This is a genomic window from Micromonospora sp. NPDC047762, from assembly GCF_043204655.1.
In the GTDB taxonomy this organism is placed as follows: Bacteria; Actinomycetota; Actinomycetes; order Mycobacteriales; family Micromonosporaceae; genus Micromonospora.
Window position 1 is genome coordinate 115,344 of the sequence record NZ_JBIDCQ010000011.1, and the last position, 115,343, is coordinate 230,686.

Consider the following 115,343-nt stretch of genomic DNA (forward strand, 5'->3'; position numbering starts at 1 on the left):
CGCGGCGGCCGTCGAAGACGCGCTTCAACACCAACCGCATCGTCGTCTACGTGTGGCCGCCGAGCGAGCTGACCCGCGAAGAGATGGAGATGATCGCCGGGCGGGTCCGCCCGACGACAGCGGGCGCCGGGCTGGAGGAGATCCTGTTCATCGCGCGCCAGCGCGACCGCCGGACCGGCGAGCTGACCAAGATCGCCGTACGGATCTCGTTCGACGCCGCGGGCGGTGCCGAACTGGCCGTCGGGGAGCCGCCGGTCGAGCCGCTCGAGCCGCTCGACGAGTACCGGCTCAAGGTGCTGCGGGCCAGCAGCCGCAACACCGTGTACCCGTACGAGCTGACCGGCCGGCTCGGCGACTTCGTCGAGCACGACCTCGACGACGACCACGCGCTGGTGCCGGTGGACCGGCCGAAGGGGCGCAACAGCGCCGCGATCGTCGCCGGGGTCGTCACGACGCCGACCGAGCGCTACCCCCAGGGTGTCACCCGGGTGGTGCTGCTCGGCGACCCGACGAAGTCGCTGGGTGCCCTGTCGGAGCCGGAGTGCCGGCGCGTGATCGCCGCACTGGACCTGGCCGAGCGGATGCAGGTGCCGCTGGAGTGGTGGGCGCTGTCCGCCGGTGCCCGGATCTCGATGACCTCCGGTACGGAGAACATGGACTGGGTTGCCGCGGCGCTCAAGCGGATCGTCGAGTTCACCCAGGCCGGCGGTGAGATCAACATCGTGGTCGCGGGCATCAACGTCGGCGCGCAGCCGTACTGGAACGCCGAGGCGACGATGCTCATGCACACCAAGGGCATCCTGGTGATGACGCCCGACTCGGCGATGGTGCTCACCGGCAAGCAGTCGCTCGACTTCTCCGGTGGTGTGTCGGCTGAGGACAACTTCGGCATCGGCGGCTACGACCGGGTGATGGGGCCGAACGGGCAGGCGCAGTACTGGGCGCCGAACCTGACGGCCGCACGGGACGTGGTGATGGCGCACTACGACCACTCCTACGTCGCGCCCGGCGAGGACGCGCCCCGGCGGGCGGTCACCACCGACCCGGCCGACCGCGACATCTCCGGCTTCCCGCACGACGTGGCGGGCAGCGCCTTCGCCACCGTCGGGGAGATCTTCTCCGTCGAGTCCAACCCGGACCGCAAGAAGCCGTTCGACATCCGTACGGTGATGCGGGCCCTCTCCGACCAGGACCACCCGGTGCTGGAGCGCTGGGCCGGCATGGCGGACGCGGACACCGCCGTCGTGCAGGACGTTCACCTCGGTGGCATCCCGGTCTGCCTGCTCGGCATCGAGTCCCGGTCGGTGCCCCGGCACGGTTTCCCGCCCACCGACGGCCCGGACACCTACACGGCGGGCACGTTGTTCCCCCGCTCGTCGAAGAAGGCCGCGCGGGCGATCAACGCGGCCAGCGGCAACCGGCCGCTCGTCGTGCTGGCGAACCTGTCCGGCTTCGACGGCTCACCGGAGTCGATGCGCAAGCTGCAACTGGAGTACGGCGCCGAGATCGGCCGGGCGATCGTGAACTTCCGGGGGCCCATCGTCTTCTGCGTGATCTCGCGCTACCACGGCGGTGCGTTCGTGGTGTTCTCGAAGGCGCTGAACCCGAACATGACGGTGCTGGCGCTGGAGGGCTCGTTCGCCTCGGTGCTCGGCGGCGCACCCGCTGCCGCTGTGGTGTTCTCCGCCGACGTCAACGCTCGTACGGCGGCCGACGCGCGGGTGCGGGACCTGGAGGCCAGCGTCGCGGCCGCGAGCGGCACCGAGCGCGCCGCGCTGACAGCGGAGCTCGACGAGCTGCGGTCTTCGGTGCGCGCGGAGAAACTGAGCGAGGTGGCGGCGGAGTTCGACCGGGTGCACAACATCCACCGCGCCGTCGAGGTCGGCTCGGTGGACGCCGTCATCCGCGCCGCCGAGCTGCGTCCGCGCATCATCGAGGCCATCGAGGCCCGCCTGGGGTAGAGCGGTCGGAACGCCCGCACCACGTCAGCACCACCGGTCGTCGACCGGTGGTGCTGACGTGTGGAAGGGGGTGAGGTGCGTGGCGGTCTAGCTGAGCGCCACCGAAGTGACTTGTCAGGAACGCCGCACGGTGCCTGTGGAATCCGCCGTCAGCCGATCCGGCGCTCGTGGCTCGGGGCGCTGTCGAGCTGCCAGGCCGCGGCGAGATCCTCGCGGGCCCGGGCCACCCGGGACCGGATCGTGCCGACCGGGCACTGGCAGATCTCCGCCGCCTCGGCGTACGACAGGCCGAGTACCTGGGTGGCGACGAACGCCTCGCGGCGCTCGCGGGTCAGGCCGGCGATCAGCTGGTGCACTGTCACGCTCTCGTCGGCCCCGGCGGTGATCGCCCCGGCGGCCTCGGCCGCCGCCTGCCAGTCCGGCACGGATGCCAGCCTCGGCCGGGCCACCGCCGTGCGCACGTGGTCGACGGCGACCCGTCGGGCGATCGTGAACACCCACGTGCGGGCCGACGAACGGCCGGCGAAGCCGGGGAGGTTGCGGAATGCCCGCAGGAACGTCTCCTGGGTCAGGTCGTCCGCCTCGCCCGGCCCGGCGAGATGCGACAGGAACCGCCAGACCTGGTCCTGGAGGGCCCGGATGAACGCCGTCGCGGCCTGCCGGTCGCCCTGGCCCGCCTCCTGCGCCCACCGGGTGACCTGGGCGTCGTCAACGCCGCCGGTCCGCACAGACCACCGTCCTGTGTGCCACGGGCGCTCCTTTTCGGCCGAGAGGCCGTCGTCGGGACGCCGCCGGTCAGCCGCGCAATCTGGTTGTCGCCGGCCGGTCCGGAAAAGTTCCCGGGGCTCCCACATTCGGGTGACTCTGGCCCGGGATCCGCTCGGTGCTCTCCCGGGCGGGCGGCGGCACCGGGCCGGGCGTACGCCAGGATCGCCACAGGTTGCTGTAGCCGCCACCGGCCGCGAGCAGCTCGGCGTGCGTACCGTGCTCGGCGACGCGACCCTGGTCCAGGACGACGATGCGGTCCGCGGTGGCCGCCTGGCTGAGCCGGTGGGCGACGACCAACGTGGTACGGCCCTCGGTGGCCGCCACGGCGGCCCGGTCGAGGTCACGAGCGCCCGCGCTGCCCGCCTCCGCGGTGGCCTCGTCGAGGACCGCGACGGCGGGGTCGGCGAGAACCAGGCGGGCCAGCGCGAGGTGCTGGGCCTGCGCCGCGGTGAGCTGACGACCGCCTTCCCCCACCGCGGTCGCCAGCCCGTCCGGCAGGGTACGCAGCCACCCGGTGGCGCCGACGAGGTCGAGGGCGCGGGTCAGCTCGGCGTCGGTGGCGTCCGGGTCGGCCAGACGCAGGTCCTCGGCGAGCGGTCCGGCGAACACGTGCACCTCCTGGCTGATCAGGGCGATCTCCCGCCGGAGCTGGTGTTCGCCGAGGTCGGCCAACGGCACGCCGCGTAGGCGCACCGAACCCTGGCTGGGCTCGACGATGCCCGCGATGATGCCGGCGAGGGTGCTCTTGCCCGCGCCGCTCGCGCCGACCAGCGCCACGCGCTCCCCGGGGGCGAGACGCAGGGTGATGTCCCGCAGCACGACAGGTCCGTCGTCGTAGCGGTGCTGCGCGACGGTCACCTCCAGGGCCGCGGGCTCGGGCCGCTCCGGGCGGGCCGGGCGGCGACTGACGGGCGACGCGGTGTCCGGCAGTGTGGTCACCCCGACGAGCCGGGCGAGGCTCGCGCCGGCCTGGAGCACCGAGTCCGACTGGAACAGCAGCAGGCCGATGGGGTTGAACAGGCGGTGGAAGTAGAGGGCGGCGGTGGTCGCCGCGCCGACGGTGGACAGGTCCTCGCGGACCAGCAGGAAGCCGGCGAGCAGCACGGCGGCCAGCCCCACGAACTCGGACCTGTTGATGCGCAGCCCGAACCGGGTGAACAGGCCGAAGATCTCCAGCGACAGGTCGCGGGCGACGCCGGAGCTAGCCGCGATCCGGGCGACGTGCGCGTCCTCCATCCGGTAGGCGCGTACCGTCGCCGAGCCGCGCAGCGCCTCGGCCGTCGCCTGCGTACGCTCGCCCGTCGCCACCCGCTCGCGGGCGTAGTACGGCACCGACCGTCTGAGGTACCAGCGCAGCGCCAGCGCGTACGCCGGTGCGGCGGCCAGCCCGGCGATGCCGAGCCGCCAGTCGAGGGCGAAGAGCCCCAGCGCGGTCAACACGACGGACAGCGTCGCGCCGAGGAAGGCAGGGCCGCTGGTGGCGATCACGTTCGTCACCACTGCCACGTCGTCGCCGGCCCGGGCCACCAGGTCGCCGGTCCCGGCTCGTTCCAGGGTGGCCGACGGCAGGTGCAGCGCACGGTCGAGGACCCGCTCACGGAGCCGGGCCAGCACTGTCTCGCCGAGGCGTGCGGCGACCGCGGCTCCGGCCGCGGTGAGGAGCCCCGCGAGCACCGCCGCACCCGCGATCACGCCCGCCCAGGCCACCACCTGCGGTGTGTCGGTGCCGGCGATGACGTCGTCGACGAGGCGACCGAGCACCCACGGCGCGACGAGCCCGGTCGCGGACGCGGCGACCAGCAACGTGCCGGCGACGGCGCTGAGCACCGGCAGGCGGGCGAGCTCGGTCCGGAGGGCGGCCCAGGTCTGCCGGCCGGTGGCCGTCGGCAGCAACTGCCGGGTCTCCCTGCCGCTCGCGGTCGACGGGTCGGTCATCGCAGGACCTCCTCCCGGTAGCGGGTGTCGCTGGCGAGCAACCGCTCGTGCGGCCCCTCGGCGACGACCCGACCCTTGTCGATCACGACGACCCGGTGCGTGACGTGCAGCAGGGCCGGACTGGTGGTGATCAGCACCGTGGCTCGGGTGTCCGCCGCGCGAACCGAGGCCAGCCCTTCGGCGAGCAGCGCCTCGGTCACCGCGTCGACGGCCGTGGTGGGGTTGTGCAGCACCAGTACCGGTGGGTCGGCGACGAGCGCACGGGCGAGCCCGATCCGCTGCCGCTGACCGCCGGACAGGTTCGCTCCCCGCTCGGTGAGTCGGCGGTCGAAGCCGTCCGGGTGTGCGGTGAGCACGTCCTCGGCGGCGGCAGCCCGCACGGCGGCCCGCAGGACGGTGTCGTCGACGCGGGCATCGGCGCTGAGATTGGCGCGCAGGGTGCCCTCGAACAGCGCCACGTCGTGTGGCTCCACCAGGACCACGGCGCGCGCGGCGTCGATGTGCAGGTCCTCGACGGGTACGCCGTCGACGTACAGCGTCCCCCGGTGGTCCGCGTGGTGCACCCGGCCGGCCAGCAGCGCGACAAGCGCTTCGGCCTCGCTCGGGTCGTAGGCGAGCACGCCCACGATCTCACCGGCGCGGACGTGCAGGCTGACGGCGTCGAGGCCGGCGTGCGAGACCGCGTCGAGGGCGAGCCGGGAAGGGCTCGGGGTGGGCGGCCCGGCGTCACCCGGCGCGAGGACCGGCGCCGCGCCGAGGACCCGGGCGACCCGCGCCGCCGAGGCCCGGGCCATGGCGAACAGTTGTACGCAGTACCCGAGCGTCTGCACCGGCTCGGCGATGAACTGGGCCAGCCCGACGACGGCGACGAGTTCGCCGATGGTGAGCCGACCCTGGAGCGCGAGCCAACCCGCGACACCGGCGACCGTCGCGAGGAAGAGTCCGTTGACCATGGTGGTGAGGCCGAGGTGCAGGCCCTTGGTGGTGGCGGCGCGAAGGGTCACGTCGAGGGCGTGTCGGCTGGCGCCCGCGTACCGTCGGGCGGCGTGGTCCTGCGCGCCGATGCCGCGCAGCACGCGCAGCCCGGTGACGAGGTCGACGGCGAGCGCCGTCGTGGCCGCGAGGGCCTCCTGCTGCGACGTGCTGCGCCGGGTGAGCAACGGCGCCATCCGCTGGAGGGCGACGACCAGCAGCGGTACGCCGACGAGCACCCCGAGCCCGAGGGGGACGTCGACGACGAGCAGCGCGACGGCCGCGACCACGATCGCGGTGAGCGCCGCGGCGGTGAGCCCGGCGACGCGTACGACCAGCGCGGACAGCTCAGCGTCGGAGGCCGTGATGGACAGCAGCTCTCCGTCGCGCAGACCCGAGCGGTGTCCGCGCGGGTCGAGGGCGCTCCGGACGATCTCGACGCGGGTCGCGTGCGCCTCGTGTTCGACGGCGGCGTAGGCCAGCCGGGCGCCGGTGCGGTAGGCGAAGGCGAGGGCGGTGAACAGGGCGGCGAGGCCGGCGAGGGACAGCAGCAGCGCGCTGACATCCCCGGTGGCCACCGCCCGGTCGATGATCACGCCGATGGCGACCGGTACGAGGGCCTCGGTGGCCTGGTGGGCGCAGAGCAGCACGATGCCGAGCACCACCCGGCGGCGCTGTCGGCGCAGGGCGCGGCGGAGCACCACGCTCCCACTGACCTCGGCGACTGTCATGCTCGGATCGATGGGGGCATAGCGGCAGACTCCAGTAGGTGAGGGCAGGCTAACCTAACACGCCCTCGGCCAGCCGCAGGCGCCGGAGTGCGGTGACGCCGGCCGCCCTGCCATGGACGGCCGGGGCCGGCGTCGACGGTCCGCATCCGCCTCGGCTACCGCTCCCCCGCCGGAACCACGTGCCGGCCACCCGGCTCACCAGTCATGGACCGTGCCGTCCTTGAGCCGGTTGAACGGCAGGTACGCCGGCTCGTACGGGAACCGGGCCGCCGCCTCCTCGTCGAGCTCCACCCCGAGCCCCGGCTGGTCGCCCGGATGCAGGTAGCCGTCGGTGAAGGTGAACGACTGCCGGAACACCTCGTTGGCCAACGGGGTGTGCTTCATGTACTCCTGGATCCCGAAGTTGTGGATGGCCAGGTCCAGGTGCAGGGCCGCGGCCATCCCCACCGGGGAGATGTCGGTCGGGCCGTGGATGCCCGACTTGATCTGGTACTGGGCGGCGAAGTCGAGCAGCTTGCGCATCGCGGTGATGCCGCCGGTGTGGGTGACAGCGGACCGGACGTAGTCGATCAGCTGCTCCCGGATCAGGGTCTGGTAGTCCCAGACGGTGTTGAAGACCTCACCGATGGCCAGCGGGGTGGTGGTGTGCTGGCGGACCAGCCGCAGCGCCTCCTGGTTCTCGGCCGGGGTGCAGTCCTCCAGCCAGAACAGGTCGTACGGTTCGAGGGCCTTGCCGAGCTTGGCGGCCTGGATCGGCGTCATCCGGTGGTGACCGTCGTGCAGCAGCGGCAACTCCGGGCCGAACTCGGCACGCACCGCCTCGAAGACCGACGGTAGGTGGCGCAGGTACGCGCGGGTGTCCCAGTCCTCCTCGGCGGGCAGCGGAGTGCGCTGCGCGGGCTCGTAGTCGTAGCGCTGGCCGGTGGCGCTGGGTTGCGCGGCCACGCCGTAGACGGCGTTGATCCCCGGCACCGCGGTCTGCACCCGGATCGACCGGAAGCCCTCGTCGAGGTGGCTGCGGATGGAGTCGAACAGCTCGGGGATGTCCCGCCCCGACGCGTGCCCGTACGCCATGATGCCGGTGCGGGACGCACCGCCCAGCAGTTGGTACAGCGGCATGCCGGCGGCCTTGGCCTTGATGTCCCACAGCGCGACATCGACGGCGGCGATGGCCGCCATGGTGACCGGGCCCCGCCGCCAGTACGCCGAGCGGTACAGGAACTGCCAGGTGTCCTCGATCCGGTGCGGGTCCCGTCCCATCAGCAGAGGGGCGACATGGTCGCGCAGGTACGAGGCGACGGAGAGCTCGCGGCCGTTGAGCGTGGCGTCGCCCAGACCGGTGATGCCCTCATCAGTGGTGATCTTGAGGGTGACGAAGTTCCGGTCGGGGCTGGTCACGATGATGTCTGCTGCGACGATCTTCACGGGGTGCCTTTCGTCCTTCAGAACCGGGGGTGGATTCTAGGCCGACAAAGGCGATCGGCGCGGCCGGCGACCGACCCGATGAGCGGAGAGCCGGCCCATCGGGCCGGCTCTCCGCTCATCGGAGGCAGCAACGTTCAGTCGGTCCGGGCGCGAAGGCTCCGGGTCAGGACCGGGATCATCACCGCCGCAGCGACGACGTGCAGCCCGGCAAGGGCGGTGACGGTGGCCGCGTTCGCCCCGGAGATGAGGGGCGGGACCAGCGAGATCACGGTCAGGGCCACCGCCGTCCACACGAACCGGTCGGCGGGTCGAGCACTCCACCGGAGCAGCGCCACGGCGATGACGACACCCACCACCGAGAAGAAGCCGGTCACCACGGCGATCCCGGACAACGGAATCGTCTCGCCACCATCGGGGATCTCGAAGTCGACGCCGGCGGCCCGGGCCAACGTGGCGGCGAGGGTGGTGATCACCATCGCCGCGAGCGTCGCGATCACGCCGGTGCCGGCGAGCCCACGGAATCGGTGGGTGTAGCGGGGTGGGCCCGATGCCGGGCCGGCGGCGATCCCGGTGTCCTTCATGCTGTTCATGTCATCTCCTTCAGACGAAGGCTGTCGTACCGGATGTGTTGACTGACGTGTGACGGCACCGGGCGTGAAGACACGCACTCGCGCGGTGCGACGGTCGGGGTTGCACAGCGCACGGACGCCGGTGCCGCGCAGCCAGAAGCCGGCATCGCGCCCGAGGACCGGCCCGGGCTCACCATCGCGCAGCTCCAACTGCACGCGCCCGCTGGTGACCACGCCGAACGCGTCGTGCCACTCCGCCGCGACCACCTCGGCACGCGCACCGCCGTGCAGCGTGAGCGTCCGCACCGGGACTACTCCGTGCCGTCCGCCGGCAGGCGTTCCGGCAGCCCGAGCCGCGGGAACTGGTCGCCGTGGAAGATGAAGACCTCGGTGATCGCGCCGCCGGTGATGCGCAGGACGTCGATCGTCAACGGCAGGTACGCGCCCTCCTGCTCCCGCCAGTGGTAGAAGGCGACGGCGGGCTGGCGGTTCACCGAGGTGGGGACCGCACGCAGGCCCTTCATGCCATCGAAGCCGTCCTCGACCCAGCTGTTCACCACCGCGTCGCGGCCGACGTACAGGCCCGGTGTGGGCGGCATCGAGTAGCGGACGTCGTCTCGCAGCATGGCTGCGAGCGCGTCGACGTTCGTGGCCACGCTGGCGTCGGTGAAGCGCCGCACCAGCTCGCGCGTGCCGGCGTCCTCGTCGCCGCCGGTCCAGTCCTGCCGCTCGGCGGGCAGGTGCTCCCGCATGCCGGCGCGAGCCCGCTGCAAGGCACTGTTGACCGAGTTGACCGAGTCCCCGAGCAGCTCCGCGACGTCCCTGGCGGGCCAGCCGAGCACGTCCCGCAGGATCAGCACGGCCCGTGGACGCGGCGCGAGGTGCTGGACCGCGACCAGGTACGCCAGCTCGATCGTCTCCCGCGCCACGGCGACGGTCTCCGGCTCGTCCACGTCGCCAGCGGGCAGCTCGTCGAGCAACCGGTCCGGGTAGGGCTGCAACCACAGCACCTCGCCGCCGGTGGCCGGCGCCGGGCGGCGCTTGGCGAGCAGGTCCAGGCAGGCGTTGGTGGCGATCCGGTACAGCCAGGCCCGGAACGTCGACCGCCCCTCGAAGGTCTCCCGCCGCCGCCAGGCACGCAGGAACGTCTCCTGCACGGTGTCCTCGGCGTCCTCGAACGAGCCGAGCATCCGGTAGCAGTGCACGTGCAGTTCCCGCCGGTGCCGCTGCGCCAGCCCCGAGAACGCCGGCTCGTCGACCTCGCCCAGACCACTCACGCCCAGCTCCTGCAGCCGCGTGTCCGCACTCATCACGTCATCCTTCCGCCTCGTCATGTCCTGTCGCAGGTATGACGGGCGCGGATGCGACAACTCATCACTGGAGTGAGCGGACGTCATCCTCCCGAGGGTCGACGCGGAGAGTGGGCCGCGGCGATCGCGACGAAGCTGTAAATGCTAAGGCCCAGGTTGAGTACCTGGCTGCACTTCCCATGCCGGAGCACGATGATCAGGTGATGAAAAATAGGTCAGGAAGGTTCCTGGACACTACTTTTCATCACCTGATCTTGATTAGAGCGTGACGCGCCAACGCGGTCCTACCGGGCGGTGCCGCCACCCGATCGGCCCGCACCGGCGGAGGGCCGGTGCGCGATGCGGGGCGCCCGCACGGCGGAGGCGTTGCCCGACCCCGGGCGGTAGTCCCGTGCCGCGCTGGCCACCATCTCGTCGGCGTCGCGGGTAAGCGTCTCCCGGATGTGCGGCGGAACGAACTCGGACGTCGCCATCGCCAGTCGGACCTGCACCGCGCGGTCGTCGACCAGGCGGGCGAGGTCCGCCTCGCTCAGCTCGACGGCCCGCACCAGCGCGGCGCGGACATCGACCACCGGGTCCGCGGCGAGCGCGCTGCGCTGCGCGGCGGTGGTCCGCGGGTTGCGGGCAACCCCCTTGCGTACGCGTGCCGTGCGATCGGCCAGCAGGGCGTCGATCACGTCGGGGTCGTGGGTGTGCGTGCCGAGTCGTTCCCGTACCTCGGGTGACACGTCGTCGATCAGCTTGGCGGCCAGCTCCGGCTCCAGTTGACGACTTTCCGCGAGGAGCCCGCGAAGCTCCTTGTCCGAGGTCTTCGACATGACCTGGCGGATCGACTCGTCACAGGCCGGATTGCTGGCGACGGCCCAGCGGACCCACCGGTCGGCGTCCTTGACCAGGCGCATGAGGTTGGCGATCGACGTGGAGGGGTTCCTCGCCACGGCCTCCCGGACCTGACGATCTTGGTCGCGGGTGAGCGGTCGCAGGGCCTGCGCGGGTGCGTCGGCCCGAGAGGCGACGGCCTTGCGGACCAGGACCGACGGGTCGGATGCCAGGTCGATGAGGGTCATTTGTGGCGTTGTGGGGTCCTGAGCGAGGGCGAGCCGAGCGTCAGCGCTGCCACCGATCGGACGGTGGGCGGTGGTGCCGGACGCGCTGTGACGGTCGGCCTCGCCGACGTCCTGCTGTTTCCCCATGCCGCAATCATGTCACGCGCCCGATTCGGCAGGATTGGCCACGGGCGGGACCGGGGCGGGCAGGCGCAGACCGGACATGCCGCCGTCCACCGGCAGCGACGAACCGGTCACCGACCTGGTCGCGGGCGAGGCCAGGTAGACGACGGTGGCGGCCACCTCGTCGGCGGTCACCAGTCGGCCGGTCGGCTGGCGGGCGGCCAACTGTCGCTTCTCCGCCGTCGGGTCGGCCGCACCGGCGAGCAGGCGGGCCACCCAGGGCGTGTCGACGGTGCCGGGGGCGACACAGTTGACCCGGACGCCCTCCGTCACCAGGTCGGCGGCCATGGCGAGGGTGAGGGCGTGCACGGCACCCTTCGACGCCGAGTAGAGGGCGCGTTTGGGCAGACCGGTGGTCGCGGCGATCGAGGAGATGTTGACGATCGCCGCGGAGGACGACCGGCGCAGGTACGGCAGGGCGACGGCGCTGGTTCGGGCCACGCCGGAGACGTTGACGTCGAGTACCCGGCTCCACTGCTCGTCGTCGTTCTCCTCCACAGTGCCCACGGCCGAGATGGCGGCGTTGTTCACCAGGATGTCGATGCCGCCGAACGTCTCCGCGACCGAGGCGACGGCCGCGGTGAGGGAGGACCGGTCGGCCACGTCCGCCTGGACGCCGAGCACCCCGGGGGCCTCGGGCAGCCCGGACAGTTCCAGGTCCAGGACACCCACCCGGGCGCCGGCGGCGACGAACGCCCGCACGCAGGCGAGGCCGATCCCCGATGCACCTCCGGTCACCACCGCCACGAGACCGTCACACCGCATCAGGCGTCCCGGAGCGTGTTGCGCTGCCGACCGAGGCCGTCGATCTCGATCTCCATCACATCGCCGACGGCCAGGTACGGGAAGCGGCCGGAGAGCGCCACTCCCTGCGGGGTGCCCGTGTTGATGACGTCGCCCGGGTCCAGGACGGTGTACTGGGACAGGTGCCAGACCAGGTACGCCACGTCGAAGATCATGTCCTTGGTGCTGGAGTCCTGGCGGGGCTCGCCGTTGACCCAGGAGCGCAGCCGCAGCGCCTGCGGGTCGCCGATCTCGTCGGGGGTGACCAGCCACGGGCCGAGCGGTTGGAACGTCTCACAGGACTTGCCCTTGGACCACTGGCCGCCGGAGACCGCGAGTTGGAAGTCCCGCTCGGAGACGTCGTTGGACAGCACGTATCCGGCGATGTGCCCGAGGGCGTCGGCCGGTGAGGCGAGGTAGCGGGCCGTTCGGCCGATCACCACCGCCAGCTCCACCTCCCAGTCGGTCTTCGTCGATCCGCGCGGGATCAGGACCTCGTCGTACGGGCCGACGACGGTGTTGGGCGCCTTGTAGAAGATGATCGGCTCGGTCGGTGGCGCGGCACCGGACTCGGCGGCGTGCGCGGCGTAGTTCTGCCCGACGCAGAGCACCACACCCGGCCGGGCGATCGGCGCGCCGACCCGCTGCCCGGTGACGTCGATCTCGGGCAGGTCGGTGGCCTCGCGGGCCCGCCGGACGCCGTCGCCGGCAAGGAACTCGCCGTCGATGTCGACGGTGAGCGACGAGAGGTCGAAGTGCCGCCCATCGACGTACAGCACGGGGCGTTCCCGTCCCACCGGCCCGACGCGCATGAATCTCACGAACCAACCTCCACTGCCTGGGTCGCCAAGAACCCAATTTCCTATAGGATGTTGTTCGGCTCGTGTGTACTCGCTCACACCGGCACAGTCAAGGGGTCGCTGAGGAGACGAGATGGCCCAGCAGGAACCTCGCGAGGGTCGACTCCGCCCCGCCCGTCGACTCACCCTCGCCGAGGACGTCTACGAGTCGATAAAGACGCTGGTCATGGACCACATCCTTCCGCCCGGCGAGCGGGTCAACATCGACGCGCTCGCCCGGGAACTCGACGTCTCCCCCACCCCCGTCCGTGAGGCCCTCGCGAGGCTGGAGGCCGACGGCCTGGTCCGCAAACGCCCACTCTCCGGCTACACCACGACGCCACTGTTGAGCCGTGCCGAGTTCGACGACCTGTTCGACGTCCGGCAACTGCTGGAGGGCGCCACCGCCGGGCGGGCCGCCACCCACGCCTCCGCCGAAGCGCGCCAACGGATCAGCGTCGAGGCGGCGGCGAGCATCGACGTGGAGGCCGGCGACGGATATCGCCGCCACGCCGCCTTCACCGCACTGGACGCGACGTTCCACGACCTGATCGCCGAGGTCTCCGGCAGCCCGTTGCTGCGGGACACCATCACGCGGCTGCACTCACACCTGCACCTGCACCGGCTGTACTTCCCGGTCGCCGGCGCAGCGGACACCAACGCCGAGCACCAGCGCATCGCCGCCGCCATCGTCGCCGGCGACGCGACAGCCGCCACCGAGGCGATGCGGGCGCACCTCAGCGCCGCCCGGGAGCGCCACCTGCCCGCCTTCGGCCGGCTCCCCACCCCCGCGACACCACGCGACTCGGCCTGACCCACCCCCACGGATCCGAGGAGCCGCCATGCGGATCGCCCTCTTCATCACCTGCGTCAACGACCTCGCGTTCCCGGCCACCGGCATCGCTGTCACCCGCATCCTGCGGCGACTCGGCCACACCGTCGACTTCCCCGCCGACCAGACCTGCTGCGGGCAGATGCACGCCAACACGGGTTACCGGGCCGAGGCCATGCCTCTGGTGCGCAACTACGTCGACGTCTTCGACTCCTACGACGCCATCGTCGCGCCGTCCGGGTCGTGCACCGCGATGATCCGCGACCAGTACCCGCGCCTGCACGCGCCGGCCACGTCGGTGGCCGCCCGCACGTACGAGCTGTCCGAGTTGCTCGTCGACGTTCTCGGCGTCACCGACGTCGGCGCCGAGTTCAAGGAGACGGTCACCTACCACCCGACCTGCCACGGCCTGCGGATGCTGCGTCTCGGCGACCGACCCCTGACCCTGCTGCGCCAGGTGCGCGGCATCCACCTGGTCGAGCTGGGCGACGCCGAGGAGTGCTGTGGCTTCGGCGGCACGTTCGCACTGAAGAACCCGGACGTCTCCACCGCCATGCTCACCGACAAGTGCGCCCGGGTCCGCGACACCGGCGCACGGGTGCTCGCCGCAGCCGACAACTCCTGCCTGGCGCACATCGGCGGCGGTCTCGACCGCCACCGCTCAGGCGTACGGGCCGTGCACTACGCCGAGATTCTCGCCGAGACGGGAGCCAGCTCATGAGCCATCCGGTCGCACCCGCCACCGGGGGCGGGCGGATCCGCACGCCGCTGCCGTTCCCCACCGCCGCCAGGCCGGCCGTCGCCGACCCGCAACTCCGGGCCAACCTGCACCGGGCCACCCGCACCATCCGGGCCAAGCGAGCCCGGGTCGTCGACGAGGTACCCGACTGGGAGGCTCTGCGCGACGCCGGCTCGGCGATCAAGGCGGACGTCCAACGTCGGTTGCCGGAGTTGCTGGAGCAGTTCGAGGCGTCCGTCACCGCCGCCGGCGCCACTGTGCACTGGGCCCGCGACGCGGCCGAGGCGTGCCGGATCGTGGTCGAGCTGACCCGGGCCACCGGGGCCGACGAGGTCGTGAAGGTCAAGTCGATGGCGACCCAGGAGATCGAGCTCAACGAGGCGCTGGAGGCCGCCGGGATCGCCGCGTACGAGACCGACCTCGCCGAGCTGATCGTGCAGCTCGGCGAGGACACCCCCTCGCACATCCTGGTGCCGGCGATCCACTACAACCGGGCCCAGATCCGGGAGATCTTCGAACGTCGCATGGCCGACGCGCCGCCCGACCTGAGCGACGAGCCGGCCGCGCTGGCCGAGGCGGCCCGCGCTCACCTGCGGCGGCGTTTCCTCTCGGCCCGGGTCGCCGTCTCCGGCGCGAACTTCGCCGTCGCCGACACCGGCACCCTCGTGGTGGTCGAGTCCGAGGGCAACGGCCGCATGTGCCTCACCCTCCCCGAGACGCTGATCAGCGTCGTCGGCGTCGAGAAGCTGCTGCCGACCTTCACCGACCTGGAGGTCTTCCTGCAACTGCTGCCGCGGTCCTCGACCGGTGAGCGGATGAACCCGTACACCTCGATGTGGACCGGCGTCACCCCCGGGGACGGCCCGCAGGACGTGCACGTCGTGCTCGTCGACAATGGCCGCTCCGCTGTGCTCGCCGACCCGGTCGGCCGGCCGGCGCTGTCCTGCATCCGCTGCTCCGCGTGCCTCAACGTCTGCCCGGTGTACGAACGGGCCGGCGGGCACGCGTACGGCTCGGTGTACCCGGGCCCGATCGGCGCGATCCTGTCGCCGCAGCTGACCGGCGTCGCCGACAACGCCTCACTGCCGTACGCGTCGACCCTCTGCGGCGCCTGCTACGACGTGTGCCCCGTGAAGATCAACATTCCGGAGATCCTGGTCCACCTCCGCCAGCAGGCACCGCACCCACCCGCCGAACGGGCCACCATGCGGCTCCTGTCCTGGGTGATGCGCAGCCCCCGACGGTGGGCCGCCGCCCTGCGCCTGGCCCGGGCCGGCGCGGGGCCGCTCGGGGCGTACCGTCAGCGGCGCACCGGCGCTCGCACGCTGCGGCGACTGCCCTGGCCCGCGTCGGCGTGGACCCGGTCGCGTGACCTGCCGCTGCCCGCGCCGCAGACCTTCCGGGAATGGTGGGGAAAACAGTGAGCGCACGTGACGAGATCCTGGCGCGGCTCCGGACGGCCCTGGCCGACAGCCCGCCGCCGGTGCAGGTGCCCCGCCGCTATCGCCGGGTCGGCGACCACCCCGACCTGATCGAAACCCTCGTCGACCGCCTGGAGGACTACCGGGCCGTCGTCCACCGTGGCACCGACGCCCTGCACCGGCTGCTCGGCGAGGTCGGCCGGCTCGCCGTTCCCACCGACACCCCCGCCCATTGGCTGGACGGCTACGCCGGAGAGCTGCACCGCGACGCGCCCCAGCTGTCACCGGCCGCGCTCGACGGCCTGGACGCGGTCCTGACCGGCTGTGCCGTGGCGGTCGCCGACACGGGCACCATCATCCTCGACGCCGGCCCGACGCAGGGGCGGCGCGCGCTCACCCTGGTGCCCGACCGGCACATCTGTGTCGTCCGCACCGACCAGGTCGTCGGCCTGCTGCCGGAGGCGCTGGCCCGACTGGACCCACGCGCGCCACTGACCTGGATCTCGGGCCCGTCCGCGACGAGCGACATCGAGCTGAACCGGGTCGAGGGAGTGCACGGCCCGCGCCGCCTGGAGGTCGTACTGGTCAGCTCAGGAGTCTGACGACACCTGCTCGCGGGTCTCGTCCGCCTGGTCCCGCAGCGGGACGCCGCGCACGTTGAGCAGCATGACGATGCCCACGCCGACCACCAGGGCGATGTCGGCGACGTTGCCGACGAAGAACCCGGCGTAGTCGATGAAGTCCACCACGTGCCCCCGCGCGAACCCCGGCTCGCGGAAGAGTCGGTCCAGCAGGTGCGTCGTCGCACCGCCGAGCACCAGGCCCAACGCCACCGCCCAGGGACGCGACGTGACCCGCCGGGCCACCACCGTCACCGCGACCACCGCCGCCGCGGCGAACACCGCGAAGATCCAGGTGTACGCGGAGCCGATCGAGAAGGCCGCGCCCGGATTGTAGACGAGGCGCAGTTGCAGCAGCTCACCGAGGAGCGTGATGGTCTGCCCGTCGGACAACGCGGACTCGGCCCAGAACTTGGTGGCCTGATCGGCGGCGAGCACCACGGCAGCGATCAACACGACGGCGCGGAACATCCCGGAACCCTAGCTCACGGTTTGGTGCGCGGGCGGCGCCGGTGCCCGGCCCGGCTCAGCCCCGCCGGCCGGGAAAGTCGACGGTGAACGGCGAGGTGCCCACCCGGATGGCGGACGCGTCGACCTGCCTTACGTAGTCCGGGTAGCAGCGGTCGGGGTGCAGGCAGAACCGGACCCGCTGGCCGGGCAGGAGTCGGGCGTCGTACCGGCCGTCCTCGACGTTCTCGTCGACCGCGACGATGTCGCCGGTGTCGGCGTTGTAGACGTAGACGGGGTAGCTGTAGCCGTACACCGGGAGGCCGTTGGCTTGGCCGGAGACGGCAGTGCCGGCGCTCATCCGCTCGTTCGCCACGGTGGTGCCGCCGGCGACGACCTTGATCCGGGTCGCCTTGACGCTGTTCGGCGCCCCACCGGACCACTGGGTGGCGTAGACGCTGTTGGCGCCGCCGTTGCCCGGTGGGATGAACGCCAGCGACCACTCGTACGGGCCGAGCCCGCTGAAGGTGTACGAGCCGTCGCCGGGAACCTTCCAGGTGGTCTCGTACCAGAACGGATCGTAGGTCGTCAGCGCGACGGTCACCGACACCGGCTGGCCGGTGACCGCGTCGGTGATCGACCCGGTGATCGACCCCGCCCGGTCCAGCAGGATGTCGGGCAGCGTGGTGATCCCGGGCCCTGGCTCGACCACCAGTGCCTTGGCCCGGTCGCCGGTGCCACCCTCCGGGCCGACCCACTGCGCGCCGTGCCCGTTGGCCGAGCCGCCGGCCCAGATGTTGTACCGGTCCGGGTGGAGGCTCCGGAACCGCACCACCCCGTTCTCGTCGGAGATCTCGTTGGCGTCATAGATGTCGGGAAACCGCTTGTCCACCGAGATGGCGATGATTCCCGTGTTGGGCACCGGTGCGCCGGTCGCCCGGTCCCGCAGTGTCACGCGCAGTTCGTTGCCGGGCGGCTGGACCGGCAGCGTCGCGTGGGTCACCCGCCCGGCGACCGCGGTCGCCTCGACCATCCCGCCCTCGTGTACGCCGTCGTTCGCGGCGCCGGTGAACCGGTAGTGGCCGGGCGGCACCTCCAGGTCGACGTACCCGTTCGGGAAGGTCCCGGCGGCGTTGGTGCAGATGAGGCCGAGCTCCAGCGGGTCCTGAACACAGAAGTTCCGAACCTCGGCGCCGGTGGCCGCGTCGGCCGCGACGAACCGGATCCGGCCGGCCGGGGGAAGCACGTCGTCGACGACGAGCCGGCCACGGGTCGGCACCGTGACAGCTCCCCAGGGGAACCCGAGCCGGCTCGGGTAGTAGCGGGGTCGGAACACGCCGGGCAGTTGGTTGGTGATCCGGTAGCGCCCGGCCGACACCCGGGACACCCGCCACCGGCCGGCCCGGTCCGTGGTGGTCGAGTAGGTCGGATGCTCGGCGCCGGAGTCCGGCGCGAGGGTGACTCTGACCTGGCTGGCCGGTCGGCCGGACCGTTCGGTCAGGGTGCCACTGACGGTCGCGGCGGCGCTGCCGGCCCGGACCGGCGCGACCGGACCCAGCACCGCGTCGACCCCGAGCAGCAACAGCGCGCTCAGCGCCGCCAACAGGAGAATTCCGGTACGTCTGGTGGGACGTGCTACTCGACTGCCCATCGTGGTGGCACCTCCGGAATCGGCGAAGCCCGGCTCGCTTCGCGCACATCAGGGGGCAGCCTAACCACGCTTCTCACCACTGCTTGTCAAGTGACGAACACGGACAGTGTCGGTTTTCGAGGCATCTGCGGACCGCTACGGACGGTCACGGCGCCGCCGGCCGCTGGCCACCCGCCCGGCTGAGGGTTGGTCGGATGAGGCGCGGAAACGACATAATGCATGGCTTTGGTAATTGCCAAAGTCTTGCAACTGTGCCACCGTGATGATCAACGGTTCCGGCGCTCCGCCCACCCGACCACCGATTCCTCCCCACACCACAGGAGCCCTCTGTGACCCGGATGCGTCCGACCCTCCGACGCCTCGTGGCGGCGACCGCGGCGGCGGGGATGCTCGTCCTCGCCGGCTGCTCGACCCCGGCCATCCCCAACGGCACATCCGGCGGCGCGACGCTTGTCGTCGCCACCTCCGACGAGCCGGACGCGCTGAACCCGGTGCTCAACTACGGCGTCGACGGCGCCTCGCTGATCTTCGACGGCCTCGTCAGCCGGGACGACGACAACCGCCTCGTCGCCGGTCTGGCCACGGCGTTGCCGGAGCTGTCCGCCGACGGACGCACAGTGACCGCGAAGCTGCGTGACGGGGTGCAGTTCCACGACGGCACCACGCTGAGCGCGGCGGACGTCGCCTTCACCTACCAGGCGGTGCTGGACCCGACTGTGGACTCCACGCTCCGCTCCGACCTGGACATGGTGGAGTCGGTGACCGCGCCCGACGCGGCCACCGTCGTGTTCCGGCTGCGCTACCCGTACGCGCCGTTCCTCCAGCGACTCACCCTCGGCATCGTGCCGTCGAAGCTGCTCAGCGGGCAGGACATCAACACCACCGGGTTCAACCGGAAGCCGATCGGGACCGGGCCGTACAAGGTCGAGTCCTGGACGCCGGGTGACCGGCTGGTGCTCACCGCGAACGAGCGCTACTTCGGTGGCCGGCCGGCGAACAACCGGGTCGTGGTGGCGTTCGTCGCCGACGACAACGTCCGCGCCCAGCGGATGCGGGCCGGCGAGTTCGACGCCGCCGAGCTGCCGCCGAAGCTCGCCTCCGGGTTCGACTCCGACACCGCGTACCGGGTGCAGCGGGTACCGACCGCCGACTACCGGGGCGTGATGCTGCCGATGGGCAACCCGGTTCTCGCCGACCCGGCGGTCCGCCGGGCGCTCAACCTCGCCGTCGACCGGGCCGCGATGGTCTCCGGAATCCTCGGTGGCGCCGGCGAGCCGGCGTTCGGGCCGGTCCCCCCGACCTCCGAGTTCGCCGACCCATCGACAGTCGGCACGCCGACCGCCGACGCGACCGCGGCGAGCGCGCTGCTCGACGCGGCCGGCTGGAAACCCGGTGCGGGTGGGGTGCGGGCCAAGGACGGCCGGCCGGCCCGGTTCACACTGATGTACCCGGCAACCGACACCCTGCGCAAGGACCTGGCCCTGGCCGTCACCGCCGACGCGAAGAAGATCGGAATCGAGGTCACCCCGGCCGGGCTCACCTGGGACGCCATCGACCCGCGAATGAAGTCCGACGCCCTGCTGATGGGCTACGGCACGCCGTACGACCCGGACTTCGTCTCGTACAAGCTGTTCAGCTCCCAGTTCGCCGGGCAGGGCTACTTCAACCCTGGCTCGTACCGCTCCGAGGTGACGGACCGCGCTCTGCAGGAGGGCCGTGACCAGATCGATCCGGCTCTCCGCAAGGCCGCCTACGCGCAGTTCCAGAAGCAGTTGGCCGCCGACGTGCCGTGGCTGTTCCTCACCTACCTGCGGCACACCTACGTGCTGAAGTCCTCCGTCCAGGGCGCGGCCCCCCGGGTCGAGGCGCACGAGCACGGGGTGGCGAACAGCATCTGGTGGAACATCAACACCTGGACGCGCTCGTGACCCGCTCCGGCCGACTGGCCGGGGCCGGGGCGGTGGTCCGACGCCGCCTCCTGGTCGCCGTGCCCGTGCTCGCCGCCACGAGCATCGGGATGTTCGCCCTGGGGGCCGCCTCGCCTGTCGATCCCGCCAAGCAGTACGCGGGTGCTGCGGCCTTCACCGCCAGCGAGGAGAACCTGGCGCAGATCCGTGCCAACTGGGGTGTCGACGACCCGCTGCCGGTGCAGTACCTGCGCTGGATCGGCAATCTGGTCCAGGGCGACCTGGGCTGGTCGACGAGTCGTCACGAGCCGGTCGCCTCGGTGCTCTCGGCCCGGGCCGGCTGGACGCTGTTGCTGATCGGGGTGACCCTCGCCCTGGTCCTGGTCGGCAGTCTGCTGCTGGGCGCGCTGGCCGCGTACCGCCGGGGTGGGTTGTTCGACCGCTGTTTGCGGGCGGCGGCCTACGCGGTCGAGTCGATGCCGGTGTTCTGGCTGGGCCTGGCCGCGATCGCCGTGTTCGCGCTGGCCCTGGGCTGGTTTCCGGCGGGCGGGCTCACCGATGTCACGGCGACCAGCACCTCCTGGGGCGACGTGGCGCACCACCTGATCCTGCCGGTCGGAGTGCTGGCTGTTTCCCAGGCGCCGTGGTTCGTGCTGTTCGTTCGGGACGCGGTAGCGGAGAGCATGCGCGACGACCACGTGCTCGCGGCGCGGGCCCGCGGGTTGCCCGGGCGGACGGTCCTGTTCGGGCACGCGTTACGGACCGCGCTGCTGCCGTTCCTCACCCTGGTCGGCACCCACCTGCCCGAGCTGGTCGGCGGGGCGGTGCTCGTCGAGACGGTCTTCTCGCTGCCGGGCCTCGGTGCCGTCACGGTGGCCGCCGCGCTGGGCAGCGACTTCCCGCTGTTGGCGGCGATCACGCTGGTCACCACCGCCGTGGTGCTGGCCGCGAACCTCACGACCGACCTCGCCTACGCCGCCGCGGACCCGAGGGTGCGACTCGATGGCTGACCTTGTCACCCGACCGCCGCTGCTCCACCTGGCCCGGTCCCGGCTGCGGCTGCGACCCGGCCAGACCGGTGTCGTCGTCGCCGGTCTGGTCCTGCTGGTGGCAGTCGCCGGCTCGCTGCTCGCACCGCTCGTCTGGCCACTCGACCAGAGCGCGGTCGCGCTGGACCAGACCCGGTTGGCACCGTCCTGGACCCACCTCGCCGGCACCGACGACCTGGGCCGCGACGTGGCACACCGGGCCGTCTACGGACTGCGGGTCTCGTTGCTCGTCGGCGCGGTCGCCGCCCTCGTGGCCACGGTTCTCGGGGGCGTGGTCGGCGGGATCGCCGGCACGCTCGGCGGCCGGGTGGACCGGATCCTGATGCGGGTCGTGGACACCATCGCCGCGATGCCCCACCTGCTGCTGGGCATCTTCATCGTCGCCATGCTGCGTCCCAGCCTCGGTGCCGTGATCGCCTCCGTCGGGCTCACCCACTGGCTCTCCACCGCCCGCATCGTCCGATCCGAGTTGTTGAGCCTGCGGACCCGACCGTTCATCGACGCCGCCATCAGCGGTGGGGCCGGCCGACTCCGGGTCCTCACCCGGCACCTGCTGCCGCACGTCCTGCCCCGGCTGGCGCTGGCCACCACCCTGATGATCCCGCACGCGGTGTGGCACGAGACCGCCCTGTCGTTCCTCGGCCTCGGCCTGCCTCCGCACCTCGCCTCACTGGGCAACATGATCAATGACGGCCAGGGGTCGCTGCTGACCGGTGCCTGGTGGGCGAGCCTGGCACCGGGCGCGGTCATCGTCGTCGCCACCCTCGCCATCGCGGTCCTCGCCGCCCGCTGGCGCGACCGCCTCGATCCCCGGATCCGAGCGGAGCTGCACCTGTGACCACCACCGATTCCGTTGCGGCCCCGGCGTCTCCCCGCGCCGCCGCGGGTCAGCCACTGCTCACAGTGGACGGCCTCGGCGTCGAGTTCCGGCTCCGCGACACGACGGTGCGTGCGGTCAGCAATCTCAGTCTCACCGTACGGGCCGGCGAGCTGCTGGCCATCGTCGGCGAGTCCGGCTGCGGCAAGTCCGTCCTGGCCCACGCCCTGCTCGGCCTGCTACCCGGCAACGCAACGACCACCGGCCACGCCGTCCTGCACGACCCGGACAGCGAACCGGTCGACCTGATCACCTGCGGTCAGCGCCACCTGGCTCGCAGGGTGCGCGGGCGCCGCGTCGGGCTGGTGCCGCAGAGCCCGGCCACCGCCCTGAACCCGGTACGCACCGGACGCCGACTGCTCGCCGAGACGCTGCGGGCGCACGGCCGCGACCGCGCCGACGCCGACCAGCTCGCTGTCGATGTCGGGCTCGACCCGGCGGACCTGGACCGCTACCCCCACGAGCTCTCCGGTGGCATGGCACAGCGTCTGGTCACCGCGCTCGCGCTGGCACCCGACCCGTCGCTGCTCATCGCCGACGAGCCCACCACCGGGCTGGACCGACCCCTGGTCGACCACACCCTCGACCTGCTGAGACGTCGCTGCGACAACGGCTCGGCGGTCGTGCTCATCACGCACGACCTGGCTGCCGCGCAACGGGTGGCCGACACCGTCGCCGTGATGTACGCCAGCCGCATCGTGGAACACCGCGCCACCGACCAGCTCTTCACCGCGCCGACCCACCCGTACGCCTCGGCGTTGCTCGACGCCCTGCCGGACCGGGCCTTCCGGCCGGTGCCGGGCGACCCGCCGATGCTCACCGCGCTGCCACCCGGCTGCGCGTTCGCGCCCCGCTGCCCGCGCCGCACCGACACCTGCGCGGACCGACCAGAGCCGACACCGGTCGCCGGTGGTGGCACTGTGGCGTGCCACCACCCGATCCCCACCGGAGCCACCACGTGACCAGTGCGCAGCACCTGCTCGCCGACGAGGTAACCGTCTCCTACGGCCGCCAGGTCGTCCTCGACGGCGTCACAGTGCGGGTCGGCCGCGGAGAGACGGTCGGACTGCGCGGGCCCTCCGGTTGCGGAAAGTCGACGCTGGTTCGGGTCCTTGCCCTGCTGCACCGCCCCGATCAGGGTCGGGTCAGCATCGATGGCACCCCGGTCGACGGCGTCCGGTACGCCGTACCGGTCGCCCTGCGGACCCGCGTCGCCGCCCTCTTCCAGAGCCCACGTGCCGCCGCCGACCCCCGACTGAGCCTCGCCGACCTGATCGCCGAACCGCTACGCGCCACCCGGACGCCCGAGCCGGCGGTCCGCGAACGGGTCGCCGAACTCGCCGACCTCGTCGGCCTCACCGCCGACCTGCGCAGCCGACGGCCACACGCCGTCTCCGACGGGCAACTGCAACGCGCCTGCCTCGCCCGGGCCCTGGCGCACCGCCCGGACTACCTGCTCTGCGACGAGGCCACCGCGATGCTGGACGCCTCCACTCAGGCGCACGTCGCCGCCGTCATCCGCGACTACCAGCGGACCCGGCAGGCCGGGGTGCTGGTCATCAGCCACGACCAGACCCTGCTGGACCACTGGAGTGACCGGATCGTCGACCTCGCCGGCACGGCGGGGGCGCGCACCTGACCCTCGCTCCGGGGCGTTGCGAATGCCGGGGGCAACGGACGATCGGCATCGGAGGTCCGCCTCCGCCACTCGGGCGCGACAGCGTCAGCCGACGTCGAGAGGCACCCGCCGAGCGCGGGAGTCGGGACGCCCGGCGAGGATGGCGGCGAGGATCTCCGCGCCGTCGACGACCCGTGGGCCGGGGCGGTTGAAGTAGGCAGGCCCGTCGACCACCCACACCTGCCCGGCACGCACCGCGGGTAGGTCCGCCCAGCCGGGTTGCGCGGTCGCCACGGACAGCTCGTCGACGGTTCGCTCCGGCGTGAACCCGCACGGCCCGAACACCACCACGTCGGGGGCCAGGTCGGCGACCACCGACCACGGGTGCGGGGTGCTGTGCGCACCCGGCCCGAGCAGCAGCGACCGCCCACCCGCGTAGGTGATCTGCTCCGGAACCCAGTGCCCGCCCGGCATCAACGGGTCGAGCCACTCGACGAACAGCACCGTCGGCGCGCCGGGCACCGGCCCCGGCAACGCGGCGAGGCGACGCTCGGCGTCAGCTCGGATCTCCACCGCCCTGCCTTCGGTGCCGGTCAGCGCCGCCACGGCATCGACAGTGTCCAGGATCCCGTCGATGGTCCGCGCCTCCAGGGACATCACCCTGGTGTCGAGATCGATCAGACCAACCGCGTCGTTGACCCGCTCGTAGGAGACCGCACACACGTCGCACAGATCCTGGGTCAGGATCAGATCCGGCTTCAGGCCCTCCAGCATGGCGACGTCGAGCTGGTACAACGACGAGCCTCGGTGCGCGTCACCGGCGATCGCCGCCGAGATCTCCCGGCTCGTCAAGGTCTCCGGCAGGGACGTCGCGGTCACCGCCGGGACGTCGGCCAGGGCCCCCGGCGGCCAGTCACACTCGTGGGTACGGCCAACCAGGTGCCCGGTCAGGCCGAGCATGGCCACGATGTCCGTGGCCGCCGGCAGCAGGGAAACGATGCGCACAACCGCCTGCCTACCAGGCGCGACCGAGCCACGTCCACTTCCGTACAGCGAGACCGCGGCGGCCATCAGCCTGATCAACGACCGCCTCGGCTCAGCACGCCTCGACTGGCTTCATGCCCGAAGCACTCGCTGACTGGCACGGCTCAATCCTTCTTCGGCACCTGATCCACCGCCTCGACCCAGAGCACCCATTCGTCGACCTCAACATCCACAACATCTGGGCATTGCTGGTCGCACGCATCCACAGCCTCCTCACCGATTTGAGCGAACCGGACACTGAGCCTGAGCCGCGGACCTCCGGCAGAGTCGAGCGGCAACCAGGCCCGATCCGCCCGCAGCGGACGGCGATAGTGCGGATCATGAAAGATAGGACGATGGCGAGACTCGAAACTCCACGACTCGTGCTGCGCCGTTGGCGCGATGACGACATCACGCCCATGACGGCGATCAACGCGGATCCGGACGTCATGCGCTGGATCGGCAACGGGACGCCTGCCGATCGAGAACGCACGGCGGCGGGAATCACCGGCTGCGAACGCGCCTGGGACGAACACGGGTTCGGGCTGTTCGCGGTCGAGGTCCGCCAGACCAGCGAACTGGCGGGTTTTGCCGGCTTGGCGATCCCAACCTTCCTGCCCGAGGTTATGCCCGCAGTCGAGATCGGTTGGCGGCTGGGTAGACCGTACTGGGGCCAAGGCTTCGCCACCGAAGCCGCCCACGCAGCGCTGCACTTCGCGTTCGTCGATCGAGAACTCGATCGGATCCTCAGCATCCACCAGATCGGCAACGACGCATCTGAACGTGTCATGCAGAAACTCGGAATGCGGCTGGACCGCGAAACCATCGACCCCTCCTGCAACCGCCCGACCCGCGTTTATGCGATCACCCGCGATGAGTACAACCGCACTCTCGCCATACCGGCCTGAGAGGGCACTCGACAGTTGTGAGGTGCCCCACAGGGTGCTCCAAGCATGGAGGCGAACCGGTGGCGTGGGTGGTGGCTACAGCCTTATTCATCCCCTCTTCCAAGCGAGAAGTTTGTTCGGCTGTCCGAGCCGTATCCTGATCTGCCGCGGACAACAAGCGGTCCCGCACGGCCGGCAGCCGCTCCAAGTGGCCCGCAACTGGCGGGGTTGCTGCGGGAACGGGGCGACCTCGACGAACGGAGGGCCGAGGCGCTAACGGATGGTGAAGGTCAGCGGGTTCGAGATGCCGATGCCGCCGTGGGAATCATGGACCCGCACGGTGAAGGTGGACGACGTGCCGGCCGACAGGGCCGTCTGGAACTGGTAGCGCTGTCCGCTGTTGGTCGGCGTCACGGCCAGCCGGGTTGCGCCGAGGTACAACTCCACCCGGCTGACGAGGTCCCCGGGGTCGGTGTCGGCGACGTCGGCGACCAGCGTGACGGTCGTCGGCTCGAGGAAGTAGGTCTGCCCGCCGGGGGTGCTCAACGCCACCGCCGGCGGGTGGTTGGTGCCGGTGGACGCCGGCGTCACGACCGTGACCAGCAACGGCGGCGCAGCGCCAGACAGCGACTGGTCGGTGCCGGCCGAGACGTACAGCACGAAGGTGGTGCTGGTGCCGGGCTCCCCGATCGGTGGTGTCCACAGCGCCTCGTACCGGTCACCGGTCGTCCTCACCCCCCGGGCCGCCGTGACGCCGTCCACCCGGAACGACACCGAGGTGATGCTGTGTCCGCCTCCCACGGTCGCGGTCGCCGCCAGCGGGATGGTTCCCGGCGTGGTGTACACCGCGCCGGCGGTCGGGCTGAGCCAGGTGACGATCGCCGGCCAGTCGGCGACCGGCGGTGTGGTCGTCCGGGTCGGCGTCACGCTGGGCAGGACGCCGCCGGTGCACGTGACGCCGTTGAGCGTGAACGACGCCGGTACGGGGTTGCTGCCCGACCAGGCGCCAACGAAACCGATGTTCGCGGAGCCATTGGTGCCAAGGGTCGCGTTCCAGCCCAGATTGGTCGCGCTGACCTGCTGGCCCGCCTGGGCCCAGGTGGCGCTCCAGGTTTGTGTGAGCCGCTGGTCGACTGCAGGGAACGCGAACCGCAGCGTCCACCCGTTGACTAGGTCACCCACGTTGGTGACCGCGATGTCGGCGTGGAAGCCACCGGTCCACTGGCTGGTGACGACGTAGTTCACCCGACACCCGGCCGCCGCGTTCGCCGCACTGGCGTGTGAGATCGCGGCCATCATCGCGACCATGGCAACAGCGATGGCGGCCACAGCAGTCAGCGACTTCCGCATGGCACACCTCGCCGTAAATAGTTAAACGTCTATGAATATGTCGACTGTCCTGCTGCTCCGCCTTCCTGTCAAGGCGCGCACGGCAGTCCTGCCGCCGGCAGGACAACGGACAGCCCGCCCATGGCTGATCGGTAGCGGCCACAGCGCCGAGCAGGCAGAAGAGTGGACAGCACAGCTTCCCGCCCGGACCGCGACTGACCGCCAGGTCCTGGACGACTTCGCGTCAATAATTCCTGCGCGCCGCGCTCTTCGAGCGCCTTTCGTATGAAGGATCACGGTGCTGCCGCCGCGCAGGCTAACACCGCAACGATGGCAGCATCCCTCGAGTCGACACGGACCTCCACCCCGATCATGAGGGCGGTTGGCCGTCGTTCCGGGGCGGCGTGGTAGCGGAATTCTTGAAGTGCTGCTCCATTTCGAAGCGTTCAGGCACCTCCATCATCGTGACGGGGCTGGTCACGGCGGTGGGGTGGGGGGGCAGGGATCGACGTAGGGCGAGGCTCCCGGCAAGACAGCAGTCGACCCAAGATCCGATGCTCCAACCGGAAGCCTCGCTATTGTCCTACCCTGCCGCGATTCCCCTGTCCGACCGCACCCTCATTTGCCTCGCTGACCTGATCCGCAACCACCGAAGGCAGGTAGAGAATCGCGCAGCGCCTGGCTGGCGGTTCAACAAGTTTGACCCGAGTACCAGGCGTTGGATACGGCGTTGGCGCCGCCGATGTCCCACGTTCCCGGGCCGATGCACCAGGTCCAGTCGTCGCGGGGCCACGTCGCGTCGACGTAGATGAGCACATGGGTGTTCCCGCAGTGGTTGTACCAGGCCGTTACCGCGTCTTCGTAGTAGCCGCAAACCTGCGCGGCGACGTCCTCGCTGCCGGGCTTGGCCTGCTCCGAAACCGCGGTGGTTTCGGGTTGGGACAGGCGGGAACTGGCACCCGGACTTGCCTGTGCCACGGTCCCGGACAGGGTGAGTGCGCCGAGGATCGCGGTCACTGCCGAGATCCGAAACGCCGTTCTGCACCACATTTTCACGATGGTCTCCTGTCAGCCGCCGCTGCGGCCTGGATGATGCTGCTGGCTGCATGAAGTGATCGATGTACTTCCTCGCGCTCCTTTCATCGCGAAAACACGCATCGATGCAACACGCTCAAGTGAACCTTCTTCCGTAAGCCGGATCAGATTCAACCCTGACTGAGCGGATTTCTTAAGATAAGAGTGCAGGCCGCAGCCAGGTTTGTCGTTACTGGTAAGCGCACAAGTCTTTAGTCTGCGCGTACTCCCGCGCACTGCTCGCGGAACTGGCGTGGCGAAAGACCGTAGGCGCTGCGGAACGCCTGGCTGAAGTGCGCCGGGCTGGTGAACCCCCACTGGGCGGCGATCGCGTGGATCGGGCGCGCGCCTAGTTGGGGGTTGGCGAGGTCGCGTCGGCACTGCTCCAGGCGACGCTCGCGGACCCAGCCGGCAACCGTGTGCCCTTCCTCGTGGAACAGCTTGTGCAGGTATCGCAACGAGATGTGATGCGCTGCGGCAATCGCGTCCGGTGTCAGGCGCGGATCGCCCAGATTCTCTCGGACGAAGGCGTGGATCTGAGCCATCAACGCTCGCCGTCGGGTGTGGGAGGGCACCGCGCTTTGGACGTCCAGCGCGTTGGCCAGTGCCGCTGTCAACACGTCAATGGTGAGGGTGGACAGCCGGGCGGCGTCCAACGGACTGAGTTCGTCCATGTGCCGGGCAAGGTGCAGCAGGAATTGTGAAGATAACGCGCCGATACCTTGGGCGCCAGGGATGCGAACTGCGCTCAGGCGCCGCAACTCCCAAGGGGGCAACGGCAGTAACAAGCGCGGGAAGCGCAGGAGCAGCAGCTGACTAACCGGCACATCCGGGGTGAATTCGGCCAGGTAGGGCCGGGAGGTGTCATACAGTATCAGGTCCCCCACGCCGAAATCTGTGCGCTGGCCGTCTTGCGTGATCATGCCGCCACCACGCACAAGGCAACCCAGCTTGAACACCTCGGGATCGGCCTGCCGAATGAGCTTGGGAGTGCGGTGGACCGAGTGCGGCATCGTGGTCATTAATGTCGCCTGCACGGGACCGAACTCGCTAATTCCGACCTGAGCCCGAAATCCGAGCTCCCGCTGCGATTCACAGCGTAAATCGTAGGGCACCCAGAGCTTCGAGTTTACCTCGCGCCAAAAGGCGAACCCGTCTTCAACCGGGACCTCGCTGGTGCTGACTACGTCCATGACTCACCTTCGCACTGTCGCTGCAGGGGTCAGATCACGATAGCTTGGCGTCGATATAGCGGCGTTGCGAGGATATGGCGCGGGTCAGGCATTGAGGGCTTTTCATCGTGATGGGCCTGGTCGCGATGGGTGGCAGGCAGCGTGTGTCGACATAGGACGAGGCTCCCGGTAAGACAGCAGTCGACCAAGGTCCGATGCCCCAACCGGGAGCCTCGCTGTGCTGTCTTACCCGTCTGCGGTCGCGCTGTCCAGCCGCACTATGAACCACCTGGCCGACCTCATCCGCGCCGAACGCACCCGCCGCCGCGACCGGTGGCGACGACCATGTCGAACCCCTCGCCGCCGGTGTGCCTTTCGACGTATTCCTCAACCTTGCTCGTGGTGTAGTCGATCGGCACGGCGCCCAGGCTCTCGATCACCCGCATGCTCGTCGGCCCACCCGTGGCGTATGCCTCGGCGCCGCGCGCCTGGGCAAGCTGCACGCCCACGTATCCCACAGCGCCGACACCGCCGTGCACAGGACCTTCTGCCCGGCGCGGACTCCGGCCCGGTCGACCAGCCCCTCCCAAGAGGTGACCGCCGCCAAGGGCAACACGGCGGCCTCCCGCATCGAGAGTGCGTTCGGCTTGCGGGCCAGCAGCCGGGCGTCCACGGCGGCGTACTCGGCCAGCGAGCCCTGGAGACTTCACGTGGACGCTATCCGACCAGATCGACGGCGGGGCAGGTTCCTCGGACCGCGACGTCGCCGCGACGGGCGCACCGCGCACGGGTCAGTCGTCTTCGGCACCGTCGAGCAGCGCGCGCCGCAGCGCCAAACGGTGCTCGCGGCGGATCTCCGCTTCCCGGTACCGCCGCCGGTCACCGTCGGTCTCCGGTAGCAGCGGCGGCACCGTACGAGGCTGGCCGTCGTCGTCGATGGCGACCATGACCAGGTGGGCGGTGGCCACGTCGGTGGGCGGCACCGCCCGGTCCCACCGGTCGGCGGTCACCTTGACGGCGACCTCCATCGAGCTGCGGCCGGCCCAGGTGATCCGGGCGTCGACGTGCACGACGTCGCCGACCCGCACCGCGCGCAGGAACGCGGTCTCGTCGATCGCGGCGGTGACCGCCGGCCCATCCGAGTGCCGGGCGGCGACCACCCCGGCCACCGAGTCGATGAGGTTGAGGATCCGGCCGCCGTGGACCGTACCCATCAGGTTGGTGTGGTGCTGGTCCATGATCTGCGACAGGGTCAGGTGCGACGCCGACGGCGCTCGGCCGGCGATCGTGGTGGTGTCGTGCACAGCGGTAGTCCGTCCCTCGGGAAACCACACCGCCGGAACACGGGCACACGCTGACGAGGACACACCGGCGCACGCCGCCCCGGCACGTCACCCGCTCAGCCCACCCGCGAGGCCGACGGCAGCGCACACGGTCGTGTACGCGGCGCGGGCAGGTCTTCGGACTCGCGGGCCCGACCGGCTCCACGCCGGTCCCCTACTGGCCGTCGCTTCCCAGGCCACTGGCCCAGTGCTGATGACGGCGGTCGTTCCCACTCACCGCTGCGGGGCAGCCCCGGATTCCCACCGGGTTCCCTCTTACGACGCCCGGCCAGCTCACGACCGGGCGAACCAGCGCCACCGGGAGCATAGCTGGCCAGGGGCGACGGCCCCTCAGCCCGGCCGACCACCCGGGAGGTGTTCGGCTTTAGCCATGTGAGGAAAAAGTTCGTCACCTCTTGTAAAAAGTCTCCGCCCAGTGAGGATATTCAGATGCGTCGTCACCCTCAGATTCCTGGGCGGGTGGTCTCGGGCCTCCTCGCGCTCCTCCTCGCCTCGGCGGTCGCTCTCCTCGCGTCCGCCCAGCCCGCCGTAGCTCACGGGACCCTCGCGATGTCCACGCCGGCGGGTGGCGCCACTGTGCGCGAGCCGTTGACGTCGGTGCAGCTGTTCTTCACCGAGAAGGCCGCTGCCAACGCGTTCTTCACGATCACCGCGCCGGGTGGCATCCGGGTCGACAATGGCTGGTCGTACGGGGAGCCGAAGCCGTTGGACAAGCCGGTGCGCGAGTACTTCCTGGTCAACGGCCAGTTCGAGCCACGCGAGTACACGACCGGGTTCCCCGCGACGGTGGCGGTCGCGCACCTGCCGGCCAAGGGTCAGTACTCGGTGAGCTACCTGTCGGTCGCCTCGGACGGCGACCCCGTGCGCGGCACCTTGACCTTCCGCTACGACGGGCCGGTGACGGCGGCGCCCAAGGGGTGGAGCCCGTCGTCGACCCAGCCAGATCCGGCGCTGTTGGCCACCGCCGAGCAGCACGGGTCGTCCGGGCAGGCGTCGGCGGTGCCGACAGTCGCGGCCGAGACGGCGGCTGCGCCGTCCGCGGCAGCGGCTGCGCCGACCGGATCGACTGACGAGAGCGGCCCCGGAGCGGTCGCGTGGGTCGGCCTGGCGGTGGTCGCCGTGGCGGCCGCGGCGGCCGGATTCGTCGTCTGGCGTCGGCGGACGACCCCCACCGGCAGAGCCACCGGCCGGGGCCGTACCGCGTCGGCGACATCCGCTCGACGCGGCGCCGGCACCCGTCCCGGGACCAGGACCGCCGGCACCAGGATCGCCAGCGCCAAGGCCACCGGTGCCAAGGGCGCCGGTGGCAAGCCCGCCGTTGCCAGGACCGGCGGCGGCAGAGCGGCCGGTGGCAGGACCGACGCAGACAGGAGCGTCGCGGCGACCGGCAGCGGTACGCAGACCCCGGACGGTAAGCGGCGACCCAACGCCGTGCCGGCCGCGCGCAAGGACACCGCCGTCGTCGTGGCTCGGACGGGCGTCGCTGTCGATCCAACTCCGACCGGTGAGGACGCGAAAGCCCCCGCCACGACGGACAGTCGACCGCCCGTCGACTCCGGGACATCGCCCGACCCGGATCTCGCCACGGCGACGCCCGGATCCCGGCTGAGCAACACCAGCCTGGCACTGTTCGTCGGTACCCTGGTGCTGGCCCTGCTCGGCGGCTTCGGATTGGCGCGCATCAGCGGCAACGAGGGCCCGGCCGCCAACAACGCCCGGCAACCGGCGGGCGGTCCGCCCGCCTCCGGCCCGGCCGGGTCCGCGGCCGACGGACACCAACACCCGGCGGGCACCGGACCGCACACCCACCGGGGTGATGGCGGAACGGGCGAGACGCTGGCCACCGGGACGACCGTCAGCGCCGGCGGGTACACGCTGCAACCGCTGGAACGAACCCAACCCGCCGGGGTACGCGCCGACTACCGCTTCCGCATCGTCGGCACCGACCGGCAGCCGGCGACCCGCTTCGCGGTCGTCCACGACAAGCCGTTGCACATGATCGTCGTGGGCCGTGACCTGACCGGCTACCAGCACCTGCACCCGACGATGGCACCCGACGGCACCTGGAGCGTCCCCATGACGCTGGCCCGACCCGGCGGCTACCGCGTCTACGCCGACTTCTCCGTCACCACTGCCAACGGCACGCCGCTGCCGCTCGTGCTGGGCGTCGACCACACAGTGCCCGGCGCGCACACCCCGACCGCGCTGCCGCCGGCACAGGCGCGGGCGACGGCTGGTCCGTACACGGTGTCGATGACCGGCACCCCGACGGTGGGTGTGACGGCGCCGATCCACTTCCAGGTCGCCAGCGCCGACACGGCAACGCCCGCGCAGCTGGAGCGATACCTTGCCGCGTACGGGCACCTGGTGGTGGTTCGCGAGGGTGACCTCGGCTACGTGCACGTGCACCCCGAGCCGGAGCTGGTCGACGGGACTGTGAAGTTCTGGCTGACCGCGCCGAGTTCAGGCCGGTACCGGGCCTTCTTCGACTTCCAGGTCGCCGGCAAGGTGCACACCGGGGAGTTCACGATCAACGTTCCCTGAGCCCGGAACTTTCTCCCTGCTGCGGCCGACCAACCTCCCAGCAGCAACCATCGGAGGAAGAACACATGCGCGCCACCAGCCCGAACGTTTCACGCCGCCGCTCGGCCGCGATCCTCGCCGCCGCGATCCTGGCGGTGGGCGCCGCCGGGTGCGGGTCGTCCGACTCTCCGTCGACCGCGCAGGCGGGCCCGTCCGCGTCGGCCCCGGCCAACCCGGACGCTGGTGTGCTCGGCATTCGTGACCCGTGGGTGAAGGCGGCCGACAAGGGCATGACAGCGGCCTTCGGGACCCTGGTCAACGACGGCGACAGCGATGTCACGGTGACCGGTGCCACGAACCCCCTGTCACCGATGGAGCTGCACGAGATGACCATGAAGGACGGCAAGATGGTCATGCAGGCCAAGCAGGGTGGCATCGTGATCAAGGCCAAGAGCACGCACGCGCTGGAGCCGGGCGGCGACCACCTCATGCTGATGAACCTCACCAAGCCCGTTCAGGCCGGCGACGAGTTGGCCTTCACGCTGACCTTCGCCGACGGCAGGACCCAGCAGTTCAGCGCCGTGGCCAAGCCGTTCACCGGCGCGCAGGAGAGCTACGCCCCCGGGCACGGTCAGCCCATGCCCGGCGTGAGCGCCACGCCGGAGATGAGCATGAGCCCGTCATCGTGACGCAGACGCCACCCGTCCGGCCGGTGAGCAGGCGCGGCCTGCTCACCGGCGGTGCCCTGGCTGCCGGAGGGGCCCTGGCCGGCGGTGCCGCCATCGCCACGACCCGTACCGGCGGCGGGCAACCACCGGCCGCCGCCGACACCACGCCGGTGGCGAGCGTCGGCGGCCTGGTCGAGCCGTTCCATGGCGCCCGGCAGGCAGGGGTGTCCACCGAACCGCAGGCGCACGCGTCGTTCGTGGCGCTCACCCTGCGGGCCGGCACCGACCGGGCCGCGCTGGGCCGGATGTTGCGGTTGCTCACCGACGACGCTGCCCGGCTCACCCAGGGCCGACCCGCGTTGGCCGACACCGAGGCCGAACTCGGGCTGCTGCCGGCACGGTTGACAGTGACCTTCGGCTTCGGGCCTGGCCTCTACCGGGCGGCCGGCGTCGACGACCGCCGGCCGGCATCGGTCACCGAACTGCCGTCGTTCCGCATCGACCGACTTCAGCCGGCCTGGTCCGGCGGTGACCTGCTGCTGCAGATCTGCGCGGACGACGCGATCTCCGTCGCCCACGCCCAGCGGGTCCTGGTCAAGGACAGCCGCCCGTTCGCGACAGTGCGGTGGGTCCAGCAGGGCTTCCGGCGCAGCCCCGGTGTCGAGCCGGGCGGACACACCCAACGCAACCTGTTCGGTCAGCTCGACGGCACCGCCAACCCCAAACCCGGCGCGCCCATGGACACCGCGCTCTGGGTCGCGGAGGGCCCGGCGTGGCTGCGCGACAGCACCACACTGGTGCTCCGGCGGATCAGCATGAACATGGAAACCTGGGACCTGCTCGGCCGGACCGACCGCGAACTCGCCGTCGGACGACGGCTCGACACCGGCGCCCCGCTCACCGGGACCGCCGAACACGACGAACCCGACTTCGCTGCCACCAACGCCGACGGCCTCACCGTCATCCCCGACTTCTCGCACATGACCCGCGCCCACGTCACCGACGACCGGTTGAGGATTCTGCGCCGGCCCTACAACTACGACGGGGTGCCGACGGCGGAGGGCCACGCGGACAGCGGCTTGATCTTCGCCTCGTACCAGGCCGACATCGGAAGGCAGTTCCTGCCCATCCAGCGCCGGCTGGCCGACCGGGACCTGCTCAACGAGTGGACCACGCCGATCGGCTCCGCTGTCTTCGCCATCCCGCCCGGATGTCGTCCCGGCGGTTGGATCGGCGAGCAGGTGCTCGGATGAGCGTGCCGCCGTCCCGTCCCGCAGCCGTCCGACTCAGCGCGGCGGTGCTCGCCGTCCTCGTGGCGGTGCTCATCCCGGCCAGCCCGGCCTGGGCGCACAACTCGCTCCGAACGGCCACGCCAGCTCGGGACGCGACACTGCCGAGCGCACCGACCGAGGTCACGCTCGAATTCATGCAGCGACTCGACCCCGCGTTCACCACCATCGTGCTCACCGACGCCGCCAAGCGGAAGCTTCCCACCGGCGAACCGGTCGTCACCGGTGCGAAGAGCACCATCCAGGTGACCGACACCCTGCCGAACGGGACATACACGGTCGCCTACCGGGTCGTCTCCGTCGACGGGCACCCGGTTCAGGGGTCGTACCCGTTCATGGTGGCCGATCCCTCGTCCAGCGCCGCGCCAGTTGTCGCCGTCAGCGCGTCAGCGCCCGCCGCCGCCGCGGCGGCGGCGTCCGGCGGCGGTCCGAGCGCCGGTGTCCTCACTGCGGCTGCCGCGCTGGTTCTCCTCGTCCTGGTGGCGGCTGGGCTGCTGTGGCGACGGGCAGCCCGACGCTGATCCGACCCGCCCCGTGCGGTCGGCGCGCCTCATCACCTCATCAGCAAGGTCGACAGATGTCCCACACAGAACCACGGCAGTTCGTCGGCGACGATCCGAGCGGTGTCCGCACCGCCGCCACCGCCTCATTGACCCCGACCGGTCCAGTCCTGTCCGCCGCCCGAGACAAGGGTTCCACGGGGTCCGGCTGGTTGGTAACCGTCGTCGCCGTCGCCTCGGGGGCCATCCTGTTGGTGCTCGGACTCCGGGTCGGGGGTGCGTTCACGGCCGCGATTCCGGGTCTCCCCGACGCGGGGCCGATCACGACCCAGGCGCTACCAGTTCTCCGGCTGCTGTCCGACGGTCTGGCCACCGTCACCGTCGGCATGCTGGTGACCTCCGCGTTCCTGCTGCCGGGCGACGGACCCAGCGTCTCGCCGCACGGCTACCTGCTGCTGCGGCGGGCCGGTGTCGCCGCGTTCGGTTGGTCGGTGACGGCGCTGTCTCTGCTGGCGCTGACCGCCTCGGACCTGCTCGGCCAACCACTGACGACGCTCGGGCCCGCGACCGTCGTCAGTTTCGCCACCACCATCTCGCAGGGCCAGTCCCTCATGCTGCAGGCCGGACTGGCCCTGGCAGTGGCACTGCTGGCCCGAATCGGGGTGTCCCGTGGCCTCGCCGCGACCGTCGCGGTACTGGCCCTGGTGGCGGTGCTTCCCCCGGCCTTCACCGGGCACTCCGCCGGGGCCGGCAACCACCAGATCGCCGTCAGCAGCCTGGCCCTGCACATCCTCGCCGCCGCGGTGTGGGTCGGCGCCCTCATCGCCCTGCTGGTGGTACGGCGCAGTCGGCTGCTGGCCGACGCCGCCGCTCGGTACAGTCGCCTCGCCCTGGGCTGTTTCGTCGCCGTGTCGGTCAGCGGGGCGGCCAACGCCGCGGTTCGCCTCGGCTCGGTCGACCAGCTCTGGCACTCCCGCTACGGCTGGTTGGTGCTCGGCAAGCTCGTCGCCCTGCTGATCCTCGGCGCGCTCGGCGCGATTCACCGCTCCCGCACGCTGCCGGCGTTGCGTGCCGGACGGCGACGGGCGTTCGGCCGGCTGGCCGCCGGTGAGCTGATCGTGTTCGCCGCCACCGTGGGGCTGGCGGTGGCGCTCTCCCGCAGCCCCACCCCGGTCGCCGAGGCGGGCACCGACGCCGACCCGATCACCGAGCTGCTCGGCTTCCCGATGCCCACCGCACCCACTGCGGGACATCTGCTCGGGCAACCGCTGCCGGACATGTTCTTCCTGACCCTCTGTGCTCTCGGCATCGGCGGGTACCTGGCCGGAGTACGCCGGATGCACATCGCCGGGCACCACTGGCCGCTCGCCCGGACGGCGAGTTGGCTGGGTGGGTTGCTCCTGTTGGCGGCGGCCACCAACCTCGGTGTCGCCCGCTACGCGTACGTGTTGTTCAGCGCGCACATGGCCCAGCACATGGTGTTGTCGATGCTGGTGCCGATCCTGCTGGTCGGCGGCGCACCGGTCACCCTCGCCCTCCGCACCCTGCGTCGACCGGCCGACCCGGGGGTGCGCGGTGCCCGGGAGTGGTTGCTGATCGCGGTGCACAGCCGGCCCACGAGGCTGCTCACCCATCCGCTCGTCGCGCTGGGCGTCTACACCGCCAGCCTGTTCGGCCTGTACTTCAGCGACCTGCTCGGCGTGCTGATGCGCTCCCACCTCGGTCACCTCGCGATGCTCACCCACTTCGTGGTCGCGGGCTACCTGTTGTTCTGGGTGCTCATCGGGGTCGACCCGGGCCGTCGACGCCTCCCCCATCCCGTGCTGGTGGTCATCCACCTGGCGTCGATGATGGCGCACGGCTTCTTCGGCCTGGTCCTCATGCAGACGACCACCGTCATCGCCCCCGACTGGTACCTCGCTGTGCACCCCACCTGGGCGTCGTCGCTGCTCTCCGATCAGCAGCTCGGCGCCGGCATCGCCTGGGCGTTCGGCGAGCTGCCCGCCGTCGTCGTCATGATCGTCCTGATTCGTCAGTGGATTCGCGCCGACCAGCGTGAACAGGGCCGCCTCGACCGGGCCGCCGACCGGGCCGACGCCACCGGCGCGGAGGACGACCTCGCCCGCTACAACGCGTTTCTCGCCGCGGCCGGACGTCCCGACATCGATCCGCGCCGCACGGCCCGGCCGGACCAGCCCTGACATCGAGGACCGATCTTCGGGAACCGCCGGCGTCTTCCCCCCGACTACCAGTCAGGGCCGATGCGACACCTCACCGGGCGACCAGACCAGTACGGGAAACACCTTCGTGCTTCCCGACTCTTCCGATCGGATCACCATGTCTCTGACTGAATTGTCCGGCACCCCGCAGCCGGAGCCCGCCACCACCGCCGAGAAACCGGCCCGAGCCGCCCGGCGCACGTCGCCGTTCGGCGCGCTGCTGCTGCGGCTGCACTTCTACGCCGGCATCCTCGTCGCCCCGTTCCTGGTGGTCGCCGCACTGACCGGCCTGGCCTACACCGTCACCCCGCAACTCGACACGATCCTCTACGGCGACCAGCTGAAGGTCGCCCAGGTGGGTGACCGGCAACTGCCGCTGGCCGAGCAGATCGGGGCCGCGCGCAACGCGCACCCGGACGGCAGCATCACCACAGTGCAACCCGGCGCCGGCGACCAGACCACCACTGTGGTGTTCTCCCTGCCCGAGCTCGGCGAGAACCAGCACACCGTCTACATCAACCCGTACACCGGTGAGTCCCAGGGGCAGCTCACCACCTGGTTCGGGTCCACGCCGATCACCACCTGGCTGGACGACCTGCACCGCCACCTGCACCTGGGAACGGTGGGCGAGCACTACTCCGAGCTGGCTGCGAGTTGGCTGTGGGTGATAGCGCTCGGTGGGGTCGTCCTCTGGTGGCGGCGACGTGGCGTCGCCCGGGCCGCCGCCCGGCACCTGTTCGTGCCGGACCTGTCCACGGGTAAGGGTGTCCGCCGCACCCGAGGGTGGCACGCCACCACCGGCATCTGGCTCACCGTCGGTCTCCTCTTCCTCTCCGTCACCGGCCTGACCTGGTCCCGATACGCCGGCGCGAACTTCGCCGCCGGTCTCGACGCGCTCAGTGCCCGCACTCCGGAGATCTCCACCAGTCTCACCGCCGGCCCCACCGCCCCTGCCGAGACCGGCGGCGGTCACGAGCACGGTGCCGCCGGGGCGGGCGGGATCGTCGAGTCGGCGGCCTTCGATCGGGTCCTGACCGTCGCTCGCGGCGCGGGCCTCTCCGGTCCGGTTGAGATCAGTCCCGCGCCGGAGCCGGGCTCCGCCTGGACCGTCACGCAGGTCGACAACACCTGGCCGGTCAAGAAGGACCGCATCGCCGTCGACCCGGCCTCCGACACGGTCACCGCCCGCAGCGACTTCGCCGACTGGCCCCTGCTGGCCAAACTGAGCGGCCTCGGCATCCAGGCCCACATGGGGATCCTCTTCGGCCTGGTCAACCAGATCCTGCTCGCCGCGCTCGCCCTCGGCCTGCTCTGCGTCATCTTCTGGGGCTACCGCATGTGGTGGCAACGCCGGCCCACCCGCGCCGACCGCCGTGCGATCGCCGGCACCCCACCGGCGCGCGGCGGCGTACGCGGCCTGCCGCTCTGGGCGCTGCTGATCGGCGTACCGGTGACGGTGGCGATCGGCTGGGCGCTGCCCCTGTTCGGGCTCACAGTGCTCGCCTTCCTTCTCATCGACGTGGTGGTGGGTGCGGTGTCTCGACGCCGACGACCTGCCGCGGCTCCCACCTCCCCGGCACCCGCGGGGAGCTGATTCACCGTCCGGCCGTCCGTCCTCGGACGGACGGCCGGACGGTTCGCTCAGATCACAACCTGTTTGGTGTTCGGCAGGCTGTCCACCATCGACTTCTGCACGTTGATCGTGTCCGCGATGATCTCGTGGGGCGTGTTCGCCATCCACTGCATCACCGAGATGTCCTCGAACCGGGGATGGCGGAACATCTCCAGGAACACCAGTGGCTCGTCGCCGGTGTTCTCGATGTAGTGGCCGTACGCGAAGGGAACGTAACCCACGTCGCCGGCCTGGAAGTCGAACGTCCGGGCGGCGGCCTGCGAGGCGAAGACGCCCATCCGTCCGGTGCCGGAGATGTAGTACTGCCACTCGTCGGTGGTGGGATGCCAGTGCAACTCGCGCATCCCTCCCGGCTCGACCTCCACCAGTGCCGCGGCGGTGGTCACGGAGGCGGCGAAGTTCGTCGAGTCGGTGATCCGGACGGTACCCCCGCGGAACCGCTGCGGGGTCTGCGCGAGCATCCGGTGCTTGAAGCTCCGGGGGATGTCACCGGTCGGGCTGACCACCCGGTCCTGTTGCAGGGGCGGCGGGACATCACCTTGGAAGATGTACTTCTCCCGCTCGGGCAGGTTCTCCATCTGTTCCAGCGTCCAACCGAAGTTCTTCGCCAGGACGTGCCGAGGGGTGTGTGCGAAGAAGTCGCTGAGCAGGAACGTGTTGTTCTCCGAGAACGCCCCGTCGTTGAAGACCAGCAGGAACTGTGCGCCGTCCTCCAGCGCCTGGATGTTGTGCGGTACGCCCTGCGGAAAGAACCACAGATCGCCGGCCTTCACGTCCTCGATGAAGTTGCGTCCCTCGTGGTCGACGGCGCTGATCCGGCAACTGCCGCTGATCATGTACGCCCACTCCGACTGCTGGTGCCAGTGGATCTCCCGGTATCCGCCCGGCTCCAAGCCGAACTGGACACCAGCCAACTGCGTGGCGATCGGGAGGTCGCGGCTGGTGACCTCCCGGGTCCAGCCGCCCTTCTCCACCCGGGTGTGCGCCTGCGAAAAGGAGAACTTGAGGTTGGGCACCAACCGGCTGTCGGTCGTCGGCGGCACCACCAGATCAGGATTCTGCCGCTCAAGCTCGACGTTACGGCCGGCAAGGGGCGCGGCACCCTGATCGCCGCGCCGCGGCTGGGGATCGCTGTTCGCCATGATCGCTGTCTCCTCAGTCGGGTTGGATCGGATTGGGTGCGGGAAGGGATCCGCCCCGCAGCCGTAGCCGGGACGCGACCCCCGGCAGGGCACGAAGTCCGGGCCAGCCGTACTGGACCGTGATCGCGACCGGAATCGCCGCGGCGGTCGCCATCAGCACCAGACGGGTCCACGCCGGAGCGTGACCACCCGCCCCGGTGCCGGCGTAGAGGACGAACATCAGCAGTACGACCCGGAGCCGACGCAGACCGGGAAGTTCGGTGAGCTGGGCCATGACTCGATGATTGGCGCCGAACACTGTCCGACGCATCACGTGATCGCGCCATTGCCGCCAGTCAGATCCCGGACGGCGCCGGCCATTCCACCCAATCGAGCTGGTTCGTCGATCTGGTCGCCCCTGCCTGACGCCATGGCTAGGCTCGGTCGCAGGACGGCCTTTCGACGCGCCTGGTAACAACCGGGGAGAACGCCATTGTCCGAATCACCCTTCAACGCCGGGACGCTTCCGGTCGACGACATCGCCACCGACGCCGAACAACGACGGCACCGGCTGTTCGCCACGGCGGACCAGCTCCGGCTGGGCGGGCGCGGGATGGAGGCGCTGCACGTCCTGGCGGCGGAGATCGCCACGAGTCGCAGCGGCGAGCGCCACCGCGCCCTCCTGCTCGGGCGCCTGGCGCAGATCGTGGCACTGGAGCAGCCGGCCATCGCCCTCGCCGGTCTGCGGGAGGCGTTGCACCTCCGACTGGACGCCCCCAGCCGCAGCACGGTGCTCGCCCTGGTCGCCACGATCGCGGCCCGCACGGGACATCCGGACACCGATGCCCTGCTGCGCGACGCGGGTACCGCGCACGCCGCGTCGGGTGATCAGGCGTCCGCTCGCCATCTCGCCCTCGGCCGGGCCGCCCGCTCACTCGCGCACGGCGATCTGCCGGGCGCCCAGGCCGTGCTGGCGGCCCTCGACCCGGACTCCTGGGCGGCACGCGCCGACGCCGCGTCCATCCGCGCGGAACGCATCCTCGTGCAGCTCGGTCTGGGTCGGCATCAGGACGCGCAGGCCGCGACCTGTCAGCCGCCCGAGGCGACCGACGTCTCACTCACCGGGCTGACCGCGCTGGACTGCCTGCGCATGGTGGCCGTGGGAGAGCTACCCGAGGCGGCTGCGCTGGCCGTCACGACGCTCAGCTCCGGTTCGACGAACCTCAGCAGGGAGGTGCGTGCCCTGTTGGTCGCGGTGATCGGCGAGGTCCGCTACCGCCGTGGCGAACACGACGACGCCCGCGCCATCCTCCGCGCCTGCCTGGCCGAGGACCGGTGGCCCGACCGTACGATGTGGACATTTGCGTTCTGTGTGGCGGTGCGCGATGCCACCCTCAGCACTCCGGCGGGCCTGCTCAACAGGGTCGTCACCGACCTGCACCGGTCGGTCCGGCCGCTCCTGCCCGTGCCGCATTTCGGCCCCCGCCTGGTACGCGCGGCGATGGCCGCCGGCGATACCCAGGCCGCGGGTCGCGTCACCGAACTGGTGGAGCTGGTGTCCACCCGTACGCCGGTGCCGCTGTGGCGAGCGCTGGCCGACCAGAGCCGAGGGTTGCGCGACGGTGACGCCGGCGCGCTCCGGTCGGCGGTCGACCAACTGCGCACCACCGCCGCCCGGCCGGCGCTGGCCGACGCGTTGCTGGACCTCGCGAACTGCCCTCGGACGCGGTCCGGAGAAGCGGGCGATGCCGCGCAGGAGGCGGCTGCCCTGTACGCCCGGATCGGTGCCCCAGGCGACCAGGCGATCGCGGACCAGCGCTGCGCCGCCCTCGCCGCCACCCCGCGGCACCGGCCCTCGATGGACGAGCTGCCGAGCCGGGGCATCGACGCGCTCACCCCCGCGGAGGAGCGGGTCGCCGAGATGCTCGCCACCGGTGCCACGAAGAAGGAGGCGGCCAGGATCCTCTTCGTCTCCTTCCACACCGTGGACACCCAACTTCGCTCTATTTACCACAAGCTGGGCATTCGCAATCGGATGCAGTTGGCGCGGGCCTGGGAACGCGCCGGACGATAACCAGCCGATGAGCCGGCTCCCCCGCCGTCACTTCTCGCTGTCGAGCAGGCCCATCATGGCGGTCGCGTACCGCTGGCCGGAGGCTGCGCCGGCCGGGACGGCCCGCTCGATCTCGTCCACCGCGTCCTGGTCGAGCACCACGTCGACAGCGGCCAGCGACTCGGTCAGCCGGTCCCGCCGCCGCGCCCCGACCAACGGCACGATGTCTTCGCCCTGTGCCGCGACCCAGGAGATCGCCACCTGACCGGTGGTCACCCCGAGCCGCTGTGCGACCCGGCCGAGCGCGTCCACCAGGCGGAGGTTGGCGGCCAGGTTCTCGCCCTGGAACCGTGGGCTGTTCGCCCGGAAGTCCGTGCCGGTCAGCTCACGCTCCGCCGACCAGTGGCCGCTGAGCAGACCTCGGGACAGCACCCCGTAGGCGGTCAGCCCGATGCCCAGCTCGCGCAGCGCCGGCAGGATGGTGGCCTCCGGGCCCCGGGAGAGCAGCGAATACTCGATCTGGACGTCGCTGATCGGTGCCACCGCCGCGGCCCGACGGATGCTGTCGGCACCCACCTCGGAGAGCCCGATGTGCCGGATGTAGCCGGCCTGCTGCATCTCCAACAGCGCACCGACGGTCTCCTCGACCGGTACCTGCGGGTTCAGCCGCGACGGCCGGTAGATGTCGATGTGATCGGTGCCCAACCGTCGCAGCGAGTACGCCAGCCGGTCCTTCACCGCCGCCGCCGACACGTCGTACGGTGCCGCCTGGAAGCCGCCGTCGGGTGTCCGGCGTGCGCCGAACTTCACGCTGAGCACCACCTCGTCCCGGCGACGCTCCCGCAGCACCCGGCCGATCAGCATCTCGTTGTGACCCGAACCGTAGAAGTCGGCGGTGTCGATCAGGTTCACGCCGGCATCGATCGCGGCGTGCAGCGTCGCGACGCTCTCCGCCTCGTCGGCCGGCCCGTACAGGTCGGACATGCCCATCGCGCCGAGCCCGATGATCGACACCTCCGGACCGGAGGCACCCAACCGTCGCCGTCGTAGACCCATCATGTCCCTCGTCTCCTTCGGTCGTCCTCGGTGCCTGGTGGCGTCCAGGGACCGCTGTGTACGCTGTGTCCATATAACCAACAAGTAGACAGCGTGTCCATATAACCGGGAGGACCAGTGGCCGAGCTCACGCCGGATGCCCAGCCGCCAGCACGCCGTGGTCGCGGCCGCCGGCCCACCGACCAGGTACGAGCGGAGATCCTCACGGCCGCCGGTGAACTCCTGCTGGCCGAGGGCATGGCCGGCTTCACCATCGAGAAGGTCGCCGCCCTCGCCGGGGCCAGCCGGATGACGATCTACAAGTGGTGGCCCTCCAAGGGCGCGCTCGCCCTGGACGGCTACTTCACGGTCGTCGCGCCCACGTTGGCGTTCCCGGACTCCGGCGACATCGTGGCCGACCTGACCGACCAACTCGTCGCCTTCGTCCACCTGGTGCGCGACACCACCGCCGGACGGGTCATCAGCCAACTCATCGGGCAGGCGCAGACCGACCCGGAACTGGCCGCCGCCTACCGCGAGCGCTACTCCGCCCCCCGCCGGGCTCTTGCCGTCGAAACCCTCAACCGGGCCATGACCCGGGGGCAGCTGCGCGCCGACATCGACCCCGAATCGGTTGTCGACCAGCTCTGGGGGGCCTGCTACCACCGGCTTCTCATCGCGGACCTGCCGCTCACCGAGGACTTCGCCCGCACCCTGGTCGACAACCTCATCCGCGGACTGCGCTGACCGGCAACCGGTCCGGCCACCACAGGCCAGGGACCGGCAGGGCCGCACAGGCGACCACCCGGCCAAACATGAAGATCATGTTCAATCGGTGCTAACGTCATTGCTCGATGCTCCAGCGATCGTCAGTCTCGCCCGGCCGACACCGCAACCTGAGGTGAGGATGCCCCTCCACTTCGACCTGCTCGGGCCGCTGACAGCGTCGCGGGACGGCCGGCCGGTCCCCCTCGGGTCGACGAAACAGCAGCTGGTGCTGGCCGCTCTGCTGCTACGCCCGGGTGAGGCGATCTCCGCCAACGAGCTGATGACGATGGTGTGGGGCGACCAGCCGCCCGCCTCGGCCGCCGCGAACCTGCGCACCTATCTGCGAGGGCTGCGCCAGGCACTCGACTGCGCAGCGGACGAGCGCCGCCGAATCCTCACCACACCGGGCGGCTACCTGCTTCGCGTCGAAGCGGACGAGCGGGATGTGGACCGGTTCGACGCGGCGGCGGCGCGCGGACGGGCAGCGCTGGCCGCAGGCGACCCGGCGGCGGCGCAGCCGGAGCTGGCCCGCGCGCTGGGCATGTGGCGGGGGTCGGCCTTCGCCGGGCTGCCGCTGCCCCGGCTCCTCGCCGGCCGGGTCGCGCGGATCACCGAGCGGCGTCTGCTGACCGAGGAGGACCACGCCGCAGCGCGGCTCGCGCTCGGCGAGGCCGCCCAGGCGATCCCCCGGTTGAGGGCACTGCTCGACCGTCACCCACTGCGGCAACGGGCCTGGTCCCAACTCATGACCGGCCTCTACCAGATCGGCGACATCGCCGGGGCGCTGGCAGCCTTCCAGCAGGCCAGGCGCGCGCTGGCCGAGGAGACCGGGATGGACCCCGGCCCCGAGCTGACCCGGTTGCACGACGACATCCTGCATCACCGCCTCGGCCAGCGGACCGCGACGACCGGGCCGGTCGACGACACGTCGACCCGCGCGGCACCGGGCCGCCCTCGGCAACTGCCACTTGCCCTGCCCGGCTTCGTCGGGCGCAGCGCCGAACTCGACCTCCTCGACGCGACCCTCGGCGCCCGACCCGCACAACAGACCACCGTGGACATCGTCACCATCAGCGGCATGGCCGGCGTGGGCAAGACGACGCTCGCGCTGCACTGGGCCCACCGGGCCGCCGACCGCTTTCCCGACGGCCAGTTGTACGTCAACCTCCGAGGCTACGACGACGCGGACGCCGTATCCCCCGCCGATGCCCTGGTCGACTTCCTGGAGGCGCTCGGCGTACCTGTCGGCCGTATCCCCAGCAGCGTCGACGCTCGGGCCGGGCTGTACCGCAGCCTGCTCGCCTCGCGTCGGATGCTCGTCGTCCTCGACAACTCGCGCGACGCCGACCAGGTGCGCCCGCTGCTGCCCGGCGTGGGTCGGTGTGCGGTCCTGGTGACCAGCCGCGACCAACTCAGCAGCCTCGCCGTGGCCGAGGGCGCCCGACCGTTGACGCTGGAGGTGCTGAGCACCGCCGAGTCGACGCGGCTGCTCCGCAGCCGACTCGGTGACGTCCGGGTGGCGGCGGAACCGGCGGCGACCAGCGAGGTGATCGAATCGACAGGACGCCTCCCGCTCGCCCTGTCCATCGTGGCAGCCCGGCTGACCGCCCGGTCCACCTTCCCGATCGACGCCGTCGCGGCCCAACTCCGCCAGTCCGAGTCCCGCCTCGAGCAGCTGGCCGACGGGGACGTCCGCCGGATCTTCTCCTGGTCCTACCGGGCGCTGAGCGCCGAGGCGGCCCGCCTGCTGCGCCTGCTGGGCCTGCACCCGGGCCCCGACCTGACCGGAGACGCCGCCGCCGCGCTGCTCGGCCGCCCCCGGGCGGCGGTCGCCCCGCTACTGAAGGAGCTGACCCGGCTGCACCTGCTGACCGAGCACCTACCCGAGCGGTACGCCCTGCACGACCTGCTCCGGTCGTACGCCGCCGAACTGGCCCAGGCATCCGACCTGGCCGAGGAGCGACAGGTCGCCGCGCGCCGGATGCACGACCACTACCTGCACAGCGCGCACCCCGGCGCGGTGCTGCTCCAGCCGACCTGGACACCCATCGAGCTGGAACCACCGATGCCGGCGAACGTGCACGTGCCGATGCCCGATCGGGTCGTCGCGGCGGCCTGGTTCCACGCCGAGCACCCCGTCCTGCTGCGGGTGTTACGTCAGGCCGCGGAGACCGGCTTCGAGCGGTACGCCTGCCAGCTCGCCTGGGCTCTGGCCGCGTACCTCGCGCCCAGAGGCATGTTCCAGGAACAGCTCGCAGCCCAGCAGGCGGCACTCGCGGCAGCGCGGCGGATCGGCGACGTCCGGGCGCAGGCGCAGGCCAGCCGGATGCTCGCCCGCGCGCTCATGCGGCTCGGCGACCAGCACGCGGCCGAGCACCACGTTCAGCGGGCGCTGGAACTGTACGAACAGCTTGAGGACCTGGACAGCCTGGCGCTGATCCTGCGCCAGTACACCGAGCACTGCACCCAGTACGGCCGGTTGGACGAGGCGCTCAAGCACAGCGCCGAGGCGCTGCGGGTGTCGCAGCTCATCGGCAACCGGTACGCGGAGGCGCGCGCGCTGAACGTCAAGGGTTACCTGCACGCCCTGATCGGTGACTACCAGCAGGCCGTCGTCGACTGCGCCGAGGCGCTGGCCCAACAGGAGGCGATCGACGATCGCGTCGGGCAGGCCGCGACGTTGGACAGTCTGGGCTTCGCGTACCACCGGCTCGGTGACCCGGCCAGAGCTGCGGTCTGTTACGAGCAGTCCGTCCAACGCTTCCAGGAATCGGCCAACCGGTATCACGAAGGGCTGACCCTCGTCCGGCTCGGCGAGGCGCGCGAGGCGATGGCGGACCCTCCGGCCGCTGCCGAGGCATGGCTGCGGGCCATCCGGATCTACGACGACCTGGGCGACCCCGCCGCCGACGTGGTGCGGCAACTGCTGGTACGCGTCGCGCCCGGCCACTCCCGCCCGGTGACCCCGCCCGAGTGAGACCACCGGCTACAGCGGCCGGAGACGGTGTCGACCGGCCCCACGCCCCAGCGCGTGGTCAGCGCCTCGGCCGACAGGTGCGGGTGGCCGTGGACCCCGGGCGGGTCCTTCGGGAAAACGGCCCGGCCCCGACGGCCGGGCCCAGGTCACCCCGCAACATCGAGGTGTACGCGGCGAACAACGCCGGGGTCGGCTCGACGCCCAACTCGGTGGCCAGGCGGGTACGGAAGGCCCCGAACACATCCATCGCCTCGCCCTGCCTGCCGGTCTGGTACAGGGCGGTCATCAGCATGATCGCCAGCCGTTCCCGCAGCGGATACTCCGTCTGCAACGCGGTGAGCGCGGGGATCGCCCGGCGGCAGTCGCCCAGCCGCAGGTGCAGTTCCAGCCGGTGTTCCAGGCAGACTATGCGGCGTTCGAGCAGGTGCTGTCGACGGCTCTCCACGTACGGGCCGGTCAGGCCCGCCAATGGTTCGCCCGCCCAACTCTGCTCGGCCTCGGCCAGTAGCGCCGCCGCCCCGGCGAGGTCGCCGGACGCCTCGGCCACGGCGGCCCGTTCCATCGCCTCGTCGAAGTCCGCGACGTCGGTGCGGGCCGAACCGAGACGCAGCCGGTAGCCGATCCGGGAACTGTCGATCGTAGGGTCGTCGGGGCCTCCGCACGCCGCCTGAAGCGCGCGTCGCAGGCGATAGATGTACGGCGGGATCAGCTTGGCGCCGGTCGCCGGGATCTGGCCGCCCCAGACGCCCTGCAGGATCGACGCCGGTGTGACCACACGGTCCGCGTTGAACAGCAGGATCGCGAAGACCGCCTGTTGCCGGACGGGCCCGAGGTCGAGCCACTCTCTGCCGACCTCGGCGTGAAGCGGGCCGAGGGCGTGAAACCGTACCCGCGTCACGGCACCGCACCGCCCGCACCAGGACTCGTCATCGAGGTCTCCTCCCTACCGGCGGCCGGGGAACCGCGCCCCGGCGACGAGGCACGGCACGCCCGATTCGGCTCTGAACCCGGCGGTGCCGCTTGGATCGAAGATCATCGCGTCCGGGGGAATGGTAGGGCGCTCGGCGTACAACTCGCGTACATCGCCCGTACGAACAGCGCGCAGCGGGTGGCGGCGCGCACTCCGAAGCGGAGACGGTGCTGCCGGTGAGTCATCAGGTGACTCACCGGCAGCACGTCGATCAGTAGGTTCCGCGCATGGGCGTAGCTCACTCGGGCGGCTTGGCCCCGGACTGCTCGCTGACCATGTACGCCGCGTACCAGTCGGGCCAGTTGTCGTCATGCTCGCCCGTACGTTTCTCGTGTTCACCGTGCGCGGCGGCCGCGCGCCGAAGCGCGCTCGCCAGGTCGCTCGTGGAGCCGAACGAGGTGAGGCCGCCCTCGATGCGCCCGGGAAGCCTGCTCGTGATCTCCTGCATCAGCCAGGTGTTCCCGTCCGGGTCGCGCAGCGTGGCACGCGAGAAGTAGCTGCGCCGCTGCGGGTCCGGCCCGTCGACCGGGCCGTCCGGGCTGACATGGAAGACGTCACCGACCTCGACACCGGCGGCGACGAGGGTGTCGTGGGCCGCCTCGATGTCGGACACGATCAGGTACGCCATGGCCGAGCCGGGTGCCGCCGGTGTGAGCCCGGGGCCGAACTGCACGGAGCACGCGGAGCCGTGCGGAGTCAGCTGGACGATGCCGGGCGGCGTCTGGTCGAGTCGCCATCCGAGCCGTTCGTAGAATGCCTTCGCCCGGTCGACATCCGACACCGGGATGACGATCACCTCGAGCTTGACGTCGAGGCTCTCGATGCGCGATGTCGCGCCCGCGTCTCCCTGGTCAACCTTCGGGCTCATCCCCCGCTCCCTTCCTGATCATCACGCTACTGAGTGCGTTACTGCTCGACCCCTGCTCTCCGGCATCACCCCGGCGTTGTCCCGGTGGCCCTGCGCACCCCCAACAGGGCGACCACGGCGAGAAGGATGACGGCGACCGAGTACTCGTCGGCGGTCCTCGGCAGGCCGCCGGCGTAGACCACGAGGAAGCCGGCGATCACCGTGGGCAGACCGAAGCCGACGTAGCAGACGACGTAGAGCACCGACAGCACGCTGGCACGTTGGTGAGCCTCGACCAGCGGCATGACCGTCTTGAGACTGCCCTGGAAGCCGCTGCCGAAGCCGACGCCCCCGAGCGCGAGGCCGACGAAGAAGCCCGGGACGGACTTCGCCATGACCGACACCAACGTGACCACCATGCCCAGGATGAGCGCGGTGATCCCGGTCAGGATCACGGTCCGCGCGGCGGTGTTGCGCTGTACCAGAACGGCTGCCGACCCGAAGACGGCGAAGACGAAGAGGACGAGACCGCCGATCACGATGGACGTGCTCATGAGACTGCGGACGAGCGCTGGGCCGAGCGCGCCGAAGAACCCGGCCAGCGCCCAGACCGCGAAGAGCACCGGCACGACGACCAGGACCGGCTTGCGCACCGGACGGGGCAGAGCGATGTCCGGCCGGAGGCTGCGGCGGGCCCCGCCCATCGGGCTCACCGTCTCCGGCATCAGCGCGACTCCGACGGCCTGGATCAGCAGGATGACGAGCAGCACGACGTACACCAGTCGCGTCGGCGCGGGCAGGAACTGGATGAGCAACGCCGAGAGCAGGGCCCCGCTTCCGGTTCCGATACCGGGGGCGAGAGAGTTCGCCAGAGTGCCACGGGCACGGTCGATGTCGAGCATGGCGGCGCCCACGGCGCCGGTGGCGGCCCCGGCTGCCAGACCCTGCACGAGTCGGGCGACCAGGAGGGACGCAACGCCGTTGGCGAAGATGAAGACGACAAGCGCGAGCATCTGCACCGCGATCGCGACGCCCAGCACCGGCCGCCGACCGACGTGGTCGGACAACTTGCCGAAGGTGAGCAGCGAAGCGAGCACCGCGAGGGCGTAGACGGCGAACACAATCGTGGTGGTGACAGGCGAGAAGTGCCAGCGTTCCTGGTACGTACCGTAGAGCGGGGTCGGAGCCGCCGACGCGGCCAGGAACGACACGAGGATGGACGCCAGCAGCACCAGGGAGACCGTCGGCGTGAGTCGGGCCCGCCCCGCGATTGGCATGTCGGTGCTCCTCGGCTGCGTGGAGAGCGGTCAGCCGGGGCGTTCCGCCGGCCCCCGGGGCCACGGCGGCGTACCCGTTCGGCGCCGACACATGCCCACGGCTCAGCCCTCGGCGTCCGAGGGCACCGCCGTGCGTGCCCGGCCGGCGCCCTACAGCTCGGGGTGGCCGAAGAGCCCCGGCAGCCCGCCGCTGTGCAGGAAGACGACCCGGTCGCCGCGCGGGAAGCTGCCGGCCAGCAGCGCCGCCATCGCCCGACCGGTGTACGTCGGGTCGAGGAAGACCCCCTCAGTACGCGCGGTCACCTCCAGCGCGTCGCGAGCGGCGTCGGTCAGCGTGCGATACCCCGCCCCCACCTGGGTGCCGTCGATCCGCAGTTCCCCCGGCTCCACCTCGCCGGCGAGCAGCCCGGCGACCGTCGCCCGTGGGTCCGGCACGGCGCCGACATCCACGCCGACCACCCGCCGCACGCCCAACTGCCGCACCAGGCCGGCCATCGTCCCGCCGGACCCGAGCGCCGTCACGACCTCGACGCCGTCGGCGTCCGGCAACTGGGCCCGCAGCTCCCTACCGCAGTCCACATAACCCTGTACCGACGCGGGAGAGGTGCCGCCGAACGGGATGACGTACGCCGATCGTCGCTCTCCCTCAGCCGCCGCCACCTCGGCGGGCGGACGGTCTCCGCTCCAGACGATCTCCGCGCCCGCGAACTCGTCGAGCAGCAGGTTTCCCCGCCTGGTCTCCGAGGGCGGGCCGGCGAGCACCAGCACGCAGGAGAGGCCGAGCCGCGCGGCCGCGGCCGCGGTGAGGCGGGCGTGGTTGCTCTGCGGCGCCCCTGAGGTGATGACAGTGGAGGCGCCGACGGCCATCGCCTGCGCGCAGGTGTACCGGAGCTTGCGGATCTTGTTACCACCCCCACCGAGGCCGCTGAGATCGTCACGCTTGAACCAGAGCTCGGCCAGCCCCAGCCGGGCAGCGAGCCGGGGCGCGGCCTCCAGCGGCGTCGGCCAGGTACCGAGGGGAACGGGTGTGATCATCCGTTCAGCTAAGCACTCCGCGCCCAGGCTGTCCGGGGCAGCGGTCCGACGTCCGAGTGACGACCGGGACGGAGCGCCGCGTGCCGCTGCCCGGGACCCGCCCCGTCGCGGGCGGCGAGCGCGTCGGCCACCGCTCCGGTGGCGAACGCGTAGATGGACTTGTGCAACACGTCGATGGCGAGCTCGGAGCGGGGCCAGGTGAACGGCGGCGCCCCCACGCCGGTGGCGTTCTCCAGGATCTGGTCGTTGCTCAGGCGCAGCGCGGTGAACATCGTCGACGCCCAGACGCCCCGCAACCCGGCCTGCGCCATGACGCTGCGCAGCACGCCGACCAGCACGCCCTGGCCGTAGTGCATTGCCAGGTTCTGCCACCGGGGCGGCTGCCCGGGGGATTCCGGCAGGCCGGTCAGCCGTGCCAGAACCCGGGCCGGAACATAGGAGTCGGGTCGACCGGTCACCCGCTGTTCGATCTTCTCCGCGGCCGTCATCACCGCTGTCCCGGCCAGACCCGCCGCCAGTCCCTGCCACACCGCTCTCTTCAGCATGTGCGGGCCCTACCCCCCGGGCGCTCCCCTACACCCCCACATGCCGCCGGCCCACAATTTGTCGTCCGGCGGGTGCCGGGTTGGTTTGAGCCTCAACCCCCCGGGTAGGGTCCTTGTCCGGGTCAAGACACGCGCCCTCCAGTGGTCACCTCGCCTCGGCACGCACGCGGCGGGCGGCCACCCTCGTCGAGGGCGGAGGCATCGTGTGACCGACCAGGATTCCGCATTCGGGTCTTCAGGACCCGACCCGCAGTACGGCCCGGACCGGCCCATCATGTCGCTGTCGTTGAGCCGTGACGGCGCCGTCAGCCAGATCAGGGTCGTCGGCGAGATCGACATGAGCAACGCCCACCTGCTCACCGAGCTGGTGGAGGTCCTCTGCCGCACGCCCACACCACTGGTGGTCGTCGACCTCGCGGCGGTCCGCTTCCTCGGCGCGCACGCCGTCAGCGCCCTGCTCCACGCCGGCCACCTGGCCGCCCAGGCCGGCGGTCGGCTGACGCTTCGCGACCCCTCGCCGTTCGTCCTCCGGGTGCTCGACGTGGCCGGCGTGCTGGGGCATCTCCACCTTCACGGCACATCCACACCGACCGGTGCTCGCCTCAGCGGCGTGGTCCCACCCCTGCCCCGCCGTGCCGCACCGCCGCGTCGGCCTCTCGGCCCGTCCGTCGCCGGCCAACCGTAGGCGGCACGGCCACCGTCCCCCCGACAAGGAGAGGCATGTTCAATCCGCTCGCCCGGACGCTGCCGGGCGGGGGCGGGGGCGCCATGCTCAACGACCGGCTCGACGAGGAGCGGTGGGTGCATTCACCGCTGGGTCCTGCCCTCCGCCTGGGCGACCAGGGACTCCGCGACCTCGCGCACCTTCCGGTTGGTGTCCTGGGAGATCTTCGACAGCAGTGCGAACGCCTCCTCGGACGAGCACCGCCGGCTCCCCATGATGATGCCTTTGGCCTGCTCGATCACCGCCCGACTGCGCATCGCCTCCTGCATCTGGGCCGCCAGCGTGGCGGCGTTCTCATACAGGTGTGCGTTGGCCAGTGCCACCGCCGCGTACGCGCCGAAGCCCTCCGCGCTGGTGATCGAGGGCGGGTCGAAAGCGTTCACCGAATCGCTGTAGACGTTCAACGCGCCGACCACCGATGCCTGGACGGGAAGCCCGATGGAGAGGGAACTCCCCACCCCGGCGGCGCGAGCCCTCTCCGCCCATACCGGCCAGCGCTCCTCGGTCGCCATGTCCGGCACCGAGATGGTGTCACCGCTGGCGGAGGCATCCAGGCAGGGACCTCGGTGCTCCTCGTACTGCCACTCGTCCAACTGACGGGCCAGCTCGCCGGTGGATGCCCCGGTCCAGCCGACCCGACCCCGAACCAGCGTGACAGTCACCTCTGTCGTCCCGGCGATGCTCGCCTTGGCGAGCTCAGCGATCCGGAGCAGCATGTCGTCGAGGCTGACCTCGTCGAATCGGACCTTGCCCAGCTCGGCCAACGCGTCCGCGGGATCCATCGTCGGCTGCGTCATCGCAGTACGCCCTCCTCGATCGGCGTCCGCCGGGACGAAGATTCCGGCGCGGCCGGAATCACGTCGGATGCTGGGCAGCCGCGCCCCCGGGGCGCGCGTCAGACCGCCCGGGCCGGTCGTCAGCAACCGTGGTCCTACCCCCTGAATCACCCACTCACACCCACGACGAGGTCGGCCAGTGGCCCCGTCACACCGATCCGGTGAACTGGCTGACGTGGTAGGCGGTGCTGTGGCCGTCCGGGGTGCGGGTCCACTTCGAGACCATCAGGTGCAGGTCGTCGGCGTTCCGGCTGGACCAGGGATGGATGAACCCACCGTAGAGCGCGGGCTCCTGCCAGCCCGTCAGCTGAATCTTCTCCCCCGTCCAGGCCCGGTCGGGCCCGGACGCGGTACGGGTGACCAGACATCCGTTCTGGCAGTTGAGGTAGGCCATCACCCAGGTCCCGTCGGCCAACCGGCGCACCGACGGCTCGCCGAATCGGCCGGTGAGGATGGGTGTGCAGGGTCTCCCCCAGCCCCAGTTGGTGCCGTTCCAGCCCCAGCCCTCGTACGACTCAGAGTAGAACAGCCGGTCCCACCGGACGCGTCGCAGCATCATCGGACCGTCCTGCCGACCCGACCGGACCGAGAAGACGTAGACGTACTCTCCGTCGCGCTGCATGGTCCACATCTGGAACGGGTCCTTGTTGTCCGGGCTGTTCCACCACTTCAGCGGCGTACGGAAGAAGTCGTTGCCGTTGTCGGAGTAGGCGAGCCCCGCGTAGCGGGACTTCCACTGCGGCCCGGCCGGGCCGGCGGAGTTCCAGTTCTCGATGCTCATGTAGGAGATGAGCTGCCGACCGGTCTCCGGGAAGCTGATGCCGTCGTTGGGGATGACGGTCACCTCGGGCAGACCGTCGATGCCGATGCCGTGGTGGCCGTTGTGCATCAGCTCCGGTGCCCGTCCGTTGCCGGCGACGCGTGCGGCGCTGTCGAAGACGATTCCGCCCGGCGCGCCGGGGTGGACGGCCGAGCGCAACATGACCGGCGACCGCCAGTCGTTCGGCAGGGGCGGGCCCTCGGGCCACGGCGTGTCGAAGGTGTCGCCGAAGAGGTAGCCGATGGATCCGTTCTCCAGCACGTAGGGGATGCCCAGATCGGTGCCGGCCACCCGCCATCGGCGACTGGTGTCCAGGTCCGCACCGGTCAGCCGCTTCTTCCAGACCGCCGCCTGAACTGGAGCGGCCGTCGTCAGGATCGCGCCGACTGAACCGACCGCGCTGGCGGCCCCGATCGCGGCGGCGCGGCCGAGCAACGAGCGACGACGTACGCCCATGGCTGCCCTCTCCTGTCGTACTCGTCATGGCCTGCCGCGTGATTGGACAGCGGTTGCGGGCGAGTAAACCCGCCTACGACAGCCGCTGTCAATACCTGCCCGCCATGAACGATCCATTGAAGGAATTCTTCATAGAACATTGACAGTCATCAGCGCCCTGAAGAAACTCTCAGCAATCGGTCCCCGGTCGGTGGCGGTCCCGTGACGCCATCAGTCGACCATCCCCGACCCGACGAGGAGCAGCGTGAGACGTATTCTCCTGGCCCTGCTGATGGCCCTCGGCGTCGCCGGCACGACGGTCCCGGCCACTCCGGCGCACGCGGACCCGGTCGGCACCCTGGCCTGCCCCTCCATCCCCGCCACCCGCGACCCGGCGGCGACCCTGGTCGTCTACCGGGTCGCCCGGGCCATCGTCTGCGACCGCGACAACCCCGGATACAGCGCGGGCCAGGTCGCCCAGTGCGTCCAACGGTCCAGCTTCCCCGACCGGTACGACCAGGCGGCCGGCACCGCCCGAGCCCAGCTCAACGAGGCGGCCCGCACCCACGCCATCGCCGGTGGATCCGCCACCGACGTGACCGGCGACGGCCGGGACGACATCGTCACCTTCACCCAGAACGCCCTCGCCGACGTCTACGTCGCCACCTCCACCGGCACCGGCTTCCTCGGCGCCACCCGATGGCACGACTCCTTCGGCCTCAACGGCGAGACGACGCTGTGATCAGCGGATTGGAGATCTCATGCGACTGACCAGGCGCACGTGCACCCTCTTACTGGCGGCGGCGCTGGCCGGCCAGGTCGCGGTCGCGCCGGCCGATGCGGCCGGACCCGCGGCATCCGGCTCGCTCACCGCCGACTTCACCCGGGCAGCCGCCGAGTTCGACGTGCCCCGGGACCTGCTGGTCGCCGTCGCCTACGGGGAGTCCCGGCTGGACGGGCACGGCGGCCTGCCCAGTCAGGCCAACGGGTACGGGGTCATGCACCTGGTCAGCAATCCCACCCAGCACAGTCTGGAGCGGGCGGCCACGCTCACCGGCGAACCGGTCGACAGCCTGCGCTCGGTCACCTCCGCCAACATCCGCGGCGGCGCGGCGGTGCTCCGCGACCTGGCCGACAACGAGGGGCTGTCCGGCGGGGCACGCGACCGGCTCTCCGCCTGGTATCCAGTGGTGGCGCGCTACAGCGCGGCCGTCGACGCGTCGACCGCCCGGCTCTACGCCGACCACGTCTACGACCTGCTGCGTACCGGAATCGCCGCCGGACCGGTTCGGGTCGCGCCGCGACCGCTCCGACCCGAACTCGGCCGCTACGCGGGAGTCGCCCCCGCGGGCACCGCCGGCGCGAACGTCGCGGCGGCGGTGCCGGAGTACGCGCCGGCCCGCTGGGTGTCCGCCTACGGCGGCAACTACCAGGCCGGCCGATCGGCGCGGATAACCACTGTGGTGGTGCACGTGACCCAGGGGTCCTACGCCGGCACGGTGAGCTGGTTCCAGAACCCGTCGGCGGGGGTGAGCGCGCACTACGTGGTGAAATCGAGCAACGGCGAGATCACCCAGATGGTGCGCGAGGGCGACACGGCGTATCACGCACGCTCGGCCAACCCCTACTCGGTGGGCATCGAGCACGAGGGCTTCGTCGACAATCCGGCCTGGTTCACCGACGCCATGTACCGGTCGTCCGCCGCGCTGACCCGCTACCTCTGCGACAAGTACGGGCTGCCGAAGACCCGTGCGTCGATCAAGGGACACAACGAGCTGCCCGGCAACGACCACACCGATCCGGGGCCGAACTGGAACTGGAACTACTACGTCTCCCTGGTCAACGCCGGCGGCTCGGGGGGTCGGTACCTGGCCGGTTCACCGACCGACTTCACCGGCGACGGCCGTGACGACATCGTCGCGTTCACCCAGGGCAGCCTGAACGACGTCTACGTGGCCACGTCCACCGGCAACGCCTTCGCCGGTACCTCGGTGAAGTGGAACGACTTCTTCGGCCTCAACGGCGAGACCCTGCTCAGCGGCGACGTCAACAGCGACGGCAGGGACGACGTCATCGCCTTCACCCACGGCACTCTCGGTGACGTCTACGTGGCCCTCTCCACCGGCACCAGTTTCGGCGGCGGCCAGAAGTGGCACGAGTGGTTCGCGCCGGGCGCGGAGGTCGGCGCGGTCGGCGACGTCAACGGCGACGGCCGGGACGACATCGTCGCCTTCACCCACGACACCAACGCCGACGTGTACGTGGCGTTGTCCACCGGCACGGGTTTCGGCCCCGGCCTCAAGTGGCACGAGTACTTCTCCATCCCCGGCGAGTTTCCCGCGCTCGGGGACGTCAATGGCGATGGTCGCGACGACATCATCACCTTCACCCAGGGGCCGCCCACGGCGAGCGACGTGATCGTCTCCCTCTCCACAGGAAGCGGATTTGGCGCGCCCCAGACGTGGCACAACCTGTTCGCCGTCGGGACAGAACAACCCCGCGTCGGGGACATCAACGGCGACGGCCGCGACGACATCGTCACCTTCACCTGCAACGCCGATGCCGACGTCTACGCTGCCGTGTCCACCGGCACCTCGTTCGTCGGCACCACAGTCAAATGGAACGACCTCTTCTGCCTGCCCGGGGAGTTCCCCTACCTGGGTGACTACAACGGCGACGGCAAGGACGACATCGTCGCCTTCACCAAGGGCAGCTTCAACGACGTCCACGTCGGCCTCTCCACCGGCACCACCTTCCTCGGCGCCACCAAATGGCACGACTTCTTCGGCCTCAACGGCGAAACCACCCTCTGACCCAAGGGAGACCGCACATGTTCGACGTTCCCCCGTCCGCGTCGATCAGCCGGCGCCGGTTGATCGGTGGCTCGGCAGCGGCGGCCGCCTCCGGCCTGTTCGGCGGCGCCCTCGCCGGGTCGTCCGCCGCCCAGGCCGCCGGTGACGGGTACGGCCTGCGCATCGTCGACCGCAACGAGAACGGCGGCCGGCTGCAGTACTACCGCTTCGCCACCGACGCCATCGAGTGGGATCCGGCCGTGAACGTGCTGCTACCCGACGGCTACCACACCAGCGGCAAGCGGTATCCGGTGCTGTACCTGCTGCACGGCGGCAACGCGGACTTCCGCACCTTCCACCTACAGGACAACATCGTCGGTCTGACCGCCGGCCGGGAGGTCATCGTCGTCATGCCGGACGCGTCGACCGGCTGGTACTGCAATCCGGTGACCAGCTTCGTTGGACCCCGCAACTGGGAGACGTTCCACATCGCCCAGTTGCTGCCGTGGATAGACGCGAACTTCCGGACGTTCGCCGAGTACAACGGACGCGCGGTCGCGGGCTTCTCGATGGGCGGCTTCGGCGCGCTGAAGTACGCGGCCAAGTACTACGGCCACTTCTGCTCGGTCAGCTCACACTCCGGGCCGGCCAGTCTCCGCCGAGACTTCGGACTGGTCGTGCACTGGGCGAATGCCACCTCCGCCGCGCTGGACCTCGGTGGAGGCACCGTCTACGGGATCCCGCTGTGGGACGAGGCCCGGGTCAGCGCCGACAACCCGGTCCAGCGCATTCCGAGTTTCCAGAACAAGCGGATCTTCCTGGCGGCCGGAACCTCCCCCGACCCGGTCAACTGGTTCGACACCGTCAACGAGACCCAGGTCCTTGCCGGTCAGCGCGAGTTCCGCGCGGCACTCGCGCGAGCCGGCATTCCGCACGAGTGGCGCGAGGTGCCGGGTGGGCACTTCTTCCGCCACGACCTGTTCGTCCAGGACCTCAACGGAATGCTCGGACGCCTACGCCGCGCGGGCTGACCCCCGGTAGCGTCGACGGTCATGGCCACCAGCGTCGACGTGCGTCGGGCACTCGCCAGCCTCGCCGACCCCCGTCGCGCCGAGGCATCGAGCCGGTTCCTCCAGATGGTTCCCGGCGGGTACGGCGAGGGCGACCGGGCCCTCGGTGTCTCCGTGCCCGACCAGCGCACGGTGGCCGCCCGGTTCTGGCGCGACCTGTCGCTGGCCGAGACGACGAAGCTGCTCGCCGAGGGCGCGCACGAGGAGCGGTTGACCGCGCTGTTCATCCTGGTGCGGAAGTTCGCCAAGGGCGACGAGCAGGAACGGGGTCGGGTCTTCGGCACCGTCCTGGCCAACACCAGCCGCATCGACAACTGGGACCTGGTGGACTCGTCCGCGCCGTACATCGTCGGCCCCTGGCTGATCGACAGGGACCGGGGCGTCCTGGACCGGTTGGCCGAGTCGAGCCTCGTGTGGGAGCGGCGCACCGCCGTCATGGCGACCTTCGCCTTCATCAAGGCCGGTGACTTCGAGTGGACCTTCCGGCTCGGCGACCGGCTCCTGCACGACCCGCACGACCTCGTTCGGAAGGCGGTGGGCTGGATGCTGCGCGAGGTGGGCAACCGGGACAGAGCGGCGGAGGAGGAGTTCCTCGCCCGCCGCTACCGGGTGATGCCACGGGTGATGCTGCGGTACGCGATCGAGAAGTTCGAACCGCAGCGTCGCCGCGAGTACCTGTCCGGCATGCTCTAGTCGACCGCCCCGGCCGGTGGGATGGGGAAGTTCCGGTTGAAGACGTTGTCCGGGTCGTAGCTGGCCTTGATGGCACGCAGGCGGCCGAGGGTGGGCTCGGGCCAGGCATCCACCAGTCGAGCCGGATCGGTGTCGCTCTCGAAGCTGAGGTACAGGCCGTCGAGGTGCGGGTACAGCTCGGCCCACAGCTTGTCGAGCTGGGGTCGGCGCTCCGGGACGGTGGCGGCGAGCACCGAGAAGTTCTGCTGCCGGTGGGGATAGGCGGTCGTGTCCCGGGCGACGTCGTTGACCGCCCCACCGACGGACCGCACCTGCATGATCATCACGTCGCCGGAATGGATCATGTTGTCCATGAGGTCGGCCACCTGCGGTGTGACGTGGTGCAACAGACCGCTGCGGGTGTCCTCCAGCCCCTGCCCACGATGCTGGTTGCCCGGCGGCACGACGATCGCCGGGTACGGCACGAGCTGCGCCTGCTGGTCGAGGATCGGCCCGATCTCCAGGAACGGGCTCAGGGCGGACTGCGCCGCCTCGACGTCGTCACCGGCGTACACGAGGGTCACCTGGGCAGCCGGTTGCCACGGCGGCCGGGGAAAAGGGAGAGGAAGCTCGTCAACTCCCGTGGCGCGTCCTCGACCAGTCGGCCCCACCGGCGCAGCAGTCGGGCGGTGTCGGTCGCGTCCGCGACGAGCTGCGCGTAGACGACGTTGTCGACCTCGTACGCCTCCAGCTCGATCGCGGTGACCACACCGAAGTTCCCGCCGGCGCCCCGGACGGCCCAGAACAGGTCGGGGTGATGCTCGTCGTCGACCCGGAGCAGGCGGCCGTCCGCGGTGACGATCTCGGCGGCCACGACGTGGTCGATGGTCAGGCCGTACCTGCGCGCCAGGTATCCGACGCCACCGGTGGTGGCGAGACCACCGACGCCCACGTCTCCGTAGTCGCCTGAGCTCATGGCCAGGCCGTGCGGGGCGAGTGCCTGGGCCACGTCGCCCCACCGGGCACCCGGTTCGAGCCGCACCCGACGGGTCGCCCGGTCGAGCACCTGGACCCTGTTCATCCTCGACATGTCGATGACGACTCCCCCGTCGTTCGTCGACCGGCCGCTGATGCCGTGCCCGCCGCTGCGCACCGACAGGGGGACGTCCTGGGTCCGGGCGTACGTCACGGCGTCGACCACCTCGGCGGCGTTTCGCGGACGGATCACCAGGGCCGGCGACCCGTGCCGGCTGTAGGTGTGGCGCACCCGCTCGTACTCCGGGTCACCGGGCTCGACGGAGCTGCTGACCAGCGACGGGGGCAGCGCGTCGTAGTCGAGAGCGGGGTGCCGCTCGGCCAACGCGACGGTTGTGCGGGTCGGCCCGCCGCCGACCTCACCGCCGGCGCGCTCCCTGGCTACCGCCTCCCGCAGCGCGGGGGCGATCTCCTGCCCGAGGGTCTGGATGAGGCGTGAGTCGTCACGGCCGATCAGGAAGGTGCTGAACCCCTCCTCGACGACCAGCGGAAGGAGCTGGTCGACCCACTGCGCGACAGGACCCTGGAGGAAGCCGCGGCTGCGCGAGGAGACGTCGACAGTGAACAGGTTGAGCAGCCGTCGGATCTCCCGGGGCTCGCGCCCCGCGGCGATGGCCGCCTCGTCGATGAGCCGGTTGGCGGTCACCCGGTCCGGGGACCGCAGGTATTCCAGCGTCGGCAGCCAGCCGTTGGCCTTCTGGCCGGTCAGGGCCAGCATCTTCGGCTGGTACGCGCCGAGCCAGATGTCGATGTCATGTGCCGGCTTCGGGCCACGCTGCATGCCGGGTACGGGGTAGTACTCCCCGGTCAACCGCAGCGGTCCGGTGGCGGTGTCGTCCCAGACGCCGCGCAGGACATCGATCGCCTCGCGCAGCGCCGTGACGCCCTGCCCCGCGGTCAGCCGACGAGCCCCCATGCCCTCGATCCCGTCCCAGAACGCTCCGGCGCCGAGGCCCAGTTCGAAACGGCCGTGCGACAGCCGGTCCAGGCTCGCCGCGGCCCGGGCCAGCACGGCCGGCGGGCGCAGCGGCAGGCTGAGGACGTTCCCGGAGATCTGGAGCCGCTGCGTGCGGGCGGCGACCCAACTGAGCAGTGTCCAGGTGTCGAGGAACTCCGCGTTGTACGGGTGGTCCTGGAAGGTGACCAGGTCCAGCCCCGCAGCCTCGGTCTGCTCGGCCAGCGCCACCACCTGGTCCGGGTTGTGCACGCTGGGTGTCAGGAACGACCCAAACCGGAGTTCGTGCCCGTAGTCGGACATTGCTCACCATCCACGCGATCGTTTGATTCACTGATCATGTTGTGCATCTATCGTCTGTCACACAACTTATCTGCATCGCCAATCATTCCTGGAGTGCGGTGATGTCAGACGAGAATCAGCGCGGACTCAACGCCGCGAAGCTCGACGCCGAGAAGACGGTGAGCGCCGCCCCCGAGTCCGCCCGCCGCCCGCCCCGTCGGCCCTTCCCTCCTGGGAGGGAGTGCCTTCCCCTGTCAGCGGGGCCCGCCCACCCTGGGACGCCGACAGGATCGGTCCATGACGACATCGACACGGATCGTCGGGCGGAGCGTCCATGGTCTGACGTACGCGGTGCTCGGCTGGGCCGTGGCATACGGGGGCGTGCGTCTGGCCTGGACGGTCGGTGAGGCTCCGGAGTTCGGGCGGCTCGGGCTCGACCTGCTCGGCTTCACCGGTTGGTGGTCGGTGGCGTTGTGCGCGGCCGCGGGCGGGCTGGCGGTTGCCCTGGACCGGGTGGCGACCTGGCGGCCAGCGCTTGCGGGGCTCGCCTGGGCTGTCGCTGGAGCGCTGGTCGCGGCAGCCGCGATCCTGCTGCCGGAGCTGGTGGGCTTCCTGCTGTTCACCGTCGGCCCGTTCTTCGACCCGTTGGCGTTCGTCAGCCGGCTCGGTTGCGTCAGCGGAGCGGTACTGCTCGCTCTGGCCACCGGGCGCTATCAGCGGCGCACCCGGGGCGACTGCCCGGCCTGTTGCCGGACGGTCCGACCGGGTACGCGGCGCTCGGCACCCGCGCGGTGGGCGCGCTGGGCCGCGTGGGTCGCCGTGGGCGGTCTCGTGACCCGCTTCGCGGCCCAGTTCGTGGTGGGGTTCGACAGCGTCGAGCAGAGCGCCTCCCTGCTCGGGCTGGAGATCGGCCTGGTGCTGGCCGGAGCGCTGTTGCCACTGGCGCTGGTGCATCACTGGGGTGAGGTCTGGCCGTGGTGGGTTCCGCTGCTCGCCGGCCGGACGATTCCTCGCCTTGTGCTTCTGGTGCCCGGCTTCGGGCTCGGCGCGGGCATCGTGGCCTACTTCGGCATGGGCATGGTGCAGGTGACGACGGGCTCGCACAGCGAGTTCTCCGACGCGTTCCTGTGGGTGGCGATGTCGGCGTACCTCGTCATCGGGCTGGGCCTGCTCGTCGCGTCCACCGACTACCACCTGCGCACTCGCAGCCCGTGCGGTGCCTGCGGCCGCTGACGGGACCGCCGACCGAGGGTCGGTTGCATTGACAGGGATCGTTGGACGAATTAACTTTCTGAATCAAGCACCTGGGAGCGCTCCCAACTACTCACCGTCCGACCATCGCTGAAATCCGCCAGAGCTGAGCCCTCCCGAGGCGTGGATACCACCACCAGTTCAGGAGGAGTTTCAATGAGAAGAAGCAGAAGAGCGACGAACGTCGCCCTGCTGTCGGCCGGCGCCGTCCTGGTGGCGTCCGCAGGCGTCGCGATGGCGGTGCCGGCGGGAGCCGCAGCCGCCGGCTGCAGGGTGGACTACAGCGTGTCGTCGCAGTGGCAGGGTGGCTTCGGCGCGAACGTCGCCATCACCAACCTCGGTGACGCAGTGACGAGTTGGACGCTGACCTGGAACTACAACGCCGGCCAGACCGTCACCCAGGCCTGGAACACGACACTGACGCAGAGCGGCACCGCGGTCACCGCCAGGAACGTCAGCTACAACGGGGCCATACCGACCAACGGGACGGTGTCGTTCGGCTTCAACGGATCCTGGACCGGCAGCAACCCCGATCCCACCACCTTCGCGTTGAACGGGGTGGGCTGCACCGGTGACACAGAGCCGACCCCGCCGCCGACGACGACTCCGCCGCCGACCGACCCACCGCCGCCGACCGGGCCGGCGGACATCACTGTGAACAACGCGACGAGGTACCAGACCGTCGACGGATTCGGGGCCGCGCAGTCGATCTGGGGTAGCGCCTGGTCGACGACGGACACGCAGACGTTGGTCGGGATGGGTGCCAACCAGTTGGGGCTGTCGATCGTGCGGACCGGGTTGTCGCCGGTGTCCAGCGAGTGGGCGACGCACGTGAACTCGTTGAAGACGGCGAAGTCGTACGGGTCGAACGTGAAGATCCTCGCCTCGCCGTGGACCGCGCCGGCGGCGTGGAAGACCAACAACAGCCGGGTCAACGGCGGCAAGCTGAAGACCGACTACTACGACGACTACGCCAACCACCTCAACAGCTACGTGCAGTACATGCGTGGCCAGGGCGTACCCATCGACGTCACGTCGGTGCAGAACGAGCCGGACTGGCACCCGGACTACGACTCGATGGACTGGAGCGGCACCGAGCTGCGCACCTTCGTCCGCGACCAGGGCACCAGGGTGCAGAACACCAAGCTGATGGTGGCCGAGGCGGTGAACATGAACTACAACTTCACCGACCCGACCCTCAACGACGCGACCGCCCGCAACAACATCGGCTACATCGGCGGGCACCTCTACGGCACCGAGGAGTCCGGCCGACTGCGGCCGTACTCGCTGGCCGAGCAGCACAACAAGCCGGTGTGGATGACCGAGTGGAACCTGCACGCCGCCGACGGTGGCGGCTCCAACATCTGGGGCAACCCCGCCAATGCGGCGGTCTGGAACGAGACCCTCGACGACATCATGCGCACCGTGCACAAGTCGATGGAGGCCAACTGGAACGCCTACATCTGGTGGTACGGCAAGCGCTACTACTCCTTCATCGGTGACGGCGAATCGGCGTTCGGCACCGTCGCCGGCGCACCCCTCAAGCGCGGGTACGCCTTCTCGCAGTACGCGAAGTACGTGCGCCCCGGCTACCAGCGGGTCGCCCTGACGAAGAGCTCGAAAGCCTCCCCGCTGGAGGTGACCGCCTACCAGGGCGACGGGAAGATCACCCTGGTGATCCTCAACCGCTCCAACAGCGCGGTCAACAACGCCGTGGTCCAGGCCCCGCAGAACGTCACCCGGGCCGAGCACTACCTCACCTCGCAGAACGCCAACGCGGCCAGCCAGCCCACCAGCGTCAACGGCGGTCAGGCCACCATCAACGTCGGCGCCCGCAGCATCTCCACCCTCGTCTTCACCCTCTGAACACCTCGATCACCACGTACGTCGCGGGAGCCCCGGCCACACGCCGGGGCTCCCGCCCGTCGACGGGGTCGGATCGTCGGCTGGTCAGGTGGCTGTCGGCGACGCCGTGCTCTGCCGCACCACGAGCTTGGGGACGACCAGTGGCAGGCGGTGCGGCACCGTGTCGTCGATGGCCTGGGTGACAGCGGTGATGGCCCGCCGACCGACCGCGTCGAAGTCCTGCTGGATCGTGGTCAGGGGCGGGATGAGGTAGGGCGCCTCGGGGACGTCGTCGAATCCGACGACGGAGATCTCGTGCGGCACCCGCCGTCCACGCTCGTGCAGCGCGCGCAGCACACCGATGGCCATCTGGTCGTTGGCGGCGAACACCGCTGTGGCCCCGGGCATCTCGTCGACCCGTAGCCCGGCGAGGTAGCCGCTGTGCGCTCTCCAGTCGCCCTCGACCGGCTCCGGCGGGCGTAGACCCGCCGCACTCATCGCCTGACGCCAGCCTTCGAGTCGGGCACGGGCCTCCGCCCAGTTGAGCGGGCCGCTCACGTGCACGATCTCCCGGTGTCCGAGGTCGAGAAGGTGGTCGGTGGCCATCCGGGCGCCGAGCACCTGGTCGACGCCGACCGTCACGCTGGCCCGGGACACGTCGCCCTCCACGACGACGAACGGGACGCTCGATCGCGTCATCCGCACCACCTCGAGGGCCTCGTCGTTGCCGGCGATCATCACGACGCCCTCCACGCCGACGCGCATGAGGTGTTCGGTGGCGTCGCTGAGCGCCCGTACCGTCACCTCGGACAGGCTCACCGAGGTGGCGAAGTAGCCGGCCGCCCGGGCCGCGTCCTCGACGCTGCGATGGATGCTGGTCGGACCGAACAGTGTCCTGGCCGTGCCGATGATGCCGATCATCCCGGACCGTCCGCGAACCAACGCGCGGGCCGCGGTGTTGGGGCGGTAGTCGAGCCGTCGGATCGCTTCGAGGACCCGTTCCCGGGTCTCGCGCCTGATGCTGGGCGCGCCGTTGATGACCCGGGACACCGTCTGGTGTGACACGCCCGCCAGGCGAGCGACGTCAGCCATGACCGGTGGCCGGTCGGCCGCCGTCACAGCGGCCTTTGTGTGAACTCGCACTGGCGGGCCATCCGTTCTTCCATGGAATCAGTTCCTCGTGGGCCTGGTCCGTTCGTGGCCGTCAGTGTGAGTGACGGGGCACCGCGCTGCCGCTGCCACCGACGAGGAAGTCGAGGTCCGCGCCGCTGTCTGCCTGCTGGACGTGTTCGCTGTAGAGCCGTACCCATCCCCGGTCGGCCACCGGCTTCGGAGGCTGCCAGGCGGCGCGGCGTACGGCGAGTTCCGCGTCGTCGACCAGAAGGTCGAGGCGGCGCGTCGCGACGTCGACGGAGATCAGGTCGCCGCTGCGTACCAGCGCGAGCGGACCACCCACTGACGCCTCCGGTGCCACGTGCAGGACGCAGGTGCCGTAGCCGGTGCCGCTCATTCGGGCGTCGGAGATCCGCACCATGTCCGTGATGCCGTCGGCGAGCAACCGTCGTGGCATGGGCACGTTGCCCACCTCCGGGAAGCCGGGGTAGCCCCGGGGGCCGGCGTTGCGGACGACGATCACCGTGTCGGGGGTGACGTCGAGGTCCGGATCGTCGGCGGCGACCACGTACTCCTCGATCCGGTCGAAGACGAGCGCCGGGCCGGTGTGCGTGAGGAGGTGGGCGGAAGCGGCGGAGACCTTCAACACCGCCCCGGACGGCGCGAGCGAGCCGCGCAACACCACGGTGCCCGACCCGGCCGGCTGGAACGGCTCTTCCATGGTGGCGATGACGTCCCGGTTCCAGCACTGGGCGCCGTCGACGTTCTCCGCCACGCTCCTGCCGCTGACGGTGATGTGGTCCATGTGCAGCAGCGGGGCGAGTTCCTTCATCACCACCGGGAGGCCGCCCGCATAGGCGAAGTCCTCCATCAGGTACGTCCCGGACGGCATGAGGTTGACGAGCATGGGCACGTCGGCGGTGAGGGTGTCGAAGTCCTCCAGCGACAGGGGGACGCCGAGGCGTCCGGCGATCGCGAGCAGGTGTACGACCGCGTTGGTGGAGCCGCCGATGGCGGCGTTGACCCGGACGGCGTTCTCGAACGCCTGCCTGGTGAGCACCGAGGACAACCGTTGGTCCTGTTCGACCATGGCGACGATCCGGCGTCCGGCGGCTTGCGCGAGCGCGTACCGCCGGGAGTCGACCGCCGGCACCGCGGCCGCCCCCGGTAGCTGCACCCCCAGCGCCTCGGTCACACAGGCCATCGTGGAGGCGGTGCCCATTGTCATGCAGTGGCCCCGGCTGCGGGACATGCCGACCTCCGCCTCGGAGCAGTCGGCCGCCGTCATCCGACCGGCCCGCATCTCCTCGGTGAAGCGCCAGACGACGGTGCCGGAGCCGATGTCCTGGCCGCGGAACTTGCCGTTGAGCATCGGGCCGCCGGTCAACATCAGTGTCGGCAGGTCGACGCTCGCCGCTCCCATCAGCAGGCCGGGGGTGGTCTTGTCACAGCCGGAGAGCAGGACCACCCCGTCGAGCGGGTTGGCGCGGACCGACTCCTCCAACTCCATCGCCAGCAGGTTGCGGTAGAGCATGGTCGTGGGTCGCATCAGCGGCTCGCCCAGGCTCATCGCCGGGAACTCCAGCGGCAGGCCCCCGCTCTCCCACACGCCCCGCTTCACCGACTCGGCGAGGTCGCGCAGGTGGGCGTTGCAGGGTGTCAACTCCGACCAGGTGGTGGCGATGCCGATCACCGGGCGACCGTCGAAGACGTCGTCCGCGAACCCCTGGTTGCGCATCCAGGACCGATGGATGAACCCGTTGCGGCCTTCCGCACCGAACCACTCCCCGCTGCGCAGCGGTCGATTCGTCGTCGACATCAGCACACCTCTCTGTCATCCGTCCGGCCGCGTCCTGCGCGGCGATCAATGCGCGTGTGGTGGATTGGCTGGTGGCGTCGGCGCGGCCTACCGGAGACCTCCGACGGAGAGGCCGCCACGCCAGTGTCGTTGCAGGCTGAAGAACGCGATGATCAGCGGAATCACGGACACCAGGGAGCCCAGGATGATGAGGCTCCACAGCGAGGTGGTTCCCGCGTTGTTCGCGGACGCGATTCCCTGCCAGAGGCCAAGGCCGACGGTGACCGGGAAGAGCCGGTTGTCGGAGAGCATGGCCAGCGGCAGGAAGTAGTTGTTCCAGGACGCCACGGCCGACAGGAGCAGCACGGTGACCACCGCGGGACGCATCAGCGGAAGGGCGATCTGGATGAACGTCCGTATCTCTCCCGCGCCGTCGACCCGCGCCGCGTCCAGGAGCTCGTCGGGCACCGCGTCGCGCGCGTACACGTGCATCAGGTAGACGCCGAACGGGTTGAGCAGCGACGGGAGGATCACCGCCCAGACCGTGTTCGTCAGGCCGAGCCGGGAGAACATGATGAAGGTCGGGATGACCAGAGCGGTGGCGGGCACCATCAGCGCGCCGAGCACGATGGCGAAGCTGAAGCGTCGGGCGGCGAACCGGTACTTGGCGAACCCGTAACCGGCCATGACCGCCAGGACGGTGGCGCCGACGCCGCCGGCGATGGCGTAGAGCGTGGAGTTGAGCATCCACCGCAGGTAGATGCCACCGTCGTAGGTGAAGAGCTGCCGCAGGTTCCCGAGGTAGTCGACCTGGTCGGTGAACCAGAGGGTGTTGCCGCCGCCGAACAGCCCGGGTGCGTCCTTGGAGCTGTTGACGATGACCCACCAGAACGGTACGAGGAAGTAGATCACCAGGAAGCCGAGGAGGATCTGCAGAGGGAGATAGCGCTGCGGTCGGCGGGCGCCGGCGCGGACGGTGGTGTGGTCGGTCATCAGAGGAAGCTCCTCCGCTTGCGGGTGAAGAACAGGAAGGCGTAGACGCAGATGAACACGAGCCCGCCGAGGGCGAAGGAGATCGCCGACCCGTAGTTGAAGTTGGCGAGCGAGAACGCCTGTTGGTACGCGTACATGTTCGGGGTGAAGTCCGCGCCGATGGTGCCCGCGGCGAGGTATCGCAGGATCTGCGGCTCGTTGAAGAACTGCAGGGTGCCGATGAGCGAGAAGACCAGGATGAGGATCAGGGCGGGCGCGATCAGCGGGATTTTGATCCGGGTCGCGATCTGCCACCGCCCGGCGCCGTCCATCCGGGCCGCCTCGTAGAGCGTCGGGTCGACGCCCTGCAACGCCGCGTACAGGATGATCATGTAGTAGCCGGCCCACTGCCAGGTGACGACGTTGAGCAGCCCGTAGAAGATCAGGTCGCTGCTCAGGAAGTCGGGTGCGGTGGCGCCGAACAGCCCGAAGATGTCGGTGAGCGGGCCGAAGCCCCTGCTGTAGAGGAACCCCCACATCACCGCCCCGATGACTGTGGGGATCGCGTACGGCAGGAAGATCATGAGGCGGGAGAAACGGGCGAACAGGGTGGTCACCGAGTCCAGGATGAGGGCCAGCGCGAGCGCGATGACGATCTGCAGTGGGATCGAGACCAGCGAGAAGCGGATGACGAACCACGCCCCGGACAGGAAGCTCGGGTCGGTGAACGCCTTCACGTAGTTGTCGAAGAGAACGAAGCTGGTGCCGCCGATCAGCTTCTTCTGAAAGAGACTGAGGTACAGCGCGTACCCCAGCGGGGCGATGAGGAACGCCAGGAACACGATCCCGAACGGCCCGACGAAGAGCCACCCCATCAGGTGTTCGCGGAGGTGCACCTTGCCACGGATCTTGCGCGTCTCAGGCTGAGGACGCGGTGCGCGCTTCTCGGTCAGGAGTGTCATCTTGGTCTCCGGGACGTGGACGGTGAGGGTGGAGGGTGGGCCGGCCGCTCAGTGCGGCGCGGCCCACCCATCCGGTCACTGAACGGTGAAGCCTTGTTCCTTGGCGTACTTCGCCACGTCCTCCTGGAGCCGGTCGGCAGCCTGCGAACCGGTGACGGAGCCCTTGATGATCTCGCTGACCTGCTTCGTCATGGCGTCGAGGTAGTACTGACCGAACGGGGCGTACGCGACGCCCTTGTAGGCGTCCGCGGCGGGAAGGTAGACCTCCTTGTTCGCCTGCTGGCCGTCGAAGAACGCCACCTTCAGGTCGACGAACGCGGGGTCCTTGAGCGCCGTGAGGTTCAGCGGGAATATGATCTGGTTGGTCCAGCCGTCGGTGAGTGACTCCTTGTCGGCGTAGAGGCCGTAGGCGACCTTCGCGGCCAGCTCCGGCTTCTTGGCCTGCTTGGTCACCGAGAAGGCCGACCCACCCCAGTTGACCTGCACCGGGTTGGCCGAGTCCCACTGCGGCAGCGGCGCCACCGCGAACTTGCCGGTGTCCTGCCCCTTACCGACACCCGCGCCGGTGAGGTAGCCGGGCGCCCAGGCCGCCGAGATGTACGTCGCGTAGTTGCCGTTGATGACGCCGGAGATGTATTCCGGGGTGAACTGGTCCTGCGTACCGACCAGGCCCTTCTTGGCGAGGCCGCCCCAGTAGTCCAGCACGTCCTTGGACGCCTGGTCGTTGAGCTTCACCCCGATCGCCTTCGGCTGCGCCGGATCGTAGGTGAAGGGAGCAGCGCCCTTCTGAATCTGCAGCGCCATGGTGAGCGCCGAGACGTTCGCGCCGAGGTCACCGAAGAGCGGACCGCCGGCGTCCTTGACCTTCTGGGCGGCCTGCTCGTACTCGGCCCAGGTCTTCGGCGGCGTGATCTTGTATTTGTCGAAGATGTCCTTCCGGTAGATCATCGCCACCGGGCCGCCGTCGACCGGGACGCCGTAGACCTTGTCGCCGACCGACACGTCCTTCCAGGCGCCCTCGCCGTAGTTGGCCTTGACCGCGTCGAAGCCGTACTGCTTGATGTCGACGAGCGCGCCCTGGATCTGGAACGTCGGGATCCGGTCCGCCTCGACCATGATCACGTCAGGTGCGCCGGTGCCCGCCGAGATGGCGGTCTGGAACTTGTCGTACTCGTCGCTGCCCTGGCCGACGTTGGTCCAGCAGACCTGCACGTCGTCGTGCTGCTTGTTGAAGTTGTCGACGACGAGCTGGGTGTTGGGGTACCAGCCCCACATCGTCACGACCGGCACGTTCTGCTTGGTGATGGTGTTCGTGCAACTGCTCGCGTCGCTGCCGCCCTCGTCGGAGGAGCAGGCGACGAGGCCGGTTCCCGCCGCGAGCATGGCTACCGTGGCGAGTATTCGTCTTCTCTTCATTGAGATTGTTCCCTTCGGCGATGGCGGTGCACTGCATCCATGCGCTGGCGGGCGCCACCGGGGGCAGGATGCCCTGCTCCCGGTGGCGTCGCCGGCGACGGCTCCTAGCGCTTGAACAGACGGGGCGCCAGGTCGATGAGGTTCTTCTGCCACACGTCCCAGCCGTGCGGCCCGGGGGTCACCCCGTCGAACTCGTAGCGGATACCGAGGTTGTCCAACGTGGTCAGCGACGCCATGAAGCTCGGGTACACGAAGTCGGTCTGGTCACCGACGTAGAGGCGCAGCATCTTGGTGCCGTTGTTGATCGCCGCCACGTCGACACCGGTGCCGCTGCCGAAACCGGCCGAGAACGCGGCGACGTAGGCGAACTCACCCGGGTAGGCCCGCAGCACCCCGAACGCCTGCCCGCCGCCCATCGACAGACCGGCGAGGGCCTGCTGCGACGGATCGCTGGAGATGTTGAAGCGGTCACGGGCCGTCGGAACGATGTTCTCCCGCAGTTCCCGGTTGAAGTTCGACGAGTTGCCGTTGCCCATCACGACGACCATCGGCGTCAGGTCGCCGTCGAGGAACTGATTGTCGAGGATCTGCTTGGCGCGGCCCATCTCCACCCAGTCCGTGTAGTTCTGGCCGCCGCCGTGCTGGAGGTAGAGGACCGGGTACGGCTGCGTACGGTTCGGGTCGTACCCGGGTGGGGTCCACACCAGCGCGGTGCGGTCCTGGCCGGCCACCGTGCTGGGGTAGGTCATGCTCTCGACCTTCCCGCCACGACCGGCGGGTACGTCCGACAGCAGTCGGGCACCGGGCCCGGGGATGAAGAAGGTGCTCCACATCGGCTCGGTGGTGACCTTCGTCGGGTTGGAGGTGTCCTTGACCGCGACCCGGTCCACGATCAGCCGGTAGTAGTAGAACCAGGGCTTCAGCGGGCCCACAGTGGCCCGCCACCGGTCACCGTCGCGGGTCAGTGGCAGTCGCAGCCAACTGCCGCCCGGTGCGACGTTCGCCCAGACCGTGACGTGCTGAGCGTCGGCGAAGTCCGTGGTCGTCTCGAAGGTGACGAACCCGTCCTCGGTGACGAAGGGCGTCGGGGTGGTGCCGGCCGGCGGCGGGGTGAACTCCCGCTTGAGCGGCTGGTGACCGGGGCTCGGCCCGTGGTCCCGCACGTGACCGAACAGTCGCGGCAGGAAGTCGAGGAGGTTCTCCTGCCACGTGGTCCAGGTCGCGCCGCCGTCCGGGTTGACCCCGTCGAACTCGAACCGGACGTCGGCCCGGTCCAACGCCTTCGTCAGCCGGTAGGTGGTGTTGTACGCGGGATCGGTGACGTTGCCCGTGTAGAGGCGGAGCAGCTTGACGCCGCGGTTGATCGCCTTGGCGTCCTTCCGGTCGATCTCCGGCGCCGACGTGCCCGAGAACCAGCCCACGTGACCGAACTGACCCGGCTTGGTGAGCGCGGCCCGCAGCGCGTCCGTCGCACCGTCGGACACGCCCGCGATGGCCTGGTGCACCGGGTCGCGAAGGACCCGGTACCTGTCGGTGACCGCCTTCCGGAGGTCCTTCAAACCCTTGTCGTCGGAGCCGTCGACATCGTTGATCACCACCACCATCGGGCGGATGGCGCCCGCGGCCGAGAGGTTGTCGAGGATCTGCTTGGCTCGACCGAGGTCGAGCCAGTCGGTGGCGGCCACGCCGTCCCCCGACTGGAGGAAGAGCGCCGGGTAACCCTTCGGGCCCTTGGCCGCGTAACCCGGTGGCGTCCAGACCAGGGCGGAGCGCTGCGCGTTCCCGGCCCGATAGGTCAGCGTCTCGATCTTTCCGCCGGTGCCGGCCGGGGCGTCGAGCAGCCATCGTGCCGAGTCACCCGCGACGAGGAAGGTGCTCAGGAGCGGGTTGGACGCGACACTGGTGCTGTTCGTCGGGTCCTTGATGGTCAAGGTGTCGTCGGCGGTGAGCTGGTAGTTGTAGAGCCCCGGCTCCAAGGCGCCGAGAACACCCGACCACACGTCACCCCGACGGGTCAGACCGAACTCCGCCCAGCTGGCCGACGGGCCGAAGTTTCCCTCGACGACGACCTGCGAGACGGTGCCCAGGTTCTCCTGCACGTACGCCGCCGGGACGGCGAACGTGGCGTAGCGGTCCGCGGAGACATCCAGCCACGGCGTGTCCGCCGCAGCTGGCTGCGGCGCGAGGAGCACCGCCGCGGCGGCGATGACCCCGGCGGTGAACGCCGCCGAGAGTCGCCGGCGTACGCCTAACTGGCGTAAACGCCCGTGATACTGTCCGGTAACCACACTCCACTCCCTTCATGCGCCGGCAGCGGATGCGACCCGTCTGACCGGCTCAACTCAACGGTGGATCTGGCCGTGCGTGCTGCGTACACCTCCTTCAGGCTGCCGCCACGGGCGCACCTGCCGTGATCGCTGCGTCGGGAGCGATCCGGCTCGCGCACCAGTGGGCTGAGGTCATGGCCGTGCCGCGCTCCTGGGTGGTGCGGTCGAGTCGCGCACGACGAGGCTTGTCGGAAGCACGATCTGGCTCGGCTCGTCCCACTCACCGGTCACCAGCGACTTGAGCATCCGCGCGGCTTCGTACCCGAGCTGATACATCGACTGGTCCACTGTGGTCAGACCCGGCTGGGTCGACGCCGTTTCGGGGATGTTGTCGAAGCCGACGACGGACAGGTCCCCCGGCACCGAGAACCCCAGCTCCCGGGCGACCTCCAGAACCTTCAGGGCCATCCCGTCGCTCGCCGCGAAGATCGCCGATGGCGGCTCCGATCGTCGCAGCAGGTCACGCGCCAACGGAGTCGCCGACTCGGGGTTGAAGTCGCCTCGACCGATGAGCGTCGGGTCGACCGGGATGCCGGCGTTGGTCAGCGCGGCGCGGTATCCCTCCTCCCGCGACCAGGCCGAGGCCAGGCTGTCGCGGCCGGCGATGAACCCGATGCGCCGATGACCCAGGTCGACCAGGTGCTCGACCGCGGTGGTGGCGCCCGCGAGGTTGTCGGCCATCACCGAGGGCGCCGTCGAGCCCCGCACCGGGTCGATGGCCACGACCGGCGTCCGGCTCCGGATGTCACCCCAGGGCGTCACGACGATGCACCCGTCGGTGAGGGTGCCCGACAGGCGGGTCAGGTGCCGCTGCTCCCAACCCTCCGAATACGACCCGTAGAGGTCGCTGTTGGCGTAGATGATCAGATCGAAGCCCGAGCGGCTCAGCGCCTTCATCACGCCCTTGAGCACTTCCGCCGTGTACGACTGGAAGCTGTGCGCCACGAGGCCCAGGACGTTGGTGCGGCTGCGCCGGAGGCTGGTCGCCACCAGACTCGACTCGTAGCCGAGCTGCTCGATGGCGGAGCGCACCTGAGCGACGGTGCGAGCGCTGACGCCGTAATGCCCGTTGACGACGCGCGAGACGGTGGCGGTGGAAACGCCAGCAGCTCGGGCGACATCACTCATTGTCACCGGCGCATTGACTTCAATCATGCCGCTCTCTCTGGACTGCAATCGTTATCGGTTACGTTTCCAGGATGTTGCCAAGGTAACTGAGAACTATTACGAACACAAGACCTCTTCACCCTTACCCGGCCTCTCGAATGGGCTGCCCTAAGTGGAGGTCGGCGAGGTTGCTGGTGATCCTCGGATGCCGTTGCGGATAACGCAATCGGCATCGTCTGCCAGGGGTCGAAGTGGGGGCCGATTCCGCGTCGGTGCTACCCGTCGACAACAGGACGGCACGCTCCGTCAAGAACCATTCCCCGACCCGGGTGAACGATCACAGCTGCCGAACTTCGACGGTCCCGGTAAAGACCTTCGACGTCGACCGGTCCGAGTCGGCACCGATGACGAAAGTGCCGGCATGGGTGTGGTCGGCAGCCGAGAAGCCCACGTACACCTCGATCTGCCCGGCCTCCACCTCGTAGGCCATGCTCCGGTCGTAGAAACCGAGCTGGCCGGTGGGGAGCGCGAACCGCACCGCCACCCGCTGGCCGGCGGCGGCCTCGACGCGGGCGAAGGCCTTCAGCTCCAGCACCGGCCGGGTGATCGTGGCCTGTGGGTCGCGGACGTAGAGCTGCACTACCTGCTCCCCCGCCCGGTGCCCGGTGTTCGCGACAGTGACCTCGACACCGACGCTGTCCCCGGCGCGGACCTCGGCGCTGTCCACGACGGCGTCCTCGATCACGAACGAGGTGTACCCGAGGCCATGACCGAAGGCGTAGCGCGGGGCGACTGGCGAGTCCACGTAGTCGCCGTGCCAGTGTGACCGCCCGCCGGACACCTTGTGGCCGTAGAACACGGGGATCTGACCAACGCTTCGGGGGTACGAGATCGGCAGCTTTCCGCTCGGGTTGACCTCACCGAGCAGCACCTCGGCGATCGCCTGCGCCCCGGTCTCCCCCGGCAACCAGGCCATCAGCACGGCGGCGCACTCCTCGTGCAGGAAGTCGCTGCCCACCGGTCGGCCGGCGACGAGCACCGCCACGACGGGTGTGCCGGTGGCGACGACGGCACGGACCAGCTCCTCCTGCACGCCCGGCAGGTCCAGACTGGACCGGTCCCGCGACTCGCCGGTGGTGGCCCCGGGCGTCAGCCCCGAGCGGTCACCCAGTACCAGCACCGCGACATCGGCCGCCGCGGCGACCGCGACCGCCTCGGTGAACCCCTCGGTCGACGGGTCGAGCACGTCGCAGCCCGGCGCGAAGCGCAGCCGGTCACCCAGCCGTGCCACGAGTTCGTCGCGCACCGTGGGCACACCGCCGGTGCTCTCGTCGATTTCCAGATCGTCCGGGATCGTCATCATCTCGCCGAGCAGGCCGCGCCGCTTGCGCGCTTCGACCAACGCCTCGATGTGCGCCGCGAACGAGTAGTCACCGAGCAGGTGCCGGGCGTCGTCGGCGTTGGGGCCGATGAGCGCGACAGTTCCGGTGCCCCCGAGCAGCGGTAGGACGCCGTCGTTCTTGAGCAGGACGAGGCTGCGGCGGGCGATCTCCAGCGCGACGTCCCGGTGGCGCTCGGCGTTGGCCGACGTCGAGGCAGCGTCCTCGTCGACGTACGGGTTCTCGAAGAGCCCGAGTTCGATCTTGTGCCGGAGGACTCGTGCGACCGACTCGTCGAGCCGGGCCTCGCTGACCTCGCCGGCGTCGAGGGCGTGCGTGAGGGCGTCCGCGTAGGCGTCCGTCGCCGGAAGCTCGACGTCGACGCCCGCGCCGAGGCCCACCGTCGCGGCCTGCCGCTTGTCCTGCGCGAAGTGGTGGTACGAGTGGAGGTCGTTGACGGCGAAATAGTCGGAGACCACGCTGCCGGTGAACCCCCACTGCCCGCGCAGGACGTCGGCGAGGAGTTCCTGGTTGGCATGGCACGGGACGCCGTCGAGCTCGTGGTAGCCCGCCATCACCGACTGGAGCCCGCCGTCGCGGACCGCCGCCTCGAACGGATACAGGTACACCTCGCGCAGCAGGCGCGGCGGCAGATGGGCCGGTGCCCAGTTCAGCCCACCCTCGGACGCCCCGTAACCGACGAAGTGCTTGGCGGTGGCGAGGACGCCGTCGGTCAGGTCGGTGCCCTGCAGGCCCCGAACGAACGCCACCCCCATCCGGGACACCAGGTACGGGTCCTCGCCGTAGGTCTCCTCCGTCCGGCCCCACCGAGGGTCGCGCACCACGTCCAGCACCGGAGAGAGCCCCTGGTGACTTCCCATGGCGCGCATCTGCGCGCGAACGGCGTCGGCCAGCTGCCGGTTGAGCTCCGGCGCCCACGTGCTCGCCACGCCGATCGCCTGCGGGAAGATGGTCGCCTCGCGGGCCATGACCCCCGAGCACACCTCCTCGTGCACGATCGCCGGGATCCCCAGCCGGGTCTCGGTCACCAGGAAGCGCTGGATCGCATTGGCGGCCCGCGCCACCTGCGCCGCCTTCAGGCTGGTCGCGCCCGCGACGCGGGTCACGTGCCCCAGGCCGTGTCGAAGGATCGGTCGGGCCCGCTCCGCGGCGAACCGACCCCCCTCCAAGAGGGCGAACGCCCACGTGCTGCCCAGCTGCGCGAGCTTCTCCTCACGGGTCATCCGGGCCAGCAGGTCGGACACCCGATCATCGACGGACGCTGTCGCATCCGCGTAGGTCGCCTCGATCTCCGGCTCAACAGTGGTCACCCGGTCACCCCCATCACCGCGACAAGCTGGTCGTTCGGCCTCGTCGGTCACCACGCCACCGGGGCCTGGCCGCGCGCTGCGGACGACGGCCGGGAAGCGGTGGCGACTAAGCGGTGGCGGCGAGGCGGGCGGGAGCGGGACACCAGGTCAGCTGTGGCGGTCTGCCCCGGAGGGCGTGCCGGCCGGACATTGATCCAGGTGCCATGTTCCCTTACGTAAACGTAATCGGTAACGTTTACATAGATCGAGAACGTAATCGAAGACGATCACGTTGTCCAGAGCTCACACTGCCTCCACCACCCCTCGGTCCCGGCGTTCGAGCAGTGCTGTCGCGTCGGACCCGCACGAAGGGAGCCAGCCCTGAACACCCACCTCGACAGCGCGCCGGACAACAGCGTGCACACGGCCCGCCTGACCCTGGACCCCCGCCGACGCGTCGCACCGGTGCCACGTCGACTCTTCGGCTCGTTCGTCGAGCACCTGGGGCGCTGCGTCTACAACGGGATCTACGAGCCGGGGCACCCGACGGCCGACGCCGACGGCTTCCGGGGCGACGTCCTCGCGCTGGTGCGCGAGCTGGGCGTCACCACCGTCCGCTACCCCGGCGGCAACTTCGTCTCCTCCTACCGCTGGGAGGACGGCGTCGGTCCGGTCGACAAACGCCCGGCGAGGCTCGACCTCGCCTGGCACAGCCTGGAGACCAACGCGTTCGGGCTCGACGAGTTCATGAGGTGGGTCGGCAAGGCCGGTGTGGATCCGATCATGGCGGTCAACCTCGGCACCCGTGGCACCGCCGAGGCCGTCGACCTGCTCGAGTACGCCAATCACCGCGGTGGGAGCCACCTCGCCGACCAACGCCGCGACAACGGCGCTGTCGACCCGTACGGCATCAAGCTGTGGTGTCTGGGCAACGAGATGGACGGCCCGTGGCAGGTGGGCCAGCGCAGCGCGACCGAGTACGGGCGACTCGCGGCGCAGACCGCGAAGGCCATGCGACGCTTCGATCCCGATCTCGAACTCGTCGCCTGCGGCTCCTCACACCTCGGTATGCCGACCTTCGGCAGCTGGGAACGCGACGTGCTGACCGAGGCGTACGACGACGTCGACCTGATCTCGCTGCACGCGTACTACCAGCCGGTCGACGACGACCTGGCCAGCTTCCTCGCCTCGGCCGAGGACATGGACAGGTACATCGACGCCGTCACCGCCATCGCCGACTCGGTCGGAGCGATCCGTCGGTCGACCAAGAAGATCATGATCGCGTTCGACGAGTGGAACGTCTGGTACCAGTCCGCCGCCCCGTCCACGCCCCCGAGCGGCGAGGACTGGCCGGTCGCGCCGCCCCTGCTGGAGGACCACTACAACGTTGCCGACGCGGTCGTCGTCGGCGGCCTGCTCATCAGCCTGCTCCGGCACAGCGACCGGGTGAGCGCGGCCTGCCAGGCCCAACTGGTCAACGTCATCGCACCGATCATGACCGAGACGGGCGGCTCGGCCTGGCGGCAGACCATCTTCCACCCCTTCGCCCGCACCGCCCGGCACGCCCAGGGCACGGTGTTGGACGTGCTGCGCGAGGGCAGCACGACGACCACCGACCGCTACGGTGAGATCGACGCTGTCGACGCGGTCTCCACCTGGGACGACACCACCGGGGAGATGACAGTCTTCCTCGTCAACCGCGCCCTCGACACCCCGGCCGAAGTGACCATCGACGTCGCCGGCGCGCAGGTCAGCGACATCGTCGAATGCGTCACCGTCGGCGGCACCGACCTGCACGCCAAGAACACGGCCGACGGTCCGGACCACGCCGCGCCGCGTTCCAACGGCACGGCACGGGGCACCGACGCCAGCGTGCAGCTGACTCTTCCACCCGCGTCCTGGACCATGCTGCGACTCCGCGCCACCGACACGACCCCGTGACCGGCTGACGAATGGACCGGACGTGCCCCGGCCGCGCACACCCTGGCTTCACCAGGGGCCGCGCGGCCGGGGCTTCCCCACCACAGGGAGTACGGCGTCGAGCCGGCTGTTACCGGACGTCGACCGGGGTGCTGTGGGAGTCGTTGAAGAGCCTGTCGCCCTGGTAGCGGGCGACCACCGGCGCGTTCAGCTCACCATGGACGGTCTTTTTCAGCCGGGCGACGCCGTCGTGCACCGGGGCCGACCCGAGGTGCGTGTCACCCACGTAGAAGTCGACAGTGCCGGAGGGCGCCGACGTGCTGGTGCTGACCGTGCCGACCGTCGCGGTGGCGGTGACCTTCGTGTGGTGCGAGCCGCCCGCCGGTGACGTCGTGACGACGAGGTCGGTGGTCGTGGCCCGGAACGTCAGCGTACGCAGGTAGTGGTTCAGCAGCGGACGCCACACGTGCCAGGTGTGCACGCCCGGCACGTTGTACTCGTCCAGCTCGACGCCGGCGGTGCGCAGGGCAGCGGCGTTGCGCTGCGAGTTCTCGGCGATGTTGCCCAGCCGGTCCTGCAGCCCTGTGCCGATCATGATGCCGCCGGCCACCGCCTTCATGCTGTCGACCTGGGCCTGTGTGGCGGCCGGACCGCCCGCGCTCCAGGCCGCGTGGTAGCCGAACAGGTCGGTGTGGTTGTACATGATGGTGTACGCCCGGCTGCCACCGGCGGAGAAGCCGGCGAACGCGCGGTCCTGCGCCCGGGTCGAGACGCGGTAGTTCTGCTCGACGAACGGGAAGATGTTGTTCCGTAGTTCGTTGACGTAGCCCTCGTTGCCACCGGGGAGGCCGTTGAAGTCGGTGGACACGATCACCATGGGCTGCGCCGCACGCTCCTTGATCGCGTTCTCCAGGATGAGGTGGGCAACGCCCTGCATCGTCCAGGCGGTCGAGTGGTCGCCGCTGCCGTGGCTCAGGTAGAGGGTCGGGTACGGCGTGGCCCGGTTGGGGTCGTAGCCGTGTGGCAGGTAGACGACGATGTCGTGGACTCCCGCCGGGTTGGTCGACAGCGGCGAGGCGTACCGCCGGGACTCCAGCCGGCCGGCCCTGGCGACCGGAGCCTGGTATCCGGTGTCGTACGTCGGGAACTTTCTGCTGGTCGGGACGTAGATCGTGCTGCGTACCGCGCCGGGCGCTCCCGGGTACTGCGGCTGGATCTGCCAGCGGTTGGCGGGGTCGTCGTGCAGGGCGCAGCCGGTGGCGAGCTCGTTGGCGCAGTCGTGGATGAACGCGTAGCGGAAGGTGCCTGCCGGCAGCGGAGTAGTGAAGGTCCAGACCCCGTCCGGGCCCTTTCGCATGGCCTGGGTGTGCCACGGGGTGGCCGCGACGTCGCCGGGTTGCCACTCGGCGGGCGGTCGCGCGTCACCGCAGTCCTGGCAGGCGATGTTCTCCGGTCGGGAGTAGAACCAGTCGCCGTAGACGTGGACCTGCTGGACGTCCTCGGGCGCCCGGTACCGGAAGGTGACCGTGTAGCCGGTCGGGGGCTTGTCGGTGCGGGTGACGGTCGGGCCCAGCGGCGCCGGCGGTGCGGCCGAGGCCGCCGGAGCGGCGACCGTTGCGGCCGTCACTGTGACGGCGGCGAGCAGCGCGAGCAGCAGCCGGCGTGTCGGTGCCGGCGTCGGGGGACGGGGAGGTGCGACGGGCATGTTCCTGCTCCCTCTTCGGCGTGTGGTCAGACCGCACCGAGCGGTCGACCGACCATTCGATGGTGAGGTGAAGGGATACCAGTAACGAGCGATGCGGCGATGCGAGCGCTAACATCGTTCCCTGTCGAAAACACAACCATGAATTGCATTGACGGTCAAGGCGGAAATTGGATCGGAAAATCGCGTCCCCACCATTCGGGCGCGCTTCAGCAACACCGGGGCAACCGGCGCGCGAATTCTCTGTCGGATTGATTCTTCAAGGAATTCGCGCGCCAGTCGCAGGTGGCCCGGAAACGCGCCCGGGAAAAGCCGGCGGACGCGGCTATTCGACCGCTGGCTGCAACCTCCCGTCGATTCGCCGGGAGATGGCGGTGTACTCGTCGCGCAACTCCTCGGGCAGGATCCAGGCCGGCGCGTCCTGCCACGCCAGCGGGCGCAGGAACCGGCGGATCGACGTGGCGCCCACCGACGTGTGCACGGCGTTCGTCGACGGCCACGGTCCACCGTGGTGCTGGGCCCACGACACCCGGACACCGGTGGGGTATCCGTCGAAGACGATGCGACCCGCGCGGGCGGCGAGCACGTCGACCAGTCGACGTACGACCTCGGTGTCGTCGCCCGGTCCGCGGTGCAGCGAACCGGTCAGCGACGGCGGGACGGCGGCCAGCGCGGCGTCGAGGTCGGCGTCGTCGTCGTAGCGGACCACGATCAGGAGCGGGCCGAAGCACTCGTCGGCGATCTCGGCGCTCAGCCCGGCGAGGCCGACCTCCAGGAGGGTCGGCGCCACTGTGAAGCCCGCCCCGGGTTCGATACTGGGCCGCGCCGACACCCGGGCGCCGGCCCGCTCGAACTCCGTGGACCGGTTCTCGTACGCGTCCCGGATGCGCTCGTTGAGCAGGACCGTGCCGCCCGACGCGTCGACCTTCGCCCGCAGCGCGTCGACCAGGCCGTCACCACCCGGATCCGACGGAACGAACGCCAGGCCGGGCTTGGTGCACAGCTGGCCGCCCGAGTTCGTGAAGGAGCCGAAGAGCCCTTCGGCGATCTGGTCTGCCCGAACGGCGGCCGCGTCGGGCAGGACGACGATCGGGTTCACGCTGCTCAGTTCGGCGTACAGCGGAATGGGGTCGGGTCGTTCGTCGATGGCCGCCTGGATGGCGCGGGCGGCGTTGACCGAGCCGGTCAGTGCGGCCGCGCGGATCGCCGGGTGACGCACCAGTGAGCGGCCGGCCTGCTCCCCGTACACGGTCGCGACGACACCCTCGGGCCCGCCGAGGTCGCGGACGGCCGACTCGATCGCGGCGGCGGAGGCGTGCGAGGTCAGGGGGTGGGACGGGTGGGCCTTCAGGATCGTCGGACACCCGGCGGCGAGCGCGGCGGCCGTGTCACCTCCGGCGACCGAGAAGGCGAACGGAAAGTTGCTGGCGCCGAAGACGGCGACCGGCCCGAGGGGTACGAGCATCCGCCGCAGGTCCGGACCCGGTCCGAGTGGTGTGTCGGCGGCGTGGTCGATGGCAGCCTCGACGTACGCTCCGTCGCGCAGCACCTCGCCGAACATCCGGAACTGGAGCGCCGCCCGGGTGAGTTCCCCGTTGAGTCGCGCGGGGCTCAGCCCGGTCTCCGCCTCCGCGGCAGCGACCAGAACCTCCCGGCGGGACTCCAGCGACGCGGCGATCGCGTCCAGCAGCTCCGCTCGGCCGAGCCTCCCACGGGCGGCCAGCCACTGCGCCGCCGCCGACGTCTGAGCGGCGATCACCTCCAGCCTAGACTCGTCGGTCTCGGTGAGATCCGTCGCGCGACTCTTACCGTCGCGCGGATCGACAGTGTTGACCACGTTCACAGCAGTCCTCTCCTCACCAGATTGCCCATGAGATCGCGGACGCCGAAGTGCCAGGGCTCGCACTCCTCCGCGTGCCGCACCCGGTTGACCAGGGTCCCGAGCGCTGGGCAGCTGATCCGTACCACGTCGTCGACCTTGTGGGTGAAACCCTCACCGGGGCGGTCCCGGTCCTGGATGGGCGCGAACATGGTGCCGAGCATCAGGGCCGCGCCGTCGGGATAGTGGTGGTGCGGCCCGATCAGCTGCCGGACCAGTTCCTCGGGATCACGCGACATCTGGGTCATCTCCGAGACCGCCTCCAGGTGGAAGCCGTCCACGCCTCGAACCTCCAGGCGCACCTCAAGTTCGCGTACCCGATCCATGCCGAACCGGTCGTCGAAGAGCCGGATCAGAGGGCCGAGGGCGCAGGAGGCGTTGTTGTCCTTGGCCAGGGGAAGCAGGAGCGCCGAGCGGCCCTCGATGTCGCGCAGGTTCACGTCGTTGCCGAGGGTGGCGCCCACGATCCGGCCACTGGACTGGACGATGAGCGTGACCTCGGGTTCCGGGTTGTTCCAGGTCGAGGCGGCGAGCACGCCGACCGGAACGGCGGTGCCGACGGCGGAGAGGATCTGCCCCTTGGTGAAGATCTCGGCGTCCGGCCCGATGCCGACCTCCAGGTACTGGCTCCACATGCCCTCGGCGATCAGCAGACTCTTGAGCCGATCCGCCTCCGGTGAGCCCGCCTCCAGGCTGTGCAGGTCGACACCGACGTCGGCGAGCATGCGGTGCCGGATGTCCGCCGCCAGCGCCAGGTCTCCCCGCGCCCGCTCCTCGATCACGCGCTCGATCATCGAGATCGGGAAGGTGACCCCGGCGGCCTTGAGCGCCTGGAGGTCGACCGGGGCGAGCAACCAGGGCCGGCTACGGTCGCGGGTCGCGGCCCCCGTGTTGGCCAGTATCTCGGCGAAGTCGCCAACCCTCGGCCCGTCGAGCCCAGCCACTGTCGCGGCGGGATCGGGCAGCTCACAGATGTCGCGGACGGTCGGGAACCGGTGGCTGATGTCGATGACCTCGCCGTCGCGGACGGTCACCGGTGAGGGTCCGTCGCTGGACGGGTCCCAGATCCGGCCGATGAGGACGCTGTCGGCATCGTCCGGCAACGCCTCGGCGGCGGTACCGACCCAGTCCGCAGCCGACCCTCGGGGCCGTGGCAGCGTCATGAGTCGCTCTCCAGGTTGAAGAAGGACCGCTCGTCGCCGGGACGGATGTCGAAGACGGCGTCCTGGAACATCCGCAGCGGGTGTGGTGTGAACGGATGCTGCTCGATCGCTGTGAGGTCCACCTCGATGCCCAGGCCGATCCCGGTCGGGATGAGGATGTCGCCGTCGTCGGTCAGCACCAGCCGCTCGTTGGTGATCTCGGGGCGCCAGGGCACGTCGGTCGCCATGATCTCCAGGTACCGGAAGTTGGGCAACGTGGCCCCGAGTTGCAGCGTCGCGGCGGTGCTGAGTGGACCACTCGGGTTGTGCGGCGCGAACCCCACGTAGCTGGTCGCGGCGAGCGTGGAGATGAAGGCCAGCTCGGCGATCCCCCCGGCGTGCGTCACGTCGGGCTGGACGAAGTCGACCGCCTGGCGGGCCAGCGCCGGCGCGAAGCCCTGCCGCCCGTACCACCGCTCCCCCGCCGCGATCGGCACCGGCGACGCGCGACGGATGTCGACGAGCGCGTCGAGGTTGTCCGGCGGGCAGGGCTCCTCGAACCACACCGGGTCGAACTGGGCGATCTCCTTCGCCACCTTGATGGCGTGGCGGACGTCGAAGCGCCCGTGCCCCTCGACGAACAGCTCCACCTCGCGGCCCACCGCGCCACGGACCGCGTCGATCTGGGCCAGCACCCGGTCCAACTGGGCGGTGGTGATGGTCAGGTCGTAGTTCTCGAACGGGTCCCACTTGAGGCCCCGGAAGCCCGATTCCACGGTCCGGCGCGCGGCGGCCGCGAAGTCCTCCGGCGTGACGGCACCTGAGAACCAGCCGTTCGCGTACGCGCGGACCCGGTCGCGGGTCGCGCCGCCGAGAAGCCGGGAGACCGGTACGCCGAGCTCACGCGCCGAGATGTCCCAGAGGGCCATCTCCAGCGAACTCAACGCCGTCATGATCACCGGGCCGCCGCGCCAGTACCAGTCCCGCGCGGTCTCGTAGAGGATCTTCGAGATGTTAGTCGGATCCAGGCCCACCACCGCCTCGGCCAGCTCGGCGATGGCACCCTGGACGGCACGTTCCTTGCCCTCCAGGGTGGCCTCGCCGAGCCCGACGATGCCCTCGTCGGTGTGGACCCGCACGATGACGAGGTTCGTACGGTAGAAGTCGACGACGAGTGTGTCGACAGAGACGATCTTCATCTTTCGGCTCAACCCTTCACCGCGCCGGCGGTCATGCCGGACACCACGTACTTCTGCACCAACAGGTAGAAGGCGACGGCCGGCAGCGTGAACAGGAAGGCGACGGCCATCACCGTCTGGATCGGTGTACCCAGCTCGCCGATGAAGTTGGCGATGCCGACGGAGGCGGGTTGCAGGTCCGGGTTGAAGATGAACGTCACAGCGAACACGTACTCGTTCCAGGCGTGGAAGAACGCGATGACAGCGGTGGCCGCGATCGACGGCGCGATGAGCGGCACGTTGATGCGGGTCAGGGTGGTGAAGGGCCGGGCGCCGTCGGCACGCGCTGCCTCCTCCAACTCCTTCGGGATGCCGTCGATGGCGCCCTTGAGGATCAACGCGACGATCGGCAGGACGAAGGCGGAGTTCACCAGGATGAGGCCGGTCAGCGAGTCGAGCAGTTCGAAGCGGCGGAACAGCGCGAACAGCGGGACGACCATGAGCGCCTCGGGAAGCATCTGCGTGAACAGCAGAACGACTGTCAGCACGGCCTTGCCCCAGAACGAGAAGCGGGACAGCGCGTAGCCGAGCGGGATGCCCAGGCCGACGGAGAGCACCATCGTGCCGACGGCGATGATCAGGCTGTTGAGCAGCCAACCGGCGGCCTTGCCCTCGGCGAGCGCATCCACGAAGACCCCGAACTGGCCGAGGTCCGGCGTGAGCCGGGGCTGATCGGCGAAGAGGTCGCTGTTGCTGGACAGCGCGGTGACGAACATCCAGTACAGCGGGAACACCGCGACACCGAGCACGACGAGCACGGCGACGATCCGTGCGGTGACACCGAAACGGAAGCGCCTCATCGGACGTCCCCCTTCTCCACGGCGCGGGCGACCAGGCGGCTGCCGATGACGACGATGAGCGAGATGACGACGCCGACCATGCCGATGGCCGCCGCCGAACCGAGTTCCTTCGAGTCGAAGGCCTGCGAATAGAGGTCGATGACGAGCGTCTCGGTGGCACCGACCGGCCCACCCTTGGTCATCAGCCAGATCAGCTCGAACCGCCGCAGCGACCAGATCGTCATCAGCAGGGCCAACAGACCCACCGTCGGCTTGATGACCTGCCAGGTGACAGCCCGGAAGGTGGCCCACCGTCCGGCACCGTCCACCGTCGCGGCCTCGTTGAGATCCTGCGGTACGGACTGCAGGGCGGAGAGCAGCACCACGGAGGTGAACGGGAAGAGCTGCCAGATGGTCGTGGCGAGCACCGCCGGGAGCGCGTAGCGCGGGCTGTCGAGGATGGCGCCACCCGGGACGCCGAGCCCGACCGCATCGAGGAATCGGTTCACGATGCCGTACTGCGCGTTGAGCATCCAGGTGGCGATGAGCGCCACCGCGATGCCCGGAGCGGCCCACGGGACGGTCACCAGCGCCCGTGCCACGCCACGGCCGCGGAACTTCCTGTTGAGCAGGAGCGCGACGGCGAGTCCGGCGCCGATCGCGACGACCACGCAGGTGATCACGTAGACGACTGTGATCAGCAGGGTGCGGTGGAACTCGGGGTCCCCGAAGATCCGGTTGAAGTTGTCGAGCCCTACCCACTCACTGCGGGTGGGGTTGAGCAGCCTCGTCCTGGTGAAGCTGAGGTACACCTCCTGAACGAGGGGTACGGCCTGGAAGACGAGGATGAACAGTGCGGCGGGTGCCAGGAACAGGTACGGCGTCCACTTGCTACCCAGCGGGCTGGGCCGACGCCGGGGCCGGCCTGAGGGTGTTGTCTTCGGTACTCCGGTCTGCTCGACCACAGTCATCGGATCGGTCCTTCTGGGGGAAGGACGCCGCCGACGCACGGATCGTCGCGTCGGCGGCGTCGCCGTGTCGAGCGGTCAGCGGACCAGTTCGGTCGCCTGCTGCTGGGCGCGGTCCAGTGCCGACTTGAGGTCGGCCTTGCCCTGCAGTGCCGCGACCACGTTCTGCACGACCACCTTGCGGATGTCCGGTGTCTTGGCCTCGAACCCCAGCACGATCTGCGGCAGGCTGGACTCGGTGAGCCCGTCGAAGACGGGGAGGAACGGCGTGGCCTTGAGCGCTTCCGCGCTGCGCTGCGTGGTGGTGGCGACGCTGCTCGCGCCGAGGATCTCCTGCAGCTTCACCTGGTTCTGCGGCTCCAGCGCCCACTTGATGAAGGTGGCGGCCTCGTCCTTGCCCTCGCTGGCCTCGTTGATCACGATTGGTGCGAGGATCGCGCCCTGCTTGCGGACCGGGAACGGGATGGGCGCGACGTTGAAGTTCAGCTTGGCGTTCTGGCCACGCGTGGCGGTCACGTAACCGCCGTTGTTGAGCTCCATCCCGACCTTGCCCTCGGCGAACATCCGCCGGAACGTGGCAGCGTCCGCGCCACGCGGGATCACGTTCGCGTCGTACAGGTCCTTGAACGCCTGCAGGCCCTTGAGGTTCTCCGGCGAGTTGATCGTCAGGTTCTTTCCGTCGGACCACGCGCCGCCGAAGCCGTAGACGTAGTTGAAGATGTCCTGCCAGACACCGGCCTCCTCGGCCTCCGTCTGGCGGAACGCGAGGCCGAAGACGTCGCCCTTGGTCAGCGACTTGGCGGTGGAGGTGAACTGCTCGTAGCTGGTCGGCGGCGTCGGGATCAGGTCCGCGTTGTAGAACATCGCGTAGTTCGACGCTTCGAAGATGACGCCGTGCCGGACACCGTCGTGGACCATGAACTGGTCGGGCTGCTTGAGCAGGTCGTACTTGCTGGCGTCGATCACCTTGTCCAGCGGTGCGACGAGACCGGCGTCCGAGGCCGCCTCGAACTCGGGCATGTCGAAGCGGACCAGGTCGGGGCCCTTGCCGCTGCCCATCTGCGTGAGCACGGTCTGACCGAAGGTCGGGTACGGCACCGCGGCGGCGGAGACCTGGACCTTGGTCTGGCTCTGGTTGAACTCGTCAAGCCACTTCGTCAACAGGGGCCCGCGGCCCGGGTCGCCGAAGGTCGAGGCGGCGAAGGTCAGTTTGGTGACGCCGTCGCCGGAGTCGCCGTCGGAGCCGCAACCGGTCAGGAGGGTGGCGGCAAGGCCGAGGGCACATGTCGCCCTGGCGATGCCGAAATAAGCGCGCTTATTACCCATCGTTACTCCACTGTTACGAGATGACGTCAAGCCGATGAAATTGCAACGATCGTAGCGTCATGTGCAACGGTGTCAAGTGGCGATTGCGCATGGCGTCATCTATATTGCATAATATGCAATGATAGCGACGGCGCTACCGTCGCGCGAGGGGAGACACAGCCTTGGCGCAATCGATTCGCCGCGCGATCGACCTCATCCGTCGATCCGCGGAGCACCCGCTGTCCCTTACGGAGGCTGCGGACGTGCTCGGCGTCCACAAGTCCACAGCGCTACGCATACTGCAAACACTGGAGTCCGCGCGCTTCGTCCGCCGGACGGGCGCGGGCACCTACGTGCTCGGCAGCGGCCTGATCGAGTTGTCCGAGCTCGCGCTCGGCTCGATGGACCTTCGCCAGCCCGCCGCCGCACACCTGCGTGCGCTGCAACGCGAGACCGGCCACACCGTACACCTGGCGCAACTGACCGGCGACGAGATCATCTATATCGACAAGGTCGACAGCCCGGCGTTCGACGCCGTCAAGCTGCCGTCGCGGGTGGGACGCGCGGTGTCGATCTACGCGAGCGCCGTGGGCAAGACCATCCTCGCCTACCTCCCCCGGCAGGAACGCGACAGGCTTCTCTCCCACGTCGTCTTCGAGAAGTTCACCGACACCACGTTCACCGACCACGACTCCCTGGAAGCCGAACTTGCCCGCATCCAGGACTGCGGCTGGGCCATGGACAACGGCGAGCACGACGCCTACGTGATGTGCGTGGCCGCGCCGATCAGGGATTCACGGGGGCAGGTCATCGCCGCTGCCTCGATCACGGCGATCGAGGTCATCGCGAGCCTCGACCAGCTCAAGAGCAACCTTCCGCTGCTCCTGGAGACCGCCAACAAGATTTCCTACGAGCTCGGCTACGCGCCGCCGCCCATCGTGACCAGCCCGGACGGCGAGAGCCTCTCGGCGACCTGACCGCGCACGTCCCGGGCGATCACCGCGTTCTCGGCGCCGACCCGCCGGTGATGCGGTGGTGCTCGTCGGTCTCCATGTCGATGAAGGCCTGGATCATGCCCCGGTAGATCCGTTCGATCAGATCCGGGTCGGCACCGGCCTCGCTGGCCAACGTGCGGACCCGGGCCACCACCTGCGCCACCCGGTCCGGCGCACGGACGGCCTGACCGTCGCTCTTGAGCGGGGCGGCCTGCCGGACCAGCTCCTCCCGACGGGCGAGCAGCCCGACCAGTTCCCGATCCAGCTCGTCAATCCGAGCGCGGATCGCCGTCAACGTCGTCGCGGTCTCTGCCACGCCGGAAATCGTCGCACGACAGCGACACGATCAGGGGACCCCTTCGCCGCCCGATGCGCCGAATGCCGGCTATCACCCTAATCTCGACACGTTCATGTTCGCCTCGGCACGGCAACCACGGAGGGTGACGATGGGCGGAATGCCACGGCGTCAGTTCGTCAGACTCTCCGGAACCGCCGGCGCCACCGGACTGCTGGGACTGGTCGGCGCGGACCGGGCGTTGGCCGACGGGGGCCCGACCCCCGCGCCGTCCCCCTCGACACCCGGCGGCCCCGGCGCCGCGGCCTGCCCCACACCCTCGGCCCTGTGCGGCTACCCCGCCGACACCGGTGGCAGGTACGACCTGTGGGACCGGGTCCAGGTCTGCGAGGGCACGAAGACCGGCCCGCCATTTCCCCAGTGTCTGCGGACCACTCCCACGTACGTCGTCCTCAATGGAGGGTCGGGCTCGAACCACGACTTCCTGCTCGTGCCCAGTTGCCGGATCAGCGGCATCGAGTGTCCGTTCATCACCACCGCCAGCGCGCCGAACTACTGGCTGGACGCCTGGGACAACGCCCAGCCGGGGCAGCCGGGGCACGTCGTCTATCCCCACCTCGGGCTGGGCGTCAACTCGGCCGACCCGACGATCCGTCAGCAGGACCAGCTCCACATCCACCTGGCCGGGATCCACTCGGGGATCCAGACGCAGCTGAACAACCACGACAGCGCGATCAGCAACGACCCGAACCGGTGGCGCAACCAGATCGTGCCGATCTGGGGCCTGACGAGCACCGGCCTGCCCGCCCCGCGCTCGTACCGGGTTCTGCACGTCGCGAACCTGAACGGGAACCTCTTCCGGCTCCTGCTGGACAGCGTCGTGCGGCCGACCGGAGCAGCCATGGCCGCGCAGATGCTGGCCGTGACGCCCCGCCTGGTCGGCGGCGGCGGTTTCTACGTCCTGAACAGCGAGCCGGGCCTGCCCGTCCCGGCCGGTCAACCCGGCGGTACGGGCACCGTCGACTTCCTGCTGGCGTACGCCTGAGCCGCCCGCTCAGCGCAGCAACGCCATCCGGTCGATGATGGACTCGCGCAACTCCGGCGGCCAGGGGAACAGCGGCGCTGCCACGCGGAGCTGGGCGAAACCGTGCAGCCCGACCCAGAGCGCTGTCGCGTCGCCGAAGGGGTCCGCGCTGGTCGACCGTCCCGCCGCGACACAGTCCGCGAGCCTACGCCGCAAGACCTCGAAGGCCCCCATGCCGAGCACGGCGAGCTCGTCCGCCATGGCGGGCACCCGCTCAAGGGCCTGCCCGGCATCCCAGACGGCGCCGAACATCACCCGGTACTGGTGGGGCCTGCGTTCGGCGAAGGTCAGGTAGGCCGCGCAGATCGCGCGTAGGCGCTCGACCGGATCCGCGTCCTCTGGTGTGCCCAGTTCCTGCTCCAGGATGTCGAACGCGCGTTGCGCGACCGCGAGCAGGATCGAGTCCAGGTCCGGAAAGTGCGGATAGATCGACGGCGCGGAGATGCCGGCCTGCCGGGCGATCCCCCGCAGCGTCACACCCTGCGGCGCTCCGTCCTCCAGGAGCGTCATCGCGGCGTCGACGATCTCGTCGCGCAGCTGGGCACCTTCGCCGCGCTTGTTGCGGGCCCGTGTTCTCGGTGTGGTCACCCCTTGACTTTACAGGCGTTAGGCGAGCGCGTAAGTTAACGGCTGTAAGTTGACGGACGTTTCCTCAAGAAGGAGCCTCTCATGACCACAGCGACCGCTACCCGAATCGACACCGCCGTCCCCACCCACCGCGCTGACCTTGCCGGCCGTGCGCTGGCGGCCCTCGCGTCCCTCGCCACCGGCGTCGCGTTCGTCAACGGCGTGCTACTGACCATCAACGCCAGCGACGAGCGCCTGTTCGTCGAGGGCTGGCGGGTCTCCAGCTTCGGCATCTTCGCCGCGCTCTTCGCCCTGCTGGCGGTCAGGCCGCGCCAAGCGGCCGGCGTCTGGGAGATCGTGCTCGCCGGCAAGGCCGCCCTCGTCGTGTTCGGCGCGCTGATCGGAGACGTTCCGGAGGCCCGCCTGTCGGCCGTCATCGACTTCGGGCTGGTCGCCGTCGTCGCGGCCGCGTACGTGCTGTGCCGCGGCTGGTTGGCGTGGCGTCCCGCGACCACCAACCCGACCCGATGACGGAGACGACAATGCCCTCCACCTCGCCTTTCCGCCGCGTCGACCGCACCGTCACCATCTCGATCTGGGCGGTCCCGGTCCTGGTCGTCGGACAGTTCGCCATGCTGGCCATCGTCCCGGTCGTCCTCGCGCTGACCGTCAGCCTGCGACACGCCCACCTTCGCCGACTACGTCGCTGGACCATCGCTCTCGCCACCACCTACGCCGCTCCGCTGATCCTCTGGGCCATCGGGCCCGACCGCGCCCCGAGCCTGTCCAAGGACATGCACCCGGTCTTCGCCACACTGATCGTCGTGGCCGCGCTGGCCGCGGCAGCTGCCCTCCACCTCGGCAGGCGGCGTCCGAGCGGGCCCGACGGCTCGGCGAACGAGCAGCCGTTCTCCCGGGCCGCGCCGTGACCGATCCGCTTCTCCCCCCGCGAGCGGAAGCGCCGGATCGCCCGTCGCCGTCACCCGACGCTGGCGGGCGATCCGCGAGGCGACCCGGTGTCAGTGCGCGACGTCGCTGCCACTGACGGCGCCGGCGCGAAGGCCCTGATCGATGAAACTGACCAGCCAGCTGAAGCTCTCGTCGACGGACGCGTCGATCTGGAACCCGCCGGCCACCTCAAGGGTGGCGAACCCGTGCAGGACGCTACGCAGCGTCCGCATGGCGTGGATCACCTGGCCGGGGTCGAGGTCGTACCCGCCCAGCATGGCCGCCCATGAGGCGAGCACCCGCTCGCTGGCCGGGATGAACGGGTCGTCCGGGCCGGTCGGGCGGGCGGCGTTGCTGGCCGCGTACCGGCCGGGGTGTTCCCGCACGAACGTCCGCATCGCCTGCGCTCCGGCGGCGAGGGCTTCACTGCCGGAGCGGCCCTGGATGGCGTCACGGAGGGCATCGCCGGCCTGGGTCATCCCCAGGATGGCGATCCGGTGTGCCAGGTCTGCCTGGCTGGCGACGTGCTTGTAGAGCGAGGGGGTCTTGATTCCCAGCCGTTCGGCGAGCAAACCCATGCTGAGGTTGTCGAAGCCGACCTCGTCGACCAGCGCGGCGGCGGCTTCGGTGACCGATGCCGGGGTGAGCCGCGCCTTAGGCACTGGTCAGCGTCCGGGCGAGGAAGGGCAGGGCCAGCGCGAGGACCTCGTCGGGCGTCTGGACGTGCGGGTAGTGGCCCGCGCCCTCGATGACAGCCAGCTCGCCGAGCCCTCGCGGCAGGTCGGCGAGGATGCGCTCACCCTCGGCGCGTGGGTCGGCCCAGTCCGGGTCGACGCTGCCCTGGATCACCAGGACCGGGCAGGTGACGTTCGGCAGTTGCCGACCGGCGTCGGCCGGGCTGCTCTTGGCCATGGACTGGAGGGCCTTCATCCGGCCGGGCTCACTCATCTTGGCCTCGATGCGCGCCAGCTCACCGTGCCAGTCGGCGGGCTTGGTGGGGATCGCCACGTCGAGGTACCTGCGCCAGTTCGCCACGCTGCCCCGGACGAGCACCTGCGCCAGTTGGAGGTATCCGGCGCGGAAACGCTTCACCCGCACCAGCCCACCCAGGTCGAAGGACTGCGCGCGGGTGAACGGCGCCAGCTCGATGACACCGGTGATCAGCTCGGGGGCGGTGGCGGCCGCGATGGTCGCGGCGCCGCCGCTGATCGACTGGCCGATGATCACGGCCGGGCCTCCGAGGTGGCGCACGACGGCGACGAGATCACCCGCGATGTCGGTGCGGCTGTAGCCGTCCCAGCCCAGACTGGAGTCGCCGCAGCCACGGATGTCGACGTTGGCGACCCGGTATCCGGCCGAGGCGAGGGCCGGGGCCAGGAACCGGTAGGAGTGCCGGCTGTCGCCCATGCCGTGCGCCAGGACGACAAGCGGGCCCTGCCCGGTCACCTCGTACGCGAGGGTGTTGCCGGCAATGTTCAGGTATTCGGTCATGACGTCCTCCACCAAGCTAACGTGATTAGCTAAAGGCTAACCGCATTAGCCATGAAGGGCAAGTGTCGGTCACCGCTACTCCCCTCCACCCATGCCGAGCTGGGGATACAGGGCATCGGGGGCGGCGACCGCCCCGAGCGGCCGAGCGACAGTGACTGTCGTACCGAATTCGCTGTAGCGCAGGGACGCGTTCGGCAACCCGTTGGCCTCCGGGATCAGGAAGGTGACCAGCCGACCCTCGGTGTCCAACGTCGCCCGGAAAGCGTGGCTGCGCGCGCCGTCCGGGAAGACACCACCGGGAGGAGGGCGGAAGCTGATCCCGTTACCGGCGGCGACCCGGTTCACGTCGATCGTCCCGGTGATCTGGGTGCCGTTCACCCGTGCGGTGACGATCGCGTCGATGAGGCGGTCGGAGCCGCCGAAGTCGTTTCTGCCCGGCGCGAAGCTCAGGGCGAAGTCCGGCGGCAACCGGGCCGGGTCGAGGACCATCCAACCGTCGCCGACACCGCGAAGGAGTGCACCGGCCTTCATGTAGACCTCGTCGTCGATCATCCGGATCTCGATGACCCCACCCGGTGCCGAGATGGTGGCGATCGAGCGCTTGCGGACGTTGTCGCTGTGCGACAGCGCCGCGATCTGACTGGCGATATCGACGTCGCTGCGAAAACTCGTCCGATCGACGAACGCCGTGCCCGTCCGCAGCAGACCGATCGCCTCGGCCGTCATTGTGGCATCGGCGCTGGCCGCCGAAGCCGGGGCGGATCGAGGCTTGGGTGCACTGTCCTTTGGTGCGCCAACCGAGCAACCCAGCAGGAGCAGGCCCGCAGAAATGCCGGCCAGTGTGGCTCGACGTGTCATGCCCGTCACGGTAGGCCGACCTGGCAAGGCCCGATGACCCGTATAGTTCCGCGATGGAAACGGACACGGTGCGACAGGCTTACACGTCCGTCGCGGAGCTCTACATCGAGCTGTTCGGCACGAGCCAGCAGGTGGACGCCGACGACCTCGCTCTCATCCGGCGACACCTGGGCAGCCGGCCCGGCCGGGTGCTCGATCTGGGGTGCGGGCCTGGCCACCTCACCGGATACCTTTGTGAGCTGGGCGTTGACGCAGTGGGGATCGACCTGGTCCCCAAGTTCATCGCCCATGCGCGGGCGGCCCACCCGGGCGTCGAGTTCCACCTCGGCTCGATGGAGCGCCTCGACATCGCAGAGAACTCCGTCGACGGCATCCTGGCCTGGTACTCGTTGATTCATCTTCCGCCGCCCGAGTTCGACGGCATGCTCAAGGAGTTCCGAAGGGTGCTGGTCCCGGCCGGGCGGTTGGTCCTGGGCGTCTTCGACGCCGAGGAGGTCGGCGCCTTCGACCACAAGGTCCTGACCGCCTACCGCTGGCCGGTCGACGAAGTCTCCGAACGACTCGGCCGGGCCGGTTTCCGCGAGGTGGAACGCCTCCGGCGGCCTGCCACCGACGAGCATCGGCTGCTTGCCGCCATCGCGGCGATCGCGGTGTGAGGACACCGAGGGCCGGCCTCCCGTCTGGGAGACCGGCCCTCGCCCAGCTGAGCACCCGAGTCCGGGCGGGCGTCAGCACTCAGGCGTTGAGCTTCCCGGCGATCGTGACGACCCGCTCGGCCATGTGGTCGAGCGCGGCGAACTGGGCGTCGCCCAGCGGGGCGTCGTTGCTGCCGCCGGTGACGTGCGAGACGCCGTACGGGTTGCCGTCGGCGAACTTCAGCGGGTCGGTGTAACCCGGGGCGACGACCAGACCCCCGAAGTGGTGGATGGTGTTGTAGAGCGCGAGAAGGGTCGACTCCTGACCGCCGTGCGCGGTCATGGAGGCGGTGAAGCCGGCGTACACCTTGTTGGCGAGCTGGCCCTGCGCCCACTGCGGACCGAGGGTGTCGAGGAACTGCTTGAGCTGGCTGGCGACGTTGCCATAGCGGGTGGGCGTGCCGAACAGCACCGCGTCCGCCCAGACGACGTCGTCGGCGGTCGCCTTCGCCTCGTCCTTGGTGGCGTCGAAGTGCTGGCTCCAGGCGGCGTTGGAGGCGATGGCCTCGGCCGGGGCGAGCTCCGGAACCTGACGCAGACGCACCTCGGCGCCAGCCTTCTCGCCAGCCTCGGCGAGGCGCTTGGCCATGGCGTGCAGAGTGCCGGTGGACGAGTAGTAGATGACGGAGAGCTTGGTCATCGGAGGCATCCTTCCCAGAAAGTAGTTGCCGCTGATAAATTTGCGGCCGCAACAATCTCGACATTAGCAGCCGCCTCGCGGTGTCCCAACCTCCTGACCATGCCCACCTGCGTGACGGAGCACACCAGGAGACGGGCGCGGGCTGCGGCCGTCCAGCCGATGAGGCGGAATGCACGCGCCCCTACGATGAGGTGATGGACCCCGCGGGGACGCCACCGGCGGCGCGGTACCAACTGCTCGGGCCGGTCGAGGCGCGGTCGGCCCGCGGGGAACCGCTGGCCCTCGGCACGCCGATGCAGGTGCGCCTCCTGGCCGTGTTGATGTCGCAGCCGGGCACCGGGTGGTCCATCGACCAACTCGTCGACGAGCTGTGGCAGGGGCGCCCACCGAAGACGGCAGCCGGCAACGTGAAGACCTATGTCTGGGCGCTGCGCCGGGCACTGCGCTCCCCGGGCTTCCCCGACCCCGCCATCCTCGCCGGGCCCACCGGCTACCGTCTCGCCCTGGACGGGCTGGCGGTGGACAGCGTGGCCTTCGACGACCTGGCCCAACGCGGGTATTCCGCGCTGCGGCAGGGTCACTGGTCAGCCGCCCAGGAGACGTTCGAGGCCGCGTTGGCGCTCTGGCGTGGGGAACCGTTCGCGGGCCTCCCCGGCTGGGGGGCGTTGCGTTCAGTCCGAGCGCGCCTCGAAGAACAGCGGTCCAGCCTGGTGGAGGAGGTCGTGGACCTCAAACTGCGCGCCGGACAGCATCACGAGGTGATCGAACCGCTGCGGAGCCAGGTCGACGACGACCCGCTGCGCGAGCGCCCATGGGGGCAACTGATGGTGGCCCTGGCGCGGACCGGCCGGCGTGCCGACGCACTGGCGACGTACCGGCAGCTTCGCCACCTCCTCGCCGAGGAGGTGGGAGTCGAGCCCGGTCCCGATCTCCAACAGCTGCACACCCGCATCCTGCGGGCGCAACGGGAGCCGTTGGCATCCGATCCGCGGCCACCGGAAGGAACCCCGCCGCGATTCGTCCCCCGGCAGCTGCCGGCCCCACCGACGTTGTTCACCGGCCGGGCCGGGGAGCTGGCCCGGCTCACCTCGCTGCTGCTCGATGACCCCCGCTCGGCCAGCACCGTCGTCATCACCGGTACGGGCGGCGTCGGGAAGAGCTGGCTGGCGCTGCGCTGGGCCCACGACAACCGGCATCACTTCCCCGACGGGCAGCTCCACGTCGACCTGGCCGGATTCGGCACCGCGACGCAGGAGGCGTCACCCTCGGCTGTCGTACGTTCGCTGTTGCCCGCCCTGGGTGTGAAGCTCCTGGAGATCCCTGCGGAGCCGGCGGCCCAGTTCGCCCTGTACCGCGGCCTGACCGCAGCCCGACGGCTGCTCGTGCTGCTCGACAACGCCCGCGACGCGGAACAGGTGCGGCCGCTGCTTCCAGGGTCGACCCGCTGCGGTGTGCTCGTGACGAGTCGCCACACCCTGCCCGGCCTGGTCACCACCGATGGCGCCCATCTCCTCGCGCTGGACCTGCCCAGCGACGACGAAGCGCGCCAACTGCTCGTCCGCCGACTGGGCGCGCAGCGGGTCATCGCCCAGCCGGCAGCGGTCGACGAGCTGATCGGACGTACCGCGCGGTTGCCCCTGGCTCTGTCCATCGTGGCCGCGCGAGCCGCCGCCCGGCCCACATTTCCGCTCCAGGCCATCGCCGACGACCTGGCGGCGAGCCGGGGCGGGCTCACCGCCCTGGCCACCGACGATGCCGCCACCGACGTGCGCACGGTGCTCTCCTGGTCGTACCGACTGCTCAGCGCGGACGCGGCCCGGCTGTTCCGGCAGATCAGCCTGCATCCCGCCCCGGACGTCAGCGCGGCGGCGGCGGCCAGCCTCGCCGGGGCGCCACCGCACCTGATCCGGCCGGCGCTCGACGAGTTGGCCCGGGCGAACCTGCTGGCCGAGCGATCCCCCAACCGCTTCCGCTGTCACGATCTGCTCCGCGCGTACGGGGAGGAACTGACGCGCGCTCTCGACCCTCCGGCCGACCTTGACGCCGTCCGCAGGCGCGTGCTCGACCACTATCTGCGTGTCGCTCGTGACGCGGCGAGGCTTGTCGACCCCGGCTGGCAGCCGCTCGATCCGCCGCCCCTGCCCACCGACGCGTCACCGTCGGCGTTCGCCGACCACCGGGCTGCGCTGGCCTGGTTCACCATGGAACAGCGGGTGCTGCTGGCCGCCGTCGACGACGCGATCGCGCACGGCTTCGACGCCCACGCCGGGCAGCTCGCCCAGGCCCTCACTCCCCTGCTCGGGCGGCTTTCGCAGTGGCCCGACCTGGCCACCGTGCAGACCATCGCGGTCGCGGTCGCGCGCCGCCGCGCCGACCCACAGGCCGAGGCGCTGGCCCACCGGGACCTCGCGCTGGCCCATATCCAGAACCGCCGGTTCGGTGCGGCCCACCACCACCTCCGGCGCGCGATGGCACGGTACGACCAGGCCGGCGACCGCCCGGGGCAGGTCAGCGCCCATCTGCACCTCGCCTGGCTGTCCGACATCGAGGGAGATGCCGGGTCGGCGCTGCCGCACGCCAGGCAGGCGCTGGCACTGGCCAGCCACATCGGCGACCGGCTCGGCGAGGCTGCGGCGCTCAACGCGCTCGGCTGGAGCCATGCGCGGCTGGACGAGCACGCCCGCGCCATCGCCTACTGCGAGCGGGCGCTCGCGCTCTACGAGGAGGCCGAGGATCGGCTCGGCGCGGCCCACACCTGGGACAGTCTCGGATTCGCCTATCACGGCCTCGAAAAACACCCGAGCGCGGCGGACTGCTACCGGCGCGCGCTCACGCTCTACTCCGAGGTCCAGGACCCGTGCGGGAGGGCGGACACGCTCGTCCGCCTCGGCGACACCCATCAGGCGTTGGGCGACCACGACACCTCGGTCGGCCTGTGGCGGCAGGCGTTGGCGATCCTCGACCGGGTCGGTCATCCACAGGCCGCGGTGCTGTCCGAACGGCTGGCCGCGTACCAGTGAACGTCCTGCGCCGGCCGTCCCCGGACCGGCATGGATCCGACGTGGACCGGGCGTCGGCAGGCTGGACGAATGTTGACCACGAAGAGAACCACCATCCGGCATCCGCGCGGGGTCGACCGTCGACGACGGCGGCTCCTCGGCAGCCTCTCGGCCGTCGTCGCGGCCCTCGTCACCCTGTCGCTCAACGCCCCACCGTCGCTTGCGGGCACCACGCCGACGACCGGCGGTGCCAGGCCGGTCACCGTGGACGTCACCGGCGGTGGGAACGGTCGCATCGACTGGCAGGCGTGCCCGGAACAGCCCGACGATCCGGGCACGCGGTGTGGCACTCTGCGCCTGCCGGTCGACTGGGCCCGACCGGGAGGGGAGACCTTCCCTCTGGCGCTGGCCCGGCGGCCCGCCACCGACCCGGCCGCCCGCATCGGTGTCCTGGTCTTCAACCCCGGCGGTCCCGGCCTGTCCGGGGTGGACGTGGCGTTGACGGCTGCCAGCCAGCTCGGGCCGGACGTGCTGCGCCGCTTCGACATCGTCGGCTTCGACCCCCGGGGCACGGTCCGTAGCGCATCGGTGCGCTGCTCATCGGCGCTGCTGGGTCAGCACCCCTCCCTGACACCCGTGAACGCGGCGGAGTTCGAGCGGCTCCGCACCTACAACCGGCAGTTGCGAGACGACTGCCGTGCCAACAGTGGCCCACTGTTCGACCACCTGGACAGTGTGAGCGTCGCGCGCGACACCGACGCCGTCCGGGCCGCACTCGGTGAGCGGCAGCTGAGCCTCTACCAGTGGTCCTACGGCACCCTGATCGGGCAGTCCTACGCCGAGCTGTTCCCCGACCGTGTCCGCGCCCTGGTCATGGACAGCGTGATGGACCACAGCCAGGGGGTCCGGGAATACTTCCGCGGCGGCGCGGCCAGTAACGAGGCGCTGTTCCACGAGTTCGTGACCTGGTGCGAGCGTAACCCTGGCTGCGCGCTGCACGGACGTGACGTGCCGGCGCTCTACGACCGGCTGATGCGCCGTGCCGATGCCGGCACGCTCGTCGACGCGGCCACCGGCACCCCGCTGAGCTGGTTCGAGCTTGGGTTCGCGACGTTCGTCAACTTCTTCGACGCGACCTGGGCCGATCTCGCGACCATGCTGCTCGCCCTGGAGCGGGGCGAGCCGGCCTCACTCGCGTCCCCGATGGTGCCGGTCGACGGCGACGAGGACCTGACCGAGTACGCGCTACCGGCGTTCTGCCAGGACTGGTCGCTGCCGATCGACGGGTTCGCCGACTGGAACCGGTATCTTGACCTGTCCCGCGCCGCGGCACCGCACCTGCGAGCCTCCCCGTTGGCCGTCCGCTTCGCCGCTGTGTGCCTGGGCTGGACGGCGACCAACCCACAACATCGACTGCAGGTCCGGACGAGCGCGCCGCTGCTGGTGCTCAACGGGCGGTACGACCCGGCCACCCCGTACGAGGGGGCCCAGCGGGTGGTGCGCCAGCTCGGCAGCCGGGGCCACCTCCTCACCTACGACGGATCGGGCCACGCCAGCTACCCGAGGACCGAGTGCACCCGTCGTCAGGTGGAGCGGTACCTCATCACCAGAACCACGCCGCCGGTCGGCGCGAGCTGCCCGGCCGCCCCGGTCTGACGCGCCGACGATGTCACGGCGACGCTCCAGCTCACGGTAGGTGGTGCTGGGGCGTCGCCGCTCGCTCGGCTGGGCGGCGACGGTAATAAGGCTCGGAAAACCCGCGGGTCGGGGGTGGTGGACCTATCGCGGCGGGCGCGGGCCCCGAACCTGGGCACCCTTGACATCGAAAGGGGTACCCATGCCACACTCCCGATGCTAATTCGATTTAGCGACCACCGAAGCCCCTCAACTCCCCACACCGGACCAGACCGCGACGAGCGACCACCACAAAGGAGTCTTCGCGCATGAGGGAAACGACCGGAAGACGCAGGCTCCGGCTTGCGATCTCGATTCTCGCGTTCACAGCGCTCGCTGCGGGGGCCGTCGTCCCCGCGCCGGCTGCCGCCGCCGGCAGGCCCGCCCCCGTGCCGGGTGCGACCGTCAAGGCGGACCGCAACTCACCGACCGGGTACACCGTCACGTTCGTCTACCGCAATCCGCAGGCCACCCAGGTCCGCCTCGCCGGGGACCTGACCCTGCTCGACGTCGGCACCGGCACCACCCGCTACCAGCCGGAAGAATGGCAGCCGGGGCGCTATCACGCGGGCGGCACCGAGTTCCTCCGGGACATGACCAGGGACCCGAAGGGGAACTGGTCGGTCTCGGTCCCGCTGCACGCCGGGGGCCTCAGCTACTGGTACCGCGTCTGGGATCCGACGCAGGGCTGGGAGAACAAGCGCATCTGGGACCCCGCCTCGACGAACCCTCGGCCGCCGGGCGAAGCCTCGTTCCGGGTCAGGAACAACGACGTCCTCGATGCCGTCCACGTGCCGTACGCCAAGAAGCAGAACGACCCGGTGCTGAAGGCGCGTGCGGACTACGAGTTGCCGGTGGCCGACCGCGCGAAGCGGGGAACCGTCAGGTACGTCCCGTACACCACGATCCTTGGCGACAGCGGCCACTACCTCGGCGTCTACCTGCCGGCCAACTACGACGCCAACCGCGCGGAGCCGTACAAGGTCGCGTACCTCGCCCACGGCATCTTCGGCGACGAGACCGACTTCATGGTCCCCGCGAACGTCCCGAACATCCTGGACAACATGACGGCCAGGGGCGAGATCGAGCCGACCGTGGTCGTCACCATGGGCAACCACTTCACGGGCACCAGTCTCGGCTTCGCGTCCTACAACCAGACCAACGCGGCCAACAACCTGGTCCAGACGATCCTGCCCCTCGTCGAGAGCAGCTACAACGTCTCGACCGAGCGCTCCGGGCGGGCTTACGCGGGGTTCTCGTACGGCGGGATGACGGGCGGCGTCGTGATCAGGAACTACCCGACCACGTTCGCGTTCTACGGACACTTCTCGGGCAACCCGTCGCTCACCGCCCAGGACTACGACACCATCGCGAACGCGGTCGGGGACGACGACCTCACCGTCTTCCTCGGCAACGGCGTCTTCGAGGGCAACCTCAACGCCCAGAACGCCATCGCGGACAACTTCCGGGCGCGGGGATACACCGCCGCGACGACCCAGGTCCCCGGCGCGCACGACGGGATGACGGCGGGCCAACTGTTCACGATCTTCGCCCGGGATCACCTGTGGTCGGGGGTCGACTCCGTGTCGGTGACGCCCGCGACGGTGAACCTGACGAAGGGCTGGAACTGGGCCAGGCAGTTCACCGCCCAGGTGACGACCAACGAGGGTGTGAGCCCGGCGGTGACGTGGTCGGTGCAGGGAGCGACCTCCACCGACACCAGCATCTCCGCGGAGGGTCTGCTCTCGGTCGCCGCAGCGGAGACCGCGTCGTCGCTGACCGTCGTGGCGACGTCGGTGGTCGACCCGACCAGGTCACGCTCGGCCCAGGTCACCCTGACGCCTCCAGGCCCGGGACGGGTTGCGGTCAAGGCGAAGGCCACGCCGGCCTCGGTCGTCCGCGGCGGCACGTTCACGCTGACCGTCGACGTCCGGGCCCGGTCGCCGCACCCGAAGGCTCCGAAGGTGACCGGCGAGGTAGCCGTCACCTTCGGCGGCACCACCCGGGTGGTTGCCCTCCGTGGTGGCACAGCCGTCGTCGAGCTGCCGACCGCCGGGCTGCCCGCAGGGGTGTACCCGGTGCACGTCGCCTACTCCGGTGACGCGGCCCACGCCCCCACCGCTGCCGTCCACCAGCAGCTGCGGGTCCGCTAGGCAAGCAGGCAGGGGTGGGCCGGCGACCTCTCGTCGCTGGCCCACCACCGGCTGTCCGTCCGAACCGTCAGCTCACGCCCCGAACCGCCTCGATGATCGTCTCGGCGACCTCGCTCGGCCGGGCCACCGCCATCGCGTGCGACCCGCCGACGACCTCGCGCTGCCCCCGGGGGTTGGCCCGCTCCGCCATGAACCGGTGCGCCTCGGCGGGGATGTTCTTGTCGGCGTCGCCGAACACGAACCAACTGGGCAGCGATCGCCAGGCTGGGTCGCCGGTGAGCTTGTCGCCCAGGCCCTGTTCGGTGATCGGCCGCTGGGTCCGGGCCATCAGCGCGGCCATGTCGTCCGACGCGTCCGCGCAGAACTGAGCGTGGTACTGCTCCTGGCCGATCGCCACCTCGTTCCCACCGCTCGACACCGGGTACTGCACCAGCGTGTCGGCGAGCGTGCTGCCGGGGAACTTCGCGGAGAGCGCCAAGGCCGACTCACCGGTGTCCGGGGCGAAGGCGTTGACGTACACGAGAGCCCGCACCGAGGTGTCGCCGGCTGCGGCCTGCGTGATAACCATGCCGCCGTACGAGTGGCCGACGAGGACGACCGGACCGCCGATCCCCCGCACGACATCCTGCACGTACGCGGCGTCGCCCGCCACGCTGCGCAGCGGGTTCGCGACGGCCACCGAGTCGTACCCGGCACCCAGCCGCTCGAGCACACCGTTCCAGCTCGCCGACTCGGCGAATGCGCCGTGCACGAGCACGAGCGTGGGCTGTGGATCAGGCATGACAGGTGCCCCCTCACTCCGTGAAGCTGTTACCGCAGGTCGCACTGGTACGCCTGGATACCCGTCACGCGAGTGTGAAACGTCGGGTCCGACCGGCTCGCCGATGACGCCGACCGCCCGCCAATGACCACCCGGGATACACGGGGTCGCCTGCCCGCGCGCCGGACCCTATAGTGAGTTCCATTATGAGACTTACTGCATTCTGGCGGTGGTGGGTCGCCGGCACGACCAGCCAACTCGGCTCGGCGGTCGGCGCGCTGGCCCTACCCCTGACCGCGTTGACCGTGCTGCACGCGTCGGCCTTCGAGATGGGTCTGATCACGGCGGCGGGCTATCTGGCGTACCTCCTGATCAGCCTGCCGGCGGGCGTGATCGTGCAGCGTCTGCCGCTGCGCGGCATGCAGGTCGCCCTGGATCTGGTCCGGGCCCTCGCCATCGCGTCGATCCCGCTGGCCTGGTGGTCCGACATGCTGACGGTGGCCCAACTGATCGCTGTCGCCCTGGTGGTGAGCTTCGCCAACGTGCTGTTCGACGTGGCGAACCAGACCTTCCTGCCGGAGATCGTGCCGGCCGCGCAGTTGCAGGCCCGCAACAGCCTCACCTCCGGCACGCACGCCGCCACCTCGCTGGGCGGACCATCCCTGGGCGGTCTCGCGGTGCAGTTGCTGGGCGCCGTGCCGACGCTGTTCGTGGACGCCGTCAGCTACCTGCTCTCCGCCACGTTGCTGCGCACCCTGCCAGCCCGGCGGGTGCAGCGACCGGCCGAGCGTCCGCCGATGACCACGATGATCCGCGAGGGCTGGCACTTCGTGATCCGGCACCCGATCATCAGACCGGCCATGTGGGACGCCACCGCGACGAACTTCGTCAACGGTGCCATGCTGGCCCTCTTCCCGTTCTACCTGATGCGTGAGCTGCACGCGTCGCCGCTCATGGTCGGGCTGCTGATCGCCACCGACGGCCTCGGCACGCTCATCGGCGCGGCGCTGACGACCCGGTTCACCAACCGTTTCGGCACCGCCCGCGGCCTCATCATCGCGGCCTTCGTCGGCGTGGCCGGCGCGCTCATCATCCCGCTGGGCACCGGCACCGCCGCGTTCCTGGCCTTCGCCGTCGGAAACCTCATCTTCGCGAGTTCCACTGTGGTGCTCAGCGTGACCACCCGTACGTACCGGATGATCGCCAGCCCGCCGGAGCTGCTGTCCCGGGTGATCGCCACGGTCAAGTTCGTCTCCTGGGGTGCCATCCCGGTCGGTGGCCTGCTCGCCGGCATCCTGGCCGGGCCCCTCGGTGCCCGTACCACCCTGCTGATCTTCGGGACGCTCACCGTGCTGTCCCCGATCATCTACCTGTCGACGCCGATCCGGCGACTGCGTGACCTGCCGCTCGACGCCACGCCGACACCCGTCGAGGCACGGGCGTGAACCAGCCGGATGCGCTCCCGATCTGCCCACATCGCTCACCGGATATCGACAGGAGGTGTACCCCTCAGTCCCCCGGGGCAAGAACCCGCCATGGAGGGAACGGCAGGGTGCGCGGGGCATCCGCACGGCCAGCAGCACCGAACCGGTGACCCGGGCCAGGTGGGGCTGGCGATCCCACTGACGGCAGTCTGCGGCTGATGCGGCTGAGGCACAGCCTCCCCCCGGTGGCGCTCGGCGCGGTGGCGCTCGGCGCGGCTCTGGGTGCCGACCCCGCCCACGCCGACACCCCGTCGCCGTTGCGGCTCCCACTGGTGGAGGTTGCCACCTCGCCGGAGGCCATCAAGGTTTCGGTGGCCGACGTGGTCGAGGTGGATCTGACCGTCCCCCTGCCCCTGCCGACCGCTGTCGTCTCCGTGCCCGTGCCTCTGCCGTCGACGGACCCGCTGCCCCTGCCGTCGGCGGTTCCAGTTACGGTGCCGACGCCGTCAGCCAAGCCCTCCACCGCCCGGCCAAGTCGGCCGGCTGGGACCCCCTCGTCGTCGCCCAAGGTCACACCGGCACCGTCCACCTCGGAGTCCCCGGAGGCACAGGCCGACTCGCAGCCACCGCCGACACCGCAGACGCCCGTGCCGGCGACAGTGTCCCGGGGCGGCGCGGACAGCACGTCCGACGGCGAGGCGTCGAGGCAGGCGAGGAAGACTGAGGCCGCCGTCACCGGACAGCGGCCCAACCCGCCCGCCCGGCCCGCACCGGGGCCACCGGCGTTCGTACCGGCGCTCGCGTCCGCACCGACCGGGGTCGGTGCCGGCGGCGCCGATTCACCCACCTCAACGGCCGAAGCTCCGCCGCCCACCTCGCCTCTGCGCGCAGGGCTCACCGTCACCGCCGTCGACATGCGCGCTACCAGCCGACCCGTCGAGCGTGGCCCTCCTCCGCCCCGCCAACTCCTGATCACCCACTCGCGTCCACGACGTTGATCAGGAGAGGTTCATGGAAATCGCCGTTATCTGGATCCCCGCCGACATCGAGCCGTCGGAGCCTGTCGTCGCGAGGTGTCTCAGCCACCTCCGCCGAAACTCCTACCGATTCGCAGGAGTCATGCGGGCCCCCTGGGAGAGCATCGAGCAGTCGATGATCGACGGAGAGGTGGATGTCGTCGTCATCGCCGACTTCGACCACCTCCCGCCGGACCGGTCCCCCAGGATCGAGCTGGCCAGTACCCCCGACGTCGACGAGGACCGAACGGTTCCGGATTCACCGCTCAACTGACACCACGAAGCGCCCCGTCCGTTGCGGACGGGGCGCTTCGTCGACCTGACGAGATCGCGAGGCCGGGAAGGACGAGGGCACCGACCAGGTCCGCATTCGTCGCACGGTTCGGTCAGAATGTCGGGCGGCGGCGTCCTGGCGCCAACACCGCAACCGGTAGGGAGCAGACCCATCGGCAACTCCGACACGATCACGCTGTGGCGGCCCACCGGGCAGGCAGAACTCGACCTCGTGGCGGCGGCCGGCTGGCGGGCCTGGCCGCCACGACTGCCGGACCAGCCGATCTTCTACCCGGTGCTCAACCGCTGGTATGCCACGAAGATCGCCCGCGAGTGGAACGTCCCCGCCAAGGGCGTCGGCTACGTCACCCGGTTCGACGTGCAACGGTCGTACCTCGACCACTACGAGGTCCAGCAGGCCGGTGGCCGCGACGTGCTGGAGTACTGGATTCCCGCCGAGAAGCTCGACGACCTCAACGCCCACATCGTCGGCGCGATCATCGCGGAGGCCGAGTACCGGGGCCCAGTTGACGACGAGGAGTTCGCCGAGGCGGAGAGGACCCTGGGCCGGGCGCTGCCGGACGCCTGGCGCACCTACCTGCAGGGTGAGTCGTGGTTCCGGCGGGGCTGGATGACCACCGACGCCTACGTGTGGCTCAACTCCCCCCGCGAGATGCTCGAGCTGCATGAGGCGTGGGACGAGGCCACCGACGCGCATCCTGGCATCGCCATCATCGGCGGTGACGGCTCCCGAGAACAGCTCGTCCTCGACCTGCGCAGTGACCCCGCCCCGGTGCTGCTGGTCGACATCACCAGCGGCGGCTGGGAGGACGCCGTCCAGTTGGCCGACGATGTCCGCCAGCTCATCGACCGCATCGAGGCGGGCACGTTCGCGTTCGACCTGGAGACCTGACGTCCGACCGGGGTGACGAGCACCTGACCGGATCAGGGCGCCACCGCGAACCCGAGGATCAGGCCGCGACGGCCGCCCGTACGTCGTCGTCGGCGGCGCGCAGCCGAGCGGCGGCCTCGTCGGCGGTGCAGTTCGCCAGCAGCAGCACGATGGCCGTCTTGGCGTGCCCGTGCGCCGCCGCGAGCGCCCTCGCGGCCGTGTCGAGATCGGTGTCGGCGGCGTCGGCGACGATCCGGCGCGCCCGGTCGACGAGCTTCTCGTTGGTGGCGTTCATGTCCACCATCAGATTGCCGTAGACCTTGCCGAGCCGGGCCATCGTGGCCGTGGAGAGCATGTTGCAGACCAGCTTCTCGGCGGTGCCGGCCTTGAGTCGGGTGGAGCCGGTCAGCACCTCGGGGCCGGTGGGCACCTCGATGGCGACGTCGGCGTGGCGGCTGGTCACCGCGTCGGTGTTGCAGGCCACCGAGACGGTCGCCGCGCCAAGCGCGCGGGCATGATCCAACCCACCGACCACGTACGGGGTACGGCCGCTGGCGGCGAGCCCGACCACAGTGTCGCGGGCGGTCAGGCCGACGGCGTCGAGGTCGAAGACGGCGCGGGTCGGGTCGTCCTCAGCGCCCTCGACGGCGACACCGAAGGCGCGTGCCCCGCCGGCGAGCAGACCGATGACCCGCTCGGGCGTCGTGCCGAAGGTGGGTGGGATCTCGACGGCGTCGAGCATGCCGATCCGGCCGCTGGTGCCCGCGCCGAGGTAGATCAGCCGTCCGCCCTGACGGAGCGAGGCCACGATGACGTCGACGGCGGCGGCGATGTCCGGCACGGCCCGGCGGACGGCGTCGGCGACGGTCTGGTCCTCGTCGTTCATCGCGAGAAGCAACTCGGTGGGAGACATCCGGTCGAGGTCGCCGGTCTTGTCGTTGCGGGTCTCGGTGCCGAGGGTGCTGAGGTCCACGGGGTGCTCGTTCCTCTCGCTGGTGTGCAGTCGCCGGCCGGCGGGGAGAGGTCTCCGGTCGCCCGGCGGCGGCTCGTCGTCGAGCGCGTCTCGCGACCCGCCGCCGCGGCCAGGCCGACGGCGCAGCTGCGAACAGTCCCCGTATCAGCAGGCTGAAACCACAGCGTAACCAGCCCGGACCGGCGGTGGCAAAAAGTTTCGAGTTAGGCTGGCCCAACGTCACTTATTGACAACCGCTGGTTGGGAGCGAGCCGTGCGTCAACTCGACCTCGTCGTGATCGTGCTGTACCTCGTGGTGATCGCCTTCGTCGGACTACGCCTGTCCGGTAAACAGAAGTCCGCCAAGGACTACTTCGTGGGCGAGGGTCGGCTGCCCTGGTGGACCGTCTCGTTCTCGGTGGTTGCCACCGAGACCAGCGTTCTGACCGTGATCAGTGTTCCCGGCGGCGCCTACAGCGGTCAGGGCTTCGGCAACGTCGAGCTGGCCCTGGGTTACGTCATCGGTCGGGTCGTGGTGGCCGCGGTGCTCATCCCGCTCTACAAGCGGGGTGGGTTCGTCAGCGCCTACCAGTACCTCGGTGAGCGGTTTGGCCTGAAACTTCAAGGGCTGGCGTCGGTGACCTTCGTCTTCACCCGCCTGCTTGCCGAGGGTGTACGGCTGTTCGCCTCGGCCATCCCCATCAAGCTTCTTCTCGACGAGTTCGGGCTGAACGTCGGCTATCAGGCGATCATCATCGTCCTGACGCTCATCACTGTGGTCTACACCTACCTCGGTGGCATCAAGGCGGTCATCTGGACCGACGCCATCCAGATGGGGCTGTACCTGGGCGGGGCCATCCTGGCGATCGCGGTGCTCAGCCACGCCGTCGGTTTCGACGGCTACTCACAGGCGCTGGACGCCGGCAAGTTCCAGCTCTTCGACACCAACTTCAACCTCGCGCACGTGCTCACCAGCCCGTTCGCCCTGCCGACCGCCATCATCGGTGGCGCGATCTTCGCGATGGCCAGCCACGGCTCGGACCAGCTGATCGTGCAGCGCATCCTGTCCACCCGCACGCTGCGCGAGGGACAGAAGGCGATGATCTCCTCGGGCATCTTCGTGGTGATCCAGTTCGCGGCGTTCTCCCTGGTCGGGGCGCTGCTGTGGTCGTACAACAAGGGTCAGACCTTCAAGGAGCTCGGCCTGGCCAGCAGCGACAACCTCTACCCGAGCTTCATCCTGCACGCCCTGCCGGTGGGCATCTCGGGTCTGCTGGTGGCCGGCATCCTCGGCGCCGCGATGGGCTCCTTGTCCTCGGCGCTGAACTCGATGTCGAACTCCACGGTCGCCGACTTCATCCACAGCTTCTTCCGCACGGTGCCGTCCGACGACACGATGCTCCGGCTCGCCCGGGTGATGACCCTGGTCTGGGCGGTGCTGATGGCGATCTTCGCCTGCGCGTTCAGCTCCAGCACCGGAAACGTCTACCTGACCGGTCTGACCATCGCCGGCTACACCTACGGGGCGCTGCTCGGCGCCTTCCTGCTCGGCCGTCTCGTCAAGCGGGCCAACCAGGTGGACGCGGTGATCGCATTCCTGGTCACCGTGGCGGTGATGACCTACATCGTCCGCTACGTCAAGATCGATGTGACGACGGCCGGAACCACCACCGCCACCGCCATCGCCGCGCAGTGGCTGGTCCCGATCGGCGTCCTGATCACCCTGGTCGTCGGCGCGGTGTCCAGCCGGTTCCACCCGGCCCCGGAGACGCCGTACGACCATGGACGTACCGACGAGGTCGACGACGGCACGGCGGCGGCGCCAGCCGGCCGGGCGTGAAGGAGGACGTGATGCGCGTGATCGGCCTGATGTCCGGAACCTCCTACGACGGCATCGAAGCCGCAGCGGCCGAGTTGGAGCTGAGCGGCGACACCCTGCGGATGCGACCGCTGGGCCGGCTCAGCCACCCCTACTCGGACGAGTTGCGCACGCAGATCGCCGCGGCCCTGCCGCCCACGGCGACCACCACCGAGGCGATCTGCGTGCTGGACACCGGCATCGGTCAGGCCTTCGCCGAGGCCGGCGCGCGGGCCCTCGCCCAGCTGTGCGACGGCAGCGCCGACCTCGTCGTGTCGCACGGGCAGACGATGCATCACTGGGTGGAGGATGGCAGGGTTCGGGGCACTCTCCAGCTGGGTCAGCCGGCCTGGATAGCGGAGGCCACCGGCCTTCCGGTCGTGGCGGACCTGCGCAGCCGCGACGTGGCCGCCGGCGGCCAGGGCGCCCCCCTGGTCGCCCTCTTCGACACACTGCTGCTGGGTGGCCTACCCGGCGTCCCGGCCGCTCTGAACCTGGGCGGCATCGCCAACATCACCGTCGTCGCGCCGGACGCGGACCCACTCGCCTTCGACACCGGCCCGGCGAACGCACTCCTCGACGCCGCCGCCCGCCACTTCAGCGGGGGCACCGAGGAGTACGACAGGGACGGGCGCGGGGCGGCTGCCGGGCAGGTGAACCCGGACCTGCTGCGGCGGCTGCTCGACGAGCCGTACTACCGGCTGCCCGGCCCGAAGAGCACCGGGAAAGAGCTGTTCCATCTGCCCTACCTGCTCGCCGCCCTCGCCGACGCGCCAACACCGGACCCGCAGGACGTGCTGGCCACGCTCACCCGGCTGACGGCGGTCACGGTGGCCGGCGCCTGCCGCGACCACGGCGTCACCCGGCTCGTCGTCTCCGGCGGCGGCGCACACAACCCGACCCTGATGCGCATGCTCGCCGACGAGCTGCCCGGCGTCCAGCTGTCCTCCAGCGACGACCTGGGCATCGCGTCGGACGCCAAGGAGGCGCTGGCCTTCGCGCTGCTGGGCTACCTGACCGTGCACGGGCTGCCCGGCACCCTGCCCTCGGGCACCGGCGCGCGGCACGCGTCGGTGCTCGGCAGCATCACCCCCGGCCGGCAGCCGCTGCGGCTGCCGGCTCCGGCCAGCACCGCCCCCGCCCGGTTGCGTGTCGTCGCGTCTCCGGTGGCCGACTGACCATCCCTTCTCGGAGGATCCGCTCATGAGCACCGTCGTACCCGTGCCGCCGCCGAGCGCGGCCGGCGCTCGCGCCCGCGAGGTCGCCGAACTGCTGCGCTCGCGTCTCGGCGATCCGAACCGGGCCAGCGCCGAGCTGCCCCGGAGGTTGGCGGCGGCACACGACGCCTCGCCGTACCTGTTCGAGCCGCAGGCCGTGGTCCGGGCCGCCTCGGCCGCCGAGGTGGGGGCGCTGATGGCCGGCGCCCGCGAGGCCGGCGTGCCGCTGACCCTGCGCGGCGGCGGTACCAGCCTGGCCGGGCAGGCCGGCGGCGCGGGCGTGCTGGTCGACGTCCGTACCGACTGGCGTCACGCCGAGGTCCTCGACGACGGCCGCCGCATCCGGCTCCAGCCGGGCCTGACGATCCGGCAGGCCAACGCCCGGTTGGCCCGCTACCGACGCCGACTCGGCCCGGATCCGGCCAGCGAGGCCGCCTGCACTGTGGGCGGCATGGTGGCCAACAATTCCAGCGGGATGACCTGCGGCACCACCGACAACGCGTACCGCACCATGGAGTCGCTGCGCTTCGTGCTCCCGTCCGGCACCGTCGTCGACTCCGGCGCCCGCGACGCCGACGACCGGCTGCGGGCCGACGAGCCCGAGCTGCACGCCGGGCTGCTGCGCCTGCGCGACCGGGTGCGCTCGACGCCGGGGTCGCGCGCCACCATCGAGCGGCTGTTCGCCATGAAGAACACCATGGGGTACGGGCTGAACTCCCTGCTCGACCACAGCACCCCGGTCGAGATGCTCGCCCACCTGATGATCGGCAGCGAGGGCACGCTCGGCTTCGTGGCCGAGGCCGTTTTCCGTACCGTCGAGATCCACGGCCACGCCGCCACCGGCCTGCTGATCCTGCCCGGTCTCACCGACGCCACCGACGCGCTGCCGGCGCTGCTCGCCGCCGGAGCCCGTACCGCCGAGCTGCTCGACGCGGCCGCGCTGCGGGTCAGCCAGCGCGACCCGGGTGCCAGCACGGCCCTGCGCGGGCTGACGGTCACCGGGCACGCCGCGCTGCTGGTGGAGTTCGCCGAGGACAGCGCGGAGCAGTTGGCCGCGACGTTGGCTGACGCCCGGCCCGTACTCGACCGGCTGCCGGCCGTCACCGGCACCGAGCTGACCCGCGACCCACGCGAACGGGCCAACCTCTGGCACCTGCGCAAGGGCCTCTACACCGCCGTCGCCGGGGCCCGCCCGCCCGGCACCACGGCCCTGCTGGAGGACGTCGCGGTGCCGATGCCACGCCTGACCGGCACGTGCGACGGGCTGATCCGCCTGTTCGACAGGCACGGCTACCCGGACGCGGTGATCTTCGGACACGCCCGGGACGGCAACCTGCACTTCATGCTGACCCAGTCCTTCGACACCCCCGCCGAGATCGACCGCTACGCCCGGTTCACCGACGACATGGTGGACCTGGTGCTCGCCGAGGGCGGGACACTCAAGGCGGAGCACGGCACCGGGCGGGCCATGGCGCCCTTCGTCCGCCGGCAGTACGGCGACGAACTGTACGACGTGATGCGTGAACTCAAGCGGTTGTGCGACCCGAGCGGCCTGCTCAACCCCGGTGTACTGCTCAACGACGACCCGACCGTGCACCTGCGGCAGCTCAAGGCCGTCCCGACGGTCGACCCCGACCTGGACGCCTGCGTCGAATGTGGCTACTGCGAGCCGGTCTGCCCCACCGCCGACGTCACCACCACACCCCGGCAGCGCATCGTCCTGCAACGGCAGATCGCCCTCGCCACCGCCACCGGCGACGAGGAGCGCCGCCGGGAGCTGACCGCCGACTACGAGTACGCCGCGGTGGACAGCTGCGCCGCGGACAGCCTCTGCGTCACCGCCTGCCCGGTCGGCATCGACACCGGGGCGGCGATGAAACGGCTGCGCGCCGAGCGGCACAGCCCTCGCGCCCAGCGCACAGCCCGCACCGCCGCGAAGCACTGGCAGGCCGCCGTGACGGGCGTCCGGGTGGGGCTGACCGCCGCGCACACGGTGCCGACACCGGTCACCCGCGCCGCCACCGGGATGATCCGTGGGCTCGGCGCCTCCGAGCTGGTGCCACTGTGGACCGACGACATGCCGCGTGCCGGCGCGCCCCGCCCCACCCCGCGCAGCGCGCCGGACGCCCAGGCGGTGTTCTTCGCGGCCTGCGTCGGCAGTCTCTTCGCCCCCGAGGACGGCTCGTCCGGCGGGTCGGCGGCGGCGTTCCTGCGCCTCTGCGAACTGGCGGGGGTGCCGCTCGTCGTACCGAGCGGCACGGCGGGCCTGTGCTGCGGAACCCCGTGGCAGTCCAAGGGTTACCCCGCCGGCCACCGCGAGATGGCGCAGCGGACCCTGGAAGCGCTCTGGACGGCCAGTGACGAGGGTCGCCTGCCTGTCGTGTGCGACGCGTCATCGTGCACGCACGGCTTGACGCAGCTGACGGCCGCGCTGGCCGAGGAGGATCGGGCACGCTACGGCGCGCTGCGCTTCGTCGACAGCGTGACCTTCACCGCCGAACACCTCCTGCCGGCGCTGCCGCAGCCCCGGCGACTGGGCTCGCTGGCGCTGCACCCCACCTGCTCCACCGTGCACCTCGGCGGCATCGACGACCTGCGCGCGGTGGCCGGGGCGGTCGCCGACACCGTCACCGTGCCGGACAGTTGGGGGTGCTGCGCCTTCGCCGGTGACCGGGGGCTGCTGCACCCCGAGGTCACGGCCGGTGCCACGGCGGCTCAGGCCGCCGAGATCAATGAGCGCGACCACGACGCGTACGCCTCCTGCAACCGCACCTGCGAGATGGGCATGAGCCGGGCCACCGGCCAGCCGTACCGGCATGTGCTCGAGGTGCTCGTCGAGGCGATCGAGCCGCTGGCGTGACCCGCGCGTGCCCATGAACGCGCCGCCCGCCACGGATCTGCGGCGGGCGGCGCGTTCAGTGCGTGGAACCTCAGGAGAGGGCGATGTCGCGGTAGTAGTAGCGCAGGATCGCCTGGTAGCTCTTGCCCTCGTTGGCGAGGTCACGCGAGCCGTACTGCGACAGCCAGTCCCCGTCCACCCAGCCACCGCATGCGGTCGTCGTCGCACAGTAGTGCGCCCGCAGGATGTTGCCGCTCCGGGTCATCCGGGCCGACCACGTCCGGTCCACCGCGGCGGACGTCGACGTCTGTGCCGTCGACGGCCGGTAGACCTGGTCACCGGTATCGTCCCGGACGTCGTAGCACTGCCCGCCGGACGTCTTCCGGGTCGAGTGCAACGCCCAGTACCAGCCGTAGCTCTTGACGGCCATCGCACCGGCGTCCAGCGAGGCGGACGGCCAACTCGTCACCCACTCGTTCGGGAGGACGTTCTTGACGTACGTCTTGAAGTCGACCCGGTCGACCCGGCCGAGACTGACCCGGTAGACGAGGATGGTGCTCGGCAGCCTGCTGTTGGTGCCGTCGGTGCTACAGCCCGTCGGCCCGCTCAGCAACTCGTGCGAGGCGTTGTTGTTCTTCAGCGTGGCGTTGAGGTTTCCCTTCGCGCCGGACGTGAAGTCCTGGCTCGCACCGGCGAAGTTGCTGTTGAACCAGACCCGCACGGTCTTGCCGGTGCGGTTCCACACCGACGCGGCGTTGTTCTTCACGCACAGGCCCTTGCCGCTGCCTGAGCCCTTGAAGTCGTAGCAGGTCGGCTGGGTCGTGCCGTAGTCGTCGAGTGAGTCCGTGAAGTCGGAGACCGAGCCGGCCTGGTTGCTGTTGTAGTAGTAGCAGAACTCGCCGCTGTCGCAGGTTCCGTCCCGTGCGGCCGCCGCTGCCGGTGAGGCGACACTCAGGATGGAGGTGGACATGGCGAGGACGGCGCCGACGACGGCGAGGCCCTTGCGGATACTCATGGCGTCCTACTTCTCGTTGTAGCCCTGGGAGTTCCAGAACGAGGTCGGGTCGGCGTTGTCCAGGGTGGGGTCGCCGACGCTGACGGCCGCGTGGGTCTGCCGGCCGGCCCGGACCTCGACGTGGGTGTGCGCGCCCGAACTGGACGACACCCCGTGCCACGACTCATCGGCGATGATCTCGCCCTTGCTGATGGCGTCGCCCACGCTCACCCCGGACTTCGGCGCGGTGTGCAGGTAGATCACCGTCTTGTTGAGCGAGGAGTTGTAGACGGAGATCGTGGACAGGCCGCCGCTGCCGGTGCTGCCCCGCGCGACGTAGATGACCGTTCCGGAGACCAGGGCCCGCACGTCCGAGCCGACGCTGCGGGCGATGTCGATGCCCTCGTGCCGCCCGGGCGTGGTGGTGTAACCGTCGAAGCCGCACGTGACAGTGCCGCCGCTGGCCTGGTACAGGCCGTACGACAGGTTCGTTCGCGCCGACGGCGAGAACTGGTGCGAGGCGTTGTTGTTCTTCAGCGTGGCGTTGAGGTTTCCCTTCGCGCCGGCCGCGAAGTCTTGGTAAGAACCGGCGTAGCCGCTGTTGTAGTAGACACGCACGGTCTTGGTGCTGCGGTTCCAGACCGAGGCGGCCTCGTTCTTGATGCACAGGCCCTTGCCAGCGCCAGCGCCCTTGAAGTCGTAGCACGAGGGCTG

General features: G+C 70.4%; 96 protein-coding genes, 3 pseudogenes and 1 riboswitch (2 of these 100 cut by a window edge). Of the genes and pseudogenes, 45 read left to right on the forward strand and 54 right to left on the reverse strand.

Annotated elements, in window-relative coordinates; genetic code table 11:
- Positions 1–1,961: the end of a carboxyl transferase domain-containing protein gene (locus ACGF3C_RS28845; RefSeq protein WP_357230129.1), read on the forward strand. Its footprint begins 3,502 nt before the window's first position; only the last 1,961 of its 5,463 coding nucleotides appear in the window; its start codon lies off the left edge, out of view; its stop codon occupies positions 1,959–1,961.
- Positions 1,962–2,110: 149 nt separating this feature from the next.
- On the opposite strand, the gene ACGF3C_RS28850 is transcribed toward ACGF3C_RS28845, so the two are convergent.
- The 9 genes from ACGF3C_RS28850 to ACGF3C_RS28890 all read right to left on the reverse strand — a co-directional run bounded on the left by ACGF3C_RS28850 (position 2,111) and on the right by ACGF3C_RS28890 (position 12,504).
- The gene (locus ACGF3C_RS28850; protein WP_357232836.1) at positions 2,111–2,689 is read right to left on the reverse strand and encodes a sigma-70 family RNA polymerase sigma factor; all 579 of its coding nucleotides are present in this window, start codon (positions 2,687–2,689) and stop codon (positions 2,111–2,113) included.
- A gap of 67 nt (positions 2,690–2,756) precedes the next feature.
- Positions 2,757–4,664, reverse strand: coding sequence for an ABC transporter ATP-binding protein (locus ACGF3C_RS28855; protein WP_357232838.1), 1,908 nt, complete (start codon positions 4,662–4,664; stop codon positions 2,757–2,759).
- Positions 4,661–6,367: an ABC transporter transmembrane domain-containing protein gene (locus tag ACGF3C_RS28860; RefSeq protein ID WP_393226817.1), complete on the reverse strand. Its 1,707-nt coding sequence runs from the start codon at positions 6,365–6,367 to the stop codon at positions 4,661–4,663. The genes ACGF3C_RS28855 and ACGF3C_RS28860 overlap by 4 nt, the downstream gene beginning before the upstream one ends.
- 195 nt (positions 6,368–6,562) lie before the next feature.
- Positions 6,563–7,792: a D-mannonate dehydratase ManD gene (gene manD, locus ACGF3C_RS28865; protein WP_357232842.1), complete on the reverse strand. Its 1,230-nt coding sequence runs from the start codon at positions 7,790–7,792 to the stop codon at positions 6,563–6,565.
- Positions 7,793–7,926: 134 nt separating this feature from the next.
- Positions 7,927–8,667, reverse strand: coding sequence for a DUF6069 family protein (locus ACGF3C_RS28870; RefSeq protein ID WP_393226819.1), 741 nt, complete (start codon positions 8,665–8,667; stop codon positions 7,927–7,929).
- Positions 8,668–8,672: 5 nt separating this feature from the next.
- Entirely contained in the window at positions 8,673–9,671 is a 999-nt protein-coding gene (locus ACGF3C_RS28875) for an RNA polymerase subunit sigma-70 (RefSeq protein ID WP_393226821.1), read from the reverse strand.
- Positions 9,672–9,955: 284 nt separating this feature from the next.
- Entirely contained in the window at positions 9,956–10,864 is a 909-nt protein-coding gene (locus ACGF3C_RS28880; RefSeq protein ID WP_393226823.1) for a hypothetical protein, read from the reverse strand.
- A 12-nt stretch (positions 10,865–10,876) separates the two neighbouring features.
- Entirely contained in the window at positions 10,877–11,665 is a 789-nt protein-coding gene (locus ACGF3C_RS28885) for an SDR family oxidoreductase (protein ID WP_357223999.1), read from the reverse strand.
- Positions 11,665–12,504 (reverse strand): fumarylacetoacetate hydrolase family protein, encoded by an 840-nt coding sequence (locus tag ACGF3C_RS28890; protein ID WP_393226825.1) that lies wholly within the window; start codon positions 12,502–12,504, stop codon positions 11,665–11,667. The genes ACGF3C_RS28885 and ACGF3C_RS28890 overlap by 1 nt, the downstream gene beginning before the upstream one ends.
- 112 nt (positions 12,505–12,616) lie before the next feature.
- Here ACGF3C_RS28890 and ACGF3C_RS28895 point away from each other — a divergent pair, with 112 nt between their 5' ends.
- Genes ACGF3C_RS28895 through ACGF3C_RS28910 form a run of 4 tightly spaced genes read left to right on the forward strand, consistent with a single transcriptional unit; the run spans position 12,617 to position 16,116 of the window.
- Positions 12,617–13,336, forward strand: a complete 720-nt coding sequence (locus ACGF3C_RS28895) for a GntR family transcriptional regulator (protein WP_357224005.1) — start codon at positions 12,617–12,619, stop codon at positions 13,334–13,336.
- A gap of 28 nt (positions 13,337–13,364) precedes the next feature.
- Positions 13,365–14,075 carry a (Fe-S)-binding protein gene (locus ACGF3C_RS28900; protein ID WP_357224008.1) on the forward strand — a complete coding sequence of 237 codons (711 nt, stop codon included), beginning with the start codon at positions 13,365–13,367 and terminating at the stop codon, positions 14,073–14,075.
- Positions 14,072–15,517, forward strand: coding sequence for a LutB/LldF family L-lactate oxidation iron-sulfur protein (locus tag ACGF3C_RS28905; protein WP_355006197.1), 1,446 nt, complete (start codon positions 14,072–14,074; stop codon positions 15,515–15,517). The genes ACGF3C_RS28900 and ACGF3C_RS28905 overlap by 4 nt, the downstream gene beginning before the upstream one ends.
- Positions 15,514–16,116, forward strand: coding sequence for an LUD domain-containing protein (locus ACGF3C_RS28910; RefSeq protein WP_357224010.1), 603 nt, complete (start codon positions 15,514–15,516; stop codon positions 16,114–16,116). The genes ACGF3C_RS28905 and ACGF3C_RS28910 overlap by 4 nt, the downstream gene beginning before the upstream one ends.
- Here ACGF3C_RS28910 and ACGF3C_RS28915 read toward each other — a convergent pair.
- Complete coding sequence (locus ACGF3C_RS28915; protein WP_393226828.1) at positions 16,105–16,605, reverse strand: signal peptidase II; 501 nt, start codon at positions 16,603–16,605, stop codon at positions 16,105–16,107. The genes ACGF3C_RS28910 and ACGF3C_RS28915 overlap by 12 nt on opposite strands.
- Positions 16,606–16,660: 55 nt before the next feature.
- On the reverse strand, positions 16,661–18,232 hold the full coding sequence (locus ACGF3C_RS28920; protein ID WP_393226830.1) for a carboxypeptidase regulatory-like domain-containing protein: 1,572 nt from the start codon (positions 18,230–18,232) through the stop codon (positions 16,661–16,663).
- A 338-nt stretch (positions 18,233–18,570) separates the two neighbouring features.
- Here ACGF3C_RS28920 and ACGF3C_RS28925 point away from each other — a divergent pair, with 338 nt between their 5' ends.
- The 5 genes from ACGF3C_RS28925 to ACGF3C_RS28945 are packed head-to-tail and all read left to right on the forward strand — an operon-like array spanning position 18,571 to position 23,704.
- Positions 18,571–20,160: an ABC transporter substrate-binding protein gene (locus ACGF3C_RS28925; protein WP_357224041.1), complete on the forward strand. Its 1,590-nt coding sequence runs from the start codon at positions 18,571–18,573 to the stop codon at positions 20,158–20,160.
- Positions 20,130–21,149, forward strand: a complete 1,020-nt coding sequence (locus ACGF3C_RS28930) for an ABC transporter permease (protein ID WP_357224019.1) — start codon at positions 20,130–20,132, stop codon at positions 21,147–21,149. Before ACGF3C_RS28925 ends, ACGF3C_RS28930 begins: the two co-directional genes overlap by 31 nt.
- A complete protein-coding gene (locus tag ACGF3C_RS28935; protein WP_357224022.1) occupies positions 21,142–22,026 on the forward strand; it encodes an ABC transporter permease in 885 nt (294 codons plus the stop codon). Before ACGF3C_RS28930 ends, ACGF3C_RS28935 begins: the two co-directional genes overlap by 8 nt.
- Positions 22,023–23,027 carry an ABC transporter ATP-binding protein gene (locus ACGF3C_RS28940; protein ID WP_357224025.1) on the forward strand — a complete coding sequence of 335 codons (1,005 nt, stop codon included), beginning with the start codon at positions 22,023–22,025 and terminating at the stop codon, positions 23,025–23,027. Before ACGF3C_RS28935 ends, ACGF3C_RS28940 begins: the two co-directional genes overlap by 4 nt.
- The gene (locus ACGF3C_RS28945; protein WP_357224028.1) at positions 23,024–23,704 is read left to right on the forward strand and encodes an ATP-binding cassette domain-containing protein; all 681 of its coding nucleotides are present in this window, start codon (positions 23,024–23,026) and stop codon (positions 23,702–23,704) included. Before ACGF3C_RS28940 ends, ACGF3C_RS28945 begins: the two co-directional genes overlap by 4 nt.
- Before the next feature lie 84 nt (positions 23,705–23,788).
- Here ACGF3C_RS28945 and ACGF3C_RS28950 read toward each other — a convergent pair whose 3' ends face one another.
- The gene (locus tag ACGF3C_RS28950; protein WP_357224031.1) at positions 23,789–24,688 is read right to left on the reverse strand and encodes an ABC transporter substrate-binding protein; all 900 of its coding nucleotides are present in this window, start codon (positions 24,686–24,688) and stop codon (positions 23,789–23,791) included.
- A gap of 110 nt (positions 24,689–24,798) precedes the next feature.
- On the opposite strand from ACGF3C_RS28950, the pseudogene ACGF3C_RS28955 reads away from it, so the two are divergent.
- Positions 24,799–24,927: pseudogene (locus ACGF3C_RS28955) on the forward strand (transcriptional regulator); the annotation flags it as partial.
- Positions 24,928–25,062: 135 nt separating this feature from the next.
- Entirely contained in the window at positions 25,063–25,614 is a 552-nt protein-coding gene (locus ACGF3C_RS28960; protein WP_393226922.1) for a GNAT family N-acetyltransferase, read from the forward strand.
- Positions 25,615–25,866: 252 nt separating this feature from the next.
- Here the strand turns inward: ACGF3C_RS28960 and ACGF3C_RS28965 are convergent, their stop codons facing one another.
- The 3 genes from ACGF3C_RS28965 to ACGF3C_RS28975 form a co-directional block, all read right to left on the reverse strand.
- The gene (locus ACGF3C_RS28965) at positions 25,867–26,943 is read right to left on the reverse strand and encodes a cellulose binding domain-containing protein (RefSeq protein ID WP_393226833.1); all 1,077 of its coding nucleotides are present in this window, start codon (positions 26,941–26,943) and stop codon (positions 25,867–25,869) included.
- Between the two features lie 669 nt (positions 26,944–27,612).
- Positions 27,613–27,939 carry a DUF6355 family natural product biosynthesis protein gene (locus ACGF3C_RS28970; protein WP_355006211.1) on the reverse strand — a complete coding sequence of 109 codons (327 nt, stop codon included), beginning with the start codon at positions 27,937–27,939 and terminating at the stop codon, positions 27,613–27,615.
- A 269-nt stretch (positions 27,940–28,208) separates the two neighbouring features.
- The gene (locus tag ACGF3C_RS28975) at positions 28,209–29,189 is read right to left on the reverse strand and encodes a helix-turn-helix domain-containing protein (protein ID WP_393226835.1); all 981 of its coding nucleotides are present in this window, start codon (positions 29,187–29,189) and stop codon (positions 28,209–28,211) included.
- Positions 29,190–29,406: 217 nt separating this feature from the next.
- Between ACGF3C_RS28975 and ACGF3C_RS28980 the strand changes: the two are divergent.
- A pseudogene (locus ACGF3C_RS28980) lies at positions 29,407–29,511 on the forward strand (IS5/IS1182 family transposase); the annotation flags it as partial.
- Here the strand turns inward: ACGF3C_RS28980 and ACGF3C_RS28985 are convergent.
- Both ACGF3C_RS28985 and ACGF3C_RS28990 read right to left on the reverse strand, forming a co-directional pair.
- Positions 29,468–29,677, reverse strand: a complete 210-nt coding sequence (locus tag ACGF3C_RS28985) for a hypothetical protein (protein WP_393226837.1) — start codon at positions 29,675–29,677, stop codon at positions 29,468–29,470. The pseudogene ACGF3C_RS28980 and the gene ACGF3C_RS28985 overlap by 44 nt on opposite strands.
- A gap of 282 nt (positions 29,678–29,959) precedes the next feature.
- Complete coding sequence (locus tag ACGF3C_RS28990) at positions 29,960–30,406, reverse strand: acyl-CoA thioesterase (protein ID WP_393226924.1); 447 nt, start codon at positions 30,404–30,406, stop codon at positions 29,960–29,962.
- 195 nt (positions 30,407–30,601) lie between these two features.
- Positions 30,602–30,819, reverse strand: a riboswitch (cobalamin riboswitch).
- 121 nt (positions 30,820–30,940) lie between these two features.
- Here ACGF3C_RS28990 and ACGF3C_RS28995 point away from each other — a divergent pair.
- The 6 genes from ACGF3C_RS28995 to ACGF3C_RS29020 all read left to right on the forward strand — a co-directional run bounded on the left by ACGF3C_RS28995 (position 30,941) and on the right by ACGF3C_RS29020 (position 39,304).
- Entirely contained in the window at positions 30,941–33,055 is a 2,115-nt protein-coding gene (locus tag ACGF3C_RS28995) for a copper resistance protein CopC (protein WP_393226839.1), read from the forward strand.
- Between the two features lie 65 nt (positions 33,056–33,120).
- Entirely contained in the window at positions 33,121–33,723 is a 603-nt protein-coding gene (locus ACGF3C_RS29000; RefSeq protein WP_357234575.1) for a copper chaperone PCu(A)C, read from the forward strand.
- 23 nt (positions 33,724–33,746) lie between these two features.
- On the forward strand, positions 33,747–34,955 hold the full coding sequence (locus tag ACGF3C_RS29005) for a Dyp-type peroxidase (protein ID WP_393226926.1): 1,209 nt from the start codon (positions 33,747–33,749) through the stop codon (positions 34,953–34,955).
- Positions 34,952–35,512, forward strand: a complete 561-nt coding sequence (locus ACGF3C_RS29010) for a copper resistance protein CopC (RefSeq protein WP_393226841.1) — start codon at positions 34,952–34,954, stop codon at positions 35,510–35,512. Before ACGF3C_RS29005 ends, ACGF3C_RS29010 begins: the two co-directional genes overlap by 4 nt.
- Positions 35,513–35,568: 56 nt before the next feature.
- Positions 35,569–37,692 (forward strand): cytochrome c oxidase assembly protein, encoded by a 2,124-nt coding sequence (locus ACGF3C_RS29015; protein WP_357233095.1) that lies wholly within the window; start codon positions 35,569–35,571, stop codon positions 37,690–37,692.
- A gap of 136 nt (positions 37,693–37,828) precedes the next feature.
- Positions 37,829–39,304: a PepSY-associated TM helix domain-containing protein gene (locus tag ACGF3C_RS29020; RefSeq protein ID WP_393226843.1), complete on the forward strand. Its 1,476-nt coding sequence runs from the start codon at positions 37,829–37,831 to the stop codon at positions 39,302–39,304.
- A 47-nt stretch (positions 39,305–39,351) separates the two neighbouring features.
- Here the strand turns inward: ACGF3C_RS29020 and ACGF3C_RS29025 are convergent, their stop codons facing one another.
- Together ACGF3C_RS29025 and ACGF3C_RS29030 are read right to left on the reverse strand one after the other, a co-directional pair.
- On the reverse strand, positions 39,352–40,485 hold the full coding sequence (locus tag ACGF3C_RS29025; RefSeq protein ID WP_357233023.1) for a cupin domain-containing protein: 1,134 nt from the start codon (positions 40,483–40,485) through the stop codon (positions 39,352–39,354).
- Positions 40,486–40,498: 13 nt separating this feature from the next.
- On the reverse strand, positions 40,499–40,759 hold the full coding sequence (locus ACGF3C_RS29030; RefSeq protein ID WP_393226845.1) for a hypothetical protein: 261 nt from the start codon (positions 40,757–40,759) through the stop codon (positions 40,499–40,501).
- A 198-nt stretch (positions 40,760–40,957) separates the two neighbouring features.
- On the opposite strand from ACGF3C_RS29030, the gene ACGF3C_RS29035 reads away from it, so the two are divergent.
- Positions 40,958–42,538 (forward strand): response regulator transcription factor, encoded by a 1,581-nt coding sequence (locus ACGF3C_RS29035; protein ID WP_393226847.1) that lies wholly within the window; start codon positions 40,958–40,960, stop codon positions 42,536–42,538.
- A 27-nt stretch (positions 42,539–42,565) separates the two neighbouring features.
- On the opposite strand, the gene ACGF3C_RS29040 is transcribed toward ACGF3C_RS29035, so the two are convergent.
- On the reverse strand, positions 42,566–43,576 hold the full coding sequence (locus ACGF3C_RS29040) for an aldo/keto reductase (protein ID WP_393226849.1): 1,011 nt from the start codon (positions 43,574–43,576) through the stop codon (positions 42,566–42,568).
- A gap of 114 nt (positions 43,577–43,690) precedes the next feature.
- Between ACGF3C_RS29040 and ACGF3C_RS29045 the strand changes: the two genes are divergently transcribed.
- Both ACGF3C_RS29045 and ACGF3C_RS29050 read left to right on the forward strand, forming a co-directional pair.
- Positions 43,691–44,299 carry a TetR/AcrR family transcriptional regulator gene (locus ACGF3C_RS29045; protein ID WP_393226851.1) on the forward strand — a complete coding sequence of 203 codons (609 nt, stop codon included), beginning with the start codon at positions 43,691–43,693 and terminating at the stop codon, positions 44,297–44,299.
- 160 nt (positions 44,300–44,459) lie between these two features.
- Positions 44,460–47,297, forward strand: coding sequence for a BTAD domain-containing putative transcriptional regulator (locus ACGF3C_RS29050; protein WP_393226853.1), 2,838 nt, complete (start codon positions 44,460–44,462; stop codon positions 47,295–47,297).
- 58 nt (positions 47,298–47,355) lie between these two features.
- Here ACGF3C_RS29050 and ACGF3C_RS29055 read toward each other — a convergent pair whose 3' ends face one another.
- From ACGF3C_RS29055 to ACGF3C_RS29075, 5 genes are all read right to left on the reverse strand, one after another.
- The gene (locus ACGF3C_RS29055; protein WP_393226855.1) at positions 47,356–48,195 is read right to left on the reverse strand and encodes a BTAD domain-containing putative transcriptional regulator; all 840 of its coding nucleotides are present in this window, start codon (positions 48,193–48,195) and stop codon (positions 47,356–47,358) included.
- Between the two features lie 310 nt (positions 48,196–48,505).
- A complete protein-coding gene (locus tag ACGF3C_RS29060) occupies positions 48,506–49,135 on the reverse strand; it encodes a VOC family protein (protein ID WP_357222439.1) in 630 nt (209 codons plus the stop codon).
- Between the two features lie 65 nt (positions 49,136–49,200).
- Positions 49,201–50,391: an MFS transporter gene (locus ACGF3C_RS29065; RefSeq protein ID WP_393226857.1), complete on the reverse strand. Its 1,191-nt coding sequence runs from the start codon at positions 50,389–50,391 to the stop codon at positions 49,201–49,203.
- A 150-nt stretch (positions 50,392–50,541) separates the two neighbouring features.
- A complete protein-coding gene (locus ACGF3C_RS29070) occupies positions 50,542–51,426 on the reverse strand; it encodes a pyridoxal-phosphate dependent enzyme (protein ID WP_393226859.1) in 885 nt (294 codons plus the stop codon).
- An 8-nt stretch (positions 51,427–51,434) separates the two neighbouring features.
- Entirely contained in the window at positions 51,435–51,971 is a 537-nt protein-coding gene (locus ACGF3C_RS29075) for a hypothetical protein (protein WP_393226861.1), read from the reverse strand.
- 205 nt (positions 51,972–52,176) lie between these two features.
- Here ACGF3C_RS29075 and ACGF3C_RS29080 point away from each other — a divergent pair, with 205 nt between their 5' ends.
- Positions 52,177–52,656: an STAS domain-containing protein gene (locus ACGF3C_RS29080; protein ID WP_393226862.1), complete on the forward strand. Its 480-nt coding sequence runs from the start codon at positions 52,177–52,179 to the stop codon at positions 52,654–52,656.
- A 122-nt stretch (positions 52,657–52,778) separates the two neighbouring features.
- Here the strand turns inward: ACGF3C_RS29080 and ACGF3C_RS29085 are convergent, their stop codons facing one another.
- On the reverse strand, positions 52,779–53,492 hold the full coding sequence (locus tag ACGF3C_RS29085; RefSeq protein WP_393226864.1) for an ANTAR domain-containing protein: 714 nt from the start codon (positions 53,490–53,492) through the stop codon (positions 52,779–52,781).
- Positions 53,493–53,679: 187 nt separating this feature from the next.
- Positions 53,680–54,807, reverse strand: a complete 1,128-nt coding sequence (locus ACGF3C_RS29090; RefSeq protein WP_393226865.1) for a DUF4185 domain-containing protein — start codon at positions 54,805–54,807, stop codon at positions 53,680–53,682.
- A gap of 244 nt (positions 54,808–55,051) precedes the next feature.
- On the opposite strand from ACGF3C_RS29090, the gene ACGF3C_RS29095 reads away from it, so the two are divergent.
- From ACGF3C_RS29095 to ACGF3C_RS29110, 4 genes are read left to right on the forward strand one after another with little or no spacing between them, the layout of a single operon-like run.
- Positions 55,052–55,528: a hypothetical protein gene (locus tag ACGF3C_RS29095; protein ID WP_357222425.1), complete on the forward strand. Its 477-nt coding sequence runs from the start codon at positions 55,052–55,054 to the stop codon at positions 55,526–55,528.
- Positions 55,529–55,547: 19 nt separating this feature from the next.
- Positions 55,548–57,599 (forward strand): N-acetylmuramoyl-L-alanine amidase, encoded by a 2,052-nt coding sequence (locus ACGF3C_RS29100; protein ID WP_393226867.1) that lies wholly within the window; start codon positions 55,548–55,550, stop codon positions 57,597–57,599.
- Positions 57,600–57,616: 17 nt separating this feature from the next.
- On the forward strand, positions 57,617–58,609 hold the full coding sequence (locus ACGF3C_RS29105) for an esterase family protein (protein ID WP_357222421.1): 993 nt from the start codon (positions 57,617–57,619) through the stop codon (positions 58,607–58,609).
- 21 nt (positions 58,610–58,630) lie between these two features.
- Positions 58,631–59,341, forward strand: a complete 711-nt coding sequence (locus tag ACGF3C_RS29110; protein ID WP_393226869.1) for a DNA alkylation repair protein — start codon at positions 58,631–58,633, stop codon at positions 59,339–59,341.
- On the opposite strand, the gene ACGF3C_RS29115 is transcribed toward ACGF3C_RS29110, so the two are convergent.
- Positions 59,338–59,904, reverse strand: a complete 567-nt coding sequence (locus ACGF3C_RS29115; protein WP_393226871.1) for a BBE domain-containing protein — start codon at positions 59,902–59,904, stop codon at positions 59,338–59,340. The genes ACGF3C_RS29110 and ACGF3C_RS29115 overlap by 4 nt on opposite strands.
- Positions 59,901–61,613 (reverse strand): LLM class flavin-dependent oxidoreductase, encoded by a 1,713-nt coding sequence (locus tag ACGF3C_RS29120; RefSeq protein ID WP_393226873.1) that lies wholly within the window; start codon positions 61,611–61,613, stop codon positions 59,901–59,903. Before ACGF3C_RS29120 ends, ACGF3C_RS29115 begins: the two co-directional genes overlap by 4 nt.
- A 276-nt stretch (positions 61,614–61,889) precedes the next feature.
- Between ACGF3C_RS29120 and ACGF3C_RS29125 the strand changes: the two genes are divergently transcribed.
- Positions 61,890–62,825 (forward strand): hypothetical protein, encoded by a 936-nt coding sequence (locus ACGF3C_RS29125; RefSeq protein WP_393226874.1) that lies wholly within the window; start codon positions 61,890–61,892, stop codon positions 62,823–62,825.
- 174 nt (positions 62,826–62,999) lie between these two features.
- Positions 63,000–64,709, forward strand: a complete 1,710-nt coding sequence (locus ACGF3C_RS29130) for a cellulose binding domain-containing protein (RefSeq protein WP_357222412.1) — start codon at positions 63,000–63,002, stop codon at positions 64,707–64,709.
- 84 nt (positions 64,710–64,793) lie between these two features.
- Here the strand turns inward: ACGF3C_RS29130 and ACGF3C_RS29135 are convergent, their stop codons facing one another.
- From ACGF3C_RS29135 to ACGF3C_RS29170, 8 genes are all read right to left on the reverse strand, one after another.
- Positions 64,794–65,780, reverse strand: coding sequence for a LacI family DNA-binding transcriptional regulator (locus ACGF3C_RS29135; protein ID WP_355006242.1), 987 nt, complete (start codon positions 65,778–65,780; stop codon positions 64,794–64,796).
- A gap of 112 nt (positions 65,781–65,892) precedes the next feature.
- On the reverse strand, positions 65,893–67,620 hold the full coding sequence (locus ACGF3C_RS29140) for an IlvD/Edd family dehydratase (RefSeq protein WP_355006243.1): 1,728 nt from the start codon (positions 67,618–67,620) through the stop codon (positions 65,893–65,895).
- An 87-nt stretch (positions 67,621–67,707) separates the two neighbouring features.
- Positions 67,708–68,592, reverse strand: coding sequence for a carbohydrate ABC transporter permease (locus ACGF3C_RS29145; RefSeq protein ID WP_357222409.1), 885 nt, complete (start codon positions 68,590–68,592; stop codon positions 67,708–67,710).
- A complete protein-coding gene (locus tag ACGF3C_RS29150) occupies positions 68,592–69,533 on the reverse strand; it encodes a sugar ABC transporter permease (protein WP_357204979.1) in 942 nt (313 codons plus the stop codon). The genes ACGF3C_RS29145 and ACGF3C_RS29150 overlap by 1 nt, the downstream gene beginning before the upstream one ends.
- Before the next feature lie 75 nt (positions 69,534–69,608).
- Positions 69,609–70,949 carry an extracellular solute-binding protein gene (locus ACGF3C_RS29155; RefSeq protein ID WP_357222407.1) on the reverse strand — a complete coding sequence of 447 codons (1,341 nt, stop codon included), beginning with the start codon at positions 70,947–70,949 and terminating at the stop codon, positions 69,609–69,611.
- A 104-nt stretch (positions 70,950–71,053) separates the two neighbouring features.
- Positions 71,054–73,237, reverse strand: coding sequence for an alpha/beta hydrolase (locus ACGF3C_RS29160; protein WP_393226877.1), 2,184 nt, complete (start codon positions 73,235–73,237; stop codon positions 71,054–71,056).
- A gap of 171 nt (positions 73,238–73,408) precedes the next feature.
- On the reverse strand, positions 73,409–74,431 hold the full coding sequence (locus ACGF3C_RS29165; protein WP_357229776.1) for a LacI family DNA-binding transcriptional regulator: 1,023 nt from the start codon (positions 74,429–74,431) through the stop codon (positions 73,409–73,411).
- A 289-nt stretch (positions 74,432–74,720) separates the two neighbouring features.
- On the reverse strand, positions 74,721–77,093 hold the full coding sequence (locus ACGF3C_RS29170) for a glycoside hydrolase family 3 N-terminal domain-containing protein (RefSeq protein WP_393226879.1): 2,373 nt from the start codon (positions 77,091–77,093) through the stop codon (positions 74,721–74,723).
- Between the two features lie 396 nt (positions 77,094–77,489).
- On the opposite strand from ACGF3C_RS29170, the gene ACGF3C_RS29175 reads away from it, so the two are divergent.
- Positions 77,490–79,013, forward strand: a complete 1,524-nt coding sequence (locus ACGF3C_RS29175; RefSeq protein ID WP_393226881.1) for an alpha-N-arabinofuranosidase — start codon at positions 77,490–77,492, stop codon at positions 79,011–79,013.
- 109 nt (positions 79,014–79,122) lie between these two features.
- Here ACGF3C_RS29175 and ACGF3C_RS29180 read toward each other — a convergent pair whose 3' ends face one another.
- The 7 genes from ACGF3C_RS29180 to ACGF3C_RS29210 form a co-directional block, all read right to left on the reverse strand.
- The gene (locus ACGF3C_RS29180; protein ID WP_393226883.1) at positions 79,123–80,697 is read right to left on the reverse strand and encodes an alpha/beta hydrolase-fold protein; all 1,575 of its coding nucleotides are present in this window, start codon (positions 80,695–80,697) and stop codon (positions 79,123–79,125) included.
- Positions 80,698–81,019: 322 nt separating this feature from the next.
- Positions 81,020–82,537: an aldehyde dehydrogenase family protein gene (locus ACGF3C_RS29185; RefSeq protein ID WP_357235019.1), complete on the reverse strand. Its 1,518-nt coding sequence runs from the start codon at positions 82,535–82,537 to the stop codon at positions 81,020–81,022.
- On the reverse strand, positions 82,534–83,736 hold the full coding sequence (locus ACGF3C_RS29190; RefSeq protein WP_393226885.1) for a fumarylacetoacetate hydrolase family protein: 1,203 nt from the start codon (positions 83,734–83,736) through the stop codon (positions 82,534–82,536). Before ACGF3C_RS29190 ends, ACGF3C_RS29185 begins: the two co-directional genes overlap by 4 nt.
- Positions 83,733–84,914, reverse strand: a complete 1,182-nt coding sequence (locus ACGF3C_RS29195) for a mandelate racemase/muconate lactonizing enzyme family protein (RefSeq protein WP_393226887.1) — start codon at positions 84,912–84,914, stop codon at positions 83,733–83,735. The genes ACGF3C_RS29190 and ACGF3C_RS29195 overlap by 4 nt, the downstream gene beginning before the upstream one ends.
- Positions 84,915–84,922: 8 nt before the next feature.
- The gene (locus ACGF3C_RS29200) at positions 84,923–85,753 is read right to left on the reverse strand and encodes a carbohydrate ABC transporter permease (RefSeq protein WP_196926036.1); all 831 of its coding nucleotides are present in this window, start codon (positions 85,751–85,753) and stop codon (positions 84,923–84,925) included.
- Positions 85,750–86,703 (reverse strand): sugar ABC transporter permease, encoded by a 954-nt coding sequence (locus ACGF3C_RS29205; protein ID WP_357227439.1) that lies wholly within the window; start codon positions 86,701–86,703, stop codon positions 85,750–85,752. The genes ACGF3C_RS29200 and ACGF3C_RS29205 overlap by 4 nt, the downstream gene beginning before the upstream one ends.
- A gap of 75 nt (positions 86,704–86,778) precedes the next feature.
- The gene (locus ACGF3C_RS29210; protein WP_357227436.1) at positions 86,779–88,026 is read right to left on the reverse strand and encodes a sugar ABC transporter substrate-binding protein; all 1,248 of its coding nucleotides are present in this window, start codon (positions 88,024–88,026) and stop codon (positions 86,779–86,781) included.
- Positions 88,027–88,187: 161 nt separating this feature from the next.
- Here ACGF3C_RS29210 and ACGF3C_RS29215 point away from each other — a divergent pair, with 161 nt between their 5' ends.
- A complete protein-coding gene (locus ACGF3C_RS29215; RefSeq protein WP_357227433.1) occupies positions 88,188–88,982 on the forward strand; it encodes an IclR family transcriptional regulator in 795 nt (264 codons plus the stop codon).
- A gap of 19 nt (positions 88,983–89,001) precedes the next feature.
- Here ACGF3C_RS29215 and ACGF3C_RS29220 read toward each other — a convergent pair whose 3' ends face one another.
- Entirely contained in the window at positions 89,002–89,316 is a 315-nt protein-coding gene (locus tag ACGF3C_RS29220) for a chorismate mutase (RefSeq protein WP_357227430.1), read from the reverse strand.
- 139 nt (positions 89,317–89,455) lie between these two features.
- Between ACGF3C_RS29220 and ACGF3C_RS29225 the strand changes: the two genes are divergently transcribed.
- On the forward strand, positions 89,456–90,340 hold the full coding sequence (locus ACGF3C_RS29225; protein WP_357227427.1) for a CDP-diacylglycerol diphosphatase: 885 nt from the start codon (positions 89,456–89,458) through the stop codon (positions 90,338–90,340).
- Between the two features lie 9 nt (positions 90,341–90,349).
- On the opposite strand, the gene ACGF3C_RS29230 is transcribed toward ACGF3C_RS29225, so the two are convergent.
- Positions 90,350–90,967, reverse strand: a complete 618-nt coding sequence (locus ACGF3C_RS29230; protein WP_357227424.1) for a TetR/AcrR family transcriptional regulator — start codon at positions 90,965–90,967, stop codon at positions 90,350–90,352.
- 81 nt (positions 90,968–91,048) lie between these two features.
- Between ACGF3C_RS29230 and ACGF3C_RS29235 the strand changes: the two genes are divergently transcribed.
- On the forward strand, positions 91,049–91,477 hold the full coding sequence (locus ACGF3C_RS29235; protein WP_357227421.1) for a hypothetical protein: 429 nt from the start codon (positions 91,049–91,051) through the stop codon (positions 91,475–91,477).
- 11 nt (positions 91,478–91,488) lie between these two features.
- The gene (locus tag ACGF3C_RS29240; RefSeq protein ID WP_393226891.1) at positions 91,489–91,875 is read left to right on the forward strand and encodes a hypothetical protein; all 387 of its coding nucleotides are present in this window, start codon (positions 91,489–91,491) and stop codon (positions 91,873–91,875) included.
- Positions 91,876–91,965: 90 nt separating this feature from the next.
- Here the strand turns inward: ACGF3C_RS29240 and ACGF3C_RS29245 are convergent, their stop codons facing one another.
- From ACGF3C_RS29245 to ACGF3C_RS29255, 3 genes are all read right to left on the reverse strand, one after another.
- Positions 91,966–92,556, reverse strand: coding sequence for a WHG domain-containing protein (locus ACGF3C_RS29245; protein WP_357227415.1), 591 nt, complete (start codon positions 92,554–92,556; stop codon positions 91,966–91,968).
- Positions 92,549–93,385 carry an alpha/beta hydrolase gene (locus tag ACGF3C_RS29250; RefSeq protein ID WP_357227413.1) on the reverse strand — a complete coding sequence of 279 codons (837 nt, stop codon included), beginning with the start codon at positions 93,383–93,385 and terminating at the stop codon, positions 92,549–92,551. Before ACGF3C_RS29250 ends, ACGF3C_RS29245 begins: the two co-directional genes overlap by 8 nt.
- A gap of 75 nt (positions 93,386–93,460) precedes the next feature.
- Positions 93,461–94,111, reverse strand: coding sequence for a hypothetical protein (locus ACGF3C_RS29255; protein ID WP_357227410.1), 651 nt, complete (start codon positions 94,109–94,111; stop codon positions 93,461–93,463).
- Between the two features lie 185 nt (positions 94,112–94,296).
- On the opposite strand from ACGF3C_RS29255, the gene ACGF3C_RS29260 reads away from it, so the two are divergent.
- Positions 94,297–94,899, forward strand: coding sequence for a class I SAM-dependent methyltransferase (locus ACGF3C_RS29260; RefSeq protein ID WP_357227407.1), 603 nt, complete (start codon positions 94,297–94,299; stop codon positions 94,897–94,899).
- 79 nt (positions 94,900–94,978) lie between these two features.
- Here ACGF3C_RS29260 and wrbA read toward each other — a convergent pair whose 3' ends face one another.
- Positions 94,979–95,587 carry an NAD(P)H:quinone oxidoreductase gene (wrbA, locus tag ACGF3C_RS29265; RefSeq protein ID WP_387350143.1) on the reverse strand — a complete coding sequence of 203 codons (609 nt, stop codon included), beginning with the start codon at positions 95,585–95,587 and terminating at the stop codon, positions 94,979–94,981.
- A 185-nt stretch (positions 95,588–95,772) separates the two neighbouring features.
- Between wrbA and ACGF3C_RS29270 the strand changes: the two genes are divergently transcribed.
- The 3 genes from ACGF3C_RS29270 (at position 95,773) to ACGF3C_RS29280 (ending at position 102,404) form a co-directional block, all read left to right on the forward strand.
- Complete coding sequence (locus tag ACGF3C_RS29270) at positions 95,773–98,598, forward strand: BTAD domain-containing putative transcriptional regulator (protein ID WP_393226894.1); 2,826 nt, start codon at positions 95,773–95,775, stop codon at positions 98,596–98,598.
- A 72-nt stretch (positions 98,599–98,670) separates the two neighbouring features.
- Positions 98,671–100,233, forward strand: coding sequence for an alpha/beta hydrolase (locus ACGF3C_RS29275; protein WP_393226896.1), 1,563 nt, complete (start codon positions 98,671–98,673; stop codon positions 100,231–100,233).
- Between the two features lie 407 nt (positions 100,234–100,640).
- Positions 100,641–102,404, forward strand: a complete 1,764-nt coding sequence (locus ACGF3C_RS29280) for an alpha/beta hydrolase-fold protein (protein WP_393226898.1) — start codon at positions 100,641–100,643, stop codon at positions 102,402–102,404.
- Between the two features lie 67 nt (positions 102,405–102,471).
- Here ACGF3C_RS29280 and ACGF3C_RS29285 read toward each other — a convergent pair whose 3' ends face one another.
- Positions 102,472–103,185 (reverse strand): alpha/beta hydrolase, encoded by a 714-nt coding sequence (locus ACGF3C_RS29285; RefSeq protein WP_357230395.1) that lies wholly within the window; start codon positions 103,183–103,185, stop codon positions 102,472–102,474.
- A 185-nt stretch (positions 103,186–103,370) separates the two neighbouring features.
- On the opposite strand from ACGF3C_RS29285, the gene ACGF3C_RS29290 reads away from it, so the two are divergent.
- The 4 genes and pseudogenes from ACGF3C_RS29290 to ACGF3C_RS29305 form a co-directional block, all read left to right on the forward strand.
- A complete protein-coding gene (locus ACGF3C_RS29290) occupies positions 103,371–104,609 on the forward strand; it encodes an MFS transporter (RefSeq protein ID WP_393226900.1) in 1,239 nt (412 codons plus the stop codon).
- 197 nt (positions 104,610–104,806) lie between these two features.
- Positions 104,807–105,586, forward strand: a complete 780-nt coding sequence (locus tag ACGF3C_RS29295) for a hypothetical protein (RefSeq protein ID WP_393226902.1) — start codon at positions 104,807–104,809, stop codon at positions 105,584–105,586.
- Between the two features lie 13 nt (positions 105,587–105,599).
- On the forward strand, positions 105,600–105,878 hold the full coding sequence (locus tag ACGF3C_RS29300; protein WP_357230389.1) for a hypothetical protein: 279 nt from the start codon (positions 105,600–105,602) through the stop codon (positions 105,876–105,878).
- Between the two features lie 171 nt (positions 105,879–106,049).
- Positions 106,050–106,397: pseudogene (locus ACGF3C_RS29305) on the forward strand (ADP-ribosylation/crystallin J1); the annotation flags it as partial.
- A 451-nt stretch (positions 106,398–106,848) separates the two neighbouring features.
- Here ACGF3C_RS29305 and murQ read toward each other — a convergent pair.
- On the reverse strand, positions 106,849–107,742 hold the full coding sequence (gene murQ, locus ACGF3C_RS29310) for an N-acetylmuramic acid 6-phosphate etherase (protein ID WP_357224890.1): 894 nt from the start codon (positions 107,740–107,742) through the stop codon (positions 106,849–106,851).
- 253 nt (positions 107,743–107,995) lie between these two features.
- On the opposite strand from murQ, the gene ACGF3C_RS29315 reads away from it, so the two are divergent.
- The 3 genes from ACGF3C_RS29315 to ACGF3C_RS29325 are packed head-to-tail and all read left to right on the forward strand — an operon-like array spanning position 107,996 to position 113,656.
- Entirely contained in the window at positions 107,996–109,561 is a 1,566-nt protein-coding gene (locus ACGF3C_RS29315) for a sodium:solute symporter (protein WP_357224895.1), read from the forward strand.
- A gap of 11 nt (positions 109,562–109,572) precedes the next feature.
- Positions 109,573–110,757: an anhydro-N-acetylmuramic acid kinase gene (locus tag ACGF3C_RS29320; protein WP_393226904.1), complete on the forward strand. Its 1,185-nt coding sequence runs from the start codon at positions 109,573–109,575 to the stop codon at positions 110,755–110,757.
- A gap of 25 nt (positions 110,758–110,782) precedes the next feature.
- Positions 110,783–113,656 carry an FAD-binding and (Fe-S)-binding domain-containing protein gene (locus ACGF3C_RS29325; protein WP_393226906.1) on the forward strand — a complete coding sequence of 958 codons (2,874 nt, stop codon included), beginning with the start codon at positions 110,783–110,785 and terminating at the stop codon, positions 113,654–113,656.
- 70 nt (positions 113,657–113,726) lie between these two features.
- Here ACGF3C_RS29325 and ACGF3C_RS29330 read toward each other — a convergent pair whose 3' ends face one another.
- Positions 113,727–114,650 (reverse strand): peptidase inhibitor family I36 protein, encoded by a 924-nt coding sequence (locus ACGF3C_RS29330; protein WP_393226908.1) that lies wholly within the window; start codon positions 114,648–114,650, stop codon positions 113,727–113,729.
- 6 nt (positions 114,651–114,656) lie between these two features.
- Positions 114,657–115,343: the 3' portion of a peptidase inhibitor family I36 protein gene (locus ACGF3C_RS29335; protein ID WP_393226910.1), read on the reverse strand. Its footprint extends 198 nt past the window's final position; only the last 687 of its 885 coding nucleotides appear in the window; the start codon falls outside the window, past its right edge; the stop codon is at positions 114,657–114,659.

What these genes read in the sequence shown, in the direction of transcription:
- ACGF3C_RS28855 (WP_357232838.1), bottom strand. Translation starts at nt 4,664, where the DNA reads ATGACCGACCCGTCGACCGCGAGCGGCAGGGAGACCCGGCAGTTGCTG.
- ACGF3C_RS28860 (WP_393226817.1), bottom strand. Translation starts at nt 6,367, where the DNA reads ATGACAGTCGCCGAGGTCAGTGGGAGCGTGGTGCTCCGCCGCGCCCTG.
- ACGF3C_RS28875 (WP_393226821.1), bottom strand. Translation starts at nt 9,671, where the DNA reads ATGAGTGCGGACACGCGGCTGCAGGAGCTGGGCGTGAGTGGTCTGGGC.
- ACGF3C_RS28880 (WP_393226823.1), bottom strand. Translation starts at nt 10,864, where the DNA reads ATGGGGAAACAGCAGGACGTCGGCGAGGCCGACCGTCACAGCGCGTCC.
- ACGF3C_RS28885 (WP_357223999.1), bottom strand. Translation starts at nt 11,665, where the DNA reads ATGCGGTGTGACGGTCTCGTGGCGGTGGTGACCGGAGGTGCATCGGGG.
- ACGF3C_RS28895 (WP_357224005.1), top strand. Translation starts at nt 12,617, where the DNA reads ATGGCCCAGCAGGAACCTCGCGAGGGTCGACTCCGCCCCGCCCGTCGA.
- ACGF3C_RS28900 (WP_357224008.1), top strand. Translation starts at nt 13,365, where the DNA reads ATGCGGATCGCCCTCTTCATCACCTGCGTCAACGACCTCGCGTTCCCG.
- ACGF3C_RS28905 (WP_355006197.1), top strand. Translation starts at nt 14,072, where the DNA reads ATGAGCCATCCGGTCGCACCCGCCACCGGGGGCGGGCGGATCCGCACG.
- ACGF3C_RS28915 (WP_393226828.1), bottom strand. Translation starts at nt 16,605, where the DNA reads ATGTTCCGCGCCGTCGTGTTGATCGCTGCCGTGGTGCTCGCCGCCGAT.
- ACGF3C_RS28920 (WP_393226830.1), bottom strand. Translation starts at nt 18,232, where the DNA reads ATGGGCAGTCGAGTAGCACGTCCCACCAGACGTACCGGAATTCTCCTG.
- ACGF3C_RS28925 (WP_357224041.1), top strand. Translation starts at nt 18,571, where the DNA reads ATGCGTCCGACCCTCCGACGCCTCGTGGCGGCGACCGCGGCGGCGGGG.
- ACGF3C_RS28935 (WP_357224022.1), top strand. Translation starts at nt 21,142, where the DNA reads ATGGCTGACCTTGTCACCCGACCGCCGCTGCTCCACCTGGCCCGGTCC.
- ACGF3C_RS28960 (WP_393226922.1), top strand. Translation starts at nt 25,063, where the DNA reads ATGGCGAGACTCGAAACTCCACGACTCGTGCTGCGCCGTTGGCGCGAT.
- ACGF3C_RS28965 (WP_393226833.1), bottom strand. Translation starts at nt 26,943, where the DNA reads ATGCGGAAGTCGCTGACTGCTGTGGCCGCCATCGCTGTTGCCATGGTC.
- ACGF3C_RS28975 (WP_393226835.1), bottom strand. Translation starts at nt 29,189, where the DNA reads ATGGACGTAGTCAGCACCAGCGAGGTCCCGGTTGAAGACGGGTTCGCC.
- ACGF3C_RS28990 (WP_393226924.1), bottom strand. Translation starts at nt 30,406, where the DNA reads ATGGACCAGCACCACACCAACCTGATGGGTACGGTCCACGGCGGCCGG.
- ACGF3C_RS28995 (WP_393226839.1), top strand. Translation starts at nt 30,941, where the DNA reads ATGCGTCGTCACCCTCAGATTCCTGGGCGGGTGGTCTCGGGCCTCCTC.
- ACGF3C_RS29000 (WP_357234575.1), top strand. Translation starts at nt 33,121, where the DNA reads ATGCGCGCCACCAGCCCGAACGTTTCACGCCGCCGCTCGGCCGCGATC.
- ACGF3C_RS29010 (WP_393226841.1), top strand. Translation starts at nt 34,952, where the DNA reads ATGAGCGTGCCGCCGTCCCGTCCCGCAGCCGTCCGACTCAGCGCGGCG.
- ACGF3C_RS29015 (WP_357233095.1), top strand. Translation starts at nt 35,569, where the DNA reads ATGTCCCACACAGAACCACGGCAGTTCGTCGGCGACGATCCGAGCGGT.
- ACGF3C_RS29020 (WP_393226843.1), top strand. Translation starts at nt 37,829, where the DNA reads ATGTCTCTGACTGAATTGTCCGGCACCCCGCAGCCGGAGCCCGCCACC.
- ACGF3C_RS29025 (WP_357233023.1), bottom strand. Translation starts at nt 40,485, where the DNA reads ATGGCGAACAGCGATCCCCAGCCGCGGCGCGGCGATCAGGGTGCCGCG.
- ACGF3C_RS29030 (WP_393226845.1), bottom strand. Translation starts at nt 40,759, where the DNA reads ATGGCCCAGCTCACCGAACTTCCCGGTCTGCGTCGGCTCCGGGTCGTA.
- ACGF3C_RS29040 (WP_393226849.1), bottom strand. Translation starts at nt 43,576, where the DNA reads ATGATGGGTCTACGACGGCGACGGTTGGGTGCCTCCGGTCCGGAGGTG.
- ACGF3C_RS29050 (WP_393226853.1), top strand. Translation starts at nt 44,460, where the DNA reads ATGCCCCTCCACTTCGACCTGCTCGGGCCGCTGACAGCGTCGCGGGAC.
- ACGF3C_RS29060 (WP_357222439.1), bottom strand. Translation starts at nt 49,135, where the DNA reads ATGAGCCCGAAGGTTGACCAGGGAGACGCGGGCGCGACATCGCGCATC.
- ACGF3C_RS29065 (WP_393226857.1), bottom strand. Translation starts at nt 50,391, where the DNA reads ATGCCAATCGCGGGGCGGGCCCGACTCACGCCGACGGTCTCCCTGGTG.
- ACGF3C_RS29070 (WP_393226859.1), bottom strand. Translation starts at nt 51,426, where the DNA reads ATGATCACACCCGTTCCCCTCGGTACCTGGCCGACGCCGCTGGAGGCC.
- ACGF3C_RS29075 (WP_393226861.1), bottom strand. Translation starts at nt 51,971, where the DNA reads ATGCTGAAGAGAGCGGTGTGGCAGGGACTGGCGGCGGGTCTGGCCGGG.
- ACGF3C_RS29085 (WP_393226864.1), bottom strand. Translation starts at nt 53,492, where the DNA reads ATGACGCAGCCGACGATGGATCCCGCGGACGCGTTGGCCGAGCTGGGC.
- ACGF3C_RS29090 (WP_393226865.1), bottom strand. Translation starts at nt 54,807, where the DNA reads ATGGGCGTACGTCGTCGCTCGTTGCTCGGCCGCGCCGCCGCGATCGGG.
- ACGF3C_RS29100 (WP_393226867.1), top strand. Translation starts at nt 55,548, where the DNA reads ATGCGACTGACCAGGCGCACGTGCACCCTCTTACTGGCGGCGGCGCTG.
- ACGF3C_RS29105 (WP_357222421.1), top strand. Translation starts at nt 57,617, where the DNA reads ATGTTCGACGTTCCCCCGTCCGCGTCGATCAGCCGGCGCCGGTTGATC.
- ACGF3C_RS29110 (WP_393226869.1), top strand. Translation starts at nt 58,631, where the DNA reads ATGGCCACCAGCGTCGACGTGCGTCGGGCACTCGCCAGCCTCGCCGAC.
- ACGF3C_RS29120 (WP_393226873.1), bottom strand. Translation starts at nt 61,613, where the DNA reads ATGTCCGACTACGGGCACGAACTCCGGTTTGGGTCGTTCCTGACACCC.
- ACGF3C_RS29125 (WP_393226874.1), top strand. Translation starts at nt 61,890, where the DNA reads ATGACGACATCGACACGGATCGTCGGGCGGAGCGTCCATGGTCTGACG.
- ACGF3C_RS29130 (WP_357222412.1), top strand. Translation starts at nt 63,000, where the DNA reads ATGAGAAGAAGCAGAAGAGCGACGAACGTCGCCCTGCTGTCGGCCGGC.
- ACGF3C_RS29135 (WP_355006242.1), bottom strand. Translation starts at nt 65,780, where the DNA reads ATGGCTGACGTCGCTCGCCTGGCGGGCGTGTCACACCAGACGGTGTCC.
- ACGF3C_RS29140 (WP_355006243.1), bottom strand. Translation starts at nt 67,620, where the DNA reads ATGTCGACGACGAATCGACCGCTGCGCAGCGGGGAGTGGTTCGGTGCG.
- ACGF3C_RS29145 (WP_357222409.1), bottom strand. Translation starts at nt 68,592, where the DNA reads ATGACCGACCACACCACCGTCCGCGCCGGCGCCCGCCGACCGCAGCGC.
- ACGF3C_RS29150 (WP_357204979.1), bottom strand. Translation starts at nt 69,533, where the DNA reads ATGACACTCCTGACCGAGAAGCGCGCACCGCGTCCTCAGCCTGAGACG.
- ACGF3C_RS29155 (WP_357222407.1), bottom strand. Translation starts at nt 70,949, where the DNA reads ATGAAGAGAAGACGAATACTCGCCACGGTAGCCATGCTCGCGGCGGGA.
- ACGF3C_RS29165 (WP_357229776.1), bottom strand. Translation starts at nt 74,431, where the DNA reads ATGATTGAAGTCAATGCGCCGGTGACAATGAGTGATGTCGCCCGAGCT.
- ACGF3C_RS29180 (WP_393226883.1), bottom strand. Translation starts at nt 80,697, where the DNA reads ATGCCCGTCGCACCTCCCCGTCCCCCGACGCCGGCACCGACACGCCGG.
- ACGF3C_RS29190 (WP_393226885.1), bottom strand. Translation starts at nt 83,736, where the DNA reads ATGACGCTGCCACGGCCCCGAGGGTCGGCTGCGGACTGGGTCGGTACC.
- ACGF3C_RS29195 (WP_393226887.1), bottom strand. Translation starts at nt 84,914, where the DNA reads ATGAAGATCGTCTCTGTCGACACACTCGTCGTCGACTTCTACCGTACG.
- ACGF3C_RS29200 (WP_196926036.1), bottom strand. Translation starts at nt 85,753, where the DNA reads ATGAGGCGCTTCCGTTTCGGTGTCACCGCACGGATCGTCGCCGTGCTC.
- ACGF3C_RS29205 (WP_357227439.1), bottom strand. Translation starts at nt 86,703, where the DNA reads ATGACTGTGGTCGAGCAGACCGGAGTACCGAAGACAACACCCTCAGGC.
- ACGF3C_RS29210 (WP_357227436.1), bottom strand. Translation starts at nt 88,026, where the DNA reads ATGGGTAATAAGCGCGCTTATTTCGGCATCGCCAGGGCGACATGTGCC.
- ACGF3C_RS29225 (WP_357227427.1), top strand. Translation starts at nt 89,456, where the DNA reads ATGCCACGGCGTCAGTTCGTCAGACTCTCCGGAACCGCCGGCGCCACC.
- ACGF3C_RS29235 (WP_357227421.1), top strand. Translation starts at nt 91,049, where the DNA reads ATGACCACAGCGACCGCTACCCGAATCGACACCGCCGTCCCCACCCAC.
- ACGF3C_RS29240 (WP_393226891.1), top strand. Translation starts at nt 91,489, where the DNA reads ATGCCCTCCACCTCGCCTTTCCGCCGCGTCGACCGCACCGTCACCATC.
- ACGF3C_RS29250 (WP_357227413.1), bottom strand. Translation starts at nt 93,385, where the DNA reads ATGACCGAATACCTGAACATTGCCGGCAACACCCTCGCGTACGAGGTG.
- ACGF3C_RS29255 (WP_357227410.1), bottom strand. Translation starts at nt 94,111, where the DNA reads ATGACGGCCGAGGCGATCGGTCTGCTGCGGACGGGCACGGCGTTCGTC.
- ACGF3C_RS29260 (WP_357227407.1), top strand. Translation starts at nt 94,297, where the DNA reads ATGGAAACGGACACGGTGCGACAGGCTTACACGTCCGTCGCGGAGCTC.
- wrbA (WP_387350143.1), bottom strand. Translation starts at nt 95,587, where the DNA reads ATGCCTCCGATGACCAAGCTCTCCGTCATCTACTACTCGTCCACCGGC.
- ACGF3C_RS29270 (WP_393226894.1), top strand. Translation starts at nt 95,773, where the DNA reads ATGGACCCCGCGGGGACGCCACCGGCGGCGCGGTACCAACTGCTCGGG.
- ACGF3C_RS29285 (WP_357230395.1), bottom strand. Translation starts at nt 103,185, where the DNA reads ATGCCTGATCCACAGCCCACGCTCGTGCTCGTGCACGGCGCATTCGCC.
- ACGF3C_RS29290 (WP_393226900.1), top strand. Translation starts at nt 103,371, where the DNA reads ATGAGACTTACTGCATTCTGGCGGTGGTGGGTCGCCGGCACGACCAGC.
- ACGF3C_RS29295 (WP_393226902.1), top strand. Translation starts at nt 104,807, where the DNA reads ATGCGGCTGAGGCACAGCCTCCCCCCGGTGGCGCTCGGCGCGGTGGCG.
- ACGF3C_RS29300 (WP_357230389.1), top strand. Translation starts at nt 105,600, where the DNA reads ATGGAAATCGCCGTTATCTGGATCCCCGCCGACATCGAGCCGTCGGAG.
- ACGF3C_RS29320 (WP_393226904.1), top strand. Translation starts at nt 109,573, where the DNA reads ATGCGCGTGATCGGCCTGATGTCCGGAACCTCCTACGACGGCATCGAA.
- ACGF3C_RS29325 (WP_393226906.1), top strand. Translation starts at nt 110,783, where the DNA reads ATGAGCACCGTCGTACCCGTGCCGCCGCCGAGCGCGGCCGGCGCTCGC.
- ACGF3C_RS29330 (WP_393226908.1), bottom strand. Translation starts at nt 114,650, where the DNA reads ATGAGTATCCGCAAGGGCCTCGCCGTCGTCGGCGCCGTCCTCGCCATG.